The organism is Micrococcus sp. PSi08 (assembly GCF_054960655.1).
On the sequence record NZ_JBHNYP010000013.1, the window covers coordinates 1 to 83647 of the forward strand.

Sequence of the window (83647 nt, forward strand, 5' to 3'; positions counted from 1 at the left end):
TTCCGCCGGGTAAGCGGGATGGTCGAGCAGGGTCAAGATGATCCGGGATCGAGTGGGGTCGGCCATCGCTCGGCCCAACCGGTTCATCACATCAACACGAGAGGCGATAGTCAGCATTCACTGAACTATACAGTATGAGCTGAACTTACAGTGTCGCCTCGTAAAGCTATACCCCAGCGGGGCGGCACAGAACGTCGTGCCGTCCCGCTGTTTGCTCATCGGCCGACGGGGAGCTCGATCAGTTGCGGGCTGCTGCAGCAGGCGTCGCCGGCTGTGGCTGGGGCGTCGCAGCCGCCGCCGAGGTCGGTGGTGCATACGCCGGTCTCGGGTAGTTCGAGGTGGACTGCGTCGGCTGCTTTGCGGTCGCCGGCCAGGGCTGCTGCGATGGAGCGGACCTGTTCGTAGCCGGTGGCCATGAGGAAGGTGGGGGCGCGGCCGTAGCTCTTCATCCCCACGATGTAGAAGTTCGTCTCCGGGTGGGCGAGGACTCGCTCACCGTGAGGCTCGACGGATCCGCAGGAGTGGAACTCGGGATCGATCAGCGGCTCCAGCTGGGACGGTGCTTCGACGGCCGGGTCCAGGGCCAGGCGGAGTTCGGAGAGCATTCCGAGATCAGGGCGGAACCCGGTGGCGGGCACCAGCACATCGACGCTCACTTCTCGCTCCCCGTCCGGGGTCACAGCGTGGACGGTCAACGTGTCGTCGGCTCTGAAGCGAGTGATGGTGAAGGAGGTGAGGACCGCGATGCGTCCGGAGTCGACCAGCTGGCGCAGTCGCGAGCCGAGCGCTCCTCGGGCTGCGAGTTCGTCCTGGTCGCCGCCCCCGTAGACGCGGGTGAGGTCTGCGGTGCGAGCGGCCCAAATGATGGTGGTGTCGGCCTCCAGGTCCGCGAGGTCCAGCAGGGTATTGGCGGCTGAGTGGCCGGCACCGGTCACCATGACTCGCTTGCCGGCGAAGCGGTCACGGTCGCGGCCCTGCACGTCAGGCAGCGGCGCGGTGATGTGGCCCGCGGCGCGGGCCTGCTGCTCGCCGGGAGCAAGGAGCCCGGCCTGTCCGAGGGGGTTGGGCGTGGACCAGGTGCCGGAGGCGTCGATGACCGCGGAGGCGAGCACGTCTTCGCTGTGCCCGTCGGTGGTCTGGATCCGGACGAGGAAGGGGGTCTCCTCGCGGCGTGCGGTGCGGGTCTTGTCGATGCCGGCGCGGGAGACGGCGGTGACCCGCGCCCCGTAGCGGATCGACTCGGCGAGCTGGGGAAGCTGCGCGAGCGGTTCGAGGTAATGCTCGCGCAGTTCGTGACCGGTCGGGAGAACGTCGGCGTCGGGTGCGGTCCAGCCGGCAGCTTCGAGGAGACGCTGTGCGGCGGCGTCGAGGTTGTGCTGCCACGGCGAGAAGAGCCGCGTGTGCCCCCACTCGGCGATCGCGGCTCCTGCCGCGGTCCCGGCCTCGAGGATCAGGAACGGCAGGCCGCGCTCAGAGAGGTGGGCAGCGGCGGCAAGGCCGATGGGGCCAGCGCCGATGACGACAATGGGATGTGAGTTCGTTGCGGTGGTCAAGATGATGAGTCTCCTTGCTGCGGGGCGGTCAGTTCGCGGTGCCGGTGAGGTCGGTCAGGAGCTTGCGGACGTGGGTGTCGATGTCGTCGCGGACCAAGCGCATCCGCTCCATCCCTTCGATGCCGCGCTGAGAGGGCTCATCGGTGTGCCAGGTCGTGACCGGCGCGGTCATGCCCTCGACGGGTTTGATGACGGCTTCGTCGCCGATGACGATCACGTGGTCGACGCTTCGCAGCAGCTCGGGGGTGACCGGCTGCGGGACGGCGGAGGACATGTCCGCGCCGACCTCGGCGATCGCCTCCGCGGACTGGGCGTTGATGGCGGTGCCCGGGCGGGTGCCGGCGGAATGCACGTCGACCTCATCCCCGGCGTGATGGCGCATGAGGGCGGCGGCCATCTGGGACTTGCCGCCGTTCTTCACGCAGACGAACAGGACTGAAGGGCGCTTCGTGGTCATGGCGAGGGGATCCTTCTGTGGGGTCATCGGGTGGGGGCGGTGGTGTCGCCGGGGAACAGGCGCCGCCCCATAGCGAGGGCGACGTAGACGAGGGCGACGAGGACGGGGACTTCGATCAGCGGGCCGACGACGCCGGCGAGGGCCTGGCCGGAGGTGACTCCGAAGGTGCCGATGGCGACGGCGATGGCGAGCTCGAAGTTGTTGCCCGAGGCCGTGAACGCGACGGTCGTGGACTTCGCGTAGTCGAGGCCGATCGCGCGGCCGAGCAGGAAGGACCCCAGGAACATGACGACGAAGTAGACCAGCAGCGGCACGGCGATGCGGGCCACGTCCCCCGGTGCGGAGATGATCGCGTCGCCCTGTAGGGCGAACAGCAGCACGATGGTGAACAGCAGCCCGTACAGCGCCCAGGGGCCGATCTTCGGGAGGAACCGCTCCTCGTACCAGGTCCGACCCTTGGCTCGCTCACCGAGGATGCGGGTCAGGAACCCTGCGACCAGCGGGATCCCGAGGAAGATCAGCACGCTGAGGACGATCGCGCCGATCGAGAACTCGGCCGACGTGGTCGGCAGCCCCAGCCAGGATGGCAGCGCCTGGAGGTAGAACCAGCCCAGGGCACCGAAGGCGATCACCTGGAAGACGGAGTTGATCGCGACCAGCACCGCGGCTGCTTCTCGGTCACCGCAGGCGAGGTCGTTCCAGATGAGGACCATCGCGATGCAGCGTGCGAGTCCGACGATGATCAGGCCGGTGCGGTACTCTGGAAGGTCGGCCAGGAAGATCCAGGCCAGGGCGAACATGAGTGCCGGGCCGACGATCCAGTTCAGCACCAGCGAGGTCACCAGCAGGCGTCGGTCCGCGCCGATGCGCCGGGTCTCGTCGTAGCGGACCTTCGCCAGGACCGGGTACATCATCACCAACAGTCCGATCGCAATGGGCAGGGACACGGATCCGATCTTCACCGCCTCCAGCGCGGTGTTCAGGCCGGGGATGAACCGTCCCAGCAGGAGACCCACTGCCATGGCGGCCAGGATCCACACCGGGAGCCAGCGATCGAGGAAGGACATCTCCTTCATCACGCGGGGCTGCTCCACATCCTTGGTGGTCGTACTCATCGGGCTTCGACACCTTCCATCGACGGATATCGATGCGAACGCTATGCTTCACATCGATGACTGTCAATGTAAGGTGGGGACATGTCCACGACGACCGCGATCACAGCTGCCGGGCTCGAGACGATGAACGGCCCTGAGGAGTGCTGCAGGCTCTCAGCGGGGCCCGTCGACAGCGTCGAGGCCGAGAGGATCGCGTCCTTGCTCAAGGCGCTTTCCGACCCGACCCGTCTCCGGCTTCTGTCCCATGTCGCTGCTCAGGGCTGCAATTCGGTCTGCGCCTGTGATCTCACCGAGCCGCTGGGCATCAGCCAGCCGACCGTGAGTCACCACATGAAGAAGCTCGTCGACGCTGGCCTGCTCACGCGCGAGCAGAAGGGCCGCTGGGCGCACTACTGCGTCGTGCCGTCGGCCTTCGCCGAGCTCCGTTCCTTCCTCGACATCGCCTGAACCCCCGCCGCCGACTTTGGAGATCCTCCTGACCGCACGGCCCAGTGTCCAGGTCGTCTGCGTCCACAACGCCGGTCGCTCGCAGTCCGGTTAGCCGGCGACGCGTTGGTCCGCTGCCACCGCCGGGTCCAGCAGGACCTGCATGGCCACCGCGGCCGCACGGGCGACCCGCTCTACTCCGCCCGTCGAACCCTGCACGCCGGAACCGGGTTGCTCACCGACAAGCAGAGGGCCCGGCTCGAGGCCACTTGGGGGACCTGCCAGCGGATGATCAGCGCCTACCGCGAACCCGACAGGGCTCGAGGAAAGGAGTCGATGGTTGGCGTGCACAGGTTCAGGAGGAGGTGACAGGCAGGTCCTTCGGAGACTTGCGCTGACCGGAGCGCTGCCCGGACTGCCCGGGCTGCCCGGAACGACCGGGCTGCGCCCTTGGGCAGGGTCACAGCATCTCGAGTGGTCGCGGTCCGCTCGGGGGCGGAAACGCACGGTCCAGAGCATCCAGGTCTTCGCGGGTCAGGTCCACGTCCAGTGCTGTGGCGTTGTCGCGCACGTGCTGCGGGCTGCTCGCCTTGGGGATCGTGCAGAGCGAGTCGCGGCGCAGCACCCAGGCAAGGGCCGCCGCCGCGGGGCTGACGCTGTGACGGGCCGCGACGTCGTTCAGCGTCGTGTCGTGAAGGATGCGGCCCTGCTCGATCGGCGAGTACGCCATGACCGGCAGCTGGTGGTCGGCGCACCACGGCAGGAGGTCGTACTCCGGTCCTCGCCGCGACAGGTTGTACAGCACCTGATCCGTGGCCAGCCCGCTGCTGCCCGGCACGTCCTGCAGGTCGGCGAGGGCCCGGTGGTCGAAGTTGCTGACGCCCCAGTATCGGATTTTCCCGTCCTCGACGAGCTGGTGGAAGGCCGCGACGGTGTCCTCCAGCGGGTACCTGCCCTGCCAGTGCAGCAGGTAGAGGTCGATCCGATCGGTGCCCAGGCGTTTCAGGCTGCGTTCGCAGGCCGCGATCGTGCCGGAACGTGAGGCGTGGGACGGCATGACCTTGCTGACCACGAACGCCTCGTCGCGGCGACCCGCCAATGCTTCACCGACCACCTCCTCCGCGCCGCCGTCGGCGTACATCTCGGCGGTGTCGACCAGCGTCATGCCCAGCTCGAGGCCGGCGTGCAGCGCGGCGACCTCGTCGCCGCGGCGGCCGGGGTCCTCACCCCAGCCCCAGGTGCCCTGGCCCAGCACAGGGATGGACTCACCGCTCGGCAGCGTTATCCGTCGCATCCGCGATCACTTCCTTCTGGTTGTCCTGAGGTGGGACGTGGGCTGAGATCCTCGAAGGGTCGGCGCGTCCTCGACCGGTGCTGGCTTATAGGAGGGTGGCGGGTACCGAGGTGCCGGGTGTCGAGCTGGTAGTCAGCCCCGCCTGCGCCATGTGGCGTACCGGGCTGCTCACGAGCGGTTTCCGGCGCCGGTGGGCTGGACGGTACCACCACGGCGGAACAGAAGGCAGAGGTCATCGGGTGAGCGGCTGGTGTCCAGGTTCCCGTCTCGGGCCGCATACCTCGTTCCTGCTGATCGCCGGTCAGCACAACGCCCAAGCCGCCCACAGTCTCGCCTGTCACCCTGGCAGCGCACCCCGGCCGCCCACACCTCCGCCCCTGCAGTAGACTCCTGAACACTGTTCAACTCGTCGGGCCCTCGCCATGCGCCCAGCGCCTCGGCTGAGCGCCCCCTCGCACTCGCTTCCGCACCAGGAGTCCCTCCATGAGCACTTCCGTGCCCTCGTCCCACGACGGCCACGTCCGCCCCGCGGCCACCACGACGGCGGACCGCCCCACCGACGCCGGCCGCCCCCGTCGCGGTTCCGCCGGCGGCAGCCTTGCACGCATCGCCGTCATGACCGCGCTGATGGCCGTCCTCGGTCTGGTGCCGCCGATCGCCGTCGCCGGTGTGCCCGCCCCGATCGTGCTGCAGAACATCGCCGTGATCCTGGCCGGTGTGATCCTCGGCCCGTGGCGCGGGGCCGCCTCGATGGCGCTGTTCGCCGGCCTCGTGGCGCTCGGCCTGCCGCTGCTCAGCGGCGGCCGTGGCGGCCTGGGCGTGTTCGCCGGCCCGACGGCCGGCTTCATCCTCGGCTGGATCCCGTCCGCGCTGATCGTCGGCCTGATCTTCTGGGCCCTCACCTCCCGGGCCCGTCCCGGCCTCGGCGCCGGACGGGTCGCGCTCGGTGCGGCCGTCGCCGGGCTGATCGGCGGCATCGTCATGGTCTACTTCTTCGGCGTGCTCGGCTTCGTGGGGATCGCCGGGATGGAGTTCGGGGCCGCCGTCCTCTCCATGGCCCCGTTCGTGCCCGGTGACCTGATCAAGCTCGTCGTGGCCGTCATCCTCATCGTCGGCCTGTGGAAGGCCTACCCCCGCGCCTTCCGATGAGCCCGGATCGCTCCGTCACCCTCACGGGCGTCCGCGTCGAGGCCGACGGCCCCGAGGGCGTCGTCGTGCTCCTCGACGGCGTGGACCTCACCCTCACGGCCCCGCGTGTGGCGGTGATCGGGGAGAACGGCTCCGGCAAGTCCACGCTGGCCCGCGCGATCGCCGGGCTGGCCGACGTCGTCGCCGGGGAGGTGACCGTGCACGGGGTGGACGCCGTCCGGGACGTGAAGGCGCTGCGCCGCACCGTCGGCTTCGTGTTCGCGAACCCGGCCGCGCAGATGGTCATGCCCACCGTCCGGGAGGACGTGGAGCTGACCGTGAAGTCGCTCAGGGGCGACGCCGGCCGCCGCCTGACCCAGGACGACGTCGCCGCGCGCGTGGCCGCGGCGCTTCAGGAGCACCGGCTCACCGCGCTCGCGGACCGGGCGTGCCTGTCCCTGTCCTCGGGGCAGGCGCAGCGGCTGGCCATGTGCTCGGTGATGACCGCCGGGCCGTCCCTGGTGATCGCCGACGAGCCGACCTCCCTGCTGGACGGCCGGCACCGGCGGATCGTGGCCGACCGGCTGCTGGCCGCAGACCCCTCCGCCCCGGACGGGTTCCAGCTGCTGCTGGTGACCCACGACCTCGAGCTGGCCCGTGCGTGCGACGAGGCCGTGTGGATCCACGGCGGCCGTGTGGAGCGGACCGGCCCGGCCGGGGACGTGGTCGAGGCGTACGAACGCTTCCTGGACCACGCCGTGGCGGCGGAGCTGCGCTGATGCTCTCCCTGTACATCCACGGCGACTCGCCCCTGCACCGCGCCCGCGCCGGCCTCAAGACGGGCCTGTTCGCGGTGTGGGTGCTGGCCCTGACCCTGCTGCCGCCGTCCCTGTGGACGGCGGGCGCCGCCGTCGTGGGCGCCGTGGCCGCGTACCTCGTGGGCTTCGGGCTGCGGCGCGGGGCGGCGATGATCGCCTCCGACCTGCGCGCCCTGTGGCTGTTCTACGTGGTCCTGTTCGCGGCGCAGTGGATCTTCACCGACGCGTTCGCGGCCGGACTCATGGTGGCGCGCGTGCTCGGGCTCGTGCTCACCGCGCAGGTGTTGACGCGCACCACCCGGATCGCGGACATGACCGGGGTGGCCGAGGCGGTGCTGCGGCCGGTCGAGCGGATCCCGTGGGCGGGGCCGCGCCTGGCGCGGGCGGGGTTCCGCGCCGACCGCGTGGGCCTGGCGATGGGCCTGGTGCTCTCCTCGATCGGCCACCTGCGGGCGCTGGCCGAGCAGATCCGGCATGCGCAGGCCGCCCGCGGGGTGCGGATGGCGCCGTGGGCCTGGGCGCTGCCGCTGCTGGTGCTCAGCTTCAAGCACGCGGACGACGTCGGGGACGCCCTGGCCGCCCGCGGCATCGACTAGAGCTGCCCGCCCTTCCGCGTTGGGGGCGGAACTCGGCGGTATTCGGGGTGGGGATCCCCGAGTTCCGCCCCCGGACCGCGTGGGGTGGCGGGCCGGCTCAGAGGGGGCCGTCCAGGGGCAGACGGTCGCGGTCGTAGGTGATCTCGGTGAAGCCGTGGGGCACGGGCTTGCCGTCCTCGCCCAGGGACACGAACACGATCTTGTCGATGGTCAGGATCATCTCGCCGGTCACGATGTTCCGCACCTTCGCCCGCATGGTCAGGGACGTGCGCCCGAACTCGGTGGCGCGCAGGCCCATCTCGATCATGTCGCCCTGCTTCGCCGAGGCCAGGAAGTTGATCTCCGAGATCAGCTTCGTCACGCACCGCGGGTTGCCCAGCTGCAGGGTCGCGTAGATGGCCGCCTCCTCGTCGACCCAGCGCAGCAGCGAGCCGCCGAAGAGGGTGTTGTTCGCGTTGAGGTCCTCCGGCTTGACCCACTTGCGGGTGCGGAAGTTGACGTCGTCGTGGGCGGCGCGGTCGGCCGAACGGGTGAAGAGCGTGGAGTCCATGGCCCCACGGTAGAGCGACGGCGACGCCGGCACGAGGGAGGGCGCCCGATGCGCAGACGTGCTCGACCGGGCCGTAGGGTCGCCGGGAGGGATCCGCAACGGACCACACAGGAAGGACCCGACCGATGACCATCCGCCCCCACTCCGACCCCGCCACACCCGACGCCACCTGGCGCGATGTGCCGGTGGTCGGCTTCACGGTCGCCGCCGGCATCGCCGTCCTGTTCTGCCTGGTCTGGCTGCTCCGGGATGGGCTCACCACCGACTACACGTGGGGGCTGCTGCTGGCCCCGGTGCTCATGGGTGTGGCCGGGGTGGCGGTGATGGTCCTCTGGGAGCGGCTCCTCGCCCGCGTCCCGCGGCTGGCCGCCACGCTGGTCGCCGCCGTCACCCTCCTGGCCTTCGGGCTGGTGCTCGCCTGGTGGCTCGTCGAGGTGAACGCACAGACGCACCTGTTCACCGGGAGCACGTTCTGGCTGCTCGCCGTCGCCCCGGTCTGCGCGGGCCTCGCCTGGCTCGCACACCGGCTGCTCCCGGCGGCCCGCCGGCCCGTGGGGGAGCCCCCCGCCGCCCTCGACGACGACGCCTGGGCCCGCCGCCCCGCCGGCGGGCCTGGGCGGTCACCGCGTTCGTGGTGATCATCCTGGCCACCCGTCTCCCGGGCGTGGTGGCCGGGGAGCGGCTCAGCGCGTGGGACGTCGCGTACCCGCTGGTCGCCGTCGTCGTGCTGGTGTGGACGTGGCTCGACTACCGGGCCGCCGTGCGTCGCGCCCGCCGCTGAGGGGTCTCAGGCCCCCGCGGCGGCCAGCACCCTCGCCACGTGCCGGCGGTGCACCTGGTGGATGACCTCGATCAGTCCGCACCCGAGCGCGGCGACCACCAGCGCGGCCACGAGCACGTCCGTGGGCGGGACCTCCATCCGGTGGTACCAGCGGGAGGCCGGCACCAGCACGACGGCGGCCAGCACCGCGTACATCGCCAGGATGAGGACCACCACGCGCGCGCTCAGCGGCCGGGACATCACGCTGAGCACCCACAGGCCCAGCAGGGTCAGGGTGATCATGAACGCGGCCTGCTGGCGGGCCAGGTCGACGTCGCCGGCGGTGAGGCGCACGTACGTCTGCAAGGCCACCATGGACAGCAGGATCACCGCGCCGGAGGGGATCGCGAACCGCAGCGCCCGCCCCAGAAAGCCGGGCACATAGCGGCGCGGGTTCGGCAGCAGGGCGAGGAAGAACGTGGGCGCGCCGATCATGATGAAGTCCACGGTGGAGGCCTGCCGCGGCAGCAGCGGGAACTGCCACGCGAACAGGGAGAACACCACGCCGAACAGCAGCGCGTACGTCGTCTTCGTCAGGTAGATGTGGGCGAGCCGCTCCATGTTCGCGATCACCTGGCGGCCCTCGCCGAGCACGCGCGGCAGGCGGTCGAAGCGCCCGTCCAGCAGCACCATCCGGGACACCGCCTTGGTGGCCGGGGCCGCGTTGCCCATGGCGATGCCCAGGTCCGCGGTCTTCAGGGCCAGGGCGTCGTTCACGCCGTCGCCGGTCATGGCCACCACGTGCCCGCGCGACTGCAGCGCCTGCACCATCGCCTTCTTCTGGTCCGGGCTGACGCGGCCGAACACGTCGTGCTCGGCCATCACGTCGGCGAGCTCCCCGGGATCGTCCGGCAGGGTGCGCCCGTCGTAGGCCTGGCCCGCCACCTCGAGGCCCACCTCACGGGCCACGGCGGCCACGGTGCGCGGGCTGTCCCCGGAGATCACCACGGTCCGCACGCCCTGGGCGTGGAAGTAGTCGAGGGTCTCGGCGGCGTCCGGGCGCACGTTCTCGCGGAACGTCACGACGGCGACCGGGACGCCTCCGCCGGGCAGCGCATCCCCGATCAGGGGCTCGTCCGTGCGGGCCAGCAGCAGCACGCGGCGGCCGGCGTCCGCGTCGGCGTGGACCTGGGCGCGGACGGCCTCGACGCGGTCGGGGCCGAGGAGCCGCTCGTCCACGAGGGCCTCGGGTGCGCCGAGCAGCCACGTGCCGGCCGCGGCCCCGGCCTCGGGGCCGAACGCGACCGCCGACCACCGGCGAGCGGAGGAGAACGCCACCTGGGCCGCGGGGTCCACGGCCGGGACGGCCGTGAAGGGCTCGCGCAGGGCCGCCGCGGTGGGGTTCACGTCCGGGTCTGCGCCGAACCAGGCGAGCACGGCCCGAGCCCCGTCGGCGACCTCGGCCGGGGTGCCGTCGTCGTGGGCGTTCGGGGACGCGTCCGCCGAGGCGGGCGCGGTGAGCCGGTCGAACCGGACGCCGCCCTCGGTGAGGGTGCCGGTCTTGTCCAGGCAGACGGTGTCCACGCGGGCCAGGACCTCCACGGCGGGCTGCTCCTGGATGAGGACCTCCTGCTGGGCCAGCTTGAGTGCGGACACGGCGAACGCGATGGTCGTCATGAGCGCCAGGCCCTGCGGGATCATGCTGGTCACCGCCGCCACGGACGCGATCAGCGCGGGCTCCAGGGCGGCCTCGCGCGGCTGGGAGAGGGCGAGGGACCAGCCGCCGACGGCCGTCATCTGGCCGTGCACGATCACCGCGATGATCGGCACCAGGGCGATCGTCAGCCAGCGGGCCACCTTCTCCAGGGCGCCGCGCAGCTCCGAGTGGATGGCGGAGTAGCGGCGGGCCTCGGCGCTGAGCCGGGCGGCGTGCGAGGCCGAGCCCACCGCCGTCGCGCGCACCAGACCCGCGCCGGCCACGACGGCCGAGCCCGAGAGCACGGCGTCCCCGGGGGTCTTGGGCACGGGGTCGTTCTCCCCGGTGAGCAGCGCCTCGTCCATGTCCAGGCCGTCCGAGACGAGGACCTCGCCGTCCACGGGCACCTGGTCGCCGCGGCGCAGCACCACGACGTCGTCCCGCACGATCTGCGCCATCGGCAGGGGCACGCGCGCCCCGTCCCGGATGACGAGGACGTCGTCCTGGTGCAGCAGCGCGATCCGGTCCAGCTTCCGCTTGGCCGAGTACTCCTGGACCACGCCGATCACCACGTTGGCCACGGCCGCCAGCGAGAACAGCAGGTCCAGCCAGCGGCCCATCAGGATCACGACGACGGCGCACAGCGCGATCGCCAGGTTGAACAGCGTGAACACGTGCACGCGCAGGATCTGCCCCAGCGAGCGGGACGTGTCCCGCGACTGGACGTTGACCAGGCCCGCGGCCTCCCGCTCGGCGACCTCGGCGGCGGTGAGCCCGGTGATCCCCTCCACCCCGGTGAACCCCAGGCCCATCCCGCTCTCGGGGGCGGACGGGTGCGCGGACGCAGGGGAGGGGGAGGCCATGGCACAGAATCTACCCAGCCGGTGCGGGGCCGGGCATCCGACGTGGGGATGAACCCGGGTGCGACCGCAGGCGGGACTGCGGGTGGGGCGGGCTCACTCGCCGGTCTGGCCGTCGATCCCCTCGCGCAGCAGGTCGGCGTGGCCGGCGTGGCGGCCGTACTCCTCGATCATGTGGGCGAGGATCCACCGCAGCGAGACCGGGTCCCGCCCCTCCCGGATCCGGTGGGCGCGAGCCAGGGCCGCGGCGCCGTCGTCGCCGTCCGCCGCGAGCAGGTCCACCACGATCTGCCGGGACCGCTTCACCTGGCCCTGCCAGAGGGCGCGCAGGTCCGCCGCGGAGTCCTGCGCCGCGCTGTGCCAGTCCCAGTCGGGGTCCGCGTCGAAGTCCGCGCCCACCCAGGGCGCCGAGGTGGGCTCGCCGAGGGCGACGGCCTCGAACCACCAGAACTCGACGAACGCGAGGTGCTTGAGCAGGCCGCCGAGCGTCATCGCGGACGGGTGCCCCGGCAGCCGGCGGTGCAGCGCGGCCGTGTCCAGGTCCGCCGTCTTCCACTCGATCGTGGCGCGCAGGAAGTCGAGGAAGCCCAGCAGGGTGGCGGCCTCGCCCGCGGCGAAGGGCGGCTCGGGGCGGCCCTGGTCGTCGTAGAACACGGTGGTCATGGCGGCCAGGCTACGCCCCACCTCGCGTTTTCGTTCGGGAAACGGCGCGTGCGGGGGCGGGGCGGGGGCGGGGTGGGCGCCCGCGGACCTGGAACGCGTGCGGTCACTTTGAGCCTGAAAAGTGCGCCCATACCGACCGCAGGCGTTCCCGGAACGGGCGGGCCGGCGTCGTGGCCACCCAGGAGGACCCGGAGGAGCTCGTCGGGGTCAGCGAGGACTGGGCGGCGCAGGCGTACGCGGACGCCGCCGCGGTGGGCGGCGATCCTGCTCACCGCGGCGGATCCACCACGAGCCGCACCCGCGGGCTCGCCTGTTCGGCGGCGCCCTCCTGGGTCTCGGCGATCCGGCGCCAGATGCGGTCCGCCGACGGGTCGACCATCAGGTGCCCCATCTGCCGGATGACGGTGCCGAACACGGACGTCGGCATGCTGCGCCGCGGGGCGAAGCCGGACCGGCGCAGGCGCTCGGTCTGTTCCGTGGTCAGGTCCACGAGGCGCTCCAGCAGGGACTCGGTCTCCCCGCCGGCCTCCAGCAGCGAGCGGCGCACGTAGGCCCCCACCACCGGGCGGTCGGCCAGCAGGTCCGCGAACGCCGCGTCGCGGGCCGCGGACACCACCTGTGGGGTGCCCACGAGCGGGACCTCGTCGAGGGTCGCGGCGATCAGGCGCAGCACGTCGTCGTCGACGGCGCGGGTCAGCCCCGCCTTGCTGCCGAAGTGGTGCCGCACCAGCCCGGGGGCGACGCCGGCCCGTTGCGCTATCTCGCGGACGCTGGCCATCTCGACCCCCCGCTCGGCATACAGCTCGAGGGCCGCCAGGCGCAGGCGCGCGGGGGAGGAGAGATCGTCCTGATCGAAGGGCAGGGGGGTGTTCATCGGGTCCTCGGGGCTGGGTCGGCGGATGGGATGGCCCGTGGTCGGGAGATGAGGATGCGGGGGCTCGCTGAACCCTACGGCAGGGATCGAAACGCCCCCCGCACCCTTCTTGCACGCTAGTGCAACATCGTGCTTGAGTGTGCAACATCAGCTCAGTGAGGCATGTCACAGACGACTGCCGCCCGCCTCCGCGACCACCACACCTCCCAGGGGGACCCATGCAGACCACCGACACCGTCCTCGGCACCCCGTCCACCATGGGCGACGACGAGCAGCTCACCACCACTCGCCTCCTGCGGGACGCCGCCCGGACCTTCGGGGATCAGCAGATCATCCACACCCGCGGCGGCGGCTCCCGGTGGCAGACCACCACCTACGCGGCCGTGTGGGAGCGGGTGCGCCGCATGGCCGCGGCCCTGCGCGCCGAGGGCGTCGGGCCGGGGGACCGGGTCGGCCTGCTGCTGTGGAACGACGTCCGCCACCTCGAGTCCTACTTCTCCGTCCCGCTGCTGGGCGCGACCATGGTGCAGCTCAATCTGCGCCTGGCGCCCACGGACCTGGCCTACGTGATCACCCACGCGCAGGTGGGGACGATCGTCGTGGACGAGACCCTCCTGGAGCTCGCCGCCGCGCTCGAACCGCACCTGCCCGACGGCGTCCGCTGGATCGTGGCCGGCGACGGTGAGCTCCCCGCCGACTGGGCCGGTCGCGACGACGTCCTCTCCTACGAGGCCCTCCTCGACGGGCACGAGCCGCTCGAGACAGGGGGCCTGCCGAACGTGAGCGAGCGCTCCGCCTCCGGCGCCTGCTACACCACGGGCACCACCGGCCGCCCCAAGGGCGTCTTCTACTCGCACCGTGCCACCTGGCTGCACGCGCACGCCGTGGTGTCCACCCTGGGCATGACCATGGCGGACACCGCCCTGCTGCTGACCCCCATGTTCCACGCGCAGTGCTGGGGCCTGCCGTTCGCCGCCGTCGCCGTGGGCGCGCGCCTGGTGCTGCCGGGCCGGTTCAACCTCACGGACACCCCGTGGCTGACCTCCACCCTCGTGGACCACGGCGTCACCGTGGCCCCGGCAGCCCCCGCGATCCTCATGCCGATGCTCCACCACCTCCGCACCCTCGAGACGCCCCCACGGATGGACGGCGTGCGCCTGCTGTGCGGCGCGACGGAGCCCCCCGTGGCCATGATGCGCGGCTTCGACGAGCTCACCGGCGCGGAGGTCATCCACGCCTACGGCGCCACGGAGACCTCGCCCATCGTCTCCCTCAACCGCATGAAGCCGAGCCTCATGGACACCCTCTCCGAGGATGAGCGGTGGAACCTCAAGCGGTTCCAGGGCCTCGTCGTCGTCGGGGTGGACGTGAAGATCACCGACCCCCTGGGCGAGCTGCTGCCGCCCGGCGAGGAGAACGTGGGCGAGATCCGCCTGCGCGGGCCCTGGGTGACCACCTCCTACGCAGACAACGCCGAGGCCACCGAGGCCGGCTTCGACGACGAGGGCTACTGGCGCTCCGGGGACCTGGGCTACCTCTCCCCGGAGGGCTACCTCAAGGTCACCGACCGCCTGAAGGACGTGGTCAAGTCCGGTGGCGAGTGGATCTCCTCGATCGACCTGGAGAACCACATCATGACCGTCCCCGGGGTCCGCGACGCCGCCGTGATCGGTGTCCCCCACCCCCAGTGGGAGGAGCGCCCCCTGGCCCTCGTGGTGCGGTACGAGGACTCCGACGTCGACCAGGACGCCGTCCTCGCCGCACTCGCCGAGCGCTTCGCCACCTGGCAGCTGCCCGACGAGGTCCGCTTCGTGACGGAGATCGATCGGACCGGCGTCGGGAAGGTCAACAAGCGCAAGCTGCGCGCCGACTACGCCGACGCCCTCACCTCCGGCCGCTGACCGGCCCGCCCCCTCCCCAGACCCACCCCGACCCCAGGAGACCCCGTGACCCAGGACGCCTTCCTCTACGACGCCCTCCGCACACCGCGCGGTGCCGGCAAGCCCTCCGGCTCCCTCCACGAGGTCAAGCCGATCGACCTCGTCGTCGGCCTGACCCACGCCCTGCGCGACCGCCATGAGGGGCTCGACCCCGCCGACATCGAGGACATGATCCTCGGCTGCGTCAGCCCGGTGGGCGACCAGGGCGCGGTCCTGCCCCGGGTGGCCGCCCTCAAGGCGGGCCTGCCGCAGACCGTGGCCGGCGTGCAGCTGAACCGGTTCTGCGCCTCCGGGCTCGAGGCCGTGAACCAGGCCGCCGCCCGCATCCGCTCCGGCTGGGAGTCTCTGCTCGTGGCCGGCGGCGTGGAGTCCATGTCCCGCGTGCCCATGGGCTCCGACGGCGGCGCGTGGGCCATGGACCCGGCCACCTCCCTGGCCACCGACTTCGTCCCGCAGGGCGTCTCCGCGGACCTGATCGCCACCCGTGAGGGATTCAGCCGCGCAGAGCTGGACCGCTTCGCCGCGCAGAGCCACCGCCGTGCTGCGGCGGCGTGGCAGGAGGGCCGGTTCGCCCGCTCCGTGGTCCCGGTGACGGACATGAACGGGATGACCGTGCTGGACCGGGACGAGACCATCCGCCCCGACTCGTCCGTGGAGACCCTGGCCACGCTCAAGCCCTCCTTCGAGGCGCTGGGCCGGGAGGCGGGCTTCGACGCCGTGGCGCTGGAGAAGTACAGCTCGCTGGCGGGGATCGAGCACCTGCACCACCCCGGCAACTCCTCGGGCATCGTCGACGGCGCCGCGCTGACGCTGATCGGCTCCGAGGAGGCCGGCCGGCGGGCCGGGATGAGTCCGCGGGCCCGGATCGTCTCCGCCGCCGTCGTCGGCTCCGAGCCCACCATCATGCTCACCGGCCCCACCCCGGCGTGCCGCAAGGCCCTCGAGGTGGCCGGCATGACCGCCGCGGACATCGACCTCGTGGAGATCAACGAGGCGTTCGCGGCCGTGCCGCTGCTGCTGATGAAGGAGATGGGCTGGACCGAGGAGCAGACCAACGTCAACGGCGGCGCGATCGCCATGGGCCACCCCCTGGGGGCCACCGGCGCCATGATCCTCGGCACCCTCGTGGACGAACTCGAGCGGCGCGACCTGCGGACCGGCATCGCCACGCTCTGCATCGGCGCCGGCATGGGCGTCGCCACGATCGTCGAGCGCGTCTGAGCGCCCCACCCACCCGACCGACCAGCACGGCAGGAAGAGCACCGGCATGAGTGAGCACATGATCACCTGGGACCAGGACGCCGACGGCGTCGTCACGCTGACCATGGACGACCCGCAGGCGCGGGTCAACACGATGAACGAGCGGTACCAGGACGCGATGGACGCCGTCGTGGACCGCCTGGAGGCGGAGCGGGACACGGTGACCGGCGTCGTCCTGACCAGCGCGAAGAAGACCTTCTTCGCCGGCGGCGACCTGGACTCCCTGGCCCAGGCCGGCCCCGAGGACGTGGAGTCCGTGTTCGCGCTGACGCAGCGGGTCAAGGGCCAGCTGCGCCGCCTCGAGACCCTCGGCCGCCCCGTGGTCGCCGCGATCAACGGCACGGCGCTCGGCGGCGGCCTGGAGATCGCCCTGGCCTGCCACCGGCGCATCGCCGTGGACGACCCGGGGCTGAAGGTCGGCCTCCCGGAGGTCACCCTGGGCCTGCTGCCCGGAGGCGGCGGCATCACCCGCCTGGTGCGCATGGTGGGCGTGGAGCGCGCCCTGATGGAGTGGCTGCTGCAGGGCACCGCCCGCGACGCCCGGGCCGCGATGGAGAAGGGGATCATCGACGAGGTCGTGACCGACCCCGCGGACCTGGTGCCCGCCGCCAAGCGCTGGATCCTGGAGCACCGCGACGACGCCGACGCCGCCGCGAAGCCCTGGGACGTCAAGGGCTTCAGGATCCCCGGCGGCACCCCCGCCCAGGCCTCCTTCGCCTCCCGCCTGCCCGCGTTCGCCGCCACCCTGCGCCGGCAGCTCCACGGCGCGGACCTGCCCGCCCCGAAGGCGATCCTCAGCGCCGCGGTGGAGGGCTCGCAGGTGGACTTCGACACCGCCTCGCGCATCGAGACCCGGTACTTCGTGTCCCTCGTGACGGGCCACACCTCCTCCGCCATGATCCAGGCGTTCCACTCGGACATGCAGGCGCTGCGCTCCGGCGCGGCCCTGGGCGGTCCCTCCCGCGAGCGCAGCACGATCACCACGGCGGCGGTGCTGGGCGCCGGGATGATGGGCGTGGGCATCGCCCACGCGCTCGCGCTCAACGGCGTGGACGTGATGCTCAAGGACGTCAGCCTGGAGGCCGCCGAGCGCGGCCGTGAGCGGGTGGGTGCCCTCCTCGAGGGGCGCGTGGCGAAGGGGCGCATGAGCCGTGAGGACGCCGACGCCGTCCTGGCCCGCGTGCAGCCCACCGAGGACTATCAGGACCTCGCGCACGTGGACGCGGTGATCGAGGCCGTGTTCGAGGACGTCGAGCTCAAGGACTCGGTGTTCGCCGAGGTGGAGAAGGTGGTCGGCCCGGACACCCTGCTGTGCAGCAACACCTCCACGCTGCCGATCACCCTGCTGCAGGGCCCGCGGGAGCGCTCCCAGGACTTCATCGGCCTGCACTTCTTCTCCCCGGTGGACCGGATGAAGCTCGTGGAGATCATCCGTGGTGAGCAGACCTCCCAGCGCACGGTGGAGCGTGCCTACGACCTGGTGCAGCAGATCCGCAAGCTGCCCATCCTGGTCAACGACGGGCGCGGCTTCTACACCTCCCGCGTCTACGGCACGCTCGTGCTCGAGGCCGCGGCCCTCGTGGAGGAGGGCGTGGACGCGCAGCGGATCGAGCGGGCGGCCCGCCACGCCGGCTTCCCGGCCTCCCCGCTGGCCATGATGGACGAGGTCTCCCTGACCCTGATCCAGCACATCCGCCGCGAGGAGGAGAAGGCCGTCGCCGAGGCCGGCGGTGAGCGTCCGGTGCGTCCGGGCGAGCGCGTGGTGGAGCGCATGGTGGACGAGTTCGGCCGCCCGGGCCGCGCTCAGGGCGCCGGCTTCTACGAGTACCCGGAGGAGGGCCCCAAGCACCTCTGGCCGGGCCTGGCCGAGCACTTCGCCACCGGGGCGGACGTGCCCGAGCAGGACCTGCAGGACCGCCTGCTCTACCGCATGGCCATCGAGACGGCCCGCTGCTTCGACGACGGCGTCCTCACCGACGCCCCCTCGGCGAACCTCGGCGGCGTGTTCGGCATCGGCTTCCCGCCGCACACCGGTGGGCCCGTGACGTTCATGACGCACCGCGAGGGCGGACCGGCCGCGTTCGTGGCCCGCGCCGACGAGCTGGCCGACCGCTACGGCGAGCGGTTCCGTCCCGGCGACACCCTCCGGCAGCGGGCCGAGCGAGGCGAGGGGCCGGGCCGATGAGCGCCGCACCGCTGGCCGGGGTGCGCGTGGTGACCATCGCGCTGAACCTGCCCGGGCCCGTCGCCGCGGCCCGCCTGCAGGAGCTGGGCGCCGACGTCGTCACGGTGCTCCCGCCCAGCGGGGACCCCGTGGCCACCCTGGTGCCGGCCCTCTACGAGGAGCTGCACCGCGGGCAGTCGGTGCGCACCGTGGACATGAAGTCCCAGGCCGGGGCCGCCGAGATGGAGCAGATCCTGGCCGAGGCGGACGTGTTCCTCACCTCCCACCGCTCCGGGGCGCTGCGCCGGCTGGGCCTGGACGCCGACGCCGTCCGCGCCCGCCACCGGCGGATCTGCCAGGTGGACATCACCGGATACGACGGGGACCGCACGGACGTGCCAGGCCATGACATCAACTACCAGGCCGCGGCGGGCCTCCTGGCGCCGGGGGCTCCACCGCGGATCCTCGCGGCGGATCTGCACGGTGCCGAGCGGGCCGTCTCCGCCGCGCTGGCCCTGCTGTGGGCCCGCGGCGCGGACGGGGACGGCGGGCACGCCACGGTGGCGCTCGCCGATGCCGCGCACGCCCTGGCCCTGCCCAACCGGCACCGCATGACGGGCCCGCGCAGCCCCCTGGGCGGGGCCCTGCCCCACTACGGGGTGTATCCGGCGGCCGAGGGCCATGTTGCCGTCGGCGCGCTCGAGCCGCACTTCGCGGCCGCGCTCGTCGAGGGTCTCGGGCTGGACGCGGACGGGGACGTCCGCGCGCAGCTCACCGAGGCCCTCTCCCGGCACGACGCCGCCCACTGGCAGGTATGGGGGGAGGAGCGGGGCATCCCGCTCACCGCCCTGGCCAGCCCCACCGCCTGACCCCCACGACTCAGCACCCCCCCTCGAACGACCTCCAGGAGCCCCTCATGACCACCACGGATTCCCGCACCCGCTCGCTGATCGACGTCGACGTCCTCGAGTACCACCGCCTCCTGACGCCCGAGCAGCAGGAGAAGCTCGCGGAGATCCGCGCCGCCCTGGCCGAGATCGTCACCCCGCACGTGGCCGAGGCCTGGAGCCGGGACGAGTTCCCGCACGAGATCGCCCGCCGCGTCGGCGAGCTGGGCTACAACCACATCAGCGGCATGACCGAGGACCCGCTGTTCCGCGGGCACCTGATGGCCGAGCTGGCCCGCGCGGACATCTCCCTCAGCGTGTACTTCGCCCTGCACAACGACCTCGTCGGGGCCACCCTGGAGGCCCTGGGCTCGGAGGAGCAGAAGCAGACGTGGCTGCCGGGCCTGTACGCGATGGAGTACACCGGCTGCTTCGCGCTGACCGAGCCGGAGCACGGCTCCGACGTCGCCGGCGGCATGGCCACCACGGCCCGCCGAGAGGGGGACGAGTGGGTGATCAACGGGGCCAAGCGGTGGATCGGCAACGGCACCATGTCCCGCATCGCGATCGTGTGGGCCCGGGACGAGGAGGACGACCAGGTCAAGGGCTTCATCGTGGAGACCGACACCCCCGGCTACGAGGCCACCAAGATCGAGCACAAGACCGCGGTGAAGATCGTCCAGAACGCGGACATCACCTTCACGGACGTGCGCATCCCGGCGGAGAACAAGCTGGAGAAGGCCAACACCTTCGCGGACACCAACGTGATCCTGCTGGGCTCCCGCAACGGCCTGGGCTGGCAGGCCGTGGGCGCGCAGCAGGGCATCCTCGACGCCGCCCGCCGCTACGCGCTGGAGCGCACCCAGTTCGGCCGCCCGATCGCCGGGCATCAGCTGGTGCAGTCCCTGCTCGTGCAGATCGCGGCCAACCTGGCGGCCACCCTGGGCATGGCGCACCGGGCGGTGCAGCTCGAGGCCGCCGGCGAGGTGTCCATGACGCAGGCCTCCCTGGTGAAGCTGAAGACCTCCCAGATGTGCCGCGAGTCGGCCGCGCTGGGCCGGCAGATGATGGGCGGCAACGGCATCCTCGCCGACGTCGGGCTCGGTCGGTTCTTCTGCGACGTCGAGGCGATCTTCACGTACGAGGGCACCTACGAGGTGAACTCGCTGATCGTGGGCCGCGGCCTCACCGGACACTCCGCCTTCCTCTGACCCCCCTCCGACGACCGCCCCACCAGATCAGGAGCCACCGTGACGACCTCCGAGACCACCTCCGAGACCACCTCCGAGACCCCCGACACCTCCGCGACCACCCACGGCCGGCCCACCGAGCGCCGGGGTCATGTGGCCGAGCTGCTCTCGGCCACCGTGGCCCGGCAGCCGGATGCCGTGGCCCTGCGGATCGGTGAGGCCCGCATGACCTACCGCGAACTGGACCAGGTCACGGCCGCGACGGCCGGCTGGCTGCGCCACCGCGGGGTGGGCCCGGGGGACCGGGTGGCCGTGATGCTGCCCAACGTCCCGGCCTTCGTGGCGGTCTACGAGGCGCTCATGCGTCTGGGCGCGGTGATGGTGCCGCTCAACCCGCTGTTCACCGCCCGTGAGCTGGAGTACTTCCTCGAGGACTCCGGGGCGCGCATGCTCTGGGCCATGCCCGGGCTGCCGGCCGTGGACGAGGTGGCCGGGAACGTCGACGTCGAGGTGGTCACCCTGGACCTCGAAGCGGTCGGGCGGGAGTGCGCCGCCGAGGGCATCGCCCCGGTCACGGAGATCACCCCGCGGGACCCCGACGACGACGCCGTCCTGCTCTACACCTCGGGCACCACGGGGCGGCCCAAGGGTGCCCGGCTGACGCACACGAACCTGCGTTCCAACGCCATGGCGACGGCGACCGGCCTGGGCCGGCTCGGCCCGGACGACGTCGTGTTCGCGGCGCTGCCGATGTTTCACGTGTTCGGGCTCTCGGTAGTGCTCAACGGCGCGGTGTTCGCGGGGTCCACGCTGTCCCTGATGCCGCGGTTCGTGCCGGCGGACTTCTCGCGGTTGCGCATGCCCCTCTCCGGCGGTGCGAGCCTGCCGGTGGAGACGCTGCGCGCGGCGGAGAAGCTGTACGGCGTTCCCGTGTTGGAGGGCTACGGGCTGTCCGAGAACGCGGGTGCGTGCTTCTTCAACCCCGTGGACGCGCCGACCCGCCCGGGCACCGTGGGCCGGCCGGTGGACGGCTTCGAGTTCCGGATCGTCGCGATGGACGGCACCGAGGTGCCCGAGGAGGACCTCGAGACCTCCGGTGAGCTGCGCATCCGGGGCGAGGGCATCATGGCCGGCTACTGGGGCCGCCCGGAGGACACGGAGGCGGCGTTCGACGAGGACGGCTGGTTCCGCACCGGGGACATCGCCCGCCGGGACGAGGCCGGGTACGTGATGATCGTGGACCGGCTCAAGGACGTGATCATCCGCGGCGGCATGAACGTGTACCCCCGCGAGGTGGAGGAGGTCCTCTACGAGCACCCGGACGTGGTCGAGGCCGCCGTGGTGGGTGTGCCGGACGAACGGCTGGGCGAGGAGATCGCCGCCTTCGTCTCGCTGGCCCCGGGCAGCGCCGTCACGGGGGAGGAGCTCCAGGCGTTCGCGGCCGAGCGGCTGGCCCGCTACAAGCGGCCGCGGGAGGTGACCGTCCTGGACGGGCTGCCGAAGAACGCCACGGGCAAGATCCTGCGCCGCGAGCTGCGTCAGGGGTGAGGGGTGTGTGGCGGTCTGGGCGCAGGTCGTCTGGTCTGAGCGAGAGGAACGACGGACAGGTGGCCTCTCGTTACGCTCCCGGTATGACTCAGCCGCTCGTCCACCCGCCCAAGGCCCAGCCGGGCGACGGGATCGCCGTCGTCTCGCCGTCGTTCGCGGCTCCCGGTTTCGCGCCCGCGGTGCATGAGCAGGCGATGCGCCGCCTGGCCGAGGTGACCGGACTGGTGCCGGTCGAGTACCCCACCACCCGGCAGCTCGGGGCGAGCGCCGAGGACCGGGCGCGGGACCTGAACGCGGCGTTCGCGGACCCCCAGATCCGGGCGGTGATCGCCACGGTAGGCGGGGAGGACCAGATCACCGTGATCGGCCACCTGGACGCGGACGCCGTGCGCGCGGACCCCAAGCCGTTCCTCGGCTACAGCGACAACACCAACCTGCACCAGTGGCTGTGGGCGAACGGCGTGGCGAGCTTCTACGGCGGGTCCACCCAGGTGCACCTGGGGCCGGGACCGGCTGTGGATGAGGTGCACGCCGCGTCCCTGCGAGCCGCCCTGCTGACGGGAGGGCGGCTGGAGATCACGGAGCCGGGGGAGTCGGAGGACCACGGCGTCGACTGGCTGGACCCACGGGCGCTCACCGAGTTCGGGACGCGCGAGCCGGTGCCGGGCCCGCACGACGACGGCGCGCACGGCGTCGGCGAGGGCGCCTCACCGTGGCGCTGGGCCGGGCCGCGGCGCGCGGTGACCGGCCGGACGTGGGGCGGCTGCCTTGAGGTGCTGCCGTGGGTGATGGCGGCCGGCCGCGGGCCTGCGGACATGGCGGTGCTCGAGGGTGGTGTGCTGCTCATCGAGACCAGCGAGGAGCTGCCGAGCGCCGGTGAGGTGCGGCGGCTGCTGCGGATCCTGGGGGAGGGCGGCGTGCTCGGCGCCGTGGACGCCGTGCTGGCGGCCCGCCCGCCGACGAGCTCCTTCGAGGCGCCGCGCGGTGCGGAGGAGCGGGCGCGGCTGCGCGCGGAGCAGGCCGATGCGGTGCTGGAGGAGGTCGGACGCTACAACCCGGACGCGGTGGTGTGCGTGGGTGTCCCGTTCGGCCACACTCGGCCGCAGTGGGTGCTGCCGCATGGCGGCGTGATGACCGTGGACGGAGCGGAGCGGCGCGTGTGGGCGGGGTATTCGTGAGGTCAGGGGACGAGAGTCGCATCTCCAAATGACTGCTCGACCAGGGAACGGAGATCGTGCGCCACGCCGAGCACCAGCGCCGGGTCTGACCTGTAGAGCTGCACCAGGGCGAGGTCCTGAACTGCTCCCTGCTTGAGACCGTGCTCTCCGCCGGAGTAGTGCCAGATGAGGTTGGACACCTTCATCTTGACGGAGTTCGGATTCCGAAAGTTGCCCGGCAGAGTAATTCCTGGATGGAAGGGACCCTGAGCGAGCAGACGAGACAGGCCGACGACTGCGGGTGTCCCCTCACTCGGGTTGGTCCACTCCAGGTGATGAGCAAGTCCGAGAGCGAGCAGAGTCTCACCTGCGGTCCAGGGCAGTGTGGCCATCGTCCTCGTCCTTCCGAAGGCTTCATGAGTTCCGGTCATCCGGCTGACACGCGATGTCCTCGTGGAAGAGGCCCAGCGGGCGCCGAGTGTGAACACGGTGCCCTCCAGGCCGCCGAGACGGCAGAATCGCGCTAAGCTGCAGTATGCCGCGCGCTTCCCACGCAGGTCTGCGGCGACGAGTGATAGAGGGTGCATGGAAACGTTCAGGATGGGAGAGTTCTTCTCCGGGCCCGGTGGCATGGCTCTCGGTGCGCATCAGGCGGTCGAGGCCGACTCGGAGCTGCAGGAGAGGATGTCCCTGCGGCACGCTTGGGCCGTCGACATCGACGAGTCGTCCTGTCTTACGTACCGGCGCAACATTCCCCGAGCAACGCTCAAGTCGGTCAAGGTCGGCGATGCTCGAGTCGCCGCCGAGAACATCGACTCCTTCGGCGACATCGACGGCTTCGCCTTCGGTTTCCCCTGCAATGACTTCAGTCTTGTCGGTGAGCACAAGGGACTTGAGGGTAGCTTCGGAGGGCTCTACAAGACCGGCGTTCGGGTCCTGGAGCGGAAGCGACCGAAGTGGTTTGTAGCGGAGAACGTCGGAGGCATTCGCAGTGCCAACGGCGGTCGGGCCTTCCAGGTGATCTTGGAAGAGTTGCGCGACGCGGGCTATCGAATCACCCCTCACCTCTACCGGTTCGAGCAGTATGGGGTTCCCCAGGCGCGGCATCGCGTTCTCGTCGTGGGGGTTCGCGATGACCTCGACGTCGAGTACGGAGTTCCAGCCCCGACTCATGGGCCCGGGACGGGACAGCCCTTCGCTACGTCCGGTGAGGCTGTCGCTGCGCCGATCCCCGCGTCCGTCACCAATAACGAGCGCACCCGTCAGTCGAAACAGGTGGTCGAGCGACTGAAGCTCATCGACCCGGGTGAGAATGCATTTAATGCCAAGCGCATGACCGGCGAGGCCCGTCTCAATGTCCGGGGTGCTACCATCAGCCAGATCTATCGGCGCCTCGACCCGGCCAAGCCGTCCTACACCGTCACGGGATCCGGTGGCGGAGGCACTCATGTCTACCACTGGGACGAGCCGCGAGCCCTCACCAATCGTGAGCGGGCGCGTCTCCAGACGTTCCCGGACACGTTCCACTTCGAGGGCCGCCGAGACTCCATTCGGAAGCAGATCGGCATGGCAGTTCCGCCGCTCGGAGCGCGCGCCGTTTTCCAGGCGCTGTTCCGATCCTTCCAAGGACTCCCCTATGAGAAGATCGCACCTAGCCTCAGAGTGGAGGCCGCCGACGCTCGCCAGCGTCGTCTGATTTGACCGCTCTGAGTCAACCGCTTCGGGCGAGAAGAGTGGAGTGTCGTGGTCGCGGAACTGGCAATGCAGAAGATGTTCATCGAACAGCTGCTCGACAAGAAGCTCGTAGATGGGCTTTCGCCCCAGAAGGCGGTTCCCCTGCTCCGCGAGGACCTTCCGCCGGAGATGCACCCAACCCTCGACGAGATCGTTGAGGAGCGTCAGCACAGGAGTGCGGAGTGGGCAGAGACTGTGCGCGTGGTGGAGGGCGGCGGATCCACTGCCGAGTTGGATCCGGGCCGCAACTGGTATTACCCGCCCAAGGGTGGCGGCCTGCGGTGGACCCGCCTCAAGGCGCAGATGGCGGGCGGTGGACTCGCCGATGCCGTGGACTCCATCGACCGCTCCACCAATGCCACGGTGAAGGAGCTGGCACAGCCCTTCACGAACGAGCGTCGTCGCGGCATCGTCATCGGCAACGTCCAGTCTGGCAAGACGGCGAACTACGCGGCGCTCGCGGCGAAGGCACTGGATGCCGGATACAGGTTTGTCCTCGTCCTGTCAGGCATCCACAACAATCTTCGGACGCAGACGCAGGAACGCCTCAACCGGGACCTCGGAGTGGAAGCGCACAGCGATGAGTGGGGAACGCTGACGACGCCCCTTCATGATCTGGATCTGGCCGAGGTGAAGAATGCCCGCTTCTCCGTCAGCGGCCTCTCCGGCAAGCGGAAGATGATGGCGGTCATGAAGAAGAACTCGTCGAGGCTGGACCACCTCCTGGAGTTCTTCGATCAGCTCGATGAGCGCACGCTAAGGGACACGCCGATCCTGATCATCGATGACGAGTCGGATCAGGCGACGCCGGACAGCTCGCGCGCCAAGAAGGACGTTGAGACTGACCCGACGGTCATCAACAAGAAGATGCGCCAGGTGTGGGCCAAGGTGAAGAACGGCACCTATGTGGGCTACACAGCGACCCCCTTCGCCAATGTCTTCATGGATCCCAAACCTCACGGTGTCGAAGGGCTCGAGAGTCTGTACCCGCGGGACTTCATCCATGTGATGCCCACTCCGAAGAACTACTTCGGGGCTGAACGTCTCTTCGGTATCGACGAGGGCATGATCGACACAGAGGGAGCGGCAGGGCTTGATGTCGTTCGGCGCATCCCGGTGGATGAGCTCCCCATGCTGGCTCCCGCCAAGAGCGCTGAGGCGGACACCTTCGTTCCGGAAGTGACTGAGTCGCTAAAGGACGCGGTCAAGTGGTTCGTCGTTGCGAGTGCGATCCGCCGACTTCGGGGGCAGACCGGGAAGCACTCGTCGATGCTGATCCACACGACTCATCGCACGAAGCCGCACCAGGCCATGCGAGATCAGCTACTCGCTTTCCTCGAGCCTCTGAAGAAGGACGCTCGGAACGGGGACGTCTCGGCGTTCCAGAAGATCTTCGACAATGAGGAAGGCCGTGTGGCCAGCCTCTACACCGGTTCGGCCGACGCTCCGACGTGGCCTGTGCTGCAGCATGAGATCGTCAATGTCCTTCGCGTCCTCGAAGTGGTCGTTGACAATGGCGAAGAAGATCCGGAGGACCGCATCGTGTACAACGATGATCGTCCTCGCACCGCCATCGTCATCGGTGGCGGCACTCTCTCGCGGGGACTGACCCTGGAGGGCCTGTTCGTCTCCTACTTCACCAGGACGTCCAACGCGTACGACACGCTTCTGCAGATGGGACGCTGGTTCGGCTATCGGCCCGGTTACGAGGACCTCCAACGCATTTGGCTGGCAGAGGGTCTCGAGACGGACTACCAGTTCCTGGCAGCCGTCGAGTCTGAGATGCGTTCGGAGATTCGACGGTTGGCGAGTGAAGGGCTCACGCCCGACGACATCGGTGTCAAGATCCGCCGTCATCCCGGTCGACTGCAGATCACGAGCGCCACGAAGATGCCCCTGGCGGAGCAGGTCGAGTTCACATTCCAGGGGTACAGGACCCAGACCGCAATCTTCGACTTCTCCGACCCGGCAGTGCAGGAGGCCAACACCGCAACCGTTGTGACCCTGCTTCGGTCCTTGGAGGGCTACCGGGTCAAGACTGGGGGTCTGGCTGCCAGCTCCCACCTATACAAGGACGTGCCGTTCGCCTCCATCAAGGCGTTCTTCGAGGCTTTCTCTGTGCACGAGCGCTATCGCGAGACCCATCGTGAAGCCCTCAAATGGGTTGATGCGAAGCTTCCAGATCTCCCCTGGAGAGTCGTCCTGGCCGGGGGTAGCAGGGGGCCCGTGTTCCAGGGTGAGGAGTTCGTCGTCCCGTCGGTCAACCGCGCGCCCCTCCGCGCCGTGGAGGACCAGTCGATCAATATCCGCGCGCTCATGAGGGGTGGAGACCGGGTCGCAGACCTGGTGCTCGAGGGCAGCGAGGAGGCCGGCGGGCTGAAGACTGACATTGCCCGCATGGCACTGCGGCTGAAGCCCGCGGATGAGGGTGGCGCGGGCGGGCAGGGGGTCCTGGTGCTCTACCCCATCGCGCTCGACTCCACACCGCAGAATCAGCGAGAGGCGGCAGAGAGCGGCCGCACTTCCATGCGGGATGTCCTTTCCGGCCTGGGTCTCGGCCACCTGGCGGACTCGGGCACGCCCCTCATGGGGTATGGCGTTGTCATGCCGTCAGACATCGCGGGCAAGCTTGAAGCGGACGGCGACTTCATGTCTCTCGTCATCGCCCGTTCGAACGTGGAGGACGACGATGGTGAATGAGATTCGCGAGGCATTCCGCGTTGCGGCCGGACGCACGGGGCGACTGTCGGGCACTGCGGTCCATGTTCACGAGCTTCCAGGGCGTCCTGCCGCAGGCAGAGTGTGGTTGGGGCAGGACGCGGCTGACCAGCTAGTCGCGTTCATCGAGTACGACGGCAGCCGCATGCAGTCGTTCGACGTCAGTCAGATCATCACGGTCTCGGCGGAGCAGATCCTGAACGAGACCGACGATGAGGTCAGAGCCGTCCAGATCAGGTGCCTCGACGCGAAGCTGGACGAGGTCTTCTTCACTTTCCTGGCTGATGTGATCGCTGAAATGGACCGCGGCAACGGCGTGATTCAGGCGGTCCGAGGCACCGCGGACGACTGGCGAAGCCTGCTGGCCGTGGCTCGACGTGGCATGGGGGAGCAACAGCTCGCGGGCCTCTTCGGCGAAGTCACGATCCTGAACCGCGCGACTGGAGTGCTGGGCCCTGCCGCATTGGGACTCTGGACAGGCCCGGACCGCAACCGCCACGACTTCGTCGGGCCCGAGGCCGCGATCGAGGTGAAGACCTCCTCGCTCCAGAACCGTCAGTCCGTCTCCATCCATGGGCTCCGGCAACTCGAGCCGTCCGAAGGGGCGACGTTGACGCTGGCCGTGGTGGAGGCAGAGGCGCATCCGCAGGGGAGGACGGTCGCGGACCTCGCGTCGGACGCGGTGGCCATGGGAGTCGATCCCACAGAGCTGCGGGACAAGCTCGCAGCCTCCGGTTTTGTCGCGGGGATGCCCGGGTCCGACGTCAAGTTCAAGGTGGTCGGTGTGCGGTACTGGGAGATCGAGGCCGACACCCCCGTGTTGCGACGATCGCTCCTGGGGGACTCCGTCGTCAACGCCATCTCGGACCTTCGCTACTCGCTGCAGCTCAGTGCGCTCGGTCCCCACAGCGCGAACGAGTTCGACTTCAGCCGCCTTGCACCAGTTGGGATGGTCTCTGCGTGACTGCGGTGCTCTCTCGCTATTCGAAGCCCCGAGGCGCTGGCGACCAGACGAGCGGCGGGCGAGGGAAACTGCTCCGCGCCCATGGCTCGCTGACACGTGCGCAGATCCTTGTCCGAGAGACTCTGCAGAACTCCTGGGATGCGGCACGCGCGGGCCGGCGTCCGAGCTATGAGGCCCGCGTCCGCCGACTGGACTGCGACGCCAGGGCGGCCCTCGCCGAGAACGTCTTCACAGGCCTCGGTCCGGAACTGGATGCGCTCGCCGAGAGTCTCTCCGCCCCTGAACTCCACGTCATCGAGATCAACGACCGCGGCACGACGGGGCTGAACGGGCCGATCAGCCCGGACCGAGCTGTGGAGAAGGGAGAGCCGAACAACTTCAACGCCTTCGTCTTCGACATCGGCTCCAGCAAGCCGCTCGGCAGCTCTGGCGGAACCTTCGGATTCGGCAAGAACTCCACCTTCGAAGTCTCGGCACCCCATGCTGTCGTGTATTGGACGCGATGCGACCGCGGGGACGGTGTCCTCGAAGACCGCCTGATCGCGTCTGCCCTGCACGACCCTTATGACGAGGATGGCCTGCGGTTCACCGGGGCGCACTGGTGGGGTGACACTGCCTCGGGGGACGTCCTTCCAGTGGTTGGCCAGCGCGCTGCTGACCTGGCACAGGTGCTCTTCCAGCGTCACTTCGATGACGGTGACTGCGGCACCTCGATCCTCGTCATCGACCCGATGGTCACCATCCCCGACGCCGAGGGGATCGGGCAGCGCACCGCCGTCAGAGACTCAGACGCTGCCCACGAGCTGTGCTCTCAGCTGGTCGAGACCCTTCTCACCAGCGCCTGGCCCAAGTTCGTCGCGGACGACAGCGGTCAGACGCCGATGGACATCACGTTGAAGTTGTACGACAAGACGGTCGACGTCGCGGACAAGGCGGCCGCTCTCTTCCGCGTGCATAGCCATGGACTGGCCCGAATCCGTCGCGCGCAGGCAGGCATCGACGAGGGGGAGATCCTGGTGCGCCCCGGGGAGATCGTCGAGAGCGACCTGCAGGCGATCAGTCTGCGCCCCTCCTACACAGACGAGACTCCCCGAGAGAGCTACTTCGGAGACCGTGCCGACACGGTCTCAGGCCACGTGTTCCTGGCGAAGGCCCTGCGCATCCCCCCCGCGCCAGGCCTTTTGGACAGCTGGCGTGTCGACGCGGCCTGCTTCATGCGCTCCAGCGCAGAGCTCGTCGTGATGTATGAGCCGATGGCCGACGAGAACGACGGGACCTTCATGTGGGTGGCGGTCTTCAAGCCGACGCCGGAGTGTGACCGCCACTTCGCCGCGGCCGAGCCGGCCACGCATGACGACTGGAACAAGAACGCGCCGGACAGTCTCGCCTCAGCTTATGTGGTCGACAAGACCCTCGGCCATGTTCGTCAGCGCATGAAGAAGTTCATGCTCGGTGACCGAGTCAAGTCCATCACAGAGGAGCGGTCGACTCGTCAGCTCGCCAAGTCGCTCAATGGATTCGTTCCCGTGGGCGGGCCTCCGACGACAGGCGGCAACACGGGGGGCAACATCCGTGCAGGTGGCGGGGGCGGTCGCTCCCACGCAGTCGCCGCGGCCGGTGAAGTCACGATCGTCAGCACGGTCCAGGATGCCCGCGGGACCTGGCACCTGACATTCCGGGCGCCCGAGCCTACAGGCGAGCGATGTCGTCTTCGCGCCTCGGTGCGGGCGGCCACCGCGGAGGGGGCGTTCGGTCTCACGGACGACGAGGTGGAGCTCTCCTGGGACGTGGGCACTGCCACCGAGAACGGGAGCTCAGTCGTTGTTCGCGGCGGTATTGAGGGCGTCCTGCACGTCGAAATGGACATCGAGGCGACGATCATGGTCGACATCGATGTGGAGGAGGTGGTCTGATGGCGGTTGTCCTGCATCGGTTTCCCATGGTCGACGACAGCACCGTCCTGTGGCACCCGTGGGGGGCAGAGGTCGACGATGTTTACAGGCAGCCCGCGGAAGTCGCGGATTGCTGGGACTCGAATTCGCGACTGCGGTTCTTCGTGGGTGTCTCAGTGGAGGCGGACGCGGTCCGGGCCATCGCCGGCACGGCCCCCGCTGAGCTCATGGTCACTGCCACGTGCCATGCCACGTCTACGACGCGCACGTCGCGCGCTCCTCTCCAGGAGAACGGGCCGAGCCTGAGCGCACGGACGATGGTGGAGCTTATCGGCAACGTGCTTGCGGAGAGACTGGACCTCTCAGCCGCTCTCATCGCCCCCTCCGGGGATCATTCCTGGCTTGCGACGCGGATCATCTCGCAGGGGCCATTCGAGCGGGTCCCGCTGCAGCAGGACGCGAACGTGTTCCCCATCAGCGCGGTCTCTTTCAGAGACCAGCAGTGGCGCGAGGCCCCCTGGCGCTTCGACATCTTCGCCACCGATCTGGCCGATGCGTTCAGTACGGGCCTGAGACTCTTCTTGAATCTCGACCTGCCGCTGGCGGCAGCGTTGCTCGACGACACGGCGTCGCAGGCGACCAGGGGACTCCTGGACATGGTCATCGCGCGGCAGCTGATCGCCACGGCCAGCGGCCTGGCTGAGGGCACCGCTGAGGACGTTGACGCCGTGGCGGCCGAGAACCCAGACTCCATCGCGGCGGCGGCTGCGAACGTGGCCACGAAGTACTTTCACACCTCACTGAAGGAGGCCACTCGTTCGTACCGGGACCAGCCTGAGAGGTTCGAGTATCTCCTCGCCGCTGAGACGTCGTTGTTGAGGAGTGAAGCATGACAGGACACCTGCTCGAGCCGAGGCTCGCCTCGAGTGATGCCGGGCAGCTGCGAGAGGCGTTCATCGACTCGAACCGTCCATCTGCATTCCGTCCTGAGCTCCTGAGCGAAATGCTCGCGCGGCCCCGGGTGTTCCCCCCGACTGGTGGAGCACAGGCAGACGAGGCTGACCTCCTGGATCTCCGAGAGAGGTGCCTTGAAGCCGATGGAGTGGCGCGGACCTCGGATGACCCGGTGGCTACGTGGGACCTCGAGATGGGACGCGTCCTGTCCGACTACGCGCAAGGGCGAGCGGGCGAGTTCGGCTCGCCGGAGGTCTGGGACTTCCTCACGCTGGTGCTCGTGCCGGACGTCGTGGCCTTCCGCCTCGACCCGGGTCCCTCGGCAGGCAAGGGGCCTAGCCGTTCAAGCCTCACTGCCCGTCTGACGGGCGGCAACCGTCGCCACGTGCTCCAGCGCCTGTGGCGCCGGTGGCACGTCCTGGGACCGGACCTGGTCCTGAGCAGAGCGCTGCTCGAGGACGACTACGTCGCGCTCCTCGAGCGCGGTGTGACATCGGATCGGCCGGCCTTGGCGCGAGCCGTGGGAGAGCACATCGCCAGTCTGGAGATATCATCCGGAGAGAGGCGCGAATACACACGCCTGTTCATGCGACGTCTTGTGGTCGCCTCCGGATTCATCGTGGTCCCGGCAGAGGCAGGCGGTCAGGTCGCGGCCATCGTCGACCACCTGCACTCGGAGACGATGGCGCGCATGGCGATGGATCCCGATGCAGGCTCCCGCCCGGGGGCATCGCAGTCGACCGTCGACCTGGCGCCTGCCGAGGAGCAGGGAGACGGCCGCCGTCGCAGGGGAGGGCTGTTGCGGCGGCTGCTCAACGGGGCATGACCGCGCAGGAGCCTGTCTCGTCGAAGAGCCAGTCCTGGGCCTCCTCCACCGGGGCCCGAGCGACCATGTTGGGAAATCGCTCCCGGGACACCAAGCCCGAGCTCCTCGCCCGCCGGCTCGTCCATGCGGCCGGGCTCCGCTATCGGGTCAGTGCGAGGCCCGAGAATGACCTCCGTCGCACTGCCGACCTCCTCTTCCGCCCCGCCCGGGTGGCGGTCTTCATCGACGGTTGCTTCTGGCACGGGTGTCCCGTGCACTACATCCGGCCGAAGGCCCACGACGGCTACTGGTCGGACAAGGTCGCCACCAATCGCTCTCGTGACGCGGAGACCACCCGAGTACTGACCGAGCGAGGATGGCTCGTCCTCCGCTTCTGGGAGCACGAGGACCCGGCCGTCGTCGCGGCGCGCGTTGTCGCCGTCGTCAACGAACGGAGGCCCCGGCGAGCCACCGGGGCCTCCTGAGCGGGCCGCGGCCCACGCGCGGCCCGCTCTCACTTCTCGAACGAAAACGCCCCGGGGCCGCCCGTTTCGTCAACGGAAGCGACCGCCGAACCGCCCTGCGTCACCGCTTCCGGTACAGCCCCTTCTTCTGGAACACCGGGTCGCTCGTCACGAGCATCCCCAGGGACCGGAAGATGCCCTCGTCCACGGAGCCGAGGATCGTCGTCGTGTGCACGTCGCAGCCCTCGAGGCTCGCCAGCTGCTCGACGGCCGCCTTCGCGTTCTGGTCGGTCGCCGCGGACACGGACAGCGCGATCAGCACCTCGTCCGTGTGCAGCCGCGGGTTCTTGGAGCCCAGGTGCACGGTCTTGAGCGTCTGGATCGGCTCGATCGAGGCGGGGGAGAGCAGGTGCACGTCGTCCTCGATGCCGGCCAGCACCTTGAGGGCGTTGAGCAGTACCGCGGCGGAGCAGCCCAGCAGCTCCGAGGTCTTGCCGGTCACCAGGGTGCCGTCCGCCAGCTGCACGGCCGCGCCGGGCTCGCCGGTGCGCTCGGCCACCAGCTGCGCGGCACCCACCACCGGGCGGTCCTCCGAGCTCAGACCGAGCTTGGACATCACCAGGGCCACGCGCTCGGACTCGGTGTCGTCCGCGCCCTCCAGGGCCTCGTTGACCTGGGCCTTGTAGTAGCGCCGGATGATCTCCTGCTTCGCGGCCTCCTGGCACACCTCGTCGTCCACGATCGCCGCGCCGGCCATGTTCACGCCCATGTCCGTGGGGGACTTGTAGGGGGTGGTGCCCGTGACCTTCTCCAGCAGCGCGGACAGCAGCGGGAACACCTCGACGTCGCGGTTGTAGCTGGTCACCCGCTCGCCGTACTCGGCCAGGTGGAACGGGTCGATCAGGTTGATGTCGTCCAGGTCCACGGTGGCGGCCTCGTAGGCGGCGTTCACCGGGTGCTCGAGCGGCAGGTTCCAGATGGGGAACGTCTCGAACTTCGCGTAGCCGGCCGGGATGCCCCGCTGCCGGTCGTTGTACACCTGGCTCAGGCACGTCGCCAGCTTGCCGGAGCCCGGGCCGGGGGCCGTCACGACGACGAGGTCCCGCGTGGTCTCGGACCACTCGTTCGCGCCGAAGCCCTGCTCCGAGACGATCGTGGACATGGCGTGCGGGTAGCCGGGGATCACGCGGTGGCGGGCCACCTTCAGGCCGAGGCGCTCGAGCTTCTCGAGGAACGCCAGCGCGCGGTGGTTGGCGTCCTCCAGCTGCGTGACCACCACGTGCTCCACCAGGAACCCGCGCTCCCGGAACACGTCCACGAGGCGCAGGACGTCGTCCTCGTACGTGATGCCCAGATCCGCGCGGACCTTGTTCCGCTCGAGGTCCTTGGCGTTGAAGCACACCAGGATCTCGGTCTCGTCCTTGATGCGGTCCAGCATCGCGATCTTGTTGTCCGGGGTGAAGCCGGGCAGGACGCGGGAGGCATGCAGGTCGTCGAAGAGCTTGCCGCCCATCTCCAGGTACAGCTTCCCGCCGATCTGGCGGCGGCGTTCCTGGATGTGCTGGGACTGGAGCTCGATGTACTTCGCGCGGTCGAATCCGACGCGGTGGAGGGGGCCGGAGGCCGCGGCCTCCGTGGTCGTGCTGGCGGGGCGGGCGGTCTCATGCGTGCCGGTCATGGACTCTCAGCATAGACCCGTCCGCGGGGTGCGCGTGCGCGGCCCGGCGTCGGGCCCACCGCATCCCTCAACCCCTCGGGTCCTCCGGGTCGTCCGCGATCCAGTCGTGTTCGGGGTCGTCGAAGCTGCGCGTGCGCCCGGTGCGCAGGTCGGTGACGTCCATGACGCCGGTGCCGCGGTCCAGGCGCACCTGCTGGTGTGAGGCGGGGTCGACGACGGTGATCGTCTGGGTCTGCGGGTCGTAGTCGTCCACCCGCACCTGGTCCTCGTACTCCTGCCGCGGTCCGTAGGACCCGTCCGCGTCGTCGTCGGGGAAGGCGGGGGCGCCGGGGGAGCGCAGCCGGCGCTCGAGGGTGCGCTCCACCCGGCGCGCGGCCGCCTCCTGCGCCTGCGTGGCCAGGCGCCGCAGACGCGCGAGGGACTCCTTGTCCTGGGAGATCTCCGCGCCGAAGAACCGCCACTGGTAGCGGTAGGCGATCATCCGCACCGCGAAGATCAGGAACGCGATGAGGAAGCCCGTGAACGCGTTGAGCGCGCCGTTCATCGCCACCACGGTCGCCAGCACCGCGCCCAGGAACGTGGGGAGCACGTAGACGCCGCGGGGGTCGAAGATGGACGGGACCTCGTTGGCGACGATGTCCCGCAGCACGCCGCCGCCGAGCGCCGTGACCATCGCGATCACCACCGTGGACACCGGGTGCACGCCCATCGAGTGCGCCAGCAGCACACCGGACACCGTGAACAGGGCGAGCCCGGCGGCGTCGAACAGGGTGATGGTCAGGTTCAGCCGATTCGGGTGGATCAGCTTGACGTACACGAGCAGGGAGACGAGCACCGGCGGGGCCAGGTAGACCGGGTTCTCCAGGGACGCGGGCAGGCCGCGGTCCAACAGGATGTCCCGCGTGAAGCCGCCGCCCAGGCCCGCCAGCAGGGACAGCGCCATCGAGCCCACCAGGTCGAACTGCTTGCGCGCCGCCAGCAGCGCCCCCGAGGTGGCGAAGAAGAAGATCCCGATCAGGTCCAGGGTCGTGAGCAGCCACGGGACGTCGGTGAGGGTGGCGAAGAACTGCTGCACGTCCACGGCGGCTCCTTCCGTCGGGTCCGGGGATTCACCGGCCATTGTCCCGTGCGGCCCGCGCAGTGGCTCGTTTGTTCACCCGGGTGTCCCCGGGGGGCCGTCCTCGCCGGCGCCGGGCGTCTCCTCGTTCGCCGGGGGGCCGTCCTCGCCGGGGTCGGCGGGCGGCCCGTCCCTGCCCTTGCGGTCGCGGATGTCCGGCACGGGCGGCTCGTCGTGCGGATCCAGGCGCTGGCGCTGGGTCTCCCCTGAGATCTCGGCCCCCGGGGCGAGCCACTCCCTGCGCAGCGACACCACGCGCAGCACGAGCACGAGCACCATCACCGCGGCCGAGGTCAGCGGGTTCAGGAGCTCCGCCTGGCCGAGGGCCGCCGTCGTGCCCGCGCCGAGGATGGCCGGCAGCGCGTACCAGCCGCGCCCGCCGAACACGGCGGGCGGTTCCCCGGCGACGACGTCGCGCAGGATGCCGCCGCCGACGGCGGTCACCAGGCCCAGCACCGCGGCGGCGACCGGGCTCAGGCCGGCGAGCAGGGCGATGCGCGTGCCCACCACGCAGTACACGGCCAGGCCGATGGCGTCGAAGGCCATGACGGCGTGGTGGCCGCGCTCGCCGTCGAAGATCCGGAGGAACACCGCTAGCGACGCGACCGCCGGCAGGATCAGGTACCAGGGGTTGTCGAAGGCCGCGGGCACGTCCCGGCCGACCACGAGGTCCCGGACGACACCGCCGCCCGTGCCCACCATGAGGGCCAGCAGCAGGGAGCCGACGATGTCGTAGCCCTTGCGCACGGCGAGGACGGCACCCGAGATCGCGAAGAAGAACACGCCCACGAGGTCCACGGCGGTGATCGCCGCGGTGATCGCGTCGGCGAGCTCGCCGTGCGCGTCGATCGGCTCGGGCACGTCCCGTTCGAGTTCGGCGGGGTCCTTGGGGGCGGCGGACAGCAGCCACACGGGGAGAAGTGGAAGCAGCACCCGCCCATCGTCCCCCGTCAGGCGGCCCGGGTCAGTCCTGCGCGGGGCCGAACTCCTTGGCCAGCTCCGCCGCCACGCCGGTGTACCCGGCCGGGGTCAGCTCCAGCAGGCGCGCCTGGGCCGCCTCCGACAGGCCGAGGCCCTGCACGAACTCGCGCATGCGCGCCCCGTCCACGCGGTGGCCGCGGGTCAGCTCCTTGAGGCGCTCGTAGGGGTTGTCCATGCCCTCGACGCCGGCGATCGCCTCGGCACGCATCACGGTCTGGACGGCCTCGCCGAGCACCTCCCAGTTCGTGTCGAGGTCCTCCGCCAGTACGGGCGCGGCGACCTGGAGCTGGCCCATGCCCTTGGTGACGTTGGTCAGGGCGAGCACCGAGTGGCCGAGGGCCACGCCGATGTTGCGCTGCGACGTCGAGTCCGTGAGGTCGCGCTGCCAACGGGACTCCACGAGGGTGGCGCCCAGCGAGTCGAGCAGGGCGCAGGAGAGCTCGAGGTTGGCCTCGGCGTTCTCGAAGCGGATCGGGTTCACCTTGTGCGGCATGGTGGAGGAGCCGGTCGCACCGGCCACGGGGATCTGCGCGAAGTAGCCGATGGAGATGTAGCTCCACACGTCCACGCAGAAGCCGTGGAGGATCCGGTTGAAGCGCGCGACGTCGGCGTACAGCTCCGCCTGCCAGTCGTGGGACTCGATCTGGGTGGTCAGCGGGTTCCAGGTGAGGCCGAGGTGCTCCACGAAGGACCGGGACAGGGCCGGCCAGTCCGCGTCCGGGGCGGCGGCGAGGTGGGCGGCGTAGGTGCCGGTGGCGCCGTTGATCTTGCCCAGGTACTCCTGGCCGGCGATGCGCCGGGTCTGGCGGGTCAGACGGTGCACGAACACGGCCATCTCCTTGCCCAGCGTGGTGGGCGTGGCCGGCTGGCCGTGCGTGCGGGAGAGCATGGGGGTCTCGGCGGCCTCGGCGGCCATCGCGGAGACGGTGGCCACGGCGGCGCGGGCGGCCGGCAGCCAGACCTGCTCGACGGCGTCGCGCACGCCCACCGCGTAGGCGAGGTTGTTGATGTCCTCGGAGGTGCACGCGAAGTGCACGAGCGGCTTCAGCCGGCCCAGACCCAGCCCCTCGAGGCGGTCGGCGATGAAGTACTCGACGGCCTTCACGTCGTGCACCGTGACCTTCTCGGTGGCCGCCAGCTCGGCCACGGACTCCGCGTCGAAGTCCGTGACGATCGCCCGCAGGCCCGCCTGCTGCTCGGCCGTGAGGGGCGTCAGACCCGGCAGCACACGGTGCTCGGCCAGGTGGATGAACCACTCGACCTCCACGTGGATGCGGTTGCGGTTCAGCGCCGCCTCGGACAGGTGCTCCACGAGCGGCTCCACCGCCGCACGGTAGCGGCCGTCCAGGGGGCCGAGGGCGATGCCGGCCTCGGCGAGGGAACGGCGGTGGGCGGTGGACGCGGGCTGTGAGGTCATGGCCCCCATTCTGGCAGGCGCCGCGGACGCCCGACGAAGGCGAGGGCCGGGTCCGTCCTCGACCGCGACGGGGTGGCGAGTGCAACATCGAGTGCAACATGCGGACGCGCCCGGTGGCCCGGGGCGCGGCGGACCTACCGTGGTTGACGTCGCCGTCGCCCGGCGTCGGCGTGCCGAGAGGGATGAGGAGACCGAGATGACGGAACGGACCGGGCAGGCCAGCGAGGCCGGGACGATCGACCGGCTGATGGCCGGGTGGGTCGCCGACGTCGAGACCCCGGACGCCTGCGCCGCCCACCTGCTCTGCGACCGATGGCCGGCCGACGCCGTGGCGTTCCGGTTCGTGGCGGAGGACATGTCCGCCGTCGACCTCACCTTCGGCGAGCTGGCCGACCGCTCCCGCCGCCTCGCCACCGGCCTCGCCGCCCGCGGCGTCACGCGCGGCGACCGGGTCCCCGTGATGATGTCCAAACGGGAGGAGCTCGTCATCACGCTGCTGGCCCTGTGGCGGCTCGGCGCCGTGCACGTGCCGCTGTTCACCGCGTTCGCCGCGGGCGCCGCGCGGATGCGCATCGAGGGCGCGGCGGCGCGGCTCGTCGTCGCCGAGCCCCGCCAGGCCGAGAAGCTCACGGACATCCCGGGCATCGAGATCATCCGCACCGGCCCGGAGTGGGACGCGCTCGCGGACTCCGCGCCGCTGGCCGAGGACGTCGCCGTCGGCGGGGACGGGCCGATCGCCCTGCTGTTCACCTCCGGCACCACCGGCCGCCCCAAGGGGGTGCCTGTGCCGCTGCGCGCGGCCGCCGCGTTCGCCGTCTACCTCACGTGCGCGGTGGACCTGCGCCCCGAGGACCTGTTCTGGAACGCGGCCGACCACGGCTGGGCGTACGGGCTGTACTACGGGATCGTCGGCACGCTGATGCTCGGGGCGACCTCGGTCCAGTACCGCGGCGCCTTCTCCCCGGCGACCATGGTCGAGGTGATCCGCTCGCAGGACGTCACGAACCTCGCCGGCGCCCCCACGATGTTCCGCGCGCTGGCCAAGGCCGGGGAGGTCACCGAGGACGCCCCGCTGCGGCTGCGGCGCGTGTCCACGGCGGGGGAGCCGCTGCCGCCGTCCGTGCTCGAGTGGGGCCGGTCGGCCCTCGGCACGGAGATCCGCGACCACTACGGCCAGACCGAGCTGGGCATGGTCATCTGCACCCCCGCGCACCCCGAGCTGGCCGCGCCGCCCCGCCCGGGTTCGATGGGTGTGCCCCTGCCGGGGATCGCCGCGGAGATCCGGGACGGGCAGATCGCGATCGACGCGGCCTCGCCCCTGTTCTGGTTCCCCGGCTACCTCGGGGAGCCGGAGAAGACCGCGGAGCGCTTCACCCCGGACGGGCGCTGGTACCTGACCGGGGACACCGCTCGGCAGGACGACGACGGCTGGTTCTTCTTCTCCTCCCGGGACGACGACGTGATCCTCGCCGCCGGGTACCGGATCGGCCCGTTCGATGTGGAGTCCGTGCTCATCGACCACCCGCGGGTGCAGGAGGTCGCCGTCGTCGGCCTGCCGGACCCGGAGGGGGTGCGCGGCGAGGAGGTCGTGGCGTTCGTGGTGCCCGCCGGGGCCGTCGCGGACCCGGACGCCCTGGCGGCCGAGCTGCAGGCGAAGGTCCGCGACGAGTACTCCAAGCACGCCTACCCGCGCCGGGTGCACTTCGTGGACCGGCTGCCCAAGACCCCCTCCGGCAAGCTGCAGCGGTTCCTGCTGCGCCAGGGCGCCACCGACTGAGTCAGCGGTGCACGAGCCGCAGGAACGCGCCGATCATCGGCAGGTCCTCGGGGCTGGTGGGCAGCGCGTCCGCGAGGGCGGGGGAGTGGACGAGGTAGGCGGCCCACTGTCCGCGCGAGATCGACACGTTGAGCCGGTTCCGGTTCAGGAGGAAGTCCAGCCCGCGCGGCACCTCCTGCGGTGAGGACGCCGCCATCGTCAGGATCGCGACGGCGGCCTCCCGGCCCTGGAACTTGTCCACGGTGCCGACGGCGGTGCCCTCGAGACCGGCGGCATCGAGCGCCTCCCGGACCGCGGCGACCTGCGCGTTGTACGGGGCCACCACGATCACGTCGGACGGCTCGAGCGGTCGGCCGGGGTCGTCCGGGCCGGTGGACCAGGTGCGGCCGAGCAGTGACCGGATGATCTCGACGACGGCCGCGGCCTCCTCCGGCGAGGACACCGCGTTGCCCGTGTGGGAGACCGGCCACGGGTGCAGCCCGGGCTCCACGCCGTCGAGCCGGCGGGCGTCCGTGCGCGGGGTGTGCGAGCGCAGGCGGCCGGCGTAGGAGAGCTCGGAGACCGCGTGGGTGAGCGTCGAGTGCATGCGCCACGAGGTGTCCAGGAAGAAGCCGCGGTCGGGGCGGAGCACGGGGGCGCCCTCCGCGATCCAGGTCAGGGCCGCGTCGCCGATGGGCTGGGGGTGGGTCCCCTTGGTGACCTGCGGCAGCTGCTGGGGGTCGCCGAGCAGGAGCACAGTGCGGGCCATGGCCGCCGCGGCGAGGGTGTGCGCCAGGGAGAATTGCCCGGCCTCGTCGATCACCAGGAGGTCGAACTCCTGCACGTCCTCGTGCGCGAAGGTCCAGGCGGTGCCGCCGACGACGTGGCCGGGGAGGCCGATGTACGGCTTGGCGTCCGACACCGTGGCCCAGGGGCGCTCGGGCGCGTCCTTGCCGCGCTTCTCCGCCTTGAGCACCTGTTTCTTCGGCACCCCGATGGACACGAGCTTGCCCAAGAAGTTCTCCACCACGGCGTGGGACTGGGCCGTGACGCCCACGCTCCACCCGCGTTCGAGCAGGGCCTTCACGGCGTGACTGCCCACGTGCGTCTTGCCTGTGCCGGGAGGGCCCTGCACCGCCACGTAGGAGCCGCGGGCGGACTCGAGGGCCTCTACGAGCAGCGCGGTGCGGTCGAGCTCGCCCTCCGCGTCGGCGACGATCTCCGGCAGGGGGCGGCCCGTCGTCGCGGGGGTGCGTCGGGCGAGGATGTCCACGCACGCGGAGACGCCCGGCTCCGGCAGCGCGCCGGCGGCGTCGGTGGCCACGGCGAGCTCGCGGATGCGCGCCTCGAGGGTGTCCGTGGGGACCTTCGAGTGCTCGAAGGCGGCCATGGGCAGCTGGTCGAACGACTCGACCCCGCGGGCCAGCCTCTCCCGCAGCCGGAGCACCGAGCGGCCGTCCGGCAGGTCCTCCACCTGCTCCACGTCCGCGTTCGGACCGATCCAGCGCACGGCGTTCGGCTGCAGCTCGGCGTGGGCCGGGAAGTCCTCGTAGACGGTCTTGACCGAGGCGTCCGGCTTCAGCAGGGTGCCGGGTTCGAGCCGGCCGGTCACCTGCAGCACCCGCTGCAGTGAGTGGCGGGCAGTCGGCTGATGCCAGTCCTCCTCGACGTCGACCCGGTCCGCGACCACATTCGCGCGCGGCTCCTGCCACTCATCCACGGGGGAGATTCCCCGGTCGAAGAACGCCCACCACGTCGGCTTCTCCTCGCGCCGGTAGAACCCGAGTCCCGCCGCGAGCAGGGCGACCCCGCGCTCCCCCGGCCCCAGGGCGGCGCCCTCCTCCCGCTGCGGCAGCATCGCCAGCAGTGCGGCCGTGAGGTCCTGCTCGGGCTCCGGGGCCGGCTCGACCAGCGGGGTCTCCGGCTCCGCCGCGGCTCCCTGCGGCGACCTCGAGGCGTCCGGATCCTGCTCGACCTGCGCCAGCAGCCAGTCCCGCAGCCGCGCCGTGGAGACGCAGTCGTACCGGTTGTAGTCCTCGATGTCGGCGCGGATCGCCCTCGCGACCTCGGTGTCCCCGGCCTCCAGCGCGGCGACGTACCGGTGGTACTCGGTGACGCTGTCCGCCGCCGTCGTGACGCCGTCCTCCGCCCGGTGCTCCGCCCCCATGTAGAGGGGCTCCAGCTTCTTGATGGAGTAGCTCGGCACACCGGCCCGCAGGGCGGCGCGGACCGTGGAGTAGAGGTCCACGAACAGCCCCGCGCGCAGCCAGTCGTCCAGCTCGCGCTCGCCCACGCCGTGGCGCACGGTCAGCCGTTTCAGCGCGGTGACCTCGTACGCGGCGTAGTGGTAGATCCGCATCCCCGGGTGGGTCGCACGCCGCGCCTCCACGAACGCCACGAACTGCTCGAGCGCCGCCCGCTCGGCGGCACGGGTGTCCGCCCACAGACCCGTGAACCGGAAGTCGGCCGAGGCGGTGCGCGCGGTGTCCCCGCCCGGCGCCTCGACCCAGCCCCACAGGTACTCGAGGCCCTCCATGCTCCCGTCCGCGGAGACCCACAGCGGGTCCCCCTCGAAGTCGAAGAAGACGTCTCCGGCGTCCGGCGCCGGCAGCCCCGCCACGGCGCGCGGGTCCACGATCCGATGCGGCGGAAGCCCGTCCGCCCCGGCCGGCTCCAGCTGGATGGCCGCCTGTTCCCGCAGCGCCTCCCACGTGCGGCGGGCCATGCCCTCCGGCGGTGCGACGGACGCCGCGAGCTGCTCGATGGTCGTGATGCCGGCCTCGCGCAGCCGGGTGCGCTGCAACCGCGTGGCCCCCGCCGTGAGCAGCACGTCCCGGTGCTCGGCGACGGCCTCCTCGCACGCCTCGCATGCGCCGCAGACGCTCAGGCGGTCGTCGCCCCAGCGGGCGGGCTCCCCGGCGGCCACGTGATCCTGCAGCAGCGCCTCCAGCCGGGCGCGCTGGTGCCGGTACACCGGGATCACCTCGTCCAGGTCCGCGACGTGCCGGGAACCGTCCCCGAGCCACAGGCTGCCCTGCCGCGTCCGCGGCACGCCCATGCCGTCCAGCAGGTCCGCGTACGCGGCGATCTGCAGCAGCGCCGTCACCCGTGCATGCCGGGCCAGCTTCGTGTCCACCACCTCGTACGCGCCCTCGGGGTGCTCCTCGTCCGTGCGGAGCACGAGGAAGTCGGCCAGGCCGCCGAACGCGCCGTCGTGCAGCATCCCCTGGAACACGACGGCGGGACGCGCGGCCAACGCCGCCGCGGTGCGCTCGCGGGCGGCCCGCACACCCTCGGGCGTGTAGCGCTCCGGGCGGGCGAGCCGGACCACCTGGTCCCCGCCGCGCTCCGCCTCGAGTCGCGCGAGCACGCGGGACTCGTGCTCGTCCCCGAGGCGGGAGACCCGCTCGAGGAACGCGTCCGCCACGCCGATCCGCGGGGCGCGCCCGAGCGCGGGGTCCACCGTCCCGCGCAGCCACCCGTACGTGCACGTCGCGGCGGCGGTGATGTCCGAGGGGCTGAGCATGAAGGAGGCGCGGTCCGGCGCGAAGGTCACCATGCCGTCACCCTAGACAGGAGTCGCGGACGCGATGGGCAGGGCCCGCGCACAGGATCCCGGCGCGCCTCGCCCCGGCGGCGGCAGGGTGGGGCCGGCGCGCGTCACACACCGGAACGGACTTGACGTGGGTCACATCCAGGGAGTTACCTAATGATCGTTCAGTAATTCTCTGCGCCGCCGCGCCGGCGCGCCCGTGCCGGCAGGGAGGCCCGCCCATGACCGAGACCGCCCACCACCCCATGCTCGCGGAGGACCGCGTGGCACGGTGGCTCGGCGTCACCCTCGAGGCCGCCGAGAAGGACCACGCGCGCATCCGGATGACGCTCACCGAGGACCAGCACAACGGCTTCGGCCTGGCCCACGGCGGCGCCGTCTTCGCGTTCGCGGACACGTGCTTCGCGCTGACCTGCAACGACCCCGCCTCGGACGGCTCCACCCTCACCGTGGCCTCCGGCGTGGACGTCAACTTCCTCGCGGCCACCCGCGCCGGGCAGACCCTCGTCGCGGAGGGCCGCCTGGTCGCCGCCGCGGGCCGCTCGGCCGTCTACGACATCACCGTCACCACCGACGACGGCACCCCGGTGGCCGCCTTCCGCGGCCGCTCCCGCACCATCCCCGCCCCCGGACGCTGACCGGCGGGCGCACCCGCCGGTGCGCCGCCGTCGTCGACCGCCGCCCGACCCCGCATCCCCAGGAGGACGCCATGCTCGAGGCCTCGATCCCCAACCCGTACACGCCGGCACCCCTGCCCGCCCCCGCCGACCGCGGGGCCCCGGACCCCGAGGAGACGATGAGCCGGGACCAGATCGAGGCGCTTCAGTTCGAACCCCTCCGCTGGACCCTGCACCACGCCTACGAGAACGTGCCCGCGTATCGGGAGCACTTCGACGCGCACGGCGTCCACCCCTCGGACTTCACGGAGCTCGGGGACCTCGCCAAGTTCCCGTACACGGACAAGGAGTTCCTGCGGAAGAGCTACCCGTTCGGCGCGTTCGCCGCCACGGGCCCCGAGCTGCGCCGCATCCACGCCTCCTCCGGCACCACCGGCCAGCCCACCGTGGTCGGCTACACCGACGACGACCTGGCCACGTGGACCACCCTCGTCGCCCGCTGCTTCCGCGCCGGCGGCATCCGCCCCGGTGACCGCGTGCACAACGCGTACGGCTACGGCCTGTTCACCGGCGGCCTCGGCGCCCACTACGGCGCCGAGCGCGTCGGGGCGGCCGTGATCCCGATGTCCGGCGGGCAGACGGAGAAGCAGGTGCAGCTGATCACCGACTTCCAACCGCGCGCCATCCTCTCCACGCCCACCTACCTGCTGACCATCGCGGACGGCTTCAAGAAGCTCGGGCTGGACCCCCGCGAGTCCTCCCTCGAGGTCGCGATCCTCGGCGCGGAGCCGTGGACCGAGGAGATGCGCCGCGAGATCGAGCAGACCTTCGACCTCGACGCCCTGGACATCTACGGCCTCTCCGAGGTCATGGGCCCGGGCGTGGCCGGCGAGTCCGCGGCCACCAAGGACGGCTCCCACATCTGGGAGGACCACTTCCGCCCCGAGATCATCGACCCGCTCACGGACGAGGTCCTCGAGACCGGCCGCCACGGCGAGCTCGTCTTCACCTCGCTCACCAAGCAGGCGCTGCCGATCATCCGGTACCGCACCCACGACCTCACCCGCCTGCTGCCGGGCACCACACACCCGGGCCACCGCCGCATGGGACGCATCACCGGCCGCTCGGACGACATGATCATCCTGCGCGGCGTGAACCTGTTCCCGTCGCAGATCGAGGAGCTGGCCCTCAAGGAGCCGGCCCTGTCGCCGCACTTCACCCTCGAGATCACCCGTCCGGACCGCATGGACCAGATGGCCGTGAACATCGAGCGCCGCGATCATGCGACCCTCGAGGAGGCCCAGGCCTGCGCCGCGCACCTGCGCATGGAGATCAAGACGAAGATCGGCTCCTCATGCGTGATCAACGTGGTGGAGCCGGAGTCCCTGGCCCGCTCCTCCGGCAAGCTCAAGCGGATCTACGACCTGCGCGACCTGGCCTGATCCCGTCCCCGCGGCCGATCCCGACGCCGGCGTGCCCGGTAGAGTGGACCGGTGCGCCGTCGTCGTCGGCGTCCGCCCGCCCCCGAAGGAGCCCCGTGCCCCAGAGCAGCCCCACCCCGCGCCGCGGCCGGCCCGGCTATGACCGGCAGACGCTGCTGGCCGAGTGCGTCGAGCTCTTCAACCGGCACGGCTACGAGGCGACGTCCATGGGCATGCTCGCCGCCCACCTGGGCATCTCCAAGTCCGCGATCTACCACCACGTGGAGTCCAAGGAGGCGATCCTCGACCACGCGGTGACGGAGGCGCTCGACGCCCTCGAGGCGTGCCTGGACGATGTGGTGGCCAGCGGGGCCGACGCCGGCGCGCAGGTCGAGGCGGCCATCCGCGGCACGCTCGGGGTGCTGGCGGAGAAGCAGCCCGAGGTGACCCTGCTGCTGCGCCTGCGCGGGAACTCGGCGGTCGAGGTGGCCGCCGTCGAGCGTCGTCGTGAGATCACCCGGCGCTTCGGTGACCTGCTCGAGGCCGCCCAGGCCGTGGGTGCGGTGCGCTCCGACGTGACCCCGCGCAACCTCGCCCGCCTGGCGCTCGGCATGATCAACTCGATCGTCGACTGGTACCGGCCGGATCGCGGCGTCCCCGGCCAGCAGGGGCCGGGCCAGATGATCGACGCCGTCACGGGCGTGGTGCTCGGGGGTCTGCGGGGCTGAGGGCCCTCCGTCCTCAGCCCTCGCCGTCGAGCGCGGCGAGCACGTCGGCCACGATCGAGGCCGCACGGTCCTCGGCGTCCGGGGGCACCCCGCCGTCCGCGTCGGCCTGGGCCACGGCCACGGTGCGGGCGCCGTCCTGCACGGCCGTCAGATGCGAGTAGACGGACCCCCCGGGGGCCGGGAGCGCCGTGTACGCGGTGCCGCCCTCGTGCTCGGTCCGCGTCACCCTCTCCACGCCGAGCCCGGCCAGGTCCACCCCGGTGCAGGCCTGCGCCGCCGCCCGGGCGTCCTCCAGGGCGGCGCGGGCGGCCTCCTCCGTGGGGTACACGGTGACGCGCACACCGAGCGGAGTGACCTCGGCGTCGGGGGACGCCGTGAAGGAGGGCGCCGGCGTCGTGGTGGGCCCGCCGCCGGTCGTGGCGGCCGTCTCCGGTTGGGCTGTGAGCCCCAGGTCCGCCGCCCCGGCCTCGGCGTCCCGCTCCAGGTCGGAGCGTGTGGCGTCCAGGCAGGCCTGCTGTTCCGCGCTGCGGGTGGAAGCCGGGCTCGCGCCGGCGTCGACCGCCTGCTCCAGTCCGTCGGCCCGCTGGCGCAGCTCCGTCTGCCGCTCCAGCGGCGAGGCGGCGCTCAGCCCCACCTCGGACCCCGGCCCCGCGGCCCGCTGCACGGCGGCCTGCACCGCCAGGGTCCGCTGCCCGTCCAGCGCGGGGGGCATCTCGAGGGACAGGCTGCTGGAGGCGGAGGCGCTGGCCGTGCTCTCCGCCGCGCCCGTGCTCTCCGTGGAGCTGCTGGCCGCGGGCGACGTGGACGCGGACGAGGCCGCCGTCGTCGCGGACGACGCCGACGACGGGGCGGAGGAGGAGGGCTCTGCGCCGCCGCCGCCCGCGCATCCGGTGAGGGCGAGTGCGCCCACGGCGAGGGCGCCGAGCAGGGGGAGTCGGGGGGTCGTCATGGCCCGACTCTACGTGCGCTGTGACGGATGCCACAAGGAAGCGGCGGGGGCATGCGTCGGGGCCGCCCGATGCGTGGTGCGCACCGGACGGCCCCTGATCCGTCAGTCGAGGAGGTCAGCCGAGCGGGGTGTCCTTGTCGCCCAGGTTCCAGTCCTCCACCGGGCCGAGGTTCTCCCCGTCCGGCCCGTAGCGGTAGAAGCCCTGGCCGTCGGCCACGCCGCTGTGGCCCTCGGCGATGCTCTTCTCGAGCAGCTCAGCGAAGCCGAGCTGCCAGTCGACGCCCGTGTTGCGGGAGACGTTGGCGGCCACGTGGAAGCCCACGATGTCATAGGTCTGGAACGGGCCGCGCTCGTTGCCGGTGGCCACGCGCCAGGTGCGGTCGATGTCCGCCGGGTTGCCCACTCCGTGCATGTACAGCTTGGAGCCGGCCTGGAGCCACGGGATGAGCAGGGAGTTGAGGAAGTAGCCCGGGATCTCCTTGCGCACGTGCACGGGGACCATGCCGGTCTCCTCGGCGAACTGCAGGGCTCCGGCGACGGCCTCCGGCGAGGTCTTGGGGGTGCCCATGACCTCGGCGGTGTTCTGCGCCCAGATGCGGTTGGCGTAGTGCAGGGCCAGGAAGCGCTCCGGATGGCCGCTGGCGTCGGCGAAGTCCGAGGGCAGCAGGGAGGAGGTGTTCGTGGCGAACAGGGTCGTGGCGGGGGCGAGCTCGCCCACCTGGGCCCACACCTTGCGCTTGAGCTCCAGGTTCTCCGGGACGGCCTCGACCACGATGTCCGCATCCGCCAGGGCCTCGCCGAGGTCCGAGGTCGGCGTGATGCGGGCGATGGCCTCGTCGAAGCGCTGCGGGTCGTAGCCCTCCCCGAGGTCTGCCTCGTAGCCCTGGCGGATCCACGCCCAGCGGCGCTCGATCCCCTCGAGGGCGGCGGGGACGGCGTCGTAGGCCATCACCTTCTTGCCGTGGTACGCCGCCTGCATGATGATCTGCGAACCCAGCACACCGGTGCCCAGCACGGCGACCTGATCGAAACGGGTGAACTCGGACATGTATGTCGACCTTCTTCTCTCGCGGTCCGAATGGGACGCCCAGGTGAACGTCCCGGGCACGCTCCTTGTTCCCGGGGACGACGACGGGCCACCCGGTGCGCGGCGGGCGCACGGGACGGCCCGTCGGGGCGGGGAGGCTCAGCCCTGGGAGGTCTCGGACGGGGCCATCGGCCAGGTCTTGGCCACGAGCGTCAGCACGTCGTACTGGGCGCAGAGCTCGTCCTTCTGGTTGTGGATCCGGCAGTCCCAGGCCACCTCGCCGTACTCGTCGCTCACGCGCGGGGTGATGCGCTTGGCCGTCAGGGTCACGCGGATGGCGTCGTCGTAGGTCACCGGCGTGATGAAGCGCAGGTTCTCCAGGCCGTAGTTGGCCAGCACCGGGCCCGGATCCGGGGCCACGAACAGCCCCGCGGCCCACGAGACCAGCAGGTAGCCGTGGGCCACCCGGCGCGGGAAGAACGGGTTGGCCATGGCGGCCTCCTCGTCCGTGTGGGCGTAGAACCTGTCCCCGGTCTCCTCCGCGAAGGCGGTGATGTCCTCCAGGGTGACGGTGCGCAGGCCGGAGGCGAACTGGTCGCCCACCGTCAGCTCGGCCAGGGACTTGTAGAACGGGTGCACGGCGGTGCCGGCCTCCACGTCCTCGCGCGTCACCGTGTGGGCCGCGGCGCCCTGATGCCACACGCCGGTGATGGCCGTGAGCATGTCCGGGGAGCCCTGGATCGCCGTGCGCTGCATGTAGTGCTTCACGGCGCGGACCCCGCCGAGCTCCTCGCCGCCGCCGGCGCGGCCGGGGCCGCCGTGGATCAGCACCGGCACGGGGGCGCCGTGACCGGTGGTGGTCGTGGCGGTCTGGCGGTTCAGGACGTGCACGCGGCCGTGGTGGGCGCCGATCCCGGCGGTGAACGCGCGGGCGGTCTCACCGTCGTTCGTGGCGACCGTGGCCACGAGCGATCCCGACCCCAGGGCGGCCAGGGCCACGGCGTCGGCCACGTCCGTGTAGCCGATCACCGAGGTGACCGGGCCGAACGCCTCGACGCTGTGCACCTCGGGGGTGCGCGCGTCCTCGAAGGTGAGCACCGTGGGGGCGAAGAACGCGCCGGACTCGGCGTCGGCGTCGCCGGTCGAGCCCTCGGGGCCGCCGAGGCGGACCTGACCGCCGGCGTCGACCAGGCGCTGCACCGCGCCGCGGACCTCGCTCTGCTGCTCCTTCGAGGCCAGGGCGCCCATGGTGGTGCCCTCGACGCGCGGGTCGCCCAGGACGACCTTCGCGGCCAGGCGCTCGGTGAGGGCGGCGGTCACGGCCTCGACCCGATCCTGCGGGACGATCACCCGGCGGATGGCCGTGCACTTCTGGCCGGCCTTGACCGTCATCTCCTGGAAGACGACCTTCACGAACGCCTCGAACTCGGGGGTGCCGGGGGCGGCGTCGGGGCCGAGGATGGCGGCGTTGAGGGAGTCGGTCTCCGCGGTGAAGCGGACGCCGCCCTCCTGCACGTTCGGGTGCTTCTTCAGGGTGGCCGCGGTGGCGGCGGAGCCGGTGAACGCGACGTGGTCGCGGTAGTCCAGGTGGTCCAGCAGGTCGCGGGCGGAACCGGAGATCAGCTGGATCGAGCCCTCGGGCAGCACGCCGGACTCGAGCATCAGCTCGACGCACTTCTGCGTGACGTAGCCGGTGGGGGTGGCCGGCTTGACCACGGTGGGCACGCCCGCGACGAAGGCCGGGGCGAACTTCTCGAGCATGCCCCACACGGGGAAGTTGAAGGCGTTGATCTGCACGGCCACGCCCGGGATGCGCTGGTAGATGTGCTCGCCGATGAAGGAGCCGTCGCGGGAGAGGGGCTCCACGTCGCCGTCGATGATCACGGTGGAATTCGGCAGCTCGCGGCGGCCCTTGCCGGAGAACGTGAAGAGGGTGCCGATGCCGCCGTCGACGTCGAAGGCGTGGTCGCGCTGCGTGGCGCCGGTGGCGAAGGAGACGTCGTAGAGCTCCTGGACGCGGGAGTTCAGAAAGAGCGCGAGCTCCTTGAGCTTGAGGGCGCGCTCGTGGATGGTCAGCGCGCCCAGGGCCTGCTGGCCGACGGTGCGGGCGTGCTCGATGGCGGCGGCCGTGTCGAGGCCGTCGGTGGAGACGCCGGTCAGGCGCGCGCCGGTGTTCGCGTCCCTCACGTCGGTGACCTTGGACGGGTGCGACGGCGTCCACCAGCTGCCGGCGACGTAGCTGGGGAGGATCTCCGGGAGGGAGGGGGCGGTGACGGTCACGGGGGCTCCTGGTGTCGGGGGCGCGGACGAGTCCCGACCGATCGGTCGGTTATTGGTCCTCACCCTAGCCGAGACGTGCATCACGCGGGAGGGGGAGCCGGGCGGGTGACGCCGTCGTCGTGGGGAGGGCCTGGCGGCGCCGCCCGTGGCGCCGAAGCCCGCAGACGCGCCGCTACGGCCAGGACGTAGCGGCGTGTCTGCGGGCCTCGGTGGGGCGTCGTCCACAGATCCCGGCGGACGACGACGGCGGCGCGCCCGGATCGGGCACGCTCGGCCCATGCCCCGCTCGCCCGCGCCCCTGCCTCCGATGCGCTGCGGACTGGACGGCCTCCTCCGCGCTCCGACGGTGTTCTCGACCCCGGCCGCGCGCGAGGCGGGCGTGAGCGCGGCCCGGCTGCGGCGCGGGGACGTGGTCTCCCTCGGCTGGGGGCTCTGGGGCCTGCGCGGCGTCGCACCGGACCCCATGGATCATGTGCGGGCACTGCAGGATCTGCACCCCGAGGGCGTGTTCAGCCACGTCACGGCCGCCCGGGTGCTCGGCCTGTGGTTGACCGGGCCGCTCGCCGCCGACCGGTCCGTGCACATCGCGACCCCGCGCGGCCACGGCACCGCGTCGAGCCGGGCCGGGATCCGCTCACACCGCCTCCGCGCCGACGCACCGGTGCGGATCGTGGACGGGGTGCGTGTGACCGCACCGGGGTGGACCTTCGTGGACCTCGCCGCGCACGCCGGGCCGCTCGAGCATCTCGTCGCGCTGGGGGACAGCATGGTTCGGACCGCCCCGACGGAGGCCCGCCGCCGTCGGCTGCCTCCCGGGGTGACGGACGTGGCCGAGCTGCGCGCCGCCGTCGAGGAACGCGGACGGGTGCGCGGGATCCGTGCGGCCCGGGAGGCGCTGGAGCTCGTGCGCCCCGGGGCCGACTCGCCGCAGGAGAGCCGGCTGCGGGCGCGGCTCGTCCTGGACGGCGTCCCCGAGCCCGCAGTGAACCCGTGCATCCGCCTCGCCACGGGACAGCGGCTCCGCGTGGATCTGGTGTGGGCGGAGGCCAAGGTGGCGGTCGAGTACGACGGCGATCAGCACCGCACGGATCGCCGGCAGTGGCGTGAGGACCGCGAGCGGGACGCGGCCCTGCGCGCGGAGGGGTGGGAGGTGATCCGGGTGACCGCCGACGTGTTCCGGCCGGGGCACTGGGAGCTCTTCGTACGGCAGCTGCGGGGCCTGGTGGCCGCGCGGACCCCGCCGGGCCGAGTGCCGCCGTCGTGGATCTGACCCGCCCAGGCCCGCAGACGCGCCGCTACGGCCAGGACGTGGCGGCGTGTCTGCGGGCCTCGACGAGAGGGGCGGGAGCCTCGGGCCGGCGTCGGCCCCTGCCCCTCGTCTCCGGACCGGCGTAGAATCGAGCACCGGTCCCCTCGGACCCGCCCCACCCCCTCATCCGGAGAGTTCTGCCGCATGCTGCGCACCATGTTCCACGCCAAGATCCACCGGGCCACCGTGACCCAGGCGGACCTGCACTACGTGGGCTCCGTGACCGTGGACCAGGACCTGCTGGACGCCGCGGACATCCTCCCGGGCGAGCTCGTGTCCATCGTGGACGTCACGAACGGCGCGCGACTGGAGACCTACACCATCGCGGGCGAGCGGGGCTCCGGCGTGCTCGGCATCAACGGCGCCGCCGCCCACCTGGTGCATCCGGGGGACATCGTCATCCTCATCGCCTACGGGCAGATGGACGACGACGAGGCTCGCAACTTCCAGCCCAAGGTCGTCCACGTGGACGCGGACAACAGGATCGTCGAGCTCGGCGTCGACCCCGCCGACGGCCTCCTCGACGGCGTCGCCCGCCCGCCGCTGTCCCGCGAGTGGAACGAGGCCCAGGCCGAGGTCTGAGCCGGCCCGAGCGCGCCGGGCCGTCATGGACGAGTCGTTCGAGCAGGATCAGCGGTCGGCACGGCCTTGGCCCCGAGCGCCCGACGCGCGGAGTGCATCGCGGCCGCGTGGCTGAGGCCCATCGCGGCGCGGGCGCCCGGCACGCGGGCCACGGCGCGCATCCACGACGAGGTCAGCACCACCTCCTGCTCCCACACCACGATGCAGTGCGTCGCGTGTCCGGCCGGGGCGCCGTCGTCGTGGACGGTGACCCGCACGGTGCCCGTCAGATCCCCGCTCAGGTGCGCGACCAGAAGGCCGCGGGCGCGGTCGTCGATGAGACGTTCCATCGTCAGACGCACCGGCACGAACCCGCGCAGCCGGACCGCGGCGCGGTCGGGGCCCAGGCGATGGGCGCGCGGGACGGCCGGCCACCAGCGTGGGTAGCCGGCCGGGTCGGCGAGCAGGGCCAGCACGGACCGGGCGTCCGCGGGGACGGCCCAGCGGTGGGTGAAGCGGAAGGGGCGGTCGACCGACATCAGACCCGGCCGAAGATCTCGGGGTCCACGGGGCGCCGGGTGCGGGGGAGCCAGAGCCGCTGGTCCAGGTGATGGCCGGGCGTGTTCGCCACGGGCAGGGCCGTGCGCAGCAGCGTGGGCTCGTCCATGCCCGCCACGTTAGCCGCGCCCGCCCCGCCCCCGCACTTTCGAACGTGATATCGGGGGAATGGGCGCTTTCGAACGGGAGATAGGGCCTATCTCACGTTCGAAAGCGCCTGCCCCGGGGGCTCAGCGGTAGTCGAAGAAGCCCTTGCCGGACTTCCGGCCGAGCTCGCCGCGGGCCACCATGTCCCGCATGAGCTGCGGCGGGGCGAAGCGCTCACCCAGCTGGGACTCGAGGTACTCCGCGATGCCCAGGCGCACGTCCAGGCCCACGATGTCGGTCAGCGCCAGCGGGCCGACCGGGAACTTGTAGCCCAGCACCATGGCGGCGTCGATGTCCTCGGGGGAGGCTACGCCCTCCTCGACCATGCGGATGGCCTCGAGCGCGATCGCCACGCCCAGGCGCGACGAGGCGAAGCCCGGTGCGTCCTTGACGACGACGGGGGTCTTGCCGAGCCCGCGGACCCACTCGGTGGACAGGGCCTGGAGCTCCGCACCGGTCTGCTCGCCGATCACGACCTCCACGAGCTTCGAGGCGGGCACCGGGTTGAAGTAGTGCAGGCCGCAGAAGCGCTCGGGACGCTGCAGGTGCGAGGCGATCTCGTCGATGGACAGGGAGGAGGTGTTGCTGGCCAGCCAGGCGTCCTCGCGCAGGTGGGCCTCGACGTCGGTGAGCGCCTCGATCTTCACCTGCATGTCCTCGAACACGGCCTCGACCACGAGGTCGCAGCGGGCGAAGTCGGCGCGGTCCACGGAGACGGTCAGGCGCTGCGCCCACTCGTCCAGGTCGCCGTCGATCTTGCCGCGCTCGAGGGAGGCGGCCAGGTCGGCCTCGATGCGCTCCTTGGCGGCCTGGGCCGACTGCGGGTCGCGCTCGACGACGACCACCTCGGACGAGCCGGAGACGAGGAATGCGTGGGCGATGCCGCCGCCCATCCGGCCGCCGCCGAGGACGCCGACGACGGCGGGCACGGAGGACGGAGCGGTGTCAGGGGTGTGCTGCTGATCGGTCATGTCAGTCCTCACTTCTTCTTGCGGTCCAGGAACGCCTGCATGCGCTCGAACTTGGCCTCGGACTCGAACAGGATGGCCTGCGCGATCTCGTCCACGTGGGGGTGGGCCTCGCGAGGGAGGTGGAAGACGCGCTTGGACAGCCGCACCGCCAGCGGGTCCTGCTGCGCGATGCGGTCGGCGAGGGCGTCGGCGGCGTCGAGGAGGGCGTCCGGCTCGTGCAGCTCGGTGACGAGCTTGAGCTCGAGGGCCTCCTGCGCGTCCAGGAGCCGTCCGGCGAGCAGCAGCTCGAGGGCCACCGGCTCACCCACCAGCTCCTTGAGCCGCCACTGGGCGCCCGCAGCGGCCGTGATCCCCAGACTCGTCTCGGGCTGGCCCATCTTCAGCGCCGGGGTGGCGATGCGGAAGTCGGCCGCGTAGGCCAGTTCCGCGCCGCCGCCGAGGGCGAAGCCGTCGATCGCCGCGATCACGGGCATGGGCAGCCGGTGGATGCGGTCGAAGACCTGCGAGTTCACACCGCGCAGGGCGTCGTCGCGGCGGCGCTCGCGCAGCTGTCCGATGTCCGCGCCGGAGGCGAAGATGCCGGAGAACGTCCCCGGCTCGCGCTTCGACTCCACCTGTGTGCCCGAGATGATCAGGATCTTCGGCTCGCGTTCGAGGTGGGCGCAGAGTTCGTGGAACTCGTCGACCATGGTCTGGTCGATCGCGTTGCGCACGCCCGGGCGGTCCATGCGCGCGTGGACGCGGTCCTCACGCTCCTCGACGCGCAGTGCCGTGAAGTGGCTGAAGCCGGTCATCTGCTCAGACCCTCTCGACGAGCATCGCGGAGCCCTGGCCCACGCCCACGCACATCGTGGCCAGGCCCCTGTCCGCGCCCTCACGCTCCATCCGACCGAGCAGCGTGACCACGAGACGCGACCCCGAGGAGCCCAGCGGATGGCCCAGGGCGATCGCGCCGCCGTCGGCGTTGACGGTCTCCGGGTCCAGACCGAGGCGCCGCATCGAGGCCAGGGACTGGGTGGCGAAGGCCTCGTTGAGCTCGACGGCGCCCAGGTCCGCCACGGACCAGCGGGAGCGCTCGAGGGCCTTCTCGGTGGCCGGGACGGGGCCCAGACCCATGATCTCGGGGGCCAGGCCCGCCGAGGTGGACTCCACGACGCGGGCCCGCGGGGTCAGGCCGTACTTCTGCGCGGCCCGCTCGGAGACGACGAGGATCGACGAGGCGCCGTCGTTGAGGGAGGAGGAGTTGCCGGCGGTGACCACGCCGTCCTTCTTGATGATCGGGCGCAGGCCGGCGAGCACCCCGGGGGTGGAGCCGGGGCGGGGGCCCTCGTCCGTGTCCACGATCGTCTCGGCGCCCTTGCGGCCCGTGACGACGACGGGCACGATCTCGTCCTCGAAGCGGCCGGCCTCGATGGCGGCCAGCGCACGCGCATGCGAGCGGGCGGCGAAGGCGTCGGCGTCCTCGCGGGTGATGCCGTCCACCTCGCCGACCTCCTCGGCGGTCTCCGGCATGGAGAAGGTGAACTTCTCCCCGAACTCGCCGTCCGCGAAGCGCGGGTTCACGAAGCGCCAGCCGATCGCGGTGTCGAAGGCCGCACCGGGCTTGGCGAACGCCGTCGTCGGCTTCTCCATCACCCAGGGGGCGCGGGACATCGACTCCACGCCGCCGGCCACGACGACGTCGGCCATCCCGGAGCGCACCATCGCGGTGGCGATGCCGATCGCGGACATGCCCGAAGCGCAGAGACGGTTCACGGTGATGCCCGGGACGGTGTCCGGGAAGCCGGCCAGCAGCCAGGCCATGCGGGCGACGTTGCGGTTCTCCTCGCCCGCGCCGTTGGCGTTGCCGAGGATGACCTCATCCACGACCGACGGGTCGATGCCGGCGTCCTCGACCACGGCCTTGACGGTCAGGGCGGCGAGGTCGTCGGGGCGGACGGAGGAGAGGGCGCCGCCGTACTTGCCGACGGGCGTGCGGCGACCGCCGACGAGCAGGGCTTGGGACTGTGCGGACATGGAGACTCCTTGAGTGACCGACGACGGGGCGGGCGCGGCGAATTACCGACCGTGCGTTCAGGTTCAGTATTCCGGGCCGGTGTGACGGGGGTCAACTGCGGGGCGGGTGTGACGGGACAGGGACGAGCCCGCGCGGAGGCCCGCAGACGCGCCGTTACGTCCCCGAGGTAGCGGCGTGTCTGCGGGCCTCGGCGCCGGTCCGGTCGCCCACGACGACGGCGCGCCCTTCCGGAGGAGGACCCGCCGTCGTCGTGGGGTGGGGACGGGCGGAGCCCGTCAGACGGGCCGGATCAGGCCGGGACCACCGGGTGGGAGCGGGTGGCGACGACCTGCTCGTCGTGCAGCTCGCGGTCCTGGATGCCCTTGGGGACGAACAGGACAGCGATGAGCGAGATCGCGGAGATCACGATGATGTACCAGGCCACGTTCTCCCAGCCGGTCTTCACGAGCTGGTCGGCGAGCAGCGGGGCGAAGGCGCCGCCGATGATGGTGCCGAGCGCGTAGCCGATGGAGACGCCGGAGAAGCGGACGCGGGCCGGGAACATCTCGGCGTACATCGCCGACTGCGGGCCGTAGGACGGACCCAGGCCCAGGGTCAGGACGAACAGGCCCAGCGAGAACAGCGGCAGAGACGCGGTGTTGAGCAGCCCGAACAGCGGGAAGGCCCAGATGATCAAGAAGCCGTAGCCGAGGACGAAGGTCAGCTTGCGGCCGATCTTGTCCGAGACCCAGCCGCCGAGCAGGGTGAAGATGAACCAGCCGACGCCACCGACGAGGCTCGCGATGAGCACCTCGGAGGAGGTCATGCCCAGACCCTTCGGACCGCCGTACTTCGAGAACCACGCGATGAGCAGGTAGCCGACGCCGTTGTTCGCGGCGAAGATCACGGCGGCGAGGATGACCTCCTTGGTGTGGTGCCGGAAGAGCTCGCCCAGCGGGGCGGACTCGTCTACCTTGAGCTGCTGCATCTCCTTGAAGACCGGGGACTCCTCCACGGCCTTGCGGATCAGGTAGCCGACCACGATCAGGATCACGGAGATCAGGAACGGGATGCGCCAGCCCCAGGTGAGGAACTGCTCCTCGGACATGGTGGAGCGCACGATGAACAGCACGCCGGTGGCCAGGATCATGCCCAGCGGCACGCCGATCTGCGGGGCGGAGCCGAACAGGCCGCGCTTGCCGTGGGGGGCGTGCTCCACGGACAGCAGCGCCGCGCCGCCCCACTCGCCGCCCGCGGACAGGCCCTGCAGCAGGCGCAGCGCCACCAGCAGGATCGGGGCCCACACGCCGATCTGGGCGTAGGTGGGCAGCAGGCCGATGAGGGTGGTGGCCAGGCCCATGCCGATCAGCGTGAGGGACAGGACGAACTTGCGGCCGAAGCGGTCGCCGAGGTGGCCGGCGATGATCGCGCCGAGCGGGCGGATGAGGAAGGAGATGCCGAGGGTGGCCCACGCGGCGATCTGGGAGCCGTTCTCGCCCATCGGCTGGAAGAAGAGGGCGGCGAAGACGAGTGCGGTGGCCTGGGCGAAGATGAAGAAGTCGTACCACTCGATGGTGGTGCCGACGACGGTGCCGGCGATGACCTTGCGCTCCTCGCGGCGATCGCGCCCGGGGGCGGGCGCCGCGGGGGATGCGACGGTGTGGCTCATGGGTGCTCCTGGGATGCGGGGCGGCGGCCGGCCGTGAGACGGCGGCGGGACGGTGTGGTGCCCGACCGATCGGTCGGGAAGTGACACCCGTCACCGTATACGATCCTCTGTGACTCACGCCACGATCCGGGCTGATGACGGGAATGTGACGCGGCCGGGCCGGGACGACGACGGCGCCGCGCCCCTCGCGTGAAGGGTGCGGCGCCGTCGTCGGTGGCGGGGTGCGGCGGCTCAGCCGCGGCCGGTGAACTCTGGCTTCCGCTTCTCCTGGAAGGCCTGGAAGCCCTCGGCGTAGTCGGCGGTGCCGCAGAGCTCGCCCTGGGCGATGTTCTCCGCGTCGAGGGACTCCCACAGGCCCACGCGGTGGTCACGGACCTGGGCCACGAGTTCCTTCGACGCGCGGAACGCGAGGGTCGCGCCGGAGGCCACCTGGGCGACCTTCGCGCGGGTGAACTCGAGCAGCTCGTCCGCGGGCAGGGCCCGGGAGAACAGCCCGGCCTGGACGGCCTCGGCGCCCGAGAGGAGCTCGGCCGTGTAGATCAGGTCCAGGGTGCGGTGCGCGCCCAGGCGCTCGGTGAACAGCCAGTGGCCGCCCGAGTCCAGGGTGGCCCCGAGGTTCGCGAACGGCGAGCCGATCTTCGCGTCCTCGGCCACGTACACCACGTCCGTGGCGATCGCGAGGCCGAGGCCCACGCCCAGGCAGGCGCCCTGCACCGCGGCGAAGGTGGGCACCGGGATCTCGGACATGGCCCGCAGCACCGGGGTGACCCTGTCCCGCAGGTAGGCGGTGGCGTCGTCCTCGGCCGGGACCACGGCGGAGATGTCGCGGCCCGCGCAGAAGCCGCGGCCCTCGCCGCGCAGCAGCACGGCCCGGACCTCGCCGGACTCGACGCCGGCGGCGGCCCGCTCGTAGGCGGCCTGGAGTTCGGCCAGCGCGGCCTCGTCCAGGGCGTTCATCCTCTGGGGGGCGTCCAGCACGATCTCGGCGACGCCGTTCTCGACGGTGATCTCGATCATCGGGGGCTCCTTCGGTCTCGTGGGCGGGCGCTCAGGCGTCGAAGTCCAGCGTGATCGAGTCGGAGGTCGGGCGGGTCTGGCACGTGAGCACGTAGCCCTTCTCCACCTCGTCCTTCTCGAGCGCGTAGTTCTCGTCCATCTCGTACGCGCCGTCGACGACCTTGGCGCGGCAGGTGCCGCACACGCCGCCGGCGCAGGCGAAGGGCACGTCCGAGCGGACGCGCAGCGCGGCGTTGAGGACGGTCTCGTGGGCAGACGTGGGGGACTCGACCTTGGCGGTGAGGCCGTCGAGGTTGAACTCGATGGTCACGTTGTCGCCCTGCGGGTCCACCTCCACCACGCGGCCGGAGTGGCCCTGCGGGTTCTCCGGGCGGCCGGTGGTGAACAGCTCGAAGCGCACGTCGTCCTCGGACACGCCGCGGGCGGCGAGCGTCTCACGGGTGAGCTGCACGAGCTCGAACGGGCCGCAGAGGAACCACTCGTCGGTGCCCTGCACGTCGATCACGCGGTCCAGGAGGGTGGTGAGCTTGTCCTCGTCGATGCGACCGGAGAGCAGCGGGGACACGCGCTGCTCGCGGGAGAGCACGTGGTGCACCGTGAACCGGGCCGGGTACTTGTCCTTGAGGTCGCCGATCTCCTCGGCGAACATCACGTCCATGGCGGAGCGGTTCGCGTAGACCAGGTCGAAGCGCGAGGTCTCGGAGGCCGCGAGCACGGCCTTGGCGATCGCCATGATCGGGGTGATGCCCGAGCCGGCCGCGAACGCCACCAGGTGCGTGTCCTTCTTCTCCGCGACCTTCTCCGCCGCCACCCTCTGGGCGTCGTTGAGGGAGGTGACGTGCGTGCGGGACGTGAACGCACCCTGCGGGTTCATCACGTCGATCCTCTCGCCGACCTCGAGGCTCTCGTTGGCCCATGTGGAGAACCTGCCGCCGATGTCCTTCTTCACGGCCACGCGGATCTCGCCGCGCTTCGGGACGGCGCAGATCGAGTAGGAGCGGCGCACCTCGGCGCCGTCGAGCTCCTTGCGCAGGGCCACGTACTGACCCGGCACGTAGTCGTAGTCGTCGGCGAGCTCCTCGGGCACCGCGAAGGTGACCTCCACGGAGTCGTCGGTCAGGCGGCGCAGCTCGGACACCTCGAGGGTGTTGAACGTGGCGCGGCGCTTGCCGGTGGTGGGGGCGTCGGTGGTCTCGGTCATCAGTGCACCTTGAAGTAGTCGAAGGGCTCGAGGCACTCCCGGCAGGTGTAGAGGGCCTTGCAGGAGGTGGAGCCGAAGCGGGTGATCTCGCGGGTGTTCAGGGAGTGGCAGCGCGGGCACTTCACGGCCATGCCGATCCTGATCGGGCCGTCCGTGGTGCGCGCGACGGGCGGGGCGATGCCGTACTCGTTGAGCTTGGCCTTGCCCTCGTCCGTCATCCAGTCCGTGGTCCACGCCGGCTGGAGCACCAGGCGCACCTCGGCGTCGGGGAATCCGGCGCGCCCGAGCGCGCGGGTGACGTCCGTGGTGATGGTGTCCATGGCGGGGCAGCCGGAATAGGTGGGCGTGATGACGACGACGGCCCTCTCGCCCTCGACCCGTGCCTCCCGGAGGATCCCGAGGTCCGCGATGGACAGCACGGGGATCTCCGGGTCGTGCACGGTGGAGGCCGCATCCCAGACCCGCGCGTCGGCGGGATCGGCGGGGCGCAGCTCGCTGGCGGTGGTCACCAGGTCGCTCCCGGGTGACGGCGCGCCAGGGACTGCATCTCCGCGAGGATGTACCCGCGGTACTCGCTCATGGCGCCGGAGCGGTCGCCGCCGCGGGCGGTGCCCGTCGTCGGCACGGTCAGGCCGGCCTCCTCGATGGCCGCGCGGATGCGGGTCATCGTGGGCTCCTCCAGCGACGACGGCAGCACGGCGACGCCCTGCTCGGCGAGGGCGCGGACGACGTCGTCGTCGTGGAAGAGCTCGGCCACGTAGGGCCACAGCTCGTCCAGGCCGCGCTGCATGCGGCGCTTCGACTCCTCGGTGCCCAGGCCCAGGCGCTGCAGCCACAGGGCGGCGTGGTCCTGGTGGTACAGGACCTCCTTGAGGGCCTTGTCCGCGATGGCGGCGAGCGTGGGGTCCGTGGACTCGCGCAGGCGGGTGTACAGCTCGTACGAGTAGTACGAGTAGTACAGCTGGCGGGCGATGGTCTTGGCGAAGTCGCCGTTCTCGGCCTCCACGAGGCGGACGGAGCGGAACTCCTCCTCGTCGCGGAAGTACGCGAGCTCGTCCTCGGTCCTGCCCCACGCGGTGCCGGCGTAGGAGAGGAGGAAGCGGGCGTGGCCCACGAGGTCCAGGGCGATGTTGCCCAGGGCGATGTCCTCCTCGAGCTCCGGGGCGCGCGAGATCCACCAGGACAGGCGCTGGCCGAGCATCAGGGCGTCGTCACCGAGGGCGAGGGCGTAGCGGGCGACGTCGTCGCTCGCCTTCTGCTCGCCGGCCGCGATCTCCTCGGCGGTGATGGCCACACCCGCGGAGTGCCTCGTGGCGGAGTCGTTGGTCGCGAAGCTCACAGGTGCGGCACCCCCTCGGACTGCTGGTAGTAGGTGGCGTGACGGTAGGACTTGCCCTGCGCGGACTCGAAGAAGCCGCCCTTGGAGTCCGGGTCGGAGGCCGCGATGGCCTCGGCCGGGACGACCCACACGGAGGTGCCCTCGTTGCGGCGGGTGTACAGGTCACGCGCGTTGCGCAGCGCCAGGGTGGCGTCCGGGGCGTGCAGCGAGCCGGCGTGCACGTGGGAGAGGCCGCGGTTGGCGCGGACGAAGACCTCCCACAGGGGCCAGGCGTGGGAGGCGGCGGTGGTCTCGCTCATGGGTCAGGCTCCGATCAGGTGGGTCTCGGCCGGCGCGTTCTGCTCGGCCTGGCGGCGGGCGTAGGCGGCGGCGGCCTCGCGGACCCAGGCGCCCTCCTCGTGGGCCTGGATGCGGCGGGCCATGCGCTGGGTGTTCATGGGGCCGTCGCCCTTGATCACGGACATGAACTCGTCCCAGTCCAGCTCGCCGAAGTCGTAGTGGCCGCGCTCCTCGTTCCACTTCAGGTCCGGGTCCGGCAGGGTGAGGCCGAGGGCCTCGGCCTGCGGGACGATCATGTCCACGAAGCGCTGGCGCAGGTCGTCGTTGGAGAAGCGCTTGACCTTCCAGGCCATGGACTGGCGGGAGTTGGGGGAGTCCTCGTCCGGCGGGCCGAACATCTGCAGGGCCGGGCCGTAGAAGCGGTCCACGGCGTCCTGGGCCATCTGCTTCTGCTCCGGGGTGCCGTGCGAGAGCTCGTAGAGGATCTCCCAGCCCTGGCGCTGGTGGAACGACTCCTCCTTGCAGATGCGCACCATCGCGCGGCCGTACGGGCCGTAGGAGGCGCGGCACAGCGGCACCTGGTTGCAGATCGCGGCGCCGTCGACGAGCCAGCCGATCGCGCCCATGTCCGCCCAGGTGCGGGCCGGGTAGTTGAAGATCGAGGAGTACTTCGCGCGGCCGGAGAGCAGCTGCTCGTTCAGCTCGTCCCGCGGGGTGCCGAGGGTCTCGGCGGCGGAGTACAGGTACAGGCCGTGGCCGGCCTCGTCCTGGACCTTGGCCATGAGGATCGCCTTGCGCTTCAGGGAGGGGGCTCGGGTGATCCAGTTGGCCTCCGGCTGCATGCCGATGATCTCGGAGTGCGCGTGCTGGGAGACCTGGCGGGTCAGGGACCTGCGGTACGCCTCGGGCATCCAGTCGCGGGGCTCGATGCGTGAGTCCTCCGCGATCAGGCGATCGAAGTTCTCCTGGCCGGCCGCATCCTCGGGGGACGGGACGGAGGCCAGGTGCTGGGGGGAGCTGGTCTGCGTCATGGGGATCACCTCACGCTGAGTGCGGGCTGGTTCCGTGGTCAGGGCGCACCGGGGCGCATCGAATTACTGACCGCTCGTTCAGAATAGGCCAGGGTGTGACCTCGGTCAACACGCCGAAGCCGGCGCGACCCGGGTGCGACGCGGCCGCCGGGACGGTGCGAGAGGGTTGGCTCCTGCACAGGCGTCCCGACGGCGTCCCCCATCCCCGGATCGCCCCTCGCCGCAGTCGCGGGGCCCGGGCCCTCCCTACGGTGGCCGCATGTCACCCCTCATCGGACCTCAGCAGATCGCCACGGCCCTGCGGGCCGTCGGACTCGACGACGACGCCGCCCGCCTGGTCGCGTGGGCCGACCCCGCCCGTCGCGAGCGGGAGGCCGCCGAGCAGGCACTCGCCGACCTCGCCGTGGCCCAGACGCAGCTGCGCACGGCGCTGGGCGGGCTGGTCAGCGCCGCCACGGATGTGCGCTCGGCGCTGCACACGGCATGGCGCGGCGAGGCCGCCGGCGCCTATGGGGAGGCCGTGCGGCGGGCGGCGACCCTGGCGGCGGAGCTCGAACGGGAGGCCGGGGAGTGGCTCGCCCTGCGGGCCACCGCCGAGCGGGAGGCGGAGGACGCACGCCGAGACGCCGAGGCCCGGGAGCGGGCGGCCGAGGAGACGGCGCTGGCCGTCCTGCGCTCGTTGGCGGTGGCGGCGTGACCGGCGGGCGGGGTGCCGGCCCGGGGGCGGTGGCCTTCAGCACGCACGGCGGACCGGGCTCGATCTACGCGGAGGCCGAGGAGATGCGCGTCGTGGCCGGGCGGCACGAGCACGCCGCCGACGAGGCGGCCGGAGCCTCGTGGCAGGTCGACGCGGCCGCCTTCGGGCTGGGCCGGTCGGCCACGTGGCTCGCCTCCGCCGCCCTGCTGCAGGACCGACTGGCGGAGGCGGTCGGTCGGGTGCGGAACCTGTCGGAGCAGTGCGCCGAGCTGCACCGTGACCTGCTCTCCGCGGCGGCCCGCTACGAGGAGGCCGAGCGCGCGGCGGCCGGCATCATGGCCGCCGAGGACGCCTCCCTGGGGGAACTGCCGGCGCTGCTCTGGCGGGACGGCCATGACGGCCTCACCACCCGCGAGGCGGAGCGGCTCGTGCAGGACGTCGTCCAGGCGGTGCCCGAGGCCATCGTGGCCGCCATGCTCGCGGCCGCCGGGTTCCCCCTGCTCGCGGCCCTGGCACGGATCGACGTGAAGATGCTGACGAGGGCGCAGAAGCGCGTGCTGAAGCGGCCCGTCTCCTCCGCCGCGAAGAAGGGGACGGATGCCGCGTCGGACCTCACCGAGGCGCTGCGGGTCTCCCCGGACGAGGCGTGGACCGTGGTGGCGGACGCCCTGACCCTCGCCGGCGCGGCGCCCCGGGGCGCGGTGACCCTGCACGGGGCGCCGCAGGACCGGCCGACGGCGCCCGCCCTGCTGGACGGCTCGGCCACGGGGCTGGCCTCGCTCATCCCGCGCGCGGAGGGGGACGGGGACCTCACGGTCACGGAGGTGGTGCGAGAGAACGGGAGCCGCGCCTGGGTGGTGGGCCTGCCGGGCACCCGCGGCGGCCTGATCCCGGATCCCGAGTCGACCGACCCGTGGGACGCCGGCGGGCTGCTGGACGCCCTCGGCTCCGGGTCCGAGGTCACGGCCCCGGCGGTGCGGGCGGCGCTCGAGGCGGCCGGCGTCCCGCACGGCGCCCCGCTCGTCCTGGCCGGCTACTCCCAGGGCGGGGTGCACGCCGTCAACCTGGCCGGGCGCGAGGACTTCACGTCCGTGTATCCCGTGGCCGGCGTCATGACGATCGGGGCTCCGTCCGGCAACGCGGTGGAGACCGGGCGGACCGCGGTGCTGGAGTTCTCCTCGGACGGGGACCTGGCCGTCGCCGCGGACGGGGCGCCCACCCCCGTCTCGTCGCGCCGGGCCGAGGTGGTCTTCCACCCGGCCGGCCACGGATGGGATGCGCCCGGGGGTGGCTTCCGGACCGCCTCTCCGCTGGCGGTCGAGGACGACCTGGGCGTCGCCCACGACTTCGACGCCCAGGTGGACCTGATCCGGCAGTTCGAGGCTGCCGAGCCCGCGTCCCGGGCGGAGGTCGCCGGGCTCTCCGCCGCGTTGGCCGGGCTGACCGCCGGCACCGTGGCCTCGAGCCGGGCGGTGCGCCTGCGCCGCACGCCGCCCGAGCGGGGCCACCTGCCCCCGGGATCCCGGTGAGCGCGCCGGCGGCGGGGCGCCCGTCGCCCGCTCGCTCAGTTCGCGTCGAGCAGCACGCCGGCGAAGAACGCGTCCAGGCGGTCGACCTCGTCCAGGCCGAAGACGCCGGAGACGTACTGGTCCGGGCGGACCACGACGACGGCGCCGTCACGGCTGATGCCGCGGGCCTCGAAGATGTCCTCGCCGTGCGTGGGCCGGCACGTGGCGAAGATGTTGTTCAGGTCGTGCAGGCCGAGGGAGCCGGTGGTCGGCCGGAAGATCGACGGCACGTCCGGGTGGGCGAACTCGGTCTGCTTCTGCTGGTACACGACCTTGATGTCGAAGCGGGCGTCCTCCGGCCCGTCCGACGGGGTGTGGCGGTTGCGGAAGGACCGCGGGTCCTCCACGATCGCCTTCGCCCACGCCGCGACCTTCGAATCCTCGGCGCGCGGGGAGGCGGCGTCGGCGAACACGTACACGCGCCAACGGCCGTCCGCGCGGTGCAGGTGGCCCAGGTGCTTGACGTTGGTGTCGCACGAGCGCTCCACCAGCGCCGACTTGAAGCGCTTGCCGATGGGGTAGCCCTGCGCCAGCGCCTGACCGGTGGCGTCCGTGGTGAGGAGGGAGGGCCGGTACTCCGTCATGAAGCCGGCCGGGAACTCGGCGGTCTTCGTGTAGAACTCGGCCACCTCGTTCGGGTCGCCCAGCTCGGAGGTGGGCTTGGCCATGAGCGTCGACCACTCCTTGTCGAAGTCGATCAGGTTCTTGGCGATCTCCTTGCGCTCCTCCGAGTAGGTCGGCACGAGCTCGGCCGGGGCCATCCCGGAGAGCACCTGGCCCAGCTTCCAGCCGAGGTTCCAGCCGTCCTGCATGGACACGTTCATGCCCTGGCCGGCCTTCGCGGAGTGGGTGTGGCAGGCGTCGCCGAGCAGGAACACGTTGGGGTGGGCCACGCGCTCGCGGTTGTCGAAGCCCGAGGTGAGGCGGTGGCCCACCTCGTACACCGAATGCCAGGCGACCTCCTTCACGTCCAGCGTGTAGGGGCGCAGGATCTGCTGGGCCCGGCGGATGATCTCCTCGAGCGGAGTCTGACGAACCTTGTGGTCGTCGTCCGCCGGGACCTCGCCGAGGTCCACGTACATGCGGAACAGGTGGCCGCCCTCGCGGGGGATCAGGAGGATCGAGCCGCTGGACGAGTGGATCGCGCACTTGGTGCGGATGTCCGGGAAATCCGTGTCGGCCAGCGCGTCCATGACGCCCCACGCGTGGTTCGCGGCGTCGCCGGTCAGGGTGTGGCCGATCGCCTTGCGGACGCGGGAGCCCGCGCCGTCCGCGCCCACCACGTACTTGGCGCGCACCTGGCGGGTCGGGCCCGAGGCGGGGTCCTCGAGGGTGTTGCCCTGGGCGTCCACGGTGCGGCGCAGGGTCACGAGCACGGGGTGCTCGCCGTCGTTCGTGTCCTCGAGGGCCTCGAACGCCCAGCCGTAGTCCGGCCGCGCGCGGGTGGGGGAGTTCTTCATGTACTCGGCGAACCAGTCCAGGATGCGGGCCTGGTTCACGATCAGGTGCGGGAACTCGGAGACGCCCTCCGGGTCGTCCTCGGCCAGCGAGGTGCGCACGATCGTGTCCGCGTCGTCCTCGGCCGGGTTCCAGAACGCCATGGAGGTCAGGTCGAAGGCCTCGTCGATGATCTCGCTCGCGAAGCCGAAGGCCTGGAAGGTCTCCACGGAGCGGGCCTGGATGCCGTCCGCCTGGCCGATCTCGAGGCGGTGGGGGCGGCGCTCGATGATGCGGGTGTGGACGTCCGGGAACATCGCGAGCTGGGCGGCGGCGATCATGCCGGCCGGGCCCGAGCCGACGATCAGCACGTCCATCTCGTCCGGCAGCTCGGCGGGGCGGTCCAGGCCGATGCCGGCCGCCACCTGGACGCGCGGGTTCGTGGAGACATAGCCGTGGTGGTGGAAGAGCATGGGGGGTCCTTTCGCTGCGGGGGATGTCGCTGCGCGGCGAGCGTGCCACCCGACGGTGTGTTCTCTCAGAGAGCACGGTGTTCTCCCTGGGAACACATGTGTGCCAGACTGTACGCGGACGTGACCGGGTTCACAACCGGCGCGCGGGCCGACCACGCCCCGGGCGCGTCACGTCCGGCACCCGAGGCGAGGAGCACAGATGGCGGAGCACGACGGCGGCCCGGTCCGGGAGGGCGCACCCTCCCAGACGCTCTCCCGCGCGCTCACCCTGCTCGAGACCGTCGTGGAGGCGCCCGAGCCGCCCACCATCGCCGACCTCGCCGACGGCCTGGGCGTCCATCGCTCGGTCGCCTACCGCATGCTGCGCACCTTCGAGACCCATGGCCTGCTGCGCCGCGACGGTCTCGGCCGCGTCCACGCCGCCCCCGGCCTGGCCGTCCTCGCCCGCCGGGTGGAGCAGGATCTGCGCGCTGCGGCCATGCCGCACCTGACGGCCGTCTCCACCGACCTGGGCATGACCGCGTTCCTGGTGGTGTGGGACGGGGCCCACTGCCTCACCCTGGCCACGGCCGAGCCGCCCAGCGGCAACCTCGTCACGCAGCGGCCGGGGACCCGGCACCCCCTCGGGGTCGGTGCGCCGGGGATGGCGATCGCCGCCACCCTGACCGGACAGGAGTGGGCGCGGCTGCCCGGCGAGGCCCCGCCTGAGCGGCCCGAGCTCGACGACGTGCGGGAGCGCGGCTGGGCCGTCAGCTCCGACGAGGTCATCACCGGCGTCTCCTCGGTCGCCGTGCCGCTGCGGGTCCCCGGCCAGCTGCCCGCCGCCCTCGCCGTGGTCTACGCGACGCGGCCGGAGGACCCGGCACGCCTCGGAGACCGGCTCGGTGAGGCGGCCCGGGCCGTCGCCGTCGCCTTCGGCGCAGCCTGAGCCCGGGTCCCGTGGTGCCGCTCACGGCGTCCGCGGCCCGCATTACCCTGGTGGCCATGACTGATGACGCACAGCAGACGCCCGCCGTGGTCGCGCCCCACAAGAAGGTCGGCATGCTGCCGCCGTACGCCGCCGGAAAGCCGCCGGTCGCCGTCCCGGGCCTGCACCCCTACAAGCTCTCCTCGAACGAGAACCCCTACGCGCCCGTGCCCGGCGTGATCGACCGGGTGCGTCAGGTCGTGACCGGCCCGGAGGGCGCGCCCAGCACCCTCTGCCGCTACCCGGACACCCTCTCCACCGGCCTGCGCCAGGCCCTGGCCACGCACCTGGACGTCCCGGCGGACGACGTCGTGACCGGCGCCGGCTCCCTCGGCGCCCTGGCCCAGGTCATCACCGCCTTCGCCGGCCACGGCGAGGCAGGGGAGGGCGACGAGGTGATCTTCGCGTGGCGCTCCTTCGAGGCCTACCCGATCGTGGTCCGCACCGCCGGCGCCGTGGACGTGCAGGTGCCGCTCACGGCGGACCACCGCCACGACCTGTCGGCCATGCTGGAGGCGATCACGGAGCGGACCCGCGTGATCCTGCTCTGCACCCCCAACAACCCGACCGGCCCCGTGCTCACGACCGCCGAGGTCGAGGACTTCCTGGCGCGCGTGCCCGCGCACATCCTCGTGGTCATCGACGAGGCCTACGTGGAGTTCGTCCGCGACGAGGACGCGGTCAAGGGCCTGGAGATGTACCGCAAGCACGCGAACGTCGTCGTGCTGCGCACCTTCTCGAAGGCGCACGGCCTGGCCAACCTGCGCGTGGGCTACTCGGTCTCGCAGCCGGAGATCACGAAGGCCCTGCGCACCGTGGCCACCCCGTTCGCGGTGTCCACGGTGGCCGAGGAGGCCGCGATCGCCTCGCTCGAGCACCTGGACGAGGTCCTCGAGCGCGTGCAGGTCGTCGTCGACGAGCGCGAGCGCGTCGCCGCCGCCCTGGCCGAGGCCGGCTGGGACCTGCCCTCATCGCAGGCCAACTTCGTGTGGCTGCCGCTCGGCGAGCGCACGCAGGCGTTCGCCGAGGCCGCCCAGGCCCGGGCCCTGTCCGTCCGGGCGTTCGCGGGCGAGGGCGTGCGCGTGAGCATCGGCGAGCAGGAGGCCAACGACCGCTTCCTCGAGGTCGCGCGCGACTTCCTGACGTGAGCGGGTCGGCGCGGGCTCACGCCGGCGGCCCGATCACCCGCCACATCAGGCGGCGGTACAGCAGCGCGCACGCGGTGAGGACCAGTGCCCCGGCGAGCACCGGGGTGACCAGGTAGTGCCAGTCCGCGTTGCTCAGCATGACCGTCAGCGCGGTGGCGCCTGCGGGGGCGTGGATCACGCGGAGCCCGGCCATGACGGCCATCGCCAGGCCCATGCCGGCCGCGAGCGAGTACCAGGCCAGGGGCAGCACGGAGATCACGGCGATCCCGCATGCGGCTGAGACCACGTGCCCCACGAGCACGTTGGCGGGGTGGGAGTGCGGGCCGTGCGGCACGAGGAACACGAGCACGCAGGACGAGCCGAAGGCGCCCACCAGCAGCGGCGCGGAGGCCAGGTCCTCGCCGAGGCTGAGGGTGGCGATGGTCAGTGCCCCCGCGATCGAGGCCGCGAGGACCACGTGCCAGGGCAGACGGGGGGCCAGCGGGCGACGCCACGGGTCCAGGAACCGTGGGGGACGCAGACCGGGCAGGCGGGTCATGCGCTCGTCTCATCTCCTCGTGACTCGGTCGCGGCCCGGGTCGGGCTCCTCCAGGGTAGGCCGCGGGCGGGGCCCGGGGCCGTCCGGGGGCCGAGGGGGAGGGACTGTGACGGCCGCTCAGCGGCGCAGCGCCACGAGGGCGTCCTCGGCGTCCCGTGCGGCCTCGGAGGAACGCCGGTTGACTTATCCCGGGTGCGGCGGCCTACGACCGGTGATAACTCAACCGACGACGTCGGCCGGCAGGCCGCCCCGCGCCGTGAAAGGCCAGCGGCACGGCACGGGCGAGGCCCCCGAGCGCGGTCGGAATGCGCCGAGGAATCTCCTTGACACCCCGTCGGGGGGGGGGATGAGTACCCTACTCACAGGGATGTGGGAGGCGTCACAGGGGATCAGGGGATCCTCTGGGTGCCACACAGCAAGGAGGCCATCATGGCCCTGCTCAGGAAGACTGCGGCGTGGGGAGCCGCTGCGGTCGGTGCTGTGGCGCGGGTGCAGTACGGGGCCCTGTCCGAGCCCATCGGTGGGAACTGACCGTGACGGGCAGGGGACTCCGGACGCTCGGGCTGCTCGTCACCCGTGCCGTGCTGCTCGTGGCACTGTGCGGGCTGGCGCTGAGCCTCGTGGGCTCCATGTCCGTCCACCAGCGGCAGTACTTCGGTGCCGCCGAGTGCGGCGACGCGGTGTGGGATGTCGGCATCGGAGGCAGCGGCGAGGTCTGGTCCGCCACGGAGGCCGCCCTGACCGGGCGGAACCTGACCCTGATGGCCAACGGGGCGGACCCGCGGGTAAGCCATCTGACCGGCCCGACGGCCCCGTGCCTTGCGGGTGTCGACGAGCAGATGCTGAATTCTCTGCGCATGGAACGGGGCTTCCTGGTCCGCGAGGGCAGTGTGCTGGCCGATCGCGCAGCGGGGGAGGGGGAACTGGCGGGCCGGCCTGTGGCCCTCGCCTCATCGGCCCGCTGGCGAGGACTGCCCTCGGACGGGGTGATCCAGCCGACCCCGGCGTTCGACAACGCCGCCGCCTACGTCGGGTTCCTCGTGGGCGACCCCGCCGACCTGGACGGATTCCTGCAGAACCTGCGAACCGCCGGCCTGGAAGTCGACGCGGCGCCGGCACCCACGGCGATGACCGCGTCGCTCGGGACGCCCGTGCTCGGCGTGACCTCGTCGCTGACCGGCCTCACTCTGATGAGCGTCACGGCGTTCTGGGTGCTGACTCTGCGCGCGGGGGAACGTCCCTCTTTGCGGGTGCTGCGCCTGCTCGGGGTCTCCCCGCTCCGGGCCGCCGTGTCTCGGGCTCGCGTGAGCCTGGTGCCGTTCCTCGGCGCTGCGGGGATCTCGGCCGCGCTGTGGCAGGGGATGGTGCTGACCGGCGCGGTCACGGAACCGTCCCCGCTCGTCGCGAGTGGCGTGATCCTGGTCGTGCTGCTGGGCGACGCCGTGCTCGTGGCGGCGACCCATGTGGTCTCTCTCTGGATGCGAGCGCCCCGGTGAGCCTCCGGAGTCTCGGCGTGGCCTGGAGCGACGGGCTGCGCGACACGCTGAAGTTCTGGCCGTTGGTGCTGGTCGCCTTCGTCCACGCGGTCGCCTCGTGCTCGCTCTTGGGACTGTCCTTCCAGCAGGCGAGCGAGGCGCAGGAGATCGATCGGCACCTGCAGCGGTGGGAGCAGCTCGGTGCGGCCTCGTTGCGGGGCTTCTATCTCGCGGGGCCAGGGGATCTGGAGGGAGGCGGCGCCGCGCCTGGCGACTCGCAGCAGGAGCCGCCCGAGCCCGACTTCTCTGCCGACTCCACGGCCGACTCCGCCGACGACGGTCGACGCACCGCCGCGCTGTTCGCCCTCCTGACGGACCCGCACCGGACGGCGTACACGATGGACCCCTACGGGGACCGATTCGGCGATGACCTCCCCGGCGCCCTGCTGGTGACCGAGGACTTCTTCGCCGGGTCCGGTCTCGACGAGACGCTGTCTCCGACGGGTCAGTCCCCGCATCGCGAGGCCGACGGCACGGCCGCTCCCTACGCGGTGCTGGGCAGCGACTCCTCGGCGAAGGATCCGTACGCGCTCACGGCCGGGGGCGTCCTGCCACCGCCGACGCGTGTGCAGTTCCAGGACGCCATGATCCCGGTGACCGGACGGCTGGCGCCGGGCGCCACCGCTCTGGATCCGATGATGGGATCGGTTCCGCTGGACGAAGCCGTCCTGGTGGTCGTCCCGCCCTCGATGCTGGCGAGCCTGTACCCGCCAGACGCGTTGGAGGGCCTCCTGCTGCGCACCATCGTCCTGGGCCAGGATGCCGTCCCGGCACTGGATGCGGCAGGACGAGCCCTCGAAACGGACGCTCTGGTGGTCACCGCCGAACCCCTGACTCCGCAGTCCTCCGCGCTGCTGCAGTCCCTGAGCGCCAGCTCCCGCACGCTGCTCGTCCTGTTCGGCGCGGCGGTGCTCGGCGCCGTCGTCTCCCTGTTCGGCGTTCTCGGCGTGCTCGCCCGGGCTCTGGCCCCCACCTGGCGGATCGCCGCGATCGTGGGCGCCGCCCGCTGGCAGGCCGCGGTGCGGATCATCGTTCCCGTGCTCTTCGCGTGGGTCCTGCCGGCCGCCGTCGGTCTCACCGCGGGCGCGTCCGCCCTGCCGGGGCCGCCGCCCACCGGTCTGACGTCCACCGCGCTCATCGCCGTCATGGCGATCGGCGCCGTCGCCACCCTGTCCTCCTGGCGCGCACTCGCGGCGACCTTCGGTCGCCGCCCCCGCCGCCACCGGCCGACCACGGAGACCGCATGAGCCTCCTCGAAGTCCACGACGTGGACAAGACGTTCCTCTCCGGCGGGGAGGCGGTGCCCGTCCTCCGGGGGGCCTCTCTGCTGGTTCCGGCCGGTGAGATGCACGCCGTCACCGGGCCTTCCGGGTCCGGGAAATCCACCCTGCTGCGGATCCTCGCGTGCCTGGACTCCCCGGATTCGGGTCGCGTCCTGCTCGGGGGAGAAGCCCTCCCGGAGCCGTGGAGCCGGGGCGGGGACCGGTATCGGAACCAGCGGTGCGGCATCGTCCTGCAGGACTTCGCCCTCATGGAGCACGCCACCGCACTGGAGAACGTGATGCTGCCCCTGCGCTACGGCCCGGACCGGGTCCCGCGTGGGGAGCAGCGACGCCGCGCGGGGGAGGCCCTCGAGCGGGTGGGGTTGGGAATGCGCACGGGTCACCGGGCCCGCACGCTGTCCGGCGGGGAGAAGCAGCGGGTGGCCGTCGCCCGGGCTCTCATCAACGAGCCGCCGCTGGTCCTGGCGGACGAGCCGACGGGTGCGCTGGACCAGGCGAGGACGCGGGACGTCGTCGACCTGCTGCGCGAAGCCGTGGGGCCTGAGCGAGCCGTGGTGGTCGTGACCCATGACCCGAGGGTGGCGGCCGCCTGCGATCGGCGCTGGCACCTCGTGGACGGGGAGCTGGCACCACAGGACTGAAGCGGCGCGCGCCGTCGTCGACTTCTCGTGGGGAGCAACGTCGGTTGACTTATCCCGGGTGCGGCGGCCTACGACCGGTGACAACTCAACCGACGACGTCGGCCCGCACCTTCACGCGCAGGCGCGGGCCGACGTCGTCCCGGCGGGGTGCTCAGGCGGTGCGCAGCACCATGCCCGGGTGGAGCATGGTCGAGACCGTCATGCCGTTGAGGCGCTGCAGGCGCTCCATGGAGACGCCCGTGCGCTGGGCGATGAGCCACCAGCCGTCGTTCGCCTGGACCACGTACGTGGCGGGCGAGGGCGCCGGGGCGGAGGCGGTCTGGCCGGTCCGCAGCACCATCCCCGGGTGCAGCACGGTGGTCGCGGTCATGCCGTTGAGGCGCTGGAGGGTCTCCATCGTCACGCCGGTGCGGTGGGCGATGAGCCACCAGCCGTCGCCCTCGCGGACCGTGTACGTGCCCGGGGCGGGGGCCGGGGCAGGCGCGGGCGGGGAGGCCGGCGCCGTGGCGGCCGTGATGAGCACCATCCCCGGGTGCAGGACGGTCGACGCCGTCATGCCGTTGAGCCGCTGGAGCTCCGCGGCGCTGACGCCGGTCCGCCGGGCGATGACCCACCAGCCGTCGTTCGGCTGCACCGTGTAGGTGCCGGTGGTGATGGGGGTGGGCTCCGGGGCGGTCGGGTCGGCGACGGTGCGCAGCACCATGCCCGGGTGGAGCACGGTCGACTCGGTCATGCCGTTGAGCTCCTGGAGGGTGGCCGCGGGCACCCCGGTGCGGCGGGCGATGGTCCACCAACCGTCGTTCGGCTGCACCGTGTACGTGCCGGCGGTCGACGGCTCGGTCGTCGGGGCCGGCGTCGGAACCGGGGTGGCCGGTGCCGGCGGCTGGCCGGCCGCCGTCGCGATGGCCTCGGCGCGGTCCCGCAGGTCGTCGAAGCGGGCCATCAGGTGCTGCCCCGGGCACGCGGTCGCGGACGTGGCCAGGTGCGGGAAGATCGTGTCCACGGTGACGGGCGTGCCCGCGGCGTACTTCGTGCTGCCGCCCGAGGTCAGGGTGACCCGGCCCCGCGCGTGGATGCCGTCGCGGTACAGGTAGGGCATGTCTGACAATCGTTTTGACCATGCGAGCACAGCATTCAGGACCACAGCGGCCCTGTAGATGATCGCGTACTTGTCATACCGGGTCGCCAGACCCCGCCACTGCTTCAGGTGCGCGTACTGACGCTCGATGACATTGCGGCCCTTGTAGGCGTCCGCGTCGAGGCTGACGGGGCGCCCGCCGCGGGCACCGCGCCGTCTGCGGTGGCCCTGCTGGTCGGCCGGTTCGGGGATGACCGCTTTGATCCCACGGGCACGTAGGTGGGTGCGGATCGCCCGGGAGGAGTACGCCTTATCGCCCAGCACCGCCGCAGGGCGGGTCCGGGGCCGCCCTACTGGCCGGGTCACGCGCAGCTGCTCCAGAAGAGGAAGCAGCATCGGGGAGTCCCCTGCCTGGCCGGGGGTGATCAGGCTGACCAGCGGCAGCCCGGCCCCGTCCACGAGCTGATGGATCTTCGTGCTCAGCCCGCCACGGGAGCGCCCGATGCCGTGATCGGCCGGTTCCTCACGCGGATTCTTGTAGTTCGACCCATCCCCCTGTGAGGCGGGTGATGTTCGTCGCGTGCTGATGCGCGCGGGCGATCGTGGAGTCCACCGAGACCGACCAATCGATCAGGCCTTCGGCGTCAGCGGCGGCGGTCAGCGTGGCCAGCACCGTGTCCCATGTGCCTTTTTCGGCCAAGCGCCGATGCCAGGTCCACACGGTCTGCCAGGGCCCGTAGACCTCGGGCAGATCCCTCCAAGCGATTCCGCACCGGTACCGGTAGATGATCGCCTCCACCATGGTGCGGGCGTCGGCGAACGGCCTGCCGGCGCGGCCGGTCCGGGTCGGGAGCATCGGGGCGATCAACTCCCATTGGGTGTCAGAGAGCATCTGGAACCGGGACATGTCCCCAGGGTCTCAGCTGACTCGTGCATCTATTCTCAGACACGCCCTAGTAGGCGGTGGCGCGGGCCATCGCGTCCACGACCTCCTCGGACGGGGCGACCACGTCGTAGTCGCCCATCGTGGAGATGCCCATCGTGCCCCGGTTGAACCCGCCCGCGTGCGTGCCCAGCGGGTTCGATTCCAGGGCGCCGCGGCGGCCCTCGTAGATGTTGCCGAAGCGGTCCGTGATCAGGTGGTACGGGAAGTCGCCCCAGCCGAGGGTCTTCGTGTAGTACGCGTAGATGCCGTGCATCTGCTCCACGGCCTGGGCGTGCGAGTAGTCGTTCGTGCCGGCCGTGTGGTGGATGGTCAGCGCGCGCACCTGGTCGAACTGCGGGGAGTCCTCCGCCCAGGACTCGTCCGCGCCCCACTGGGCGCGGGTGATGACGTCCGGGAGGATCTTCGCGCGCGCGTCCGAGGCCGTGGCCACGGTGTGGGCCTCGGCGGGTGCGGCGCCCCCGACGACGGCGCTCGACTTCACGCCCCGGGGCAGGCCGGCGGTCTCGGCGGCCTGCTCGGCGGCCACCGCCGGGTGCGCGCTCGCGACGGTCTCGTCCGTGGCGGCCGTGCCCGGGTCGATGAGGGACAGCTCGAGGCCGGCCGGGGCGGCGCCCTCGGGCAGGACGGGCCGATCCAGGACCTGCCACGGGCCCCAGGCCCCGTCCTGACGCACGCGGATCTCCACGCGCTCGACGGCGTCGTCCGCCGCGGCGTCCCACACGGCGGCGGCCACCGTGAACGGGCGGTCCACCACGGGCTCGCCGAGCACGACGCCGGCCGGAGCCTCCTCGGCCGGGACGAGGTTCTCGCCCTCCTGCGGGACGGTCGCGACGCCGGCGCCCTCGACGGGAGCGGCCGACGCGGGGGTCGTGGCCGTCCCGGCGGTCGTGGCACGGGCGGCGTCGTCGAGCGGGCGCGCGTCGGGGGCGCCCTCCGTGGTCGCGGACGGCTGCTGCGGGAGCAGGCCGCCGACGAGGACGGAGAGCGCGGCGACCGCGACGGCGGGCGCGAGCGGGCGGGGGGATGCGGCGGAACCCGGCAGGAGAATCTTCATGCGGATGCCGTCGGAAGGTGGAGTGCCCGAGGAATGACAGGCGCGGGCCGTGTCGCTTTCCCGGGTCGGTGACGTGGTGCGGGCGGGATGACGGCCGGAGAGCCGTCGTGATCGTAGCGTGATCGACCATTCCCGGGAACCTTTTTCTCAGGCTTGTCGGGTCATTTCATGCCCCCGTGATGTCCGGTTCATCCATTCACAGGTGGGCACGGTGTGGCGCCGGGGCGGAGCACAGCGGAGGGGTGTCGGGTCCGCGCCGGGGGATACGGTGACGGGAGACCACCACGGGCCGCCCGGCCCGGGAACCAGAGGAGGCAGACCATGGCGGAGCCGATCCACATCGGCGCGGCGGCGGACGTCCCGGAGGGCGAGGCGATCGTCGTCCCGGCGGCGACGGCGGGGACGAGGGACGACGTCGCGGTGTTCCACACGGACGCGGGCGAGTTCCACGCGATCGACGACACGTGCACCCACGAGGACGCCTCGCTGGCCGAGGGCTGGCTCGAGGACGACCGGGTGGAGTGCCCGCTGCACGCCGCGCAGTTCTGCCTGCGCACCGGCGAGGCGCTCTGCCTGCCCGCCACCAAGGGCGTCGGCGTGCACCGCGTCGAGGAGCGCGAGGGCCAGCTCTACCTCGTCCCCGGCGCATGAGCCACGACGTCGAGGCCCCGGCGGGCGTGCCCGGCTCGGTCGCGGTGGTGGGCGGCGGCGTCGCGGGCTTCGCCGTGGTCCGCGCGCTGCGGCGCCGCGGTTTCGCGGGCGGGATCGCCCTCGTGGACCCGCAGGGCGTGCCCTATGACCGGCCGCCCCTGAGCAAGGAGTTCCTGACCGGCGACGCGGACGCGCACCGCCTGCTGCTCGCCCCGCCTGCATGGTTCGCCGAGCACGGGGTGGAGCTGGTGGAGGACGAGGCGGTCCGGGTGGTGCCGGGCGGCGTCCACCCCGACGGCGGCCCCGCGCCCCACCGGGTGGAGACGGCCTCCGGGCGGGTCCTGGACGCGGACGCGGTCGTGCTCGCCACGGGCGGGCGACCCCGGGCCCTCGACGTCGCCGGCGCCGACCACCCGGACCTGATCACCCTGCGCACCCGCGCCGACGCCGAGACCCTGCGCGACCGCCTGACGTTCGGGACCGAGGTGGCGGTCGTGGGCGGCGGCTTCACGGGGGCGGAGGTCGCGGCCGCGGCGCGCCGCTCGCTCGCCGCGGTGACGCTCGTGACCGGGACGGACGCCCCGGCTCGCGCGGCGGTCGGGCCGGCGCTGGCCGCCCGCCTGCACCGGATGCACGCCGAGCACAGGGTCGCGGTCGAGGTCGGGCGGGCGGCCTGGATCGAGCACCGGGACGCCGACGGCGGCGCCGCACTGCCGGCCGCCCACCGGCTCCACCTCCACGACGGGCGGACCGTGGACGCCGACGTCGTGGTGCTGGCCGGCGGCACCGTGCCGGACACCGCCCTCGCCGAGGACGCCGGTCTGGAGGTGGCCGACGGCGTGCTCACGGACGCGATGGGCCGCACGACCGTGCCCGGGATCCTGGCCGTGGGCGACGCCGCGCGCGCCCGGGAGTCCGCGTGGGCGCCGTCGCGGCACTGGGAGCCGGCCCTGCGGTCCGGTGCGGCCGCCGCGGCGGCGCTCCTGGGGGGACAGGCGGACGCCCCGGGCGCCCCGTGGTTCTGGTCCGACCGGTACGACGCACACGTGGAGGCCGTGGGGGACATGACGGTGCCGGCCGGCGGGCGGATCGTGGATCGCGAAGTGCGCGGCGTCGTGGTGGCGAGCTTCGCCCTGGCCGCGGACGGGACCCTGCGCGGGGCCGCGTCGATCGACGACCCCATGACCGTCAAGGCCGCCCGGCGCATCATCGACCGGGGGATCGTGGTGGACGCCGCCGCGCTCGCGGACCCGGCCGTGCCGGTCAAGTCGCTGGCGCGGGGGTGAGGGCGCCCGTTTCGTCGACGAAAGCGGTCAGGTGCCGCAGTAGGTGACGAACGGGGCCCCGTCCGCCGGACCCGGCTCCGCGTGCCGCTCGAACCCGGGGCGCGGGGTGAGGGGATCCGTGACGGCCTCGAGCAGCCGGTGGACGGCGGTGAGGTCCCCGTCCTCCGCGGCCGTCAGGGCCTCGTCGAGCAGGTGGTTCCGTGGGATGTAGACGGGGTTCACCGCGCGCATCCGGGCCGGATCGGGACCCATCGCCCGCCAGTCCGCGAGCCAGGCGGCGAGCCCCGCGGGGTCCGGGGCGCCGGGGACGAGTCGTGCCGCCTCGGTGCGGGCCGCGTCGTCGTCCACGGGCGCCGCCGTGTGCTCGGCCAGCCGCACCCAGAACGAGGTCCAGTCGGCCCGCGCCGCGGCCAGCCACGGGAACAGGCGGTCGGTGAGCGCGGCGACGTCGTCCTCCGCCACGGACGCCGGGAGACCGAGCTTGTCCCGCAGTCCGCCCCGCCACGCCGCGAGATGGGCGCCGTGGAACCGGCCCAGCGCCTCCTGGGCGAGCGCGACGGCGCGGTCGGGGTCGTCGTCGAGCACGGGCACGAGGGCCTCGCCGAACCGGGCGAGGTTCCACGCCGCGATGGGCCCCTGATTGCCGTACGCATACCGGCCCTGGGCGTCGATCGAGGAGAAGCTCGCGGCCGGGTCGAAGGCGTCGATGAACGCGCAGGGGCCGTAGTCGATGGTCTCGCCGGACAGGGTCATGTTGTCCGTGTTCATCACACCGTGCACGAAGCCGACGAGCATCCAGCGGGAGACGAGCTCGGCCTGCGCGGCGATCACCGCCTCGTAGAGCGCGAGCGCGGGGTGCTCGGTGTCGGCGGCGTGCGGGTGGTGGCGGGCGATGGCCTCGTCGACGATCCGGCGCAGCACCTCCGTGGGGTCCGCCTGCTCGGGGAGGGCCGCGGCGTACTGGGCCGTGCCGACGCGCAGGTGCGAGGCGGCCGTCCGGGCCAGCACCGCGCCTGGCAGCACGGTCTCGCGGCGGACCGGGTGGCCCGTGGCGACGACGGCCAGCGCCCGCGTGGTCGGCACGCCGAGGGCGTGCATCGCCTCGGAGACCACGTACTCGCGGAGCATGGGGCCGAGCACGGCCTGCCCGTCGGCGGTGCCGCGCGCGAAGGGCGTGCGACCGGAGCCCTTGAGATGCAGGTCGTGGAGCCGACCGTCCGGAGCCGTGAGCTCGCCGAGGAGGAGGGCGCGCCCGTCGCCCAGGCGAGGGGAGTAGTGGCCGAACTGGTGGCCCGCGTACGCCTGCGCGACCGGCCTCGCGTCCGGGCCGGGCTGCTCGCCGGTGAGGAAGGAGACGCCGTCGTCGGTGGCGAGCCACTCGGCGTCGAGGCCGAGCTCCGCCGCGAGGCCGGCGTTGAGCAGGACGAGCTGCGGGCCGTCCGTGGCCTGGGCCTGCCAGGGCAGGGCGAGCTCGGGGAAGGTGTCGGCGAAATGCGAGCTCAGGGTGGGGGCGGGCACGGTCATGGGGCCACGCTACGTGGGGGAGGCCGGGTGTTCACGGGCCGACTCCCACCGGGCCCGTCCTTTCGAGGCGGGAAATCGACCCCACGGGCGTGGACCAGAGCGCTTTGACCTGGATTTCCCGCCTCGAAACGGGGGGCCGTGGCGGACTGCGGTGACCGTGGATCTCACCGGGTCACCCACCGAACGCGGCCGCCCGGCGCCGCACCCGCGCGACGACGTCCGCGTAGTCGTTCCGAGCGTCGGCCCACATGACCTTGATCGAGAGCCAGTCGTGGTCGGCGCACCAGCGGTCGCGCAGCACGTCGCGGGCCTGCTGCTCGGCGGTGCGGTGGTGCTCGCCCTCGTATTGCAACGCGAGGCGCCACGGCCGATACCCGAGGTCGACCGTCGGAGCGCGGCGGTCTGACGGGTCCAGCCGGCACTGCACCTCGGGCTCCGGCAGCCCGGCATCGACGAGCGCCAGCCGCAGACGCGTCTCGCGCGGCGAATCCGCCCCCACGCGCATCCTCGCCAGCGCTGCCCGGGCCAGTCCGCGCCCCCGGAAACGTCCCCGTTCGGCCAGCGATCGGACGAGCTCCTCCGGGGTGTAGGCGGGATCCCCGCGTCCGCCGCCGGGCAGCCACGGCGGGCAGAGCAGGGCGTCACCGGCGACGACGACGTCCCGCTCCGTGAGCGCCGCCCGTGCCGCGCACAGGTCCCACAGGGTGCGGGCCGGCGTCGTCACAAGCACGCCGCCCCGCGTCATCCGCTGTCCCTCCGGCACCTCGATGCGGTGGGGCACCAGACCCGCCTGGACCGGCCGGCCGCCCGAGGTGCCGACGCTGACGTGCACCGCACCGGGGGCCAACAGCCGTGCGGGCACGGTCAGGCCGTGCAGGCGCGCGGCGGTCTCATGGCTGACGACGACGTCGGGATGGCGCCGCTGATACGCGCGGATCTCATCCATCGTCCACTCACGGACGGAGGCCGCCGCAGGGCCGGCCGGCCCGTAGATGCCGTGGCGCAGCCGCCGCAGGTCTGAGGACTGCAGTCGGGACCACGTCACACCCGCCCGGCGCGCGTCGTCGACCGTGAAGGCGGCGGGGTCGATCGACGGCGGCAGCGGGGCGGGACGACGGGGCATGCGGCGAGCGTGCCCCGTCGCTCCGCGTCCCGAGACGGACGAGCGGGGGCCTGGGGACGCACGAGGGGGCCCGGTGCGGTTGTGCAGGAGGCGGCGACGTCCCCCGAAGCGCCGGCCCCGAGCCATTCGAGGCGGGAAATCCACGTCATGGGCCAGGATCGGGCGTCCATGGGGTGGATTTCGCGCCCCGAAGTGAGGGGATGACCAGGTCAGTACGACGCGCGGGGCGCGCCCTCCCCGTCGCCCGCGGCGTCGCTCGGAGCCGGGCACCAGCGGTCGGCGAGGGCCTCGGCGGCGCGGGCCAGCAGGGCGACGTCGGCGCCCACGTTGACGTAGTCCGCACCGGCGGCGGCGTAGGCGTCGGCCTGCGCGGGCACGAACGCGTTGACGCCCACGATCTTCCCGGCGGCCTTGACCTTCGTGATGACCTCCTCGACCGCGGCCACCACCTCCGGGTGCGACTGCTGGCCGAGCAGGCCCAGGGACGCGGAGAGGTCCGAGGGGCCGATGAAGACGCCGTCGATCCCGTCCACCGCCGCGATCTCGTCGGCGTTGCGCACGCCCGCGGCCGTCTCGATCTGCACGATCACGGAGACGTGGTCCGCCGCGCCGGGCAGGTAGCCGGGGATCCGGTTCCAGCGGCCCGAGCGTGCCAGGGCGGAGCCCACGCCGCGCACCCCGCCCTCGGCGGAGCCGTCCGGGTAGCGGGCGGCGGCCACGGCGCTGCGGGCCATCGCGGCGTCGTCGACCATGGGCACCAGCAGCGTCTGGGCGCCCAGGTCCAGGAACTGCTTGATGGCCACGGTGTCCAGCGCCGGCACACGCACCAGGGTGGGCACGCGGTAGCCGGCGATCGTGCGCAGCTGGGCGAGGACGTCCTGCAGGGTCAGCGGGGCGTGCTCGGCGTCAATGAGCAGGTAGTCGAGGCCCGCGCCGGCGCAGATCTCCGCCGTCGTCGGGTCCCCGGAGGAGAGGAACATGCCGGCGGCGGGGCGGCCCCCACGGGCGGCGACGGCCTCGGGCGTGAAGAGGTCGCGGAACAGCGGCTGCGGGTTGTGGCGGACGGGCATGGGATGTTCCTCCGGGGTTCTCCGCGCCCTCCACCCGACGCGGGTTGAGTTGTCGCGGGTGGAGCGGGGTCGTACTGGTGATAGGTCAACCCGCGTTGCGGGCGGGCGGGTGAGCGGGACGACGACGACGGCGGGCGGCTCAGGCGAAGCGGCAGGTGATGGTGCCCAGCGGGCCGTAGTCGGCGTAGACGGTGTCGCCCTCGTAGACCCACATCGGGCGGGTGAAGGAGCCGGCGAGCACGATCTCACCGGCTTCGAGCGCGTCTCCGTGCCCGGCGATGCGGTTGGCCAGCCAGTGCACGCCGTTGGCCGGGTGGTTCAGCACGCCCGCGGCCACGCCGGTCTCGATGATCTCCTCGTTGCGGGAGAGGATGCCGGAGACCCAGCGCAGGTCCACGTCGTGCACGCCCACGGGGCGGCCGCCGATCACCATGGAGCCCAGGGCGGCGTTGTCCGAGATGGTGTCCGTGATGGTGCGGCCGGCCATCTCGATGCGCGAGTCCAGCACCTCCAGCGCGGGCACCACGTACTCGGTGGCGCGCAGCACGTCCATCAGGTTCAGGCCGGGCCCGCGCAGCTCGTCCCGCAGCACGAACGCCAGCTCCATCTCGATGCGCGGATGGGTGTACTTCTTCCACTCGTACACGTGGCCGGACTCGAACACCTGGTCGTCGAAGATCACGCCGTAGTCCGGCTCGTCGATCCCGGTCGCGTCCTGCATGGCCTTGGAGGTCAGGCCGATCTTGTGGCCCACCTTGCGGCGGCCCGCCTCGACCTGGCGCTCGGCCCAGATGCGCTGGACGGCGTACGAGTCCTCGATCTCCATCTCCGGGTAGCGCGCGGTCAGCCGCGGCACGGGCACGCGGTCGATGCCCGCGCGGTGCAGCTCGTCGGCGATCTTGACGTGGGTCTCGTGGTCCAGCACAGCGGTCTCCTTCACGACGACGGGCAGGGGCCTGGCCTTGATCGTATACGATTACGCGGCTCGGCCCCCGGCCCCGTCGCCATCCTGTCACCGCCCCGGATCAGTCCGGGGTGCGCGTCCCGATGCCCAGCCCGGGCTTGCGGCGGTGCACCGTGAGCCAGGCCAGCCCCTCGGGGCCCGTCTGCGAGGCGGGACACCCCTGCTCCCCATGCTTCGAGGCGGGAAATCGAGCTCAAACTGGCCCTCCTCGCTCGAATGAGATGGATTTTCCGCCTCGAACGGCGTGGGGCGGGGAGACGCGGAGGATGGCAGGGAGGGCGGACGCCGACGGCGGGCACCTGCGTTGGGTGCCCGCCGTCGTCGTGGTGTCCCGGAGCGGTGCCGGCCGTGCCGGTCAGAGCTGGTTGCCGAGCTTGTACTCGCCCTGCTTCCACTCCGGCAGGGACTCCTCGCCCTGCCCCTCGCGCGTGTAGGAGAAGCCGTCGGCGCCGATGGTCACGGCCATCTCCGAGTCGTCGGTGCGGGAGACCAGCGGCTGCAGGTTGCCGTCGAGGTCCAGCACGCGGGAGGCATCGGTGTACCAGGACGGCACGACCGGGGTGCCCCACCAGTCGCGGCGCTGGTTGTCGTGCACGTCCCAGGTGACCACGGGGTTGTCCGGGTCACCGGTGTAGTAGTCCTGGGTGTAGACCTCCACGCGGTGGCCGTCCGGGTCGCGCAGGTAGAGGTAGAACGCGTTGGAGACGCCGTGGCGGCCCGGGCCGCGCTCGATGTGGTCGGACATGCGCAGGGCGCCGAGCTTGTCGCAGATCGCCAGGATGTTGTGCTTCTCGTGCGTGGCGAAGCACACGTGGTGCATCCGGGGGCCGTCGCCGCCGGTCATGGCGGTGTCGTGCACGGTGGGCTTGCGGCGCATCCACGCGGCGTAGACGGTGCCGTTCTCGTCCTGGATGTCCTCGGTGACGCGGAAGCCCAGGTCCTGCATGTAGCGGGCGGCGCGCGGCACATCCGGGGTCACCTGGTTGAAGTGGTCCAGGCGGACCAGGGCGCCCGGGGTGTAGAGGTCGTAGCGCCAGGCCAGGCGCTCCACGTGCTCGACGTCGTGGAAGAACTCGTAGGGGAAGCCCAGCGGATCCTCGACGCGCACGGAGTCGCCGACGCCCTTGACGAAGCCGTCCTTCCGGCGCTCGACGCGGCAGCCCAGCTCCTCGTAGAAGGCGACCGCCTTGTCCAGGTCCTCGGGGGTGCGTACGCGGTAGGAGAACGCGGCCACGGCGGCGGTCTCGCCCTGGCGCAGCACCAGGTTGTGGTGGATGAACTCCTCCATGGAGCGCAGGTAGACGGTCTCCTCGTCCTCCTCGGTGACCACCAGGCCGAGCACGTCCACGTAGAACTCGCGGGAGGCGGCGAGGTCCGTGACCACGAGCTCCATCGAGGCGCAGCGCAGGATGTCCGGCGCCTCGGACGTCGGGGTGGGGAGGGGGTTCTCCGGGTCGATGGGGGCTTCCTTCGTGACGAAGAAGCCGGAGGAGGTCTTCTGGCGGCTCTCGAGGTTGGTCATCGGTGCTCCTTGGTGATGGCGGTGCGCTGTGGCCTGGGACACGGTCGCTCACTCGATCGTATACGATCCGGGA

The 83647-nt window shown here is 71.9% G+C and carries 72 protein-coding genes and 3 pseudogenes; 36 read left to right on the forward strand and 39 right to left on the reverse strand.

What is annotated here, in order from left to right; all coding sequences use genetic code 11:
- The 4 genes and pseudogenes from ACFI33_RS05890 to arsB all read right to left on the reverse strand — a co-directional run.
- Window positions 1-117, reverse strand: a pseudogene (locus tag ACFI33_RS05890) (Cd(II)/Pb(II)-sensing metalloregulatory transcriptional regulator CmtR); the annotation flags it as partial.
- 98 nt (window positions 118-215) lie between these two features.
- Window positions 216-1553: an FAD-dependent oxidoreductase gene (locus ACFI33_RS05895; protein WP_153239432.1), complete on the reverse strand. Its 1338-nt coding sequence runs from the start codon at window positions 1551-1553 to the stop codon at window positions 216-218.
- Window positions 1554-1581: 28 nt separating this feature from the next.
- Entirely contained in the window at window positions 1582-2010 is a 429-nt protein-coding gene (locus ACFI33_RS05900; RefSeq protein ID WP_002855764.1) for an arsenate-mycothiol transferase ArsC, read from the reverse strand.
- Window positions 2011-2033: 23 nt separating this feature from the next.
- The gene (gene arsB, locus ACFI33_RS05905) at window positions 2034-3125 is read right to left on the reverse strand and encodes an ACR3 family arsenite efflux transporter (RefSeq protein WP_095695047.1); all 1092 of its coding nucleotides are present in this window, start codon (window positions 3123-3125) and stop codon (window positions 2034-2036) included.
- A gap of 81 nt (window positions 3126-3206) precedes the next feature.
- Between arsB and ACFI33_RS05910 the strand changes: the two genes are divergently transcribed.
- Window positions 3207-3572 carry an ArsR/SmtB family transcription factor gene (locus ACFI33_RS05910; RefSeq protein ID WP_127435256.1) on the forward strand — a complete coding sequence of 122 codons (366 nt, stop codon included), beginning with the start codon at window positions 3207-3209 and terminating at the stop codon, window positions 3570-3572.
- A gap of 84 nt (window positions 3573-3656) precedes the next feature.
- Window positions 3657-3890: pseudogene (locus tag ACFI33_RS05915) on the forward strand (ISL3 family transposase); the annotation flags it as partial.
- Window positions 3891-4011: 121 nt separating this feature from the next.
- Here ACFI33_RS05915 and ACFI33_RS05920 read toward each other — a convergent pair.
- Window positions 4012-4845 (reverse strand): aldo/keto reductase, encoded by an 834-nt coding sequence (locus ACFI33_RS05920; RefSeq protein ID WP_127435255.1) that lies wholly within the window; start codon window positions 4843-4845, stop codon window positions 4012-4014.
- A 483-nt stretch (window positions 4846-5328) separates the two neighbouring features.
- On the opposite strand from ACFI33_RS05920, the gene ACFI33_RS05925 reads away from it, so the two are divergent.
- Genes ACFI33_RS05925 through ACFI33_RS05935 form a run of 3 tightly spaced genes read left to right on the forward strand, consistent with a single transcriptional unit; the run spans window position 5329 to window position 7387 of the window.
- Window positions 5329-5994 carry a biotin transporter BioY gene (locus ACFI33_RS05925; protein WP_095695044.1) on the forward strand — a complete coding sequence of 222 codons (666 nt, stop codon included), beginning with the start codon at window positions 5329-5331 and terminating at the stop codon, window positions 5992-5994.
- The gene (locus ACFI33_RS05930; protein ID WP_127435254.1) at window positions 5991-6752 is read left to right on the forward strand and encodes an energy-coupling factor ABC transporter ATP-binding protein; all 762 of its coding nucleotides are present in this window, start codon (window positions 5991-5993) and stop codon (window positions 6750-6752) included. The genes ACFI33_RS05925 and ACFI33_RS05930 overlap by 4 nt, the downstream gene beginning before the upstream one ends.
- A complete protein-coding gene (locus ACFI33_RS05935; protein ID WP_127445825.1) occupies window positions 6752-7387 on the forward strand; it encodes a CbiQ family ECF transporter T component in 636 nt (211 codons plus the stop codon). The genes ACFI33_RS05930 and ACFI33_RS05935 overlap by 1 nt, the downstream gene beginning before the upstream one ends.
- Before the next feature lie 97 nt (window positions 7388-7484).
- Here ACFI33_RS05935 and ACFI33_RS05940 read toward each other — a convergent pair whose 3' ends face one another.
- Entirely contained in the window at window positions 7485-7937 is a 453-nt protein-coding gene (locus ACFI33_RS05940; RefSeq protein ID WP_010080066.1) for an acyl-CoA thioesterase, read from the reverse strand.
- Window positions 7938-8062: 125 nt separating this feature from the next.
- On the opposite strand from ACFI33_RS05940, the gene ACFI33_RS05945 reads away from it, so the two are divergent.
- Together ACFI33_RS05945 and ACFI33_RS05950 are read left to right on the forward strand one after the other, a co-directional pair.
- Complete coding sequence (locus ACFI33_RS05945; RefSeq protein WP_127445824.1) at window positions 8063-8575, forward strand: hypothetical protein; 513 nt, start codon at window positions 8063-8065, stop codon at window positions 8573-8575.
- Window positions 8569-8718, forward strand: coding sequence for a hypothetical protein (locus ACFI33_RS05950; protein WP_153240280.1), 150 nt, complete (start codon window positions 8569-8571; stop codon window positions 8716-8718). The genes ACFI33_RS05945 and ACFI33_RS05950 overlap by 7 nt, the downstream gene beginning before the upstream one ends.
- Window positions 8719-8724: 6 nt before the next feature.
- On the opposite strand, the gene ACFI33_RS05955 is transcribed toward ACFI33_RS05950, so the two are convergent.
- The 3 genes from ACFI33_RS05955 to ACFI33_RS05965 all read right to left on the reverse strand — a co-directional run bounded on the left by ACFI33_RS05955 (window position 8725) and on the right by ACFI33_RS05965 (window position 12790).
- Complete coding sequence (locus ACFI33_RS05955; protein WP_127435176.1) at window positions 8725-11256, reverse strand: HAD-IC family P-type ATPase; 2532 nt, start codon at window positions 11254-11256, stop codon at window positions 8725-8727.
- Between the two features lie 93 nt (window positions 11257-11349).
- Entirely contained in the window at window positions 11350-11916 is a 567-nt protein-coding gene (locus ACFI33_RS05960) for a DinB family protein (protein ID WP_127435175.1), read from the reverse strand.
- Window positions 11917-12184: 268 nt separating this feature from the next.
- Window positions 12185-12790: a TetR/AcrR family transcriptional regulator gene (locus ACFI33_RS05965; RefSeq protein WP_127435174.1), complete on the reverse strand. Its 606-nt coding sequence runs from the start codon at window positions 12788-12790 to the stop codon at window positions 12185-12187.
- Between the two features lie 218 nt (window positions 12791-13008).
- On the opposite strand from ACFI33_RS05965, the gene ACFI33_RS05970 reads away from it, so the two are divergent.
- The 7 genes from ACFI33_RS05970 (at window position 13009) to ACFI33_RS06000 (ending at window position 22957) form a co-directional block, all read left to right on the forward strand.
- Window positions 13009-14691, forward strand: a complete 1683-nt coding sequence (locus ACFI33_RS05970; RefSeq protein WP_462623820.1) for a long-chain-fatty-acid--CoA ligase — start codon at window positions 13009-13011, stop codon at window positions 14689-14691.
- A 45-nt stretch (window positions 14692-14736) separates the two neighbouring features.
- Window positions 14737-15951, forward strand: coding sequence for an acetyl-CoA C-acetyltransferase (locus tag ACFI33_RS05975; protein WP_036336657.1), 1215 nt, complete (start codon window positions 14737-14739; stop codon window positions 15949-15951).
- A 46-nt stretch (window positions 15952-15997) separates the two neighbouring features.
- Window positions 15998-18175, forward strand: a complete 2178-nt coding sequence (locus ACFI33_RS05980; RefSeq protein ID WP_078025626.1) for a 3-hydroxyacyl-CoA dehydrogenase NAD-binding domain-containing protein — start codon at window positions 15998-16000, stop codon at window positions 18173-18175.
- Window positions 18172-19023: a CoA transferase gene (locus tag ACFI33_RS05985; protein ID WP_036336661.1), complete on the forward strand. Its 852-nt coding sequence runs from the start codon at window positions 18172-18174 to the stop codon at window positions 19021-19023. The genes ACFI33_RS05980 and ACFI33_RS05985 overlap by 4 nt, the downstream gene beginning before the upstream one ends.
- Before the next feature lie 47 nt (window positions 19024-19070).
- Complete coding sequence (locus tag ACFI33_RS05990; protein ID WP_036336663.1) at window positions 19071-20252, forward strand: acyl-CoA dehydrogenase family protein; 1182 nt, start codon at window positions 19071-19073, stop codon at window positions 20250-20252.
- Between the two features lie 132 nt (window positions 20253-20384).
- Window positions 20385-21779, forward strand: coding sequence for an AMP-binding protein (locus ACFI33_RS05995; protein WP_127435207.1), 1395 nt, complete (start codon window positions 20385-20387; stop codon window positions 21777-21779).
- Window positions 21780-21862: 83 nt separating this feature from the next.
- On the forward strand, window positions 21863-22957 hold the full coding sequence (locus ACFI33_RS06000) for a S66 family peptidase (RefSeq protein ID WP_357192065.1): 1095 nt from the start codon (window positions 21863-21865) through the stop codon (window positions 22955-22957).
- Between the two features lie 2 nt (window positions 22958-22959).
- Here ACFI33_RS06000 and ACFI33_RS06005 read toward each other — a convergent pair whose 3' ends face one another.
- Window positions 22960-23136 carry a hypothetical protein gene (locus ACFI33_RS06005; protein WP_186314814.1) on the reverse strand — a complete coding sequence of 59 codons (177 nt, stop codon included), beginning with the start codon at window positions 23134-23136 and terminating at the stop codon, window positions 22960-22962.
- A 385-nt stretch (window positions 23137-23521) separates the two neighbouring features.
- Between ACFI33_RS06005 and ACFI33_RS06010 the strand changes: the two genes are divergently transcribed.
- The 7 genes from ACFI33_RS06010 to ACFI33_RS06040 are packed head-to-tail and all read left to right on the forward strand — an operon-like array spanning window position 23522 to window position 32488.
- Complete coding sequence (locus tag ACFI33_RS06010; RefSeq protein ID WP_127435120.1) at window positions 23522-24637, forward strand: DNA cytosine methyltransferase; 1116 nt, start codon at window positions 23522-23524, stop codon at window positions 24635-24637.
- A 42-nt stretch (window positions 24638-24679) separates the two neighbouring features.
- Window positions 24680-27370, forward strand: coding sequence for a Z1 domain-containing protein (locus ACFI33_RS06015; RefSeq protein ID WP_127435119.1), 2691 nt, complete (start codon window positions 24680-24682; stop codon window positions 27368-27370).
- On the forward strand, window positions 27360-28352 hold the full coding sequence (locus ACFI33_RS06020; RefSeq protein WP_161972205.1) for a PD-(D/E)XK motif protein: 993 nt from the start codon (window positions 27360-27362) through the stop codon (window positions 28350-28352). The genes ACFI33_RS06015 and ACFI33_RS06020 overlap by 11 nt, the downstream gene beginning before the upstream one ends.
- The gene (locus ACFI33_RS06025; protein ID WP_127435117.1) at window positions 28349-30265 is read left to right on the forward strand and encodes a hypothetical protein; all 1917 of its coding nucleotides are present in this window, start codon (window positions 28349-28351) and stop codon (window positions 30263-30265) included. The genes ACFI33_RS06020 and ACFI33_RS06025 overlap by 4 nt, the downstream gene beginning before the upstream one ends.
- On the forward strand, window positions 30265-31137 hold the full coding sequence (locus ACFI33_RS06030; RefSeq protein WP_127435116.1) for a hypothetical protein: 873 nt from the start codon (window positions 30265-30267) through the stop codon (window positions 31135-31137). The genes ACFI33_RS06025 and ACFI33_RS06030 overlap by 1 nt, the downstream gene beginning before the upstream one ends.
- Entirely contained in the window at window positions 31134-32024 is an 891-nt protein-coding gene (locus tag ACFI33_RS06035; RefSeq protein WP_144786471.1) for a hypothetical protein, read from the forward strand. Before ACFI33_RS06030 ends, ACFI33_RS06035 begins: the two co-directional genes overlap by 4 nt.
- Complete coding sequence (locus ACFI33_RS06040) at window positions 32021-32488, forward strand: very short patch repair endonuclease (protein ID WP_238692755.1); 468 nt, start codon at window positions 32021-32023, stop codon at window positions 32486-32488. The genes ACFI33_RS06035 and ACFI33_RS06040 overlap by 4 nt, the downstream gene beginning before the upstream one ends.
- A gap of 100 nt (window positions 32489-32588) precedes the next feature.
- On the opposite strand, the gene ACFI33_RS06045 is transcribed toward ACFI33_RS06040, so the two are convergent.
- The 4 genes from ACFI33_RS06045 to purB form a co-directional block, all read right to left on the reverse strand.
- The gene (locus ACFI33_RS06045; RefSeq protein WP_127435114.1) at window positions 32589-34145 is read right to left on the reverse strand and encodes a DUF1846 domain-containing protein; all 1557 of its coding nucleotides are present in this window, start codon (window positions 34143-34145) and stop codon (window positions 32589-32591) included.
- 67 nt (window positions 34146-34212) lie between these two features.
- Window positions 34213-35226, reverse strand: coding sequence for a trimeric intracellular cation channel family protein (locus ACFI33_RS06050; protein WP_127435113.1), 1014 nt, complete (start codon window positions 35224-35226; stop codon window positions 34213-34215).
- Window positions 35227-35298: 72 nt separating this feature from the next.
- Window positions 35299-36195, reverse strand: a complete 897-nt coding sequence (locus tag ACFI33_RS06055; RefSeq protein WP_127445772.1) for a trimeric intracellular cation channel family protein — start codon at window positions 36193-36195, stop codon at window positions 35299-35301.
- Window positions 36196-36226: 31 nt separating this feature from the next.
- Window positions 36227-37660 carry an adenylosuccinate lyase gene (gene purB / locus ACFI33_RS06060; protein ID WP_095695028.1) on the reverse strand — a complete coding sequence of 478 codons (1434 nt, stop codon included), beginning with the start codon at window positions 37658-37660 and terminating at the stop codon, window positions 36227-36229.
- 196 nt (window positions 37661-37856) lie between these two features.
- On the opposite strand from purB, the gene ACFI33_RS06065 reads away from it, so the two are divergent.
- Window positions 37857-39437, forward strand: a complete 1581-nt coding sequence (locus ACFI33_RS06065) for an AMP-binding protein (protein WP_462623821.1) — start codon at window positions 37857-37859, stop codon at window positions 39435-39437.
- A gap of 1 nt (window position 39438) precedes the next feature.
- Here ACFI33_RS06065 and ACFI33_RS06070 read toward each other — a convergent pair whose 3' ends face one another.
- Window positions 39439-42975: a TM0106 family RecB-like putative nuclease gene (locus ACFI33_RS06070; RefSeq protein WP_127435128.1), complete on the reverse strand. Its 3537-nt coding sequence runs from the start codon at window positions 42973-42975 to the stop codon at window positions 39439-39441.
- A 215-nt stretch (window positions 42976-43190) separates the two neighbouring features.
- On the opposite strand from ACFI33_RS06070, the gene ACFI33_RS06075 reads away from it, so the two are divergent.
- The 3 genes from ACFI33_RS06075 (at window position 43191) to ACFI33_RS06085 (ending at window position 45735) form a co-directional block, all read left to right on the forward strand.
- Window positions 43191-43607, forward strand: a complete 417-nt coding sequence (locus ACFI33_RS06075; RefSeq protein ID WP_020624995.1) for a PaaI family thioesterase — start codon at window positions 43191-43193, stop codon at window positions 43605-43607.
- Between the two features lie 71 nt (window positions 43608-43678).
- On the forward strand, window positions 43679-45028 hold the full coding sequence (locus tag ACFI33_RS06080; protein ID WP_127435130.1) for a phenylacetate--CoA ligase family protein: 1350 nt from the start codon (window positions 43679-43681) through the stop codon (window positions 45026-45028).
- 95 nt (window positions 45029-45123) lie between these two features.
- On the forward strand, window positions 45124-45735 hold the full coding sequence (locus ACFI33_RS06085) for a TetR/AcrR family transcriptional regulator (RefSeq protein WP_127445774.1): 612 nt from the start codon (window positions 45124-45126) through the stop codon (window positions 45733-45735).
- Window positions 45736-45748: 13 nt separating this feature from the next.
- Here the strand turns inward: ACFI33_RS06085 and ACFI33_RS06090 are convergent, their stop codons facing one another.
- From ACFI33_RS06090 to paaZ, 3 genes are all read right to left on the reverse strand, one after another.
- Window positions 45749-46684 (reverse strand): hypothetical protein, encoded by a 936-nt coding sequence (locus ACFI33_RS06090; RefSeq protein WP_462623822.1) that lies wholly within the window; start codon window positions 46682-46684, stop codon window positions 45749-45751.
- Window positions 46685-46799: 115 nt separating this feature from the next.
- Entirely contained in the window at window positions 46800-47732 is a 933-nt protein-coding gene (locus ACFI33_RS06095; protein WP_127435345.1) for a 3-hydroxyacyl-CoA dehydrogenase, read from the reverse strand.
- A gap of 138 nt (window positions 47733-47870) precedes the next feature.
- Window positions 47871-49991 carry a phenylacetic acid degradation bifunctional protein PaaZ gene (gene paaZ / locus ACFI33_RS06100; RefSeq protein ID WP_127435344.1) on the reverse strand — a complete coding sequence of 707 codons (2121 nt, stop codon included), beginning with the start codon at window positions 49989-49991 and terminating at the stop codon, window positions 47871-47873.
- Window positions 49992-50268: 277 nt separating this feature from the next.
- Here paaZ and ACFI33_RS06105 point away from each other — a divergent pair, with 277 nt between their 5' ends.
- Both ACFI33_RS06105 and panD read left to right on the forward strand, forming a co-directional pair.
- Window positions 50269-51261 (forward strand): DUF559 domain-containing protein, encoded by a 993-nt coding sequence (locus tag ACFI33_RS06105; protein WP_095695022.1) that lies wholly within the window; start codon window positions 50269-50271, stop codon window positions 51259-51261.
- A gap of 183 nt (window positions 51262-51444) precedes the next feature.
- The gene (panD, locus tag ACFI33_RS06110) at window positions 51445-51882 is read left to right on the forward strand and encodes an aspartate 1-decarboxylase (protein WP_127435342.1); all 438 of its coding nucleotides are present in this window, start codon (window positions 51445-51447) and stop codon (window positions 51880-51882) included.
- Between the two features lie 23 nt (window positions 51883-51905).
- Here panD and ACFI33_RS06115 read toward each other — a convergent pair whose 3' ends face one another.
- The 12 genes from ACFI33_RS06115 to paaA all read right to left on the reverse strand — a co-directional run bounded on the left by ACFI33_RS06115 (window position 51906) and on the right by paaA (window position 62069).
- Window positions 51906-52400 carry an SRPBCC family protein gene (locus ACFI33_RS06115; RefSeq protein ID WP_127445790.1) on the reverse strand — a complete coding sequence of 165 codons (495 nt, stop codon included), beginning with the start codon at window positions 52398-52400 and terminating at the stop codon, window positions 51906-51908.
- A complete protein-coding gene (locus ACFI33_RS06120; protein ID WP_255420486.1) occupies window positions 52400-52528 on the reverse strand; it encodes a hypothetical protein in 129 nt (42 codons plus the stop codon). The genes ACFI33_RS06115 and ACFI33_RS06120 overlap by 1 nt, the downstream gene beginning before the upstream one ends.
- A gap of 121 nt (window positions 52529-52649) precedes the next feature.
- Window positions 52650-53537 carry a 3-hydroxyacyl-CoA dehydrogenase family protein gene (locus ACFI33_RS06125; RefSeq protein ID WP_127435150.1) on the reverse strand — a complete coding sequence of 296 codons (888 nt, stop codon included), beginning with the start codon at window positions 53535-53537 and terminating at the stop codon, window positions 52650-52652.
- 8 nt (window positions 53538-53545) lie between these two features.
- Window positions 53546-54331 (reverse strand): enoyl-CoA hydratase/isomerase family protein, encoded by a 786-nt coding sequence (locus tag ACFI33_RS06130; RefSeq protein ID WP_127435151.1) that lies wholly within the window; start codon window positions 54329-54331, stop codon window positions 53546-53548.
- 4 nt (window positions 54332-54335) lie between these two features.
- Window positions 54336-55553: a thiolase family protein gene (locus ACFI33_RS06135; protein WP_102708659.1), complete on the reverse strand. Its 1218-nt coding sequence runs from the start codon at window positions 55551-55553 to the stop codon at window positions 54336-54338.
- Between the two features lie 290 nt (window positions 55554-55843).
- Window positions 55844-57202 (reverse strand): MFS transporter, encoded by a 1359-nt coding sequence (locus tag ACFI33_RS06140; RefSeq protein WP_127435152.1) that lies wholly within the window; start codon window positions 57200-57202, stop codon window positions 55844-55846.
- 231 nt (window positions 57203-57433) lie between these two features.
- Window positions 57434-58219, reverse strand: a complete 786-nt coding sequence (locus ACFI33_RS06145) for an enoyl-CoA hydratase/isomerase family protein (RefSeq protein ID WP_049146507.1) — start codon at window positions 58217-58219, stop codon at window positions 57434-57436.
- Between the two features lie 31 nt (window positions 58220-58250).
- Complete coding sequence (gene paaE, locus ACFI33_RS06150; protein WP_127435153.1) at window positions 58251-59420, reverse strand: 1,2-phenylacetyl-CoA epoxidase subunit PaaE; 1170 nt, start codon at window positions 59418-59420, stop codon at window positions 58251-58253.
- Window positions 59420-59929 (reverse strand): 1,2-phenylacetyl-CoA epoxidase subunit PaaD, encoded by a 510-nt coding sequence (gene paaD / locus ACFI33_RS06155; RefSeq protein ID WP_098094236.1) that lies wholly within the window; start codon window positions 59927-59929, stop codon window positions 59420-59422. The genes paaE and paaD overlap by 1 nt, the downstream gene beginning before the upstream one ends.
- Window positions 59926-60759: a 1,2-phenylacetyl-CoA epoxidase subunit PaaC gene (gene paaC, locus ACFI33_RS06160; protein ID WP_127435154.1), complete on the reverse strand. Its 834-nt coding sequence runs from the start codon at window positions 60757-60759 to the stop codon at window positions 59926-59928. The genes paaD and paaC overlap by 4 nt, the downstream gene beginning before the upstream one ends.
- Complete coding sequence (paaB, locus tag ACFI33_RS06165) at window positions 60756-61058, reverse strand: 1,2-phenylacetyl-CoA epoxidase subunit PaaB (protein WP_020624884.1); 303 nt, start codon at window positions 61056-61058, stop codon at window positions 60756-60758. Before paaB ends, paaC begins: the two co-directional genes overlap by 4 nt.
- A 3-nt stretch (window positions 61059-61061) precedes the next feature.
- A complete protein-coding gene (gene paaA, locus ACFI33_RS06170) occupies window positions 61062-62069 on the reverse strand; it encodes a 1,2-phenylacetyl-CoA epoxidase subunit PaaA (protein ID WP_095347246.1) in 1008 nt (335 codons plus the stop codon).
- A 259-nt stretch (window positions 62070-62328) separates the two neighbouring features.
- Between paaA and ACFI33_RS06175 the strand changes: the two genes are divergently transcribed.
- Entirely contained in the window at window positions 62329-62766 is a 438-nt protein-coding gene (locus ACFI33_RS06175; protein ID WP_095347247.1) for a hypothetical protein, read from the forward strand.
- Window positions 62763-64295: a hypothetical protein gene (locus ACFI33_RS06180; RefSeq protein WP_095347248.1), complete on the forward strand. Its 1533-nt coding sequence runs from the start codon at window positions 62763-62765 to the stop codon at window positions 64293-64295. The genes ACFI33_RS06175 and ACFI33_RS06180 overlap by 4 nt, the downstream gene beginning before the upstream one ends.
- 35 nt (window positions 64296-64330) lie before the next feature.
- Here the strand turns inward: ACFI33_RS06180 and ACFI33_RS06185 are convergent, their stop codons facing one another.
- Window positions 64331-66244 carry an FAD-binding monooxygenase gene (locus ACFI33_RS06185; RefSeq protein ID WP_127435526.1) on the reverse strand — a complete coding sequence of 638 codons (1914 nt, stop codon included), beginning with the start codon at window positions 66242-66244 and terminating at the stop codon, window positions 64331-64333.
- 199 nt (window positions 66245-66443) lie between these two features.
- On the opposite strand from ACFI33_RS06185, the gene ACFI33_RS06190 reads away from it, so the two are divergent.
- Window positions 66444-67172: an IclR family transcriptional regulator gene (locus tag ACFI33_RS06190; RefSeq protein WP_095347250.1), complete on the forward strand. Its 729-nt coding sequence runs from the start codon at window positions 66444-66446 to the stop codon at window positions 67170-67172.
- Between the two features lie 56 nt (window positions 67173-67228).
- On the forward strand, window positions 67229-68359 hold the full coding sequence (locus tag ACFI33_RS06195) for a histidinol-phosphate transaminase (RefSeq protein ID WP_174233304.1): 1131 nt from the start codon (window positions 67229-67231) through the stop codon (window positions 68357-68359).
- A 16-nt stretch (window positions 68360-68375) separates the two neighbouring features.
- On the opposite strand, the gene ACFI33_RS06200 is transcribed toward ACFI33_RS06195, so the two are convergent.
- On the reverse strand, window positions 68376-68897 hold the full coding sequence (locus tag ACFI33_RS06200; RefSeq protein WP_127435289.1) for an HPP family protein: 522 nt from the start codon (window positions 68895-68897) through the stop codon (window positions 68376-68378).
- A gap of 533 nt (window positions 68898-69430) precedes the next feature.
- Here ACFI33_RS06200 and ACFI33_RS06205 point away from each other — a divergent pair.
- Genes ACFI33_RS06205 through ACFI33_RS06215 form a run of 3 tightly spaced genes read left to right on the forward strand, consistent with a single transcriptional unit; the run spans window position 69431 to window position 72356 of the window.
- Complete coding sequence (locus tag ACFI33_RS06205) at window positions 69431-70393, forward strand: hypothetical protein (protein ID WP_127435290.1); 963 nt, start codon at window positions 69431-69433, stop codon at window positions 70391-70393.
- A gap of 17 nt (window positions 70394-70410) precedes the next feature.
- Window positions 70411-71679: a hypothetical protein gene (locus tag ACFI33_RS06210; RefSeq protein ID WP_127435291.1), complete on the forward strand. Its 1269-nt coding sequence runs from the start codon at window positions 70411-70413 to the stop codon at window positions 71677-71679.
- Window positions 71676-72356: an ABC transporter ATP-binding protein gene (locus ACFI33_RS06215; RefSeq protein ID WP_127435292.1), complete on the forward strand. Its 681-nt coding sequence runs from the start codon at window positions 71676-71678 to the stop codon at window positions 72354-72356. The genes ACFI33_RS06210 and ACFI33_RS06215 overlap by 4 nt, the downstream gene beginning before the upstream one ends.
- 1093 nt (window positions 72357-73449) lie before the next feature.
- Here the strand turns inward: ACFI33_RS06215 and ACFI33_RS06220 are convergent.
- Both ACFI33_RS06220 and ACFI33_RS06225 read right to left on the reverse strand, forming a co-directional pair.
- Window positions 73450-74341, reverse strand: a pseudogene (locus ACFI33_RS06220) (IS5 family transposase); the annotation flags it as partial.
- Between the two features lie 46 nt (window positions 74342-74387).
- Window positions 74388-75434, reverse strand: a complete 1047-nt coding sequence (locus ACFI33_RS06225) for an N-acetylmuramoyl-L-alanine amidase (protein ID WP_462623823.1) — start codon at window positions 75432-75434, stop codon at window positions 74388-74390.
- Window positions 75435-75755: 321 nt separating this feature from the next.
- On the opposite strand from ACFI33_RS06225, the gene ACFI33_RS06230 reads away from it, so the two are divergent.
- Both ACFI33_RS06230 and ACFI33_RS06235 read left to right on the forward strand, forming a co-directional pair.
- Window positions 75756-76085 carry a bifunctional 3-phenylpropionate/cinnamic acid dioxygenase ferredoxin subunit gene (locus ACFI33_RS06230; protein ID WP_002857882.1) on the forward strand — a complete coding sequence of 110 codons (330 nt, stop codon included), beginning with the start codon at window positions 75756-75758 and terminating at the stop codon, window positions 76083-76085.
- Window positions 76082-77371, forward strand: coding sequence for an NAD(P)/FAD-dependent oxidoreductase (locus tag ACFI33_RS06235; protein WP_336574818.1), 1290 nt, complete (start codon window positions 76082-76084; stop codon window positions 77369-77371). Before ACFI33_RS06230 ends, ACFI33_RS06235 begins: the two co-directional genes overlap by 4 nt.
- A 27-nt stretch (window positions 77372-77398) precedes the next feature.
- On the opposite strand, the gene ACFI33_RS06240 is transcribed toward ACFI33_RS06235, so the two are convergent.
- The 5 genes from ACFI33_RS06240 to hpaD all read right to left on the reverse strand — a co-directional run bounded on the left by ACFI33_RS06240 (window position 77399) and on the right by hpaD (window position 83574).
- Complete coding sequence (locus ACFI33_RS06240; protein WP_127445761.1) at window positions 77399-78895, reverse strand: protein adenylyltransferase SelO; 1497 nt, start codon at window positions 78893-78895, stop codon at window positions 77399-77401.
- A 172-nt stretch (window positions 78896-79067) separates the two neighbouring features.
- A complete protein-coding gene (locus ACFI33_RS06245; protein ID WP_036339705.1) occupies window positions 79068-80018 on the reverse strand; it encodes a hypothetical protein in 951 nt (316 codons plus the stop codon).
- 209 nt (window positions 80019-80227) lie between these two features.
- Window positions 80228-81088: an HpcH/HpaI aldolase family protein gene (locus tag ACFI33_RS06250; RefSeq protein WP_036339703.1), complete on the reverse strand. Its 861-nt coding sequence runs from the start codon at window positions 81086-81088 to the stop codon at window positions 80228-80230.
- 139 nt (window positions 81089-81227) lie between these two features.
- Window positions 81228-82013, reverse strand: coding sequence for a 2-keto-4-pentenoate hydratase (locus ACFI33_RS06255; protein ID WP_336574821.1), 786 nt, complete (start codon window positions 82011-82013; stop codon window positions 81228-81230).
- A 394-nt stretch (window positions 82014-82407) separates the two neighbouring features.
- On the reverse strand, window positions 82408-83574 hold the full coding sequence (gene hpaD, locus ACFI33_RS06260) for a 3,4-dihydroxyphenylacetate 2,3-dioxygenase (protein WP_127435123.1): 1167 nt from the start codon (window positions 83572-83574) through the stop codon (window positions 82408-82410).
- Window positions 83575-83647 lie beyond the last annotated feature (73 nt).

What these genes read in the sequence shown, in the direction of transcription:
- ACFI33_RS06125 (WP_127435150.1), bottom strand. Translation starts at nt 53,537, where the DNA reads ATGACCGATCAGCAGCACACCCCTGACACCGCTCCGTCCTCCGTGCCC.
- ACFI33_RS06145 (WP_049146507.1), bottom strand. Translation starts at nt 58,219, where the DNA reads ATGATCGAGATCACCGTCGAGAACGGCGTCGCCGAGATCGTGCTGGAC.
- ACFI33_RS05955 (WP_127435176.1), bottom strand. Translation starts at nt 11,256, where the DNA reads ATGGCCTCCCCCTCCCCTGCGTCCGCGCACCCGTCCGCCCCCGAGAGC.
- ACFI33_RS06065 (WP_462623821.1), top strand. Translation starts at nt 37,857, where the DNA reads ATGACGGAACGGACCGGGCAGGCCAGCGAGGCCGGGACGATCGACCGG.
- ACFI33_RS06115 (WP_127445790.1), bottom strand. Translation starts at nt 52,400, where the DNA reads ATGTCGGTCGACCGCCCCTTCCGCTTCACCCACCGCTGGGCCGTCCCC.
- ACFI33_RS06095 (WP_127435345.1), bottom strand. Translation starts at nt 47,732, where the DNA reads ATGTCCGAGTTCACCCGTTTCGATCAGGTCGCCGTGCTGGGCACCGGT.
- ACFI33_RS06215 (WP_127435292.1), top strand. Translation starts at nt 71,676, where the DNA reads ATGAGCCTCCTCGAAGTCCACGACGTGGACAAGACGTTCCTCTCCGGC.
- ACFI33_RS06250 (WP_036339703.1), bottom strand. Translation starts at nt 81,088, where the DNA reads ATGCCCGTCCGCCACAACCCGCAGCCGCTGTTCCGCGACCTCTTCACG.
- ACFI33_RS06175 (WP_095347247.1), top strand. Translation starts at nt 62,329, where the DNA reads ATGTCACCCCTCATCGGACCTCAGCAGATCGCCACGGCCCTGCGGGCC.
- ACFI33_RS05920 (WP_127435255.1), bottom strand. Translation starts at nt 4,845, where the DNA reads ATGCGACGGATAACGCTGCCGAGCGGTGAGTCCATCCCTGTGCTGGGC.
- ACFI33_RS06185 (WP_127435526.1), bottom strand. Translation starts at nt 66,244, where the DNA reads ATGCTCTTCCACCACCACGGCTATGTCTCCACGAACCCGCGCGTCCAG.
- ACFI33_RS06045 (WP_127435114.1), bottom strand. Translation starts at nt 34,145, where the DNA reads ATGACCGGCACGCATGAGACCGCCCGCCCCGCCAGCACGACCACGGAG.
- ACFI33_RS06130 (WP_127435151.1), bottom strand. Translation starts at nt 54,331, where the DNA reads ATGACCGGCTTCAGCCACTTCACGGCACTGCGCGTCGAGGAGCGTGAG.
- ACFI33_RS06240 (WP_127445761.1), bottom strand. Translation starts at nt 78,895, where the DNA reads ATGACCGTGCCCGCCCCCACCCTGAGCTCGCATTTCGCCGACACCTTC.
- ACFI33_RS06035 (WP_144786471.1), top strand. Translation starts at nt 31,134, where the DNA reads ATGACAGGACACCTGCTCGAGCCGAGGCTCGCCTCGAGTGATGCCGGG.
- ACFI33_RS06080 (WP_127435130.1), top strand. Translation starts at nt 43,679, where the DNA reads ATGCTCGAGGCCTCGATCCCCAACCCGTACACGCCGGCACCCCTGCCC.
- purB (WP_095695028.1), bottom strand. Translation starts at nt 37,660, where the DNA reads ATGACCTCACAGCCCGCGTCCACCGCCCACCGCCGTTCCCTCGCCGAG.
- panD (WP_127435342.1), top strand. Translation starts at nt 51,445, where the DNA reads ATGCTGCGCACCATGTTCCACGCCAAGATCCACCGGGCCACCGTGACC.
- ACFI33_RS06070 (WP_127435128.1), bottom strand. Translation starts at nt 42,975, where the DNA reads ATGGTGACCTTCGCGCCGGACCGCGCCTCCTTCATGCTCAGCCCCTCG.
- ACFI33_RS05960 (WP_127435175.1), bottom strand. Translation starts at nt 11,916, where the DNA reads ATGACCACCGTGTTCTACGACGACCAGGGCCGCCCCGAGCCGCCCTTC.
- ACFI33_RS05940 (WP_010080066.1), bottom strand. Translation starts at nt 7,937, where the DNA reads ATGGACTCCACGCTCTTCACCCGTTCGGCCGACCGCGCCGCCCACGAC.
- hpaD (WP_127435123.1), bottom strand. Translation starts at nt 83,574, where the DNA reads ATGACCAACCTCGAGAGCCGCCAGAAGACCTCCTCCGGCTTCTTCGTC.
- ACFI33_RS06075 (WP_020624995.1), top strand. Translation starts at nt 43,191, where the DNA reads ATGACCGAGACCGCCCACCACCCCATGCTCGCGGAGGACCGCGTGGCA.
- ACFI33_RS06090 (WP_462623822.1), bottom strand. Translation starts at nt 46,684, where the DNA reads ATGACGACCCCCCGACTCCCCCTGCTCGGCGCCCTCGCCGTGGGCGCA.
- ACFI33_RS06105 (WP_095695022.1), top strand. Translation starts at nt 50,269, where the DNA reads ATGCCCCGCTCGCCCGCGCCCCTGCCTCCGATGCGCTGCGGACTGGAC.
- ACFI33_RS06020 (WP_161972205.1), top strand. Translation starts at nt 27,360, where the DNA reads ATGGTGAATGAGATTCGCGAGGCATTCCGCGTTGCGGCCGGACGCACG.
- ACFI33_RS06030 (WP_127435116.1), top strand. Translation starts at nt 30,265, where the DNA reads ATGGCGGTTGTCCTGCATCGGTTTCCCATGGTCGACGACAGCACCGTC.
- paaB (WP_020624884.1), bottom strand. Translation starts at nt 61,058, where the DNA reads ATGAGCGAGACCACCGCCGCCTCCCACGCCTGGCCCCTGTGGGAGGTC.
- arsB (WP_095695047.1), bottom strand. Translation starts at nt 3,125, where the DNA reads ATGAGTACGACCACCAAGGATGTGGAGCAGCCCCGCGTGATGAAGGAG.
- ACFI33_RS05925 (WP_095695044.1), top strand. Translation starts at nt 5,329, where the DNA reads ATGAGCACTTCCGTGCCCTCGTCCCACGACGGCCACGTCCGCCCCGCG.
- ACFI33_RS06040 (WP_238692755.1), top strand. Translation starts at nt 32,021, where the DNA reads ATGACCGCGCAGGAGCCTGTCTCGTCGAAGAGCCAGTCCTGGGCCTCC.
- paaE (WP_127435153.1), bottom strand. Translation starts at nt 59,420, where the DNA reads ATGACCGAGACCACCGACGCCCCCACCACCGGCAAGCGCCGCGCCACG.
- ACFI33_RS05970 (WP_462623820.1), top strand. Translation starts at nt 13,009, where the DNA reads ATGCAGACCACCGACACCGTCCTCGGCACCCCGTCCACCATGGGCGAC.
- ACFI33_RS05935 (WP_127445825.1), top strand. Translation starts at nt 6,752, where the DNA reads ATGCTCTCCCTGTACATCCACGGCGACTCGCCCCTGCACCGCGCCCGC.
- ACFI33_RS05900 (WP_002855764.1), bottom strand. Translation starts at nt 2,010, where the DNA reads ATGACCACGAAGCGCCCTTCAGTCCTGTTCGTCTGCGTGAAGAACGGC.
- ACFI33_RS06190 (WP_095347250.1), top strand. Translation starts at nt 66,444, where the DNA reads ATGGCGGAGCACGACGGCGGCCCGGTCCGGGAGGGCGCACCCTCCCAG.
- ACFI33_RS06010 (WP_127435120.1), top strand. Translation starts at nt 23,522, where the DNA reads ATGGAAACGTTCAGGATGGGAGAGTTCTTCTCCGGGCCCGGTGGCATG.
- ACFI33_RS05930 (WP_127435254.1), top strand. Translation starts at nt 5,991, where the DNA reads ATGAGCCCGGATCGCTCCGTCACCCTCACGGGCGTCCGCGTCGAGGCC.
- ACFI33_RS06120 (WP_255420486.1), bottom strand. Translation starts at nt 52,528, where the DNA reads ATGGACGAGCCCACGCTGCTGCGCACGGCCCTGCCCGTGGCGAACACG.
- ACFI33_RS05980 (WP_078025626.1), top strand. Translation starts at nt 15,998, where the DNA reads ATGAGTGAGCACATGATCACCTGGGACCAGGACGCCGACGGCGTCGTC.
- ACFI33_RS05965 (WP_127435174.1), bottom strand. Translation starts at nt 12,790, where the DNA reads ATGAACACCCCCCTGCCCTTCGATCAGGACGATCTCTCCTCCCCCGCG.
- ACFI33_RS05990 (WP_036336663.1), top strand. Translation starts at nt 19,071, where the DNA reads ATGACCACCACGGATTCCCGCACCCGCTCGCTGATCGACGTCGACGTC.
- ACFI33_RS05910 (WP_127435256.1), top strand. Translation starts at nt 3,207, where the DNA reads ATGTCCACGACGACCGCGATCACAGCTGCCGGGCTCGAGACGATGAAC.
- ACFI33_RS06140 (WP_127435152.1), bottom strand. Translation starts at nt 57,202, where the DNA reads ATGAGCCACACCGTCGCATCCCCCGCGGCGCCCGCCCCCGGGCGCGAT.
- ACFI33_RS06225 (WP_462623823.1), bottom strand. Translation starts at nt 75,434, where the DNA reads ATGAAGATTCTCCTGCCGGGTTCCGCCGCATCCCCCCGCCCGCTCGCG.
- ACFI33_RS05985 (WP_036336661.1), top strand. Translation starts at nt 18,172, where the DNA reads ATGAGCGCCGCACCGCTGGCCGGGGTGCGCGTGGTGACCATCGCGCTG.
- ACFI33_RS05945 (WP_127445824.1), top strand. Translation starts at nt 8,063, where the DNA reads ATGACCATCCGCCCCCACTCCGACCCCGCCACACCCGACGCCACCTGG.
- ACFI33_RS06195 (WP_174233304.1), top strand. Translation starts at nt 67,229, where the DNA reads ATGACTGATGACGCACAGCAGACGCCCGCCGTGGTCGCGCCCCACAAG.
- ACFI33_RS06200 (WP_127435289.1), bottom strand. Translation starts at nt 68,897, where the DNA reads ATGACCCGCCTGCCCGGTCTGCGTCCCCCACGGTTCCTGGACCCGTGG.
- ACFI33_RS06235 (WP_336574818.1), top strand. Translation starts at nt 76,082, where the DNA reads ATGAGCCACGACGTCGAGGCCCCGGCGGGCGTGCCCGGCTCGGTCGCG.
- ACFI33_RS06245 (WP_036339705.1), bottom strand. Translation starts at nt 80,018, where the DNA reads ATGCCCCGTCGTCCCGCCCCGCTGCCGCCGTCGATCGACCCCGCCGCC.
- ACFI33_RS06000 (WP_357192065.1), top strand. Translation starts at nt 21,863, where the DNA reads ATGACTCAGCCGCTCGTCCACCCGCCCAAGGCCCAGCCGGGCGACGGG.
- ACFI33_RS06135 (WP_102708659.1), bottom strand. Translation starts at nt 55,553, where the DNA reads ATGTCCGCACAGTCCCAAGCCCTGCTCGTCGGCGGTCGCCGCACGCCC.
- paaA (WP_095347246.1), bottom strand. Translation starts at nt 62,069, where the DNA reads ATGACGCAGACCAGCTCCCCCCAGCACCTGGCCTCCGTCCCGTCCCCC.
- ACFI33_RS06230 (WP_002857882.1), top strand. Translation starts at nt 75,756, where the DNA reads ATGGCGGAGCCGATCCACATCGGCGCGGCGGCGGACGTCCCGGAGGGC.